Origin of the sequence: Microbacterium oxydans (assembly GCF_900095745.1) — a bacterium.
Taxonomy (GTDB): domain Bacteria; phylum Actinomycetota; class Actinomycetes; order Actinomycetales; family Microbacteriaceae; genus Microbacterium; species Microbacterium oxydans_B.
Window position 1 is genome coordinate 171,159 of sequence record NZ_FMIR01000015.1, and the last position, 114,513, is coordinate 285,671.

Here is a 114,513-nt window from a genome sequence, read left to right on the forward strand (position 1 = left end):
AGCCCGGAGCGCGCGCGGTACATCTTCCGCGACGGCCGTGGTGAGAACGGCGAGCTCCCGCCCAACAACTGGGAGTCGGTGTTCGGCGGCGGCATGTGGCAGCGGGTGACCGAGGCCGACGGCACCCCCGGCCAGTGGTACCTGCACATCTTCGACGCCACGCAGCCCGACTTCGACTGGAACAACGAAGAGGTGCAGGAGGAGTTCCGCTCGATCCTGCGCTTCTGGCTCGACCGCGGCGTCGACGGCTTCCGGGTCGACGTGGCCCACGGCATGATCAAGACCGAGGGCCTCCCCGACTACACCCCGCCGACCGACGCCGACTCCATGGGCGGCGGAGAGTCGAACGTGCCGTACTGGGGCCAGGATGGCGTCCACGAGATCTACCGCGACTGGCACAAGGTGCTCGCCGAGTACGACGGCGACCGTGCGCTGTGCGGCGAGGCCTGGATGCCGACGCTCAAGCAGACCGCGCTCTGGGTGCGTCCGGACGAGATGCACCAGACCTTCAACTTCCCGTACCTGATGACGCCGTGGAACGCGAAGGAACTGGGCGACGTCATCCGCGAGTCGCTCGACGAGTTCGGCGGCGTCGGAGCGCCCAGCACCTGGGTGCTCTCGAACCATGACGTCGTGCGGCACGCCTCGCGCCTCGCGCTCACGGCCGACAACCCCCAGGGCGAGGGCATCGGACCGAACACTCCGAACAAGCCCGACACCGCGATCGGCCTGGCCCGCGCCCGCGCGGCGACCACCCTCATGCTCGCGCTCCCCGGCTCGGCCTACCTGTACCAGGGCGAAGAGCTCGGTCTGCCCGAAGCGATGGAGATCCCGGACGAGTTCCGTCAGGACCCGACCTGGTTCCGCACCGGGGGCAAGCGCTACGGGCGCGACGGATGCCGCGTGCCGCTGCCCTGGGAAGCGGAGGCTCCGGCCTTCGGCTTCAACGAGACCGGCCTGTCGTGGCTCCCGCAGCCGACCGAGTGGGCGACCTACGCCCGCGACGTGGAGGAGGTCGACCCCGGCTCGACGCTCGCCCTGTACAAGCGCCTGCTCGCGGCTCGTCGTGAGCACGGCTTCGGTGCCGGTTCGCTGGTCTGGGAGGATGCCGGCGCTGACGCGGTGGCCTTCCGTCGCGGCGACGTGCACGTGGTCGCGAACCTCGGCACCGAGCCGATCGAGCTGCCGGCCGACGCGAGCGTGATGCTGAAGAGCCAGCCGTTCGAAGGCTCGTCGATCCCGGTCGACACCGCCGTCTGGTACACCACGGTCTGACCGGTCGAACCCCCGTTCCGGTCGCGGATCCTGTTGCTCGCGCACTTCGGGCCACAGGAACCGCGACCGGAACGACTTCTCAGAGGAACACATGGCCAGCATCGATGAGGTCGCCCGGCTCGCCGGGGTCTCCACCGCGACCGTCTCGCGCGCGCTCAGCGGCCGCGGCCACGTGTCCGAATCCGCCAGGGAGCGGGTGCAAGCCGCGGCGCAGTCGCTCGGCTACGTCGTCTCGTCACGTGCGTCGAGCCTGGCGTCCGGGCGCACCCGCAACGTCGGGGTCGTGGTGCCGTTCCTCGACCGATGGTTCTTCAGCACCGTGCTGTCGGGCGTCTCGGCCGCGCTGATGCGCGCCGGCTACGACATCACGCTCTACAACATCACCGCCGACAAGGACGTACGTCGGCACGTGTTCGACACGTTCCTGCGGCGGCAGCGTGTGGATGCCGTCATCGCCGTGGCGATCGAACTCGACGCCGACGAGACGCAGCACCTGCTCGATCTCGGCCTGCCGGTCATCGCGATCGGCGGCCCGAACCCGAAGCTCGACACCCTCACGGTCGACGACGTGGCGGTCGCCCAGCTCGCCACCGAGCATCTGATCAGCCTCGGTCACACCGACATCGCGCACATCGGGGCGAACCCCGAGTTCGACATCGACTTCCACATCCCCACCAACCGCCGCCTCGGGTTCGAGAAGGCCCTGGCGAAGGCCGGGATCCCGCTGAACCACGCCTTCCTCGAGCCGGCGGACTTCACGGTCGAGGGCGGCTACCGCGCGGCGAAGCAGCTGCTCGGACGCCCGGGCCCCCGACCGACCGCGGTGTTCGCGGCATCCGACGAGATGGCGATCGGGGCACTGCTGGCGGCCCGCGACCTGGGTTTCAGCGTGCCGGACGACCTCTCGATCGTCGGCATCGACGGGCACGAGCTCGGCGAGTTCTTCCGCCTGACCACCGTCGACCAGTTCCCGCTCGGACAGGGCGAGCGCGCCGCGGATGCCGTGCTGGCGAAGCTCACCACGCCCGACGAGGTGCACATCCCGTCGGCACTGCCGTACGAGCTGAACGTGCGCGGGACCACCGCCCGGCTGATCTAGGTCGACCCGTGGGGCCGACCCGGCCCTTTGCGTGCGACCCGGCCCCTTGCGGACGTCCGCAGGGGGCCGGGTCGTACGTATGAGGCCGGGTCGACCTCGGGAATCAGCCCGCGACGATGAGGCCCTGGGTCGCGGTGCGCGCGGCCTCGAAGCGGCGCTGCACGTCGGGCCAGTTCACGAGGTTCCAGAACGCCTTGACGTAGTCGGCACGCACGTTGAGGTAGTCGAGGTAGTAGGCGTGCTCCCAGACGTCGAGCTGCAGCAGCGGGATGACGCCGAGGGGCGCGTTGCCCTGCTGGTCGAACAGCTGGAAGATCACGGGGCGGGCGCCCACGCTGTCCCAGGCCAGCACAGCCCAGCCCGACCCCTGCACACCCAGCGCCGTCGCGGTGAAGTGCGCGCGGAAGGCGTCGATCGAGCCGAACGCGTCGACGAGCGCGGCCTCGAGCTCGCCCTCCGGAGCGCCGCCGCCCTCGGGCGAGAGGTTCTGCCAGAACACCGAGTGGTTGATGTGGCCGCCGAGGTTGAACGCGAGGTCCTTCTCGAGCTTGTTGACGTTCGCGAGGTCACCGGCGCTGCGGGCCGTCGCGAGCTGCTCGAGTGCCGTGTTCGCACCGGTCACGTAGGCCTGGTGGTGCTTGGAGTGGTGCAGCTCCATGATCTTGCCGGAGATGTGCGGCTCGAGTGCCGAGTAGTCGTAGGGCAGCTCGGGGAGTGTGTAGAGAGTGGACATGGCGTCTTCCTTTCGATGATGTTCAGTGGTGGGTGTCGTGTGGGAGGGCGTGGAAGCGGCGGTCGAGGTACACGAGCGGGCGTCCTTGCGGCCCCGCCACAACTTCGAGGACCTCGGCGATCACGACCGTCGACGAGCCGACGGCCACGGTCTGCAGGGTGCGGCAGCGCAGGGCGGCCCGCGCCGAGGCGAGGTGCGGCTCCCCCGTCTCCAGCGCCGACCACCCCTGCTCGGGCGTGAAGCGCTCGGAGCCGCTGACCGCGAAGCTCTGTGCGAGGGCGGAGTGCTCGTCGTCGATGAGGTGGACGACGAAGGTGTCGGCACCGAGGATCGCGCCCGCAGAGCCGGTCGCACGAGTGACCGAGAACACGATCGCGGCGGGGTCGACCGCCACGGAGGCGACACTCGACGCCGTGAGCCCGACGGGGCCCTCCGGAGTGGATGCCGTGATGATCGCCACACCGGCGGGGTGCGTGCGGAACGCGGCCTTGAGCCCTTCGCCGACCGGGGTGGGTACGGGTATCGCGGTCATCGGACGGCCTCCGTCATCTGCGTCAGTTTCGCGTGCGCGAGCATCTCCGCGCGATCGACGAGCTTCGTCCGCTCTCGTCCGCGCTCCGCACCGGCACCGCGTTCGGCCGCATCGATGCGCAGCCAGCCGTCGAGATCGACGGCGTGGTCGACGTGGGTGAGCGGGTCCTCCCCCGGCGCGATCGGCTCCGCGTCCGCGAGGTCGTCGACGAGGTGACGCACGGTTTGCGCGGCATCCGACTTGGTCGAGCCGATCAGTCCGACCGGCCCGCGCTTGATCCAGCCGGTCGCGTACAGCCGCGGGATCGGCGCGCCCGCCGCATCCACGACGCGTCCCTCGGCGTGCGGAACGACTCCGAGATCGGCGTCGAACGGCATCCCGGGAACGGGTGTCGAACGATAGCCCACGGCCCGGTACACGGCTCCGACGTCGTAGCGCAGCAGCTCGCCGGTGCCGACCATCCGGCCCAGCTCGTCGGATGCCGTGCGCTCCATCTCGATGCCGGTCACGCGATCCGTGCCCAGGAGGCGCACGGGACGCTGGCGCAGGTGCAGGTGGATGCGGCGTGAAGCCGTGCGGCTCGCGGGGTCGAGCGCAGCCCACTCGGTCATGGTGCGCACGATGATGCGGCGCTGGGAGAACTGCGCGACCATCCGCTCGGCGTGCTCGTCCAGGGCGAGCTCATCCGGGTCGACGATCACGTCGACGTCGTCCTGCTCGGCCAGCTCGCGCAGCTCCATCGCCGAGAAGCGTACGTCGGCGGGACCGCGCCGGGCGAACAGGTGCACGTCGCGCAGCGGGCTGGCGGCAAGCTGGTCGAGCACGGCATCCGGGGTATCGGTGTGGGTCAGCGCCGAGGCGTGCTTCGCGAGGATGCGCGTCACGTCGAGGGCGACGTTGCCCGCCCCGAGCACCGCGACCGACTCCGCCTCGAGCGGCCAGGTGCGCGGCGCATCGGGATGCCCGTCGTACCAGAACACGAAATCGGCCGCGCCGAAGGATCCGGGCAGGTCGATGCCGGGGATGTCGAGGTGCACATCGAGGTCGGCGCCCGTCGCCACGATGACGCCGTCGTAGGCTGCGCGGAGGTCTTCGATCGCGACGTCGACGCCGATCTCGACGTTGCACAGCAGCCGGATGCGCGGGTTCACGAGCACGTCGTGCAGGGCATCGGTGATCTTGCGGATGCGCGGGTGATCCGGGGCGACACCGTAACGGACCAGGCCGTAGGGCGCCGGAAGCTTCTCGAACAGGTCGATCGACGCGGTCGGGGCGAGTCCGAGGAGGATGTCGGCGGCGTAGATGCCGGCCGGCCCTGCTCCGACGATGGCGATGCGCGGTTCGGCGATGGTCATGCGTGTTCCCCCTGTGGTGCGAGCGCGGCGATGATCGGGTGGTCGAAGGCGAGCATCCCCGTCTTGGCGGCGCCTCCGGGCGAGCCGATCTCGTCGAAGAACTCGACGTTCGCCTTGTAGTAGTCCTGCCACTCGTCGGGCAGGTCGTCTTCGTAGTAGATGGCCTCGACCGGACACACCGGCTCGCAGGCGCCGCAATCCACGCACTCGTCGGGGTGGATGTACAACGACCGTTCACCCTCGTAGATGCAGTCGACGGGACACTCGTCGATGCAGGCCTTATCCTTCACATCGACGCACGGCAGAGCGATCACATAGGTCATCGCGGGGTCTTCGTTCGGGTCACGCTGTCCTCGTTCGGGTAGATCGGCCCATTGCGGGGCCACAGGACAACCGTAAAACCTCAAGTACACTTGAGGTCAAATCGAGGAAGAGGTCTCCGGATGAGCCCGCACGCACCCGACGAGCCGCTGACGATCGGCGAGATGACCCGACGCACCGGCGTCGCCGCCTCTGCCCTGCACTTCTACGAGACCCTCGGCCTCATCGCCTCGACCCGCACGCCCGGCAATCAGCGCCGCTACGCCCGGCACATGCTGCGGCGGGTCTCGCTCATCACGGTCGCCAAGCGCCTCGGCATCCCGCTGTCCGACGTGCAGTCCGCGTTCGCCGACGTGCCGCTGACCGAGACCCCGAGCCACGCCGACTGGCAACGCGCCTCGCGACGCTGGAAGCGCGAACTCGAGAAGCGCCGCGAGGGCATCGAGCGCCTCGAACGCGAACTCACCGGATGCATCGGCTGCGGCTGCCTGTCGATGAAGGCGTGCGGACTACTCAACCCCGACGACGCCCTCGCGACGCAGGGCGTCGGTCCGCAGCGGCTGCAGGATTGAGGAGCAGGCTTCGTAGATCGACGGAGCACTACGCCTGTGAAAGACGTAGAATGGTCGCAGCCCGCCCCCGCTGGGGGTAGGGAAGTAGAAGCCGGGACCCCCGCCCCTCTGGACGGGACCCGGCTTTCGCGCGTCTAGAGCTCGATCCGTTCGATGGTGGTCGATGGACTCACGGCATCGAACCAGTCACTCCGGCCACCGGACATCTTCTCCCCCAGTGCACCGAGAACCTGATCGGCAATCCAGACCATCGGCTCTTCGCTGGGCTGCGCATGATCGATCCGAAGCCCCTCAGGGAGAGCCCGCTTGCCGCGCAACGCGTCGACGGTTCGGAGATCTCTTTGCATCAGCTGGAGCGGACGCGCTTCGAGCGTGAGTAGTTGCACGCCCTGCCCGTCGAGCTGCCATGCGAGCCTCTCAAGACATAGCGCGCGAGCGCGTTCTTGCCGACGAGAATCAACCGGCGCCGCTATGACGACGACGTGGTACGCGTCGAAATCCGCGATAGTCGCGATGGATGCGTCCCTGGCGCGCCTGTCCTGGTTTCGCCAATGGAGTTTCGGTCCACGTCGAGGAAGACGCTGTAGTCGGGCACGCATGTCTTCACAGCGTGAGGCATCTGCGACCGCAGCGCCGAGAAGGTAGGAAGGACGCTCCACACCCGCCGTCCGGTAAGACTCGTCTCCCCACGCCTGCAGCACGAGCGAGTTCATCGTCCAAGGTTAGGTGTCGATGTCGCGCGCTCGGCCTGCATACCGGAACGCGGGTGCACCTTCGGGGCAACCCCGGAAGACGAATGCGGCCGGGTCAGCGCACCTCGAAGTCGGCGGAGAGGAGCACGTCGTCGCGCGAGCTCGGGCCGACCAGCAGCTCGAACGCGCCGGCCTCGACGATGCGGTTGCCCGCGGCATCCACGATCGTGCAGTCGGCCACGGGCAACTCGACGCGCACGCGGGCGGACTCCCCTGGCGCGATGTCGACCTGACGGAAGGTCTTGAGCTCCTTGTCGGTCCAGCTGACACTCGTGACGGAGTCGCGCACGTAGACCTGCACCGTCTCGCGCACCGGCCGCGTGCCGGTGTTCGCCACCGTGACATGCCCGACGATGGTGTCGGACTCCCCCAGTGCCGCCTCCTCCAGCTCCAGGTCGGAGTACTCCACCGTCGTGTACGACAGGCCCTCGCCGAACGCCCAGGCGGGCGACTGCGTGAGGTCGGCGTAGCGGTCGCCGTGCTGTCCGCGGATCTGGTTGTAGTACGTCGGCTGCTGGCCGACGTGGCGGGCGAACGAGATCGGCAGCCGGCCCGACGGCTCGACGGCCCCCGAGATGATCTCGGCGAGCGCACGCCCACCCTGCATGCCCGGGTTCGCGGCCCAGATCACCGCTGCGGCCTGCGCGGCGGAGGCCGGGAGCACGAGCGGCTTGGAGGCCAGCAGCACCACGACGACGGGCTTCCCGGTCGCGATGAGCGCGTCGATCAGCGCGTTCTGTCCGCCGATCAGTTCGAGCGTCGCGGTCGAGCGTCCTTCGCCGACCAGTTCGATCCGGTCACCCACCACGGCGACCACGACGTCGGAGTCGGATGCCGCAGCCACGGCTTCCGCGATCAGCGCGGCATCCGGCTCGCAGGCCTTCACCACCGGGGGCCGCGGCTGGTGGTCGGGGAAGAACGGCCCCTTGGGGTCTTCCTCGAGCGTGAGGATGTCGGCACCGCGGGCGTGGGTGACGCTCCACCCGTCGATCGCCTGCAGCCCGTCGAGCACGGTCGTGATCATCTCGCGCGGCTGTCCGTCGAGCCACCCGGCCTGACCCGAGCCGCCGGCCCAGTCGCCGAGCTGCGTCTGCGCGTCGTCGGCGAGCGGGCCGGTGACCGCGATCTTCAGCGGCGCGGCGGCGTCGAGCGGCAGCACCCCGTCGTTTTCCAGCAGCACGATCGAGCGGCGGGCCGTCTCGAGGTTCAGCTCGGCGTGCGCGACACTGCCGACCACGGCATCCAGCTCGTCGCCCGGCAACCGCGGGTTCTCGAAGAGTCCGAGCTCGAACTTGAGCGTGAGGATGCGGGCGGCTGCGGCGTCGAAGGCGTCCTCGGCGAGCATTCCGCGGGCCACGGCATCCAGCGCCCCCTCGTAGAAGGCGGGAGTGGTCATGATCATGTCGTTGCCGGCCCGCACCGCCGCAGCGGCCGCGTGCGTGATGTCGGGCTGGATCCGCTGCTCCCACACCATGCGTCCGACGTTGTCCCAGTCGGTGATGAGCGTGCCGGTGTACCCCCACTCGCCGCGCAGCACGTCGCTGAGCAGCCAGTCGTTGGTCGTGATCGGCACGCCGTCGGTGGTCTGGTAACCGAGCATGAACGTGCGGCATCCCTCGCGGGCGACGCGCTCGAACGGCGGCAGGAACCAGGAGCGCAGCTTGCGCCGCGAGATGTCGGCCTCGCTCGCATCGCGCCCGCCCTGGGTCTCGGAGTACCCGGCGAAGTGCTTGGCGGTCGCGAGGATCGCGGTGGGGTCGTCGAGGCCGTCGCCCTGGTAACCGCGCACCATCGCTGATGCCAGCTCGCCGATCAGGAACGGGTCTTCCCCGAAGGTCTCGCTGATGCGACCCCAGCGCAGGTCGCGGGCGATGCACAGCACGGGCGAGAACGTCCAGTGGATGCCGGTGATCGCCACCTCCTCCGCCGTCGCGCGGGCCACCCGCTCGAGCAGGTCGGCGTCCCACGACGCGGCCATGCCCAGCTGGGTCGGGTAGATCGTGGCCCCCGGCCAGAACGAGTGCCCGTGGATGCAGTCCTCCGCCACGAGCAGCGGGATGCGGAGCCGGGTCTGCGCCGTCAGCTCGTTGGCCTGCAGGATGCGTTCGGGAGAGGTGTGCAGGATCGAGCCGGCGTGCCGCCGGGCGATGTGGTCGTCGAGGTCGTCGCGCGCGTCGAGCTGCAGCATCTGCCCGACCTTCTCCTCCAGCGTCATCCGGCTGAGGAGGTCGGCCACGCGCTCGGGGATCGAGAAGGCGGGGTCCTGGTAGGGAAGAACGGTGGTCAGGGTCTGAGAGGTCATCACTTCGTGTTCTGGGTCGAGGTCTTCGAGGAGTCGGAGGTGTCGGGCGAGGCCGCCGACGTTACGGGATCGGGGCTCTTCTGCGGCAGGGGCACGCTGCGGACGGCCGTGACGGCGTCGTTCACGTTCAGCCCCTTCTTCTTCATCGCCCTGGCCCGCTCTCCGGCGGAGCGCAGGCGCGGGTTGACGTACTCGTCGATGCCGAAGTTGATCAGCGAGAGGGCGACGCCGATGATCGCGATGCACAGCCCGGCGGGCACGTACCACCACCACAGCCGCGGGAACGCGCCGTTCTGCTGCGCCCAGAACAGGATGGTGCCCCAGTTGAGGTTGCTCACCGGGATCACGCCGATGAAGGCCAGCGTGGTGAGGCCGAGGATGGCCGCGGTCACGGTGCCGACGAAGCTCGAGGCGATGAGCGCCATGAGGTTCGGCAGCATCTCGACCGTGATGATGCGGCGCAGCGGCTCTCCGTTGGCCCGGGCAGCTTGGATGAAGTCGCGGTTGCGCAGCGACATCGTCTGGGCGCGCAGCACACGCGCACCCCACGCCCACCCGGTGAGCCCGAGCACCGCGGCGATCACGATCAGCGGTGGGTTCTCGAACTGCGACGCGATGATGATGATCAGCGGGATGCCGGGGATCACCAGGAACACGTTGGTCAGCGCCGAGAGCGACTCGCTCTTCCAGCCGCGCACGTAGCCGGCGATCACACCGATCGTGATGGCGATGATCGTGGCGATGAAGGCGGCGAGGAAGCCGACGACGATCACGCCGCGGGTGCCGTAGATGATCTGGCTCAGCACGTCCTCCCCCATGTGCGTCGTGCCCAGCCAGTGCTCCCAGGAGGGCGGCTGGCGGAGCGCCGTGCGGTCCTTCTGGGTGGGCCCGTAGGGGGCGATCCACGGGGCGAGGATCGCGACGAGCACGAACACCCCGAGGATGATGAGCCCGGCGATCGACTTGGGGTTGCGGAACATCGCGAACGCCTGGGCGAGCTGGGACCAGAACGTCTTGCGCGGAGGCACATCGCTCGGCGGGGTGCGCAGAGTGGCGGTCTCGGGCATGCCGGAGACGACGGCCGATCCGTCGGGCGCGGTGCTCGCTGCGGTGGTGGGAACGGTCATGTCAGGACTCCATCTGGCGCGTGCGCGGGTCGAGGTAGGCGTAGACGACATCCGCGAGGATGTTGGCCACGAGCACCGACAGCGTGATCACGAGGAACACGCCCTGCATGAGGGCGAAGTCCTTGGCGTTGGTCGCGTCGAGCAGGAGCTTGCCGACACCCGGGTAGCTGAAGACCATCTCCATCACGATCGTGCCGCCGACGATGAAGCCGATCGACAGCGCGAAGCTCTGGATCTGCGGCAGCACCGCGTTGCGGGCGGCATAGCCCCAGAGCACCCGCTTGTTGGGCATGCCCTTCGCCTGCGCGACGGTGATGTAGTCGTCGTCGAGCACGGTCAGCATCATGTTGCGCATGCCGAGCACCCAGCCACCGAGCGAGGCGACCACGATGGTCAGCGCCGGCAGGGTGCCGTGCATGATCACCTGGCCGATGAAGTCGAAGCTCCACTCCGGCGATTGCCCCTTGTCGTAGGCGTGCGAGGAGGGGAACCACTTCAGGGTCGACGAGAAGATCGCGATCGCGATGAGTCCGAGCCAGAAGTACGGGATCGTGTTGAAGAAGGTCGTCACGGGGATGATCGCGTCGAGCCTGCTGCCGCGCTTCCACCCGACGATCGCGCCGGCGACCGTGCCGATCGTGAACGAGATGATCGTGGCGATGCCGACCAGACCGAGCGTCCACGGCAGGGCGGCGGCGAGCACCTCGGCCACCGGGCGCAGACCGTGCAGGGTCGAGATGCCGAGGTCGCCGCGCAGCAGCATCCCCCAGTACTCGATGTACTGCTGCCAGATCGACTTGTCGGTGTCGATGCCGAGCAGGATGCGCAGGGCATCGGCGGCCTCGGGGCTCACGTTGCGGTTGCGCGCGAGGTAGGAGCTGACCGCGTCGCCCTTCATGAGCCGAGGCAGGAAGAAGTTGATCGTGATGGCCGCCCACAGCGTGAACAGGTAGAAGCCCGCTCGTCCGGCGAAGAAGCGCCACGGGACCTTCCGGCTTCCGCGCTCGGCCGTGGTCGCGGTGGTGCCGACCTCGAGGGCGTCGCGCGCGACGAGGTCGTTGTCGTCGAGCTGGGGGAACGCGGTGCTCACAGTGCGCCTCCGGTCGATGCTGCCTGTGCGAAGAACTTGTCCGGGTCGGGGGAAGCGGATCGTAGCTCGCGCGTGTACGGGTCCTGCGGGTTGAGGATCACGTCGTCGGCGGCGCCGTACTCCACGACACGTCCCTGGTTGAGCACCATGATCTCGTCGCTGAAGTGGCGGGCGGTCGCCAGGTCGTGGGTGATGTAGAGCACGCCGAGCCCCTCCTCCCGCTGCAGGTCGGCGAGCAGGTTCAGCACACCGAGGCGGATGGAGACGTCGAGCATCGAGACGGGCTCGTCGGCGACCAGGAGCGACGGGCGCGAGGCCAGGGCGCGGGCGATCGCCACGCGCTGCCGCTGCCCGCCGGAGAGCTCGTGCGGGCGACGGTCGATCACGGCATCCGCATCCAGCCGCACACGGTCGAGGAGTCGGCGCACCTCGTTCTCGGTCTCCTTCTTCGGCACCACGTCGTCGAGCCGGATCGGGCGCTCCAGGTGGTACCGGATCGAGTGGTACGGGTTGAGCGAGGCGAACGGGTCCTGGAACACCATGCGCAGTTGCTGCCGGTACTTCCGCAGCCCCTTGCCGCGACGGGGGATCGGCGTGCCGTCGAGTAGAACCTCGCCGCTGGTCGGGGTCTCGAGCTGGGTGAGGATCTTCGCGATCGTGGACTTGCCGCTGCCGGACTGGCCGACCAGGCCGATCGTCTGGCCCGAGGTGAGGGTGAAGCTCACGTCATCGAGCGCCTTGATCTGGCCGGCGCCGCGGACGTTGTACGCCTTCGTGACGTTCCGGAATTCGAGGGTGGTCATCGCACCAGCACCCCTCTCTCCCCGGTCAACCGGGGGAACGACGACAGCAGCGTCTTCGTGTATTCGTGCTCGGGTTGCGTCCAGATGCGCTCGGCCGTGGCGAGCTCGATGATCTCGCCCTCGCGCATGATCGCGATCCGGTCGCTGATCTCCAGGAGGAGCGGGAGGTCGTGGGTGATGAAGATCACCGAGAAGCCGAACTCGTGCCGCAGCTGCGAGATCTGCTTCAGGATCTCCCGCTGCACCAGCACGTCGAGCGCGGTGGTCGGCTCGTCCATGACCATGAGCTGGGGCCGCAGCGCGAGGGCCATCGCGATCATCACGCGCTGACGCATGCCGCCGGACAGCTCGTGCGGGAAGGAGCGGATGCGCTGGCGTCCGACCTTCACGATCTCGAGCAGCTCCTCGGCCTCGGCCCGCCGTTGCTTGCGGTTCATGTCGGGGCGATGGATCTCGTACACGTCCTCCAGCTGCGAGCCGATCGTCGCGACCGGGTTCAGGGCGTTCATCGCCCCCTGGAACACCATCGACACCTTGTCCCAGCGGAACCGCTGCATGGCATCCACGTCGAGCGCATTGATGTCGATGTCGACACCGGTCGCATCGTGGAAGGTGACGCTGCCGCTCGTGATGACGGCCGGGGCACGCAGCAGTCGCTGCACCCCGTAGGCGAGCGTGGTCTTGCCGCATCCGCTCTCGCCGGCGAGTCCGAGGATCTCGCCGCGCTGCAGTTCGAGGGTGACGTTCTTCACCGCCTCGACGGGCGGATCGACGTCGTACACGACCGAGAAGTCGCGCACGCTGAGCAGGGGGTCTGGCATGGGGATGTCCTTCGTCGACCTGATCGGGGAGCCCGCGCCGTCGCGGGCTCCCCGGCAGGATGGTGCTTACTCGGCGGGCTTGAGCTTCGTGAGGATCTGCACGATGTTCTGCTGCGTCGGGTCGGCAGAGGCGTAGGGGTCCTCCTCCGACGGCCAGCCCACGTAGTTGCGGGTGTTGAACTCGCCCAGGAGCGGGTGCGCGCCCAGCGGGATGGCCGGCACCTGCTCGGAGAAGATCGTCTGCAGCGTGTCGAGTGCCGCGGTGCGCTCCTCATCCGACGAGGCGTTCGCGTAGGAGTTCAGCGCCGCTGTGGCCTCGGGGTCGTCGAAGCGACCGAAGTTGAAGCCGGCCTTGCCGTCCGAGATCCAGCGCGGGTCCATGGTCGAGGTGTAGAGGCCGTAGGCCGTGCCGCTGTCCTCGAGCCAGTGGATGATCGCCGAGAAGGTGCCGTTGTCGCGCGGGTCCGCCCATCCGCCCCAGTCCGGCATGTCGATCTTGACCTCGGCGCCGATGGCATCGGTCACGTCTTCGGCGATGAGCTCCTGCGCGGTGTTCCAGTCGCTCCACCCCGAGGGGACCGAGAGCGTGAACGAGACGGGCGCACCGTCGGGGTCGATCAGCGCGTCGTCCTTCCAGGTGTAGCCGGCGGTCTCGAGCAGGTCGCGGGCCTTCTCGGCATCGACCGAGTAGTCCACCTCCTTGAATTCGGGCTGGATCTCGTCTTCGAGGATCGACGACAGTCCGGTCACCGACCAGACGGCCTCGCTGGCACCCTCGCGGGCGATGTCGACGTAGGCGTCGCGGTCGATCACCCAGGCGAGCGCCTGACGGAAGGCCGGGTCGTCGAACGGCTTCTGCTGCAGGTTCATGAACAGCGTCGCCGAGCCGGTGGTGGGAGCTGCCCAGAACTTGTTGTGCTCGGGGTCGACCGACAGGAACTGCTCCTCGATCTGCGGGATGAACGCCTGCGCCCAGTCGGCGTCGCCGTTGGCGAGAGCGGTGGTCAGCGCGGTGTTGTCGCCGTACGAGACGTAGTGCAGCTGGGGCACCGAGAGGTCGCCGCCCCAGTAGTCGTCGCGGGCGTCGAGGGTGACCGACTCGGTCGACCAGTTCGACAGCACGTAGGGACCGGTGCCGACCAGGTCGTCGCCCTTGACGGGGTTCGTGGCCGGGTCGTCGAGGTTCTCCCAGATGTGCTTCGGGACGATCGGCACGTGCAGGGCGCGGGCCTGGTTGACGTACTTCGACGCGGCGAAGGTCAGCACGACGTTGTCACCCTCGACGACGGCGCTGTCGAGCTGGAGGCCGGCCGTGTCCAGGGCGGGCGTGGAGGCGAGCTCGTACGAGTAGACGATGTCGTCGGCGGTGAACGGTTCGCCGTCGCTCCAGGTGACATCCTTGCGCGGCACGACCGTGAGGACGGTGTAGTCGTCGTTCCACTCGATGCTCTCGGCGAGCCAGGGGGTGACTCCGCGGTCACCGGTCTGGTTCACGAGGGCGAGGGTCTCGAAGATCACCTTGCCGTAGCCGTACTTCGAGGCGGACGAGTCGCCCACGAACGGGTTGTTGGATTCGGTGGTGATCGCGCCGTCGGGCTTCGCGATCGTGAGGGCGGCGCCGCCGGCAGCACTGCCGGAGTCGTCGTTCCCTCCGGCGGAGCATCCGGCGAGGGCCGAGATTCCGAGGGCGGTGATCGCGGTCGCCGCGATCAGAGACTTTCTGAGCTTCATTGCTTCTCCTTGGGCACGGTCGTTGTGCTGTGTCACCGGTGGATGGGGGTCCGCCGGCCGTCGTGATTTGCTTACTGGCGAGAAAGTAAGCTTCCGTGAGGTTACCGAGGAGTAAGTTAGTTCGCAAGCACGGCTTGCGAGAGAGAGGAGGCCGCGGTGGCAGACAGCGACCAGACCATCCGCGTGCGCCCGGCGACCCTCGCGAAACGCGAGCAGATCCTCAAGGCAGCGGTCGAGATTTTCGGCAACAAGGGCTCGACCAACGGCACCCTCGCCGATGTCGCCGATCAGGTCGGGATCACCCATGCCGGGGTGCTCCATCACTTCGGGTCGAAGCAGAAGCTGCTGCTCGAGGTGCTCTCGTACCGCGATCAGACAGACGTCGCCGAACTCGCCGAGAAGCACATCCCCGGCGGCCCCGAGCTCTTCCTGCACCTGGTGCGCACGGCCTACGCCAACGAGCGGCGCCCCGGCATCGTGCAGGCCTACACCGTGCTCTCGTCGGAATCCGTGACCGACGACCACCCCGGCCGCGAGTACTTCGAGGATCGGTACACGACCCTCCGGCGCGAGGTCACCGCCGCCTTCCACGAGCTGTGCGCCCAGGAGGGCGTGCGCGATCCCGACACGATCGCCGACGCGGCGGCCGCGATCCTCGCCGTGATGGACGGGCTGCAGCTGCAGTGGCTCCTGCACCCCGGAACCGTCGAGCTGGGCGGGGCGAGCGAGTTCGCGATCCGGGCGATCGTGAACGCGGTGCTGCATCCGGGGCCGGAGCTGTCGACCTACAGCCACCCCTGATCCGACCGGGCGTCACCGCTAGGCTCGGGCCATGACGATCGACCTCGAAGCGCTGTACATCGACCTGCATCAGCATCCGGAGCTCTCGTTCCAGGAGACGCGCACCGCCGGCATCGCCGCCCAGCATCTGCGCGATCTCGGTCTCGAGGTCGAAGAAGGCGTGGGCGTCACCGGCGTCATCGGCGTGCTGCGCAACGGCGACGGGCCGGTCGTGTGGGCGCGCGCCGACATGGATGCACTGCCGGTCGAGGAGCAGACCGGGCTCGCGTACGCCAGCACCGCGCACGGCGTCGACCCTGCGGGCACGACCGTCCCCGTCATGCACGCCTGTGGCCACGACATGCATGTGACGGCGATGATCGGCGCCGTCGAGAAGCTCGTCGCCGAACGCGACCAGTGGTCGGGCACTCTCGTCGTGGTGATCCAGCCCGCCGAGGAGTACGGCGCAGGCGCGCGGGCGATGCTCGACGCCGGCATCCTCGACCGCTACCCGAAGCCCGACATCGTGCTCGGACAGCACGTCACCCCGCTGCCCGCCGGCATCATCGGCGTGCGCAGCGGCACCCAGATGGCGGCATCCGACGGTCTGACCGTGACGCTGCACGGGCGCGGCGGTCACGGTTCCCGCCCGCACGCCACGATCGACCCGGTGGTCATGGCCGCGGCGACCGTGATGCGCCTGCAGACCATCACATCGCGCGAGATCGACCCGCAGGGCGTGGCCGTCGTGACGGTCGGCTCGATCCACGCCGGGCTCAAGAACAACATCATCCCCGCCGAGGCGAAGCTCGAACTCAGCCTGCGCTACCCGAACGAAGAGGCGCGCGAGAAGGTGCTCGCGAGCGTCGAGCGCATCGTGCGCGCCGAAGCCGCGGCGTCCGGCGCCGAGCGGGAGCCCGAGATCCGCACCGACCACACCCTTCCCGCCACGATCAACGACGAGGATGCCACGGCGCGGGTGACCGCAGCACTGCAGCGTACCCTCGGCGAAGCATCCGTCATCGACCCCGGCATGTTCACCGGCAGCGAGGACGTCTCGTGGTTCGCGCGGGATGCCGGAGCGCCGCTGGTGTTCTGGTTCTGGGGCGGCATCGACCCGGTCCGTTTCGCCGAGGCGAGCGCGGCCGGGCGCCTCGAGAAGGACATCCCGACCAACCACTCCCCGTTCTTCGCCCCCGAGATCCACCCGACGATCGAAGTCGGCGTCACGGCACTGTCGGCCGCGGCGCGGGAGTTCCTCGGCTGAACCCGCGGGCTCGGCTCGGCTGACGGGGTCGCGCTCCCGTCGGAGAAACGCGCTCCCGTCGCACTTTCGGGCGGGAAATGGCCGACGGAAGTGCGGATCTCCGCGGCCGGCGGGGCGCGAGAGAGCGCGTGTCCCCCGAATGGCCGATAGCGCCGCGCATCGGATGTCCGCCATGATGACGGGATGGTTCCTCGGAAGGGCTCTGCCTCGAGGTCGGAGTGGACTTTCCTGGAGGTACCTCGTGCTCATGCCGTACGCCATCGGTGACGGGCCCTGTCGTTGACCGCGCCGAATCAACCCACGGACGATCTCTCCGACTTCGCGGATTTGATGACCCGCGAGCAGGAGTTCGCTTCCCCTCGTGATCTCGATCCGGAGGCCCACAGGCGACGCAGACGCCGGGGGCTTCTCATCACCGCGATCTGTCTCGGCCTGCTGCTGGCTGCGACCGGAGGGTACATCGCGTGGGCTCTCACCGCGCCGGTGAAACCGCCGGCCGTGACGACGCAGATACCCCCGGTGCCGGTCGGCGGTGCCGCGTCCATCGCGGCGGTTCCCGCGGGGGCTTCGGCGATCAGCATCTCCGGCGCGGACGAATACCTGGGTGAGGGGGCGAGCGGAATCTGGTCGTCGAGCGGAACCGGCGAAGCTCTCCCCATCGCGAGCATCACCAAGCTCATCACCGCGCTGGTCATCCTCGACGCCGTCCCGCTCGCCTCCGCTGACGACCCCGGGCCCACCATCACTTTCAGCGAGTCCGACAACGACCTCTACGACCGGTACTACGTGCTGGGCGCCACCATCGCCCCCATGCCCACGGGCACCTCGATGTCGCTGCACGATGCCCTGGCCGCCATGCTGATCCCCTCGGCGAGCAACTACGCCGAAGCGCTCTCCTCCCGGATCTTCGGATCGCAGAACGCGTTCCTCGGCGCGACGCGCGACTGGCTCTCCGCCCACGGCTTGACGGGCACCACGATCACCGAGCCCACCGGCATCAGCCCGCGCAATACGAGCACGACTGCCGACCTCCTGACCATCGGGAAGCTGGCCTCGGCGAATCCGACGATCGCTCAGATCGTCGCGACCCCGTCGATCTCCCTCCCCGGCGCCGGCCAGCTGTACAACACCAACGGCCTGCTCGGAACGAGCGGGATCACGGGGATGAAGACGGGCACCCTGGGCCACGGCACGTACAGCCTGCTGTACAACGCGACTCTCGTCGTGGGTGCCGACGAACCACTCGCGGTGACAGGCGTCATCCTCGGAGGACCGACGCGCGAGTCCGTGAACGGCAGCGTGCTCGCCACCCTGGACAGCGTCCGTACCGGCTTCCACGAGGTGCCCGTCGCGACATCCGGACAGGAGGTCGGCACGATCACGACACCCTGGGGCTCCACCGCCCAGCTGGTCATCGGCGAGGACGCAGCGGTCTTCACCTGGTCGGACACTCCGATCGTCGCGACGATGGACATCGAGACCCCGCCGACCTCCCGCGACGGCTCGGTCGTGGGGAGCGTCACCTGGACGGCCGGCCCGCACACCGTCACTGCCCCGGTCGAGATCAAGGGGAACGTCGACCCGCCGTCCGAGTGGTGGCGGCTCACCCACCCGTCAGAGCTCGGCTGAGCGACCGCAGACCGAGGGCTGAGGCGGCCCGCTCGCGCGAGCGTGAATCGCACTTCCGTCGGTGAATCGCGCTCCAGCCGGACGTACTGCCACGAAACGTGCGCGGGAAGTGCGGTTGGCCGCGGCGGGCGAGAGCAGAGACGACGGGGGCGGGCGCCGCGGGGCTAGACCCCGACGACCCGCGGATCAGCCGGGGCGGGCGGTGTCGCGCGCGGCGCAGGGGGCGGCGGCGGGGCGAGCTGACGCTGGGGCACGCCGTGGGCCTCACGATGCAGGCGCTCCATGCGACTGTCGAGCTCGGAGGCGGCATCCGCGGCATCCGACAGGCTGTCGACGAGGTGCGAGGGCACCTGGTTCGAGAACTTGTAATAGATCTTGTGCTCGAGGCTGGCCCAGAAGTCCATCGCGATCGTGCGGAACTGCACCTCGACCGGCACCGCCAGCGCGCCGGTCGACAGGAACACGGGCACCTCGATGATCGCGTGCAGGCTCTTGTAGCCGTTGTCCTTCGGGTGCGCGATGTAGTCCTTGACAGTGCGCACCGTGACATCGTCCTGCGCGGTGAGCAGGTCGAACAGCCGATACACGTCGGCGACGAAACTGCAGGTCACGCGCACGCCGGCGATGTCGGTGATCTCGGCGCGGATGCGGTCGAAGTCGGGCTCGTCGATGCCCTTGCGGGCGAGCTTCTCGACGATGCTGTCCGGCGACTTCAGACGGCTCTTCACGTGCTCGATCGGGTTGTACGCGTGATCGTGCGTGAACTCGTCACGGAGGATCGAGATCTTGGTCTCGACCTCGCGCATCCCGAACTCGTACTCGCGCAGGAACCGCTGCAGCTCGTCACGCAGCTCGCGGGCCTGGTTGATCGTGTCCTCGGTGACGTGAACGGTCGACATGGCATCGACGTTACGCGTTCGTGATCGGAAGCCGCTGTGGATACCCGATGTCCTCACGACTCACATGCGGCGGACTCCGGGGAGCGGGGAGGCGACGTCCGTCCGCGCATCGACCAGCTGTTGCCCGGAGAGGACGCCGGGCAGGCCACGCCCGGAGCGGGTCGTGAACAGCAGGACGACCGCGACGAGGAACAGCACGGCCGACGCGAACCCGAAGATCCCCCCGGGCAGCTGAAGAGCGCTGATCCCTCCGAGACCGCCCGCCCAGCGCAGGAGGCGCGCGACCGGTGCGGGCAGCCGGGACCCCGTGTACCGGAGCTGCACGGCGACGTCACCGATCGAACGCCCGCCGATCAGGATCAGCACCAGGAACAATGCGGACGGGACGATCGTGGCCGCCGCGGAAGAGAGAGTGCCGTCGAGCACCGCGGCCCGATCCTTCACGACGAACTCCAGCCACACCTGCACGGTCACGCCGGCGCCCACGCTCAGGAATCCGTAGGCGAGGACGTCGCACAGCATCGCGAGGGCGCGGCGACCGCGGGTGACCGGACGGGGAAGGTCGGCGTCGGGGCGCGCCTCCGCGCCGCGCAGCGACCGCGGGACGACGAGAGCGAGGGTGCAGCCGACGACAGCACCGAGGGTGTTCGTCATCAGATCACCCACGTCGAAGAAGCGATACGCGCAGGGGTAGACACCCCACACCCCGGTCAGCTGCGTCGTCTCGATCAACAGCGACAGTCCGAATCCGGCGGCGAGCGCCACCAGGATGCCGCGACCGGCGAGGACCCGCACGAAGAAGCCGAGCGGGAGGAACAGCAGCACGTTGAACACCAGCTGCAGCAGGGCCGGCTGCCGCAGCGGGTTGCCCGGCGCCGCGAACGCCTTCTGCACGTCGCGCACGACCGACATCGGATCGGTGATCGCCCCGACGCAGCGGATCGTATCCGGGTCGGGCAGGGGAAGCAGGGTGTACGTCCAGATCGCCCAGAAGTAGATCAGGGCCGACAGCCAGAGCAGCGTGCGCCCGAGGCCGAGCCGCCCGCGCCGCCGGTAGCTGATCGCCACGAACGGCACGAACAGGAGGATGCCGAAAGCCACTCCGATCGCGATGGCGATGAACCCGAGCAGCACCTGATCTTCCACAGCGTGCCAGTGTAGCCGCGGCCGTAAGGATTCCGTGAGGGACCCGCATCCGACCGTAGGGATTCCGTGAGGATCGCGTGAGGATGCCGTCAGCAGGCGTAGTGTCGCCGGACGTGTCCAACGAAAACAGGGAGAGCGCGGACGCGCCCCCGCGCGCGAAGCGCATCATCATCGGGGAACCGCTGACGAGCCAGCAGGTCGACGACCAGCTGCTCCCCAAGCGCATGGCACTGCCGATCTTCGCGTCGGACGCGCTGAGCTCCGTGGCCTACGCGCCGCAGGAACTCGTGATGATCCTGCTGATCGGCGGGCTCACCTTCCTCTCCTTCACGCCGCTCGTCGCGATCTCGGTCGTGGTGCTGCTCATCGTGGTCGTGCTCAGCTACCGGCAGCTCATCAAGGCCTACCCCTCGGGCGGCGGCGACTACGAGGTCGCGTCGAAGAACCTGGGCGAGATCCCCGGTGTGATCGTCGCCGCGGCGCTCCTGGTCGACTACGTGCTGACCGTGGCCGTGTCGGTCGCATCCGGCGTCGACAACATCATCTCGGCGGTGCCCGGCCTCGACCCGTTCCGCGTGGAACTCGCGGTCGGCTTCGTGATCCTCATCATCGTCGTGAACCTGCGCGGGGTTCGCGAGGCGTCTCTCGTCTTCGCGATCCCGACGTACGTCTTCATCGCGTCGGTCGGCATCATGATCGTGACCGGCCTGATCCGCACGTTCCTGGGCGATGCTCCCGTGGCCTCGAGTGCGGACTTCTCCGTGCAGGCCGAGAGTCTCAGCCAGGCCGCGGTGATCCTGCTGATCCTGCGCGCGTTCTCGAGCGGATGCTCCGCCCTCACCGGCGTCGAGGCCGTGTCGAACGGTGTGCCCGCCTTCCGGGCCCCGAAGGTGCGCAACGCGCAGTCGACCCTCGTGCTGATGGGGTCGATCGCCGCCTGTCTGTTCGCCGGACTCACCGCTCTCGCCCTCATCACCGGCGTGCACTACGCCGAGAACCCGTGCGACCTGATCGGGTTCGACTGCACGAACCCGCAGCCGAGCCTGATGGCGCAGATCGCCTCGGCGACGTTCGGCGGCGGCAGCATCGCCTTCTTCATCGTGCAGGCCGCGACCGCGTGCGTGCTGCTGCTCGCCGCGAACACCGCCTTCAACGGATTCCCGCTGCTGGGCGCCGTGCTCGCTCGCGACGGCTACGCCCCGAAGTCGCTCAACACCCGCGGCGACCGCCTCGTGTTCTCGAACGGCATGATCCTGCTGGGCATCGCGGCGATCGCCGTGCTCGTCGTGTTCCAGGCGAAGCTGACCACCCTGATCCAGCTGTACATCATCGGCGTTTTCGTGTCGTTCTCCCTCGGGCAGATCGGCATGGTCCGGCACTGGCGGCGCGTGCTGCGCGGGCCCATCGAAAGCAAGGCAGGATCCGGTATCGACGGAGCATCGGCATCCGACCGCCGCTCGGCGAAGATCGGGCTCATCATCAACTCCGCCGGTGCGGTGATGACCGTGCTCGTGCTCCTCATCGTGACGATCACCAAGTTCACGCACGGCGCCTACCTGGTGTTCTTCGCGATCCCGATCCTCGCGTTCCTCATGCTGGGCGTGAAGAGGTACTACCGCGACGTCGAACACGAGATCGCGATCGACGACACCACCAAGTTCGGCGCGACCGGCGACCTCGCCATCGTGCTCGTCAACCGACTGCAGAAGCCCGTCGTGAAGGCCATCGACTATGCGATCGCGGCCAAGCACGGCAAGACCCTCGCGGTGCACGTGGCCGTGGCCTCCGACGACGCCGCCACGCTGCAGCAGGAGTGGGCCGACCACCTCGTGCCCATCCCGCTCGTGATCGTCGAGTCGCCGTACCGCTCGTTCGCGCAGCCGGTCACCCAGTTCATCAAGCAGTACCGCGAGAAGCACGGCTCCTCCGTCGTGACGGTATACCTGCCGCAGTACATCGTGGGGCACTGGTGGGAGTCGTTCCTGCACAACCGTCGCGCCCGCCGGCTCGCGAACCAGCTGATGCTCGTCCACGGGGTGTCGATCACCCTCGTGCCCTGGCTGCTCGACTCGTCGGAGCTCATCTACGGCCGCCGCTCCCGTCCGCTGCCGGGTCAGCAACGCGCCGGGCGGCCCGTGGTCGTGAACGGCCGCCGCGCGCACCGGCCCGGGGGTCCGCCGCAGGAGTAGACGCCGCGGCTCTCGTCACACTCCGGCGAGCACCGAACCGAGGATGCCGGCGGCCTCGGCGAAGCGCGTGGGGTCGGCATTCGCGTAGTTGAGCCGCGCGTACGAGCCGGAGGGCTCGGCGGGGAACCACTCGGACCCGGGGGCGATGATCACACCGCGCACCTCGCAGTCGCGGACGACCTGTGCGACATCCGTCCCCTCGGGGAGCCGCACCCACAGGTTCAGGCCGCCTGCCGGGATGCCCTCGACCTGCGCCGACGGGGCGTGCTCGGCCAGGCTCGAGACCAGCAGGTCGCGGCGCGCGCGCAGGTGCTCGCGGAACCCGCGCAGGTGCGTGCGCCAGGCGGGCTGCGTGACCACGTCGAGCGCGGCGGCCTGCAGCAGCCCGCTCACGTACATGGACTCCGCCGCACGGTCGGCCAGGATCCGCTCTCGCGCAGGCCCCCGGGCGATCACGGCCGCGACGCGCAGCGCGGGCGAGGCGCTCTTGGTGAGGGAGCGCAGGTACACGACATGGCCGTCGTCGTCGGATGCGGCGATCGGTCGCGGCTCGGCATCGATCCCCAGGTCGTGCGCCCAGTCATCCTCGATCAGGAAAGCCCCGTGCTGGCGCACGGTCTCGAGCACGCCCTCCCCCGTCGCGGTCGACCACTGCGCGCCGGTCGGGTTGGCGAACGTCGGCTGCGCGTAGAACGCTCGGGCTCCCGTCTGCGCGAACGCCCGCTCCACGTCATCCGGATCGGGACCCTGGGGCCCGGAGGGGATCGGCACCAGCACGACACCCGCCTGCGCGGCGGCGAGCAGCGCACCCCAGTAGGTGGGTGACTCGACGAGCAGCGGCTGTCCTGGGCCTACGACCGCACGGAAGATCGAGCTCAGCCCGCTCTGGCTGCCCGAGATGATGAGGGCATCCCGCGCCGATGCGGGTGTGATGCCGGCGGGTGCGGTAGCGGCGAGCTCTCCCGCGAACCAGGCCTGCAGCTCCGGCAGCCCCGCGGCGGGCGAGCGGGTCAGTGCTTCGTCGGTGCGCGCAGCGCGCACGAGCGCCTGCCGCACCAGCCGCGCCGGCAGCAGTTCGACCGCGGGGTAGCCGGAGTGGAGCCCGATCGCCTCCGGGGAGACCGTGCGCTGCGTGGACGACAGGCCCACGAGTCCCGAGGGCGCCGTGCCGAGCGCTGCGGTCTGCCAGCCGTAGTCCGCCGAGCGGGCGGCGCGGATCGCGCGGACGAAGGTGCCGGCGCCCGGACGCGACTCCACCAGCCCGAGCCGGACGAGCTGCTGCATCGCCTTCTGCACCGTGACCGGGCTCGCCCCGTATTCCGCCATGAGCGCCCGGTTCGACGGCACGCGCGCCCCCGGAGATGCCGAGGCGACCCATGCGCGGACACCGGCGACGATCCGGTCACTGCTATCCTGACTCATGACAGTAGAGAGTAGCGTTATCGCTCCGCGATCGACAGTGCTATCGACGCGCGCCGGCCTCTGGTGGGGGCTACTCGGCGTCACCGCCTTCTCGTTCACCCTCCCGTTCACACGGATCGCCGTCGACGGCCTCTCCCCGCTGTTCATCGGCGCAGGGCGCGCGGTCGTCGCCGCCCTCCTCGCCGGAATCGCCCTGGCCGCGACACGGCAGCGCATCCCCACACGAGTGCAGTGGTGGCGACTGGCCATCGTCGCCGGCGGAGTCGTGGCCGGATTCCCGCTGCTCACCTCGTTCGCGATGACCACGACCCCCGCCAGTCACGGCGCCGTCGTGATCGGCCTGCTGCCCGCCGCGACCGCCGTCGCCGTGGTGGTCCGCACCGGCGAGCGCCCGAACCGCTCCTTCTGGATCTTCGCGATCGTCGGCGCGGTCGCCGCCGTCGTGTTCGCCGCCCTGCAGAACGGCGGACTCGGCTCCCTCACCACTGCCGACCTGCTGCTGTTCGGAGCCGTGCTGGCCGCAGCGATCGGCTATGCGGAGGGCGGTCTGCTCGCCCGCGAGCTCGGCTCCTGGCAGACGGTGTCGTGGGCGCTGATCGCCGCCGCCCCACTCATGGGCGTCCTGACCATGGTGTCGGCGATCCAGCAGCCACCCGCGGCGAGCCCCGTGCAGTGGCTCGCCTTCGCCTACCTCGCCGCGGTAAGCATGTTCCTCGGATTCTTCGCCTGGTACCGCGGACTCGCGATCGGACCGATGGCGCAGGTGAGCCAGATCCAGCTCGTCCAGCCCGTGATGAGCATCGCGTGGGCCGCCCTCCTGCTGCACGAGCCGATCGGCTGGGCCACCGCCGTCGGAGGTCTCGCGGTCATCGCCTGCGCCGCGCTCGCGGTGCGCACCCGCCTGAAAGTCCACCCCCGAACCGAACGGCCGCCCCGAGAAGAGGAATCCTGATGCGCCACACACCCCGCTACCTGATGACCGACCCCGACGAGGTCAAGCGCCTCATCCGCGGCAACCCGTGGGCGACGTTCGTCTCCCCGACGAGCACCGGACTCGTCGCCTCGCACTACCCCACGCTGCTCATCGAGGATGAAGAGGGCATCGTGATCGCCAGCCATTTCGGACGGCCCGACGATGAGCTCCACGAACTCGGTCGGCACGAGGTTCTCGTGATCATCCAGGGGCCGCACGACTACGTCTCACCGAGCCTGTATGCGCCGGGCGACCGGGTCCCCACGTGGAACCACGTGACCGCGCACCTCTACGGCACCCCCGAGATCCTCAGCGAGGAGGAGAACTACGCCATGCTCACGCAGTTGACCGACCACTTCGAGAACGGGCAGGACCACGGTCGGCATCTGTCGGAGGACGAGCCGGGCACCCGTCGAGCGGCGAAGGGAACCGTCGGCCTGCGGATGCGCGTAGCCCGCTTTGACGCGCGCGCCAAGCTCAGCCAGAACAAGCCGCCCGAGGTGCGCGACAACATCACGGCGCGGTTCGCCGAGACGAACAGCGCACTCGCGTCGGAGATGCGGCGAGTCAGCGGGGAGCGACCGTGATCGGTCTCTAGATGCAGGCCCAGCAGTACACGCGGTGGCCGGATGCGGCGGCGCGACGCGCGAGAGCGGCGAGGTCGCGCGCGAACGCGGCCAACTGCGCCGGATCTGCACCCTCGAGCTCCTCGGTCTGCGACCACGGCTCGGCTACCTCGGCCAGGCGCGCGTCGTCGGCTGCGGCGAGCGCCGATGCCAGAGCATCCGTCACCGTGATGACGATCCGGTCGTAGTCTTCGCTCATCGCGAGGTTGTGGCCGGCGCGGGGGTCTTCGGTCACGTCGTCGTACGGGGTGCCCATGAGCAGCGCCTCGAGCGTGCCGAGCTGCACGACGGGATCGATACCGCCGAGCGTGCCGGCGTCGAAACCGGAGTCCGTCGCGGTCGGCCCGCCCTCCACGTCGAGGACCTTCACGGCCTCTTCGTCGGATGCGGCGGAGAAGTAGTCGTAGATCACACTCATGCTCGACATCCTGCCAGGCCGCGCCGACCTCGAGCTGCCGTGACACTAGTCACCCCAGGTCGTGACGGGGCGACACTTCCGCGGAGTCCGGCGGTCGGATGGACTGAGTACAGACGCGGAACCCGATCCGCCGATCGAGAAAGAGCCTCATGCGCAAGCCCTGGAAAGTCGTCCTCACCACCCTCGGAGTCATCGTGGCCGTACCCGTGCTCGCCATCGCCTCCACAGCGATCGGCAACGTGATCGCGACGCAGGTCGAGACAACCGCATTCACGCCGTACGGAGAGTCCGTGACGGTCGACGGCAAGTCCATGAACGTCGTCGTGGCCGGGGAGGGTGACGAGACCATCGTGCTGCTGCCCGGACTCGGCACGGCCGCGCCCGCGCTCGACTTCGAACCGCTGATCGCCGAGCTGCAGGACGACTACCGGGTGGTCGCGGTGGAGCCCTTCGGCACCGGGCTCAGCGACCAGACCGATGTCCCACGCACCGGCGAGAACATCGCCCGCGAGGTGCACGAGGCGCTGCAGGAGCTGGGCATCGACCGGTATGCGCTGATGGGGCACTCGATCTCCGGTATCTACGCCCTCCCCTACACCGCCGCCTACGCCGACGAGGTCACGGCGTTCATCGGCATCGACAGCAGCGTGCCCGACCAGCCGGGGTGGGACGATCCGATCCCCACGTCGACCATCGCCACGCTCTCCGGGCTCGGAGTCACGCGGGTGCTGAGCGCGATCGCTCCCGATCCTTACGAGGGCCTGCCGTACGACGACGAGACGAAGGACCGGATGCGGGTGCTCAGCGCGCGGAACGCGGCCGCGCCGACATTGCTCGACGAGATGGATCGTGCCTCCTCGAACTTCGCCGCAGTGAGCGGCACGACCTTCCCCAGCGACCTTCCCGTGCTGCTGTTCATCGTGGACGAGGATGCCGAGGTCTCCGGCTGGCGGGAACTGCACGAGGCGCAGGCCGCGAGTGTCGACCGTGGCGAGGTCGTCGGGATCGACGGCGGCCACTACCTCCACCACACGCAGTCGCCCGAGCTGGCGGCACAGACCCGCGTGTTCCTGGATTCGCTCGCGACCGACTGACCGACGGGCACCCGCTCTCCCGGTCGCGTGCCTAGCCCGAGACGAGCCACAGCACGAGCACGGCGGCGAGCACCGTCGGCACCGCGGCCACCACTCCCCACAGCAGGAAGCGGCTCCATCGGATCGTCACCCCCAGCGCGACGATCCGGTTGTGCCAGAGCAGGGTCGCGAGCGAGGCCCACGGAGTGATGAGCGGGCCGATGTTCACGCCGATCAGCAGCGCCATCAGCGCGACGGGGTCACCGGCCGCGGGTTCGAGCACGAGATATGCCGGGAGGTTGTTGATCGCGTTGGCGCTCACGGCCCCGAGCGCGGCCAGTCGGAACAGGTCACCGGGAGCGTCGCCGGTCGCCGTCGGCGAGGTGAGGAAGTCGAAGAGCCCCTGCGCGTGCGCAGACTCGACCAGCACGAACAGCGACGCCGCGAGAGCGAGCGCCTGCCACGGGACGAGCGAGAGGCGCAGCGCCCGCCGTCGCCGCACCGCGAACAGGCCGATCAGCGCGAGGGCAGCGGCCGTGGCCGGGATCCAGACATCGTGGGTGAGAGCGAGCAACGGCATCAGGACGAGAAGGACGCCGGTGGCGCTCCAGAACAGAGCCGGATCGGCGGGACGCCGTGGCACCGGCGTCTCATACGCGCCGAAGACCGTGCGCCGATGCATGACGGTGAGGATCGCGACGGGCACGAGGATGCCGACGAGCGTGGGCGCCCAGCTCAGCGCGAAGAACGCCCCCGGCCCGTCGCCGATGGCCGGGGCGGCGAGCAGATTGGTGAGGTTCGAGACCGGGAGCGCGAGCGATGCCGTGTTCGCGAGCCACACGGTCGCCAGCGCGAACGGAAGGGGTGAGACGCCGATGCTCTGCGCCAGGACGACCACCACCGGAGTGACGATCACGGCGGTCGTGTCGAGCGACAGGAACACCGTGCTCACCACGGCGAGCGCCACGACCAGCGCCCACAGCGCGAGCACCCGTCCTCGACCCCAGCGGGCGAGACGCTGCGAGACTACGTCGAACACGGCCGCGTCACGGGCGAGCTCGGCGACGATCGTGATCGCGACGACGAAACCCAGAACGGGGGCGGTCCGCGCGCCGAGCGCCCCGGCATCGGAGCGCGGCAGGAACCCGGTGAGCACGCAGGCGAGGGCGACCACGACGAGTGCGCCGACGACCCACGTCCCGGCCCCGATCCGCAGCTTCCTGATCCCCACCTCGTGAGCATAGGGCCGAACCGTGAGCAACCCGTATGCATCCTCGGCGGGGGTGTAGGGGAACCGTGAGGATCGACGGATCCGCCCGCGCACGGGAGTTGTATCGGATCCGTGCTCGACATCATCTACATCGCGCTGACTCTCGCGCTGTTCGCCCTCGTCTCCCTGGTCGCCAAGGCGGTGGACCGCGCATGATCGTCTTCGAGATCATCGCGGCCGTCGTCGCCGTCGCGGCCGTCGTCTACCTCGTCGTCGCGCTCGTCGCCCCGGAGCGATTCTGATGGGTGCGGCGATCTGGTTCGGCATCCTGCAGCTCACGGCCGTCGTAGTCGTGCTCGTGCTGCTCTACCGCCCGCTCGGTGACTACATCGCCCGGGTGTATACCTCGGCGAAGGACCTGCGCGTCGAGCGCGGCGTCTACCGGCTGATCGGCGTCGACTCGTCCTCCGAGCAGACCTGGCGCGCCTACGCCCGCAGCGTGCTCGCGTTCTCGGTCGTCGGGCTGCTGCTCGTCTACGGGCTGCAGCGGCTGCAGGCGTTCCTGCCGCAGTCTCTGGGGCTGCCCGCCGTGCCCGAAGGACTCGCATTCAACACCGCGGCATCCTTCGTCGCGAACACCAACTGGCAGTCGTACTCGCCCGAGCAGACCATGGGCTACACCGTGCAGCTCGCCGGCCTCACGGTGCAGAACTTCGTCTCGGCGGCGGTCGGACTCGCCATCGCGATCGCGCTGATCCGCGGCCTCGCGCGCCGGGGCTCGGCGACCATCGGCAACTTCTGGGTCGACCTGATCCGCGGTCTCGGCCGCATCCTCCTCCCGATCGCCCTGATCGGTGCGGTGGCCCTCCTCGCGGGCGGCGTGATCCAGAACTTCGCGGGCTTCACCGACATCACCACCGTGTCGGGCGGCACCCAGACCATCCCGGGCGGACCGGTCGCCTCGCAGGAGGCGATCAAGCTCCTCGGCACCAACGGCGGCGGCTTCTTCAACGCCAACTCCGCGCATCCGTTCGAGAACCCGACCGGGTTCACGAACCTGCTGGAGGTGCTGCTGATCCTCGTCATCCCGTTCTCCCTCCCCCGCACGTTCGGGCGCATGGTGGGCGACCACCGACAGGGCTACGCGATCGCCGCGGTCATGGGCACGATCTTCCTGATCTCGACGTTCGCACTCTCGGCGCTCGAACTGGCCGGCCGCGGCAGCGCACCCGAGCTCGCCGGAGCGGCGATGGAGGGCAAGGAGGTGCGCTTCGGCATCCTCGGCTCCACGCTGTTCGGCAGCGCAAGCACGCTCACCTCGACCGGTGCGGTCAACTCGATGCACGACTCGTACACGGCACTCGGCGGCATGATGCCGATGCTGAACATGATGCTCGGCGAGGTCGCCCCCGGCGGCGTCGGCTCGGGCCTCTACGGCATGCTCGTGCTCGCGATCATCGCCGTGTTCGTCGGCGGACTGCTCGTCGGACGCACCCCCGAGTACCTCGGCAAGCGCATCGGTCCGCGGGAGATCAAGCTCGCGAGCCTCTACATCCTCGTCGTCCCGGCACTGGTCCTCGGCGGTACGGCCCTGAGCTTCGCGATCCCCGGCATCCGGGAAGACGTGGAGGCCACCAGCATCCTGAACCCGGGCGTGCACGGCATGAGCGAAGTGCTCTACGCGTTCACCTCGGCCGCGAACAACAACGGCTCGGCCTTCGCCGGACTCACCGCGAACACCCCGTGGTTCAACACCGCTCTCGGCGTCGCGATGCTGCTCGGACGCTTCCTCCCCATCGTGCTCGTGTTGGCTCTCGCCGGATCGTTCGCGGCGCAGGAGCGGGTGCCCGCCACCTCGGGCACGCTGCCCACCCACCGGCCGCAGTTCGTCGGCCTCCTCCTCACCGTGACGGTCGTCGTGACCGCCCTCACCTACTTCCCCGTGCTCGCACTGGGACCCCTCGCCGAAGGACTCGTCTGACCATGACCCTCATCACCACGCCTTCTGAATCCCCGTCCGAACAGCAGGATGCTGCGGCATCCGCCCCCGCGCAGCCGACGCGCTCCTTCGGCTGGTCGCAGCTCGTCGCGGCCCTGCCCGGCGCCCTGCGCAAGCTGAACCCCGCAGCCCTCGTCCGCAACCCCGTGATGCTGCTGGTCTGGGTCGGTGCCGCGTTCGCGACCGTGCTGGCGATCGCCGAGCCCTTCCTCGGCGGCCCGGCCGACTCGGGTGGCACCCCTGTCCCCGCGCCGTTCACCTGGGGCATCGCGGTGTGGCTCTGGCTGACGGTGCTTTTCGCGAACGTCGCCGAGTCCGTCGCCGAAGGCCGCGGCAAGGCGCAGGCCGCGAGCCTGCGCAAGACCCGCACCAGCACGATGGCCCGCCGAGTGGTCGGCTACGACGCGGCTTCGGATGCTGCCGCCGAGCGCGCCGATACCCTCGAGGTCTCGTCCGCCGAGCTGCAGCGCGACGATGTCGTGATCGTGGCAGCCGGCGAGCTGATCCCCGGTGACGGCGACATCATCGCGGGCATCGCGACCGTCGACGAGTCGGCCATCACGGGCGAGAGCGCCCCGGTGATCCGCGAGTCGGGCGGCGACCGCAGCGCCGTTACCGGCGGCACGCGCGTGCTGTCCGACCGGATCGTGGTGCGCATCACCTCGAAGCCGGGTGAGACGTTCGTCGACCGGATGATCGCCCTCGTCGAAGGTGCCAGCCGCCAGCGCACCCCGAACGAGATCGCGCTGAACATCCTGCTCGCCAGCCTGTCGATCATCTTCGTGGTCGTGGTGCTCGCCCTGAACCCGATCGCCTCGTACGCCGCATCACCCGTCAGCATCCCGGTGCTCATCGCCCTGCTCGTCTGCCTGATCCCGACCACCATCGGCGCACTGCTCTCCGCCATCGGCATCGCCGGGATGGACCGACTCGTGCAGCGCAACGTGCTGGCCATGTCGGGGCGCGCTGTCGAGGCCGCGGGCGACGTCACCACGCTGCTGCTCGACAAGACCGGCACCATCACCTACGGCAACCGCCGTGCGCACGAGGTCCTGCCCCTCCCGGGCATCGATGCGGACGAGCTGCTGCGGGTCGCGGCACTGTCGTCGCTCGCAGACCCCACCCCGGAGGGCGCCTCGATCGTCGAGCTCGCCGCCGCCCGCGGCATCCGCGTCACCGCTCCGGAGGATGCCGTGGTCGTGCCGTTCACCGCGCAGACCCGTATGTCGGGACTCGACCTCGCCGACGGCACGCAGATCCGCAAGGGCGCAGGTTCCGCGGTGCGCGCCTGGCTCCGGCTCGACGCCGAGGATGCGGAGCTCACCACCCGCACCGACACCGTCGCCGAAAGCGGCGGCACCCCGCTCGTCGTGGCGGTGACGACCCCCGGCGCGGAAGGCCGCGTCCTCGGCGTCGTGCACCTCAAGGACATCGTCAAGGACGGTCTGCGCGAGCGGTTCGACGAGCTGCGCAGCATGGGCATCCGCACGGTGATGATCACGGGCGACAACCCGCTGACCGCGAAGGCGATCGCTGCGGAGGCCGGGGTCGACGACTTCCTCGCCGAGGCGACGCCCGAGGACAAGCTGGCCCTCATCCGCCGCGAGCAGGAGGGCGGGCGCCTGGTCGCGATGACCGGCGACGGCACGAACGACGCTCCTGCCCTGGCGCAGGCCGACGTCGGCGTCGCCATGAACACCGGCACCTCGGCCGCGAAGGAGGCCGGCAACATGGTCGACCTCGACTCCGACCCGACCAAGCTGATCGACATCGTGCGCATCGGCAAGCAGCTGCTCATCACCCGGGGCGCTCTCACCACGTTCTCGCTCGCGAACGACGTGGCGAAGTACTTCGCGATCATCCCGGCGATGTTCATGGGGGTGTTCCCCGGACTCGCGGCGCTCAACGTCATGCAGCTACACTCGCCGGCGTCCGCCGTGACCAGCGCGATCATCTTCAACGCGATCGTGATCGTGTTCCTCATCCCGCTCGCCCTGCGCGGCGTGAAGTACCGCCCGGCGAGCGCCTCGCAGATCCTGCAGCGCAACCTGCTCATCTACGGACTCGGCGGTGTGATCGCCCCGTTCATCGGCATCAAGCTCATCGACCTCGTCGTCAGCCTCATCCCGGGCTTCTGACCCGGCTCGGAAAAGGAACCCAGACATGTCCTCCACTCGCACCGCCGCCCGCACCACCGGGGTCGCCATCCGCGCGATGCTCGTCCTCACCCTCGTGCTCGGCGTCGGCTACACGCTCCTGGTCACGGGCATCGGGCAGCTCGCCCTCCCCTGGCAGGCGAACGGCTCACCCCTCCCCGACGACAGAGGCAGCTCACTGATCGGCCAGCCGTTCACGGATGCCGACGGCGAGGCCCTGCCGGAGTACTTCCAGTCCCGCCCCTCCGCGGCCGGCGACGGCTACGACGGGGCAGGGTCCAGCGGCAGCAACCTCGGCCCGGAGAACCCCGACCTGGTCGCGTCCATCGCCGACCGCCAGGCCGCGATCGCGGAGCGCGAGGGTGTGAAGGCATCCGAGGTGCCGGCCGACGCGGTCACGGCTTCCGGATCGGGCCTCGACCCCCACATCAGCGTCGCCTACGCCCTGCTGCAGGTGCCGCGCGTGGCCGAGGCGCGCGGGCTCCCGGAACAGCAGGTGCAGGACCTCGTGGAGTCTAGGATTCAAGGGCGGGATCTGGGATTCCTCGGCGAAGAGCGCATCAATGTCGCCGAGCTCAACCTCGCGCTGGACGGCCAGGAGGGCGAATGAGCGCAGATCGGACGCATCGCCCGACGTCGGAGCAGTCGCGTCGTGGACGCCTCCGTGTGCTGCTGGGTGCCGCTCCCGGCGTGGGCAAGACGTTCGAGATGCTCGCCGAGGGGCGGCGCCTGCGCGAAGAGGGACACGACGTCGTCATCGCGATCGTCGAGACCCATGAGCGCGCGGCCACCCTCGCGCAGACGGTCGGACTGCCGGAGGTGCCCCGCCGCGTCGACGACCATCGCGGCGTCGCCCTGACCGAACTCGATCTCGACGCCGTGCTCGCCCGGGCTCCCGAGATCGCCCTGGTCGACGAGCTCGCACACACGAACACCCCCGGCTCGCGGCATCCGAAGCGCTGGCAAGACGTGGACGACCTGCTGGCCGCCGGCATCGACGTCGTCACCACCGTCAACGTGCAGCACATCGAGTCGCTCAACGCCGTGGTCGAGAAGATCACCGGCATCGCACAGCAGGAGACGATCCCGGATGCCGTGGTGCGGGCGGCGGACGAGATCGAGGTCGTCGACCTGGCGCCCCAGTCGCTGCGGGATCGGCTCTCCGCGGGGCTGGTGTACCCGGCCGAACGGATCGATGCCGCCCTGTCGAACTACTTCCGCCTCGGCAACCTCACCGCACTGCGCGAGCTCGCCCTGCTCTGGCTCGCCGACGAGGTCGACAGCGCCCTGCGCACCTACCGCGCCGAGCAGGGGATCGAAGGGAATTGGCAGGCCAGGGAACGCGTCGTCGTCGCCCTCACCGGCGGACCGGAAGGCGAGACGCTGCTGCGTCGCGGTGCACGGATCGCCGCCCGCTCGGCCGGAGGAGAGCTGCTGGCCGTGCACATCTCGGCCCAGGACGGACTGCGCAACGAGACCCCGGGCGCCCTCGCCGCGCAGCGCACCCTCGTGGAATCCCTTGGCGGCAGCTACCACCAGGTGGTCGGCGACGACATCCCGGCCACCCTGGTCGAGTTCGCACAGGGAGTGGACGCCACGCAGCTCGTCATCGGCGTCAGCCGTCGCAGTCGACTCGCGGCCGCGCTCACCGGTCCCGGCATCGGCTCGGAGGTGATCCGCCGCTCGGGCGACATCGACGTGCACATCGTCACCCACGCCGCCGCGGGCGGACGCCTCGCCCTGCCACGGATGACCGGCGGGGCACTCGGCTGGCGGCGGCAGCTGCTGGGCTTCGCGGTCGCCCTCGTGTTCGGACCGCTGCTGTCGTGGGGGATGTTCACCTTCCGCAGCCCCGAGTCGATCACGGCCGAGGTGCTCGCGTACCAGCTGCTCGTGGTCGTGGTCGCCCTCATCGGCGGCATCCGTCCTGCCGTGTTCGCCGCGGTGCTGTCCGGCGTCACACTGGACTTCCTCTTCGTCGCGCCGCTGTTCACCATCACGATCGCGCATCCGCTGCACGTGCTCGCCCTCGCCCTGTACGTGCTCATCGCGATCCTGGTGAGCATCATCGTCGACCAGGCGGCCCGACGCGCCCGCACCGCGCAGCGCGCCACCGCCGAAGCCGAGCTGCTCGCCGCTGTCGCCGGCAATGTGCTGCGGGGCGACAACGCGGTGCTGGCCCTCGCCAGCCGCACCCGGGAGGCGTTCGGGCTCAGCGGCGTGCGTGTGCTCTCCCCCGACGGCGACGTGCTCGCGAGCGACGGGGAGCCGGTCGCCGACGGACGCGCCACGAACATCCCGGTCGGCTCACGCCCCGGCGGCGGCCCGCGCGCGGTGCTCGAACTGAACGGCGAACCGCTGGCCGGGCCCGAGCGTCGGCTGCTCGACGCGATCGTCGCACAGCTGTCGGCCGCGCTCGAGCACACCGACCTGCGAGCGACCGCGAGCGAGGCCGAGGCCCTGGCCGAGACCGACCAGGTGCGCAGCGCGCTCCTGTCGGCCGTGAGCCACGATCTGCGGCGCCCGCTGGCCTCGGCCGTCGCGGCGATCGGCGGGCTCCGCGGTGCGCACGAGCTCTCGGCATCCGACCGCGCGGAGCTGCTCGCCACCGCCGACGAGAGCCTCGCCACGTTGTCGACCCTGGTCACCGACCTGCTCGACGTCAGCCGCGTGCAGGCCGGGGTGCTCGCCGTCTCCGCCTCGCGGATGGATGCCGCCGGCACGGTGCTCGCCGCCATCGACGAGCTCGGACTGGGCCCGGCCGACGTCGAGCTCGCCCTCGACCCCGAGCTGCCGCCGGTGTTCGCCGACCCGGTGCTGCTGCAACGGGTGCTGGTGAACGTGCTCGCCAACGCGCACCGCCACGCGCCCGAGGGCAGCCGCGTGATCGTCTCGACCAGCACCCTCGGCGATCGCGCCGAGATCAGGGTGATCGACCGCGGCGACGGCGTCTCGCCCGAGCGGCGGGACCGCATCTTCCAGCCGTTCCAGCGCTTCGGCGACACCGACAACACCACGGGCCTCGGGCTCGGGCTCGCCCTGTCGCGCGGGTTCGCCGAGGGCATGGGCGGTACCCTGACACCCGAGGACACCCCCGGCGGGGGCCTCACCATGGTCATCTCCCTGCCGCTCGGCGCAGGGCATCACGACACGGAGGAGACGGAGTGAAGCTCCTCATCGCCGACGACGACCCGCAGATGGTGCGGGCGCTGCGGATCACTCTCGCCGCCCACGGATATGAGGTCGTCGTGGCGGCCGACGGTGCCGCCGCGGTCGCCGCCGCCGCGCAGACGCACCCCGACCTCATCATGCTCGACCTGGGCATGCCCCGGCTCGACGGCATCGAGGTCATCCAGGCGCTGCGCGGATGGACGAACGTGCCGATCATCGTGGTCTCCGGCCGCACCGGTTCTGCCGACAAGGTCGAGGCGCTGGATGCCGGCGCCGACGACTTCGTGACGAAGCCCTTCCAGATCGACGAACTGCTCGCCCGGCTGCGGGCGCTCTCCCGCCGGTCGATGCCGGCGAACGGGGAGTCGACGGTGGTGTTCGGCGACGTCGTGGTCGACCTCGCGACGAAGACGGTCACCCGCGCCGGCACCCGCGTGCACCTGACGCCGACCGAGTGGCGGATGCTCGAGCACCTGTCGCGGCATCCGGGAGCCCTGGTCACCCGGCAGGATCTGCTGAAGGAGATTTGGGGCAGCGAGCAGGTCTCCGACTCGGGCTACCTGCGGCTGTACATGTCGCAGCTGCGCAAGAAGCTCGAGCAGGAGCCGGCCGCGCCGGTGCACCTGCTCACCGAGGCGGGGATGGGCTACCGGCTCGTGCTCTGAGCGGCGCGTGCACGGCGACGCAGCACCGCCGCGACCCCGACGACGACGAGCAGCACGGCCACGATGATCGCGGTGATCGCCGTCGGGGTGCTCTCGGGCTCCCCGGTGAGGCGCCCGACCGCGAGCCAGGCCAGACCCCAGGCCGTCGCGAGGGCGGGGGCGATGCGACCTGTCGCCCACGCGGCAGCGGCACCGATCACCAGGACGACGACCAGCACGGCGATCGCCCAGGCATCCGCCGCCTGCGCCCAGCTCTCGGGCGCGATCTGGGTCAGCCAGGCCGCCGTGTTCGCGACCGTCGCGATCGTCACCCAGCCGAAGTGCAGACCGTTCGCCCCGTCGGTGAGGATGCGGTCGGCGAGGTTGCGTGCCGGGAAGCGCCCCAGCACCACGATCACCCGGGCGAGCACGGCCAGCAGCAGCGCGATCACCACGACCGTGAGCCAGAGCGTCAGAAAGCGCGCGGTGACCAGCCACAGCCCGTTCAGCACCATCGACGCAGCGATCCATCCGCCCACGGCCTGCTGGCGAGCATCCTGCCGCTGTGCGGGAAGCGCCTGCCACACCGTGTACGCGATGAGCCCGATGTAGATCAGGGACCAGATCGAGAAGGCGGGGCCGGCGGGCGCGAGGTATGACCCCTGCGCCGAGAGCGCGCCGTCCTGCAGGTCGTCGACGGATGCTCCGCCGAAGGCTCCTGCGCCCACGGCGGCCGCGATCAGCATGAACGATGCCGCCGCGATGATCAGGCTCTGCCGGCCGATGCCCTTCGTTCGTGAGTCCATGGTCGCGACCATACGGCGTGAGACGGCCGGTGCGCATCGGGGTTGACACCCGCCGAGGTTTTCGCTAACCAGGTTAGGAAAAACCTCAGGCCCGGGTGAAGGCCGCGTCGATCAGGACCTCGGCCGCACCGCGCGCCTGCACGGCCACGGAGGGGTCTTTCGAGATCGCCGCCGTACTCTGTGCCCCCTCGGCGAGGATCGACAGCTGTGCGGCGAGTGCCGCGGGTGCACCGGTGTCGGCGACCAGGCCCGCCATGTACTCCTGGAACGACGCCTTGTGCGTGCGCACGATCTCGGCGACCTCGGGGTTCGTCCCGCCGAGCTCGCCGAACGCGTTGATGAACGCGCAGCCGCGGAAGTCGTCGGCGCAGAACCAGTTCTCGAGGTACCCGTAGACCGCGAGGAGGCGGGCGCGCGGGTCGTCGCCGGCATCCGTCACCGCCGTCGACAGTCCGGACTCCCACTGGGCGTGCCTGCGGGCGAGGACGGCGGTGACGATGTCGGTCTTCGCGGGAAAGAGGGAGTAGAGGCGGCGCAGCGACACGCCGGCCGCCGACCGCAGCTCGTCCATGCCCACCGCCGCGAACCCCTTGCGGTAGTAGAGCTCCTCGGCAGCGGCGAGGATGCGTTCGCTGGCGTCGTCTTCGGTCATACCCAGAAGTTTACTTGACATGAGAACGAACGTTCTCTAGATTGTTCATATCGAGCGAGAACGGTCGTTCTCACCGCAACCGAAAGGACCAGGATCATGGGTTACATCACCGTCGGAAACGAGAACAGCACCCCGATCGAGCTCTACTACGAAGACCAGGGTTCCGGTCAGCCCGTCGTCCTGATCCACGGCTACCCGCTCGACGGCCACAGCTGGGAGCGTCAGACCCGCGAGCTCCTCGCCCAGGGCTACCGCGTCATCACCTACGACCGCCGCGGCTTCGGCGGATCTTCCAAGGTCAACGACGGCTACGACTACGACACGTTCGCCGCCGACCTGAACACCGTGCTCGAGACCCTCGACCTGCGCGACGTCGTGCTCGTCGGCTTCTCGATGGGCACCGGAGAGCTCGCCCGCTACGTGGCGAAGTACGGCCACGACCGCGTCGCGAAGCTCGCCTTCCTCGCCTCGCTCGAGCCCTTCCTGGTGCAGCGCGACGACAACCCCGAGGGCGTGCCGCAGGAGGTCTTCGACGGCATCGAGGCTGCCGCCAAGGGCGACCGCTTCGCCTGGTTCACCGACTTCTACAAGAACTTCTACAACCTCGACGAGAACCTCGGCTCGCGCATCAGCGAAGAGGCCGTGACCGGCAGTTGGAACGTCGCGATCGGCAGCGCACCCGTCGCCGCCTACGCGGTCGTCTCGTCCTGGATCGAGGACTTCCGTGGCGACGTCGAGGCTGTCCGTGCCGCGGCCAAGCCCACCCTGATCCTGCACGGCACGAAGGACAACATCCTCCCGATCGACGCGACCGCGCGCCGCTTCCACCAGGCGGTGCCGGATGCCGACTACGTCGAGGTCGAGGGCGCCCCGCACGGCCTGCTCTGGACCCACGCCGACGAGGTCAACGCCGCGCTGAAGGACTTCCTCGCGAAGTAACCCCGTTCGATTCGCGCAAATGGTCCCATTTCTCCTGGAGATGGGACCATTTGCGCGATTCGAGGCTGGAAGCGACTCGACGGCGGAAGCGACACGGCTACGCGTCGCGCGAGCGCCAGAGCAGCCAGACGAAGTACGGGGCTCCGATCAGCGCGACCACGAGTCCGGCGGGCAGCTGGGCGGGGGCGATGACCGTACGCCCGATGGTGTCCGCGACTCCGACGAGCAGACCGCCCAGCAGCACCGCGACCGGGATCACCCTGGCGTGCCTGGCACCGACGAGTGCGCGCGCCGCATGCGGGGCGACGAGCCCGACGAAGCCGATCACACCGATCGCCGTCACGCTGAGGGCCGCGAGCACCGCCGCCACGACCAGCAGCGTCAGCCGCACGGGCTCGAGGCGGATGCCGACGAGCCGCGGGGTGTCCTCGTCGAGCGACAGCACGTCGAGCTCACGACGGCTCATCACCACGAACGGCAGCGCGATGGCCAACACGATCGCCAGCGGCAGCACCTGCTCCCACACCCGGCCGTACGTGGTGCCCGACAGCCAGGTGTAGATCTTCGGGGTGTCCCAGGGGTTCGACCTCAGCAGGAAGAAGGTCGTGAGCGACACGGTGAAGTACGAGACGCCGATGCCGATCAACAGGAACCTGTCGGCGTTCAAGCCGCCGCGCCACGACAGCAGGTACACGAGGGCGAAGGCCAACAGCGCACCGGCGATGGCACCCGCGATCATGCCCGCGGTGGAGGAGACGGCACTCGTGATCACGAGCACCGCGCCGAGGCCGCCGCCGCCCGTGACGCCGAGGATGCTCGGGTCGGCGAGCGGGTTCCGGCTCACCCCCTGAATGATGGCGCCGGACAGCGCGAGCGCCCCACCGGCGACGACCGCGGCCACGATGCGCGGCGCCCGCTCGTCCAGCGCGAAGGCGATCGCGGGCGGAGCCTCACCCTGCAGCCACAGCGCGATGTCGCCGGTGAGCAGCCAGGTGTGCCCGGCGAGCAGGCCGAGGACCAGTACCCCGATCACCCCCAGCACGACGATCGCCATGGTGATGCGGAAGCGGAGTCGGCTGCGCACGCCGAACCGCACCCGCGGAGGCTCTCGCGTCGGCCCGGCATCGCGCAGGCGCCGCGCCATGAGCACGAGCACGATCGCTCCGAGGAGCGTGGTCGCGACACCGGTCGGGATGAGGATCGCCGCCTCGGCCCCGATGATCGCCCGCAGCAGAGCATCCGAGAGGATCACGACGATCGCGCCGAGAAGACCTGCCGCCGGGATCAGGAGCAGGTGGCGGTTCAGACTCGGCACCACCCGCGTCAGCAGGCGGGCGAGCACAGGCGCGCACAGCCCGACGAAGCCCATCGGCCCCGCGAGCGTCACCGACACCGCGGTGAGCGTGACGGCGAGCAGGATGCCGATGGCCCGCGTCGAGCGGATCGGCACACCCAGGGAGGATGCCGTGTCGTCGCCGAGCGCCAGGATGTCGAACCGCCGCGCGAGCAGCAGGGCCGCCGCCGTCACCACGACCACGACCGGTGCCGCCTGCAGGAACGCGGTCAGCCCCAGCTGCGACAGACTGCCGCTTCCCCACGCCAACAGACCCTTGGTCTCCTCGTCGAAGAGGATGAGCAGGGTCGAGGTGCCGGCCTGGAACGCGAGGGCCAGCGCCGTGCCCGCGAGGATCAGCCGCGTGGTCGACGACCCCGCGCCACCGGCGAGGCCGAGCACGATCCCCGCGGCGATGAGGCCGCCGGCGAACGCGACAGCCCCCGAGGCCCACACCGGCACCGCGATGCCGAACGCCGCGAGGGCCGTGACTGCGAGGTAGGCTCCCGCGGTCACGCCCAGCGTGTCCGGCGAGGCCAGAGCGTTGCGGGCGAGCGACTGGAGGAGGATGCCGGCCACGCCGAGCGCCACCCCCACGGCGATGCCCGCGGCGAGGCGTGGAACCCTAGACCCCCACAGCACCTCGGTATCGGCGAACACGGCGCCGCTCGTGCCCTGGGTGAGATGCCAGCAGGCGACGGCGACGAGCACGACCGCGAGGGCGACGAGCACGCCGATGCCCGTCAGCAGGGCGCCCGGCCTGCGCCCCTCCGCCCCGTCGGGCGCGACGCCGGGAGCCGGGCGCGCCGGCTCCGTCGTGGCCGCCGCGTCGTCGAGGCGAAGGGCATCCGTCACTTCGAGAGCACCTCGACGTAGCCGTCGATGATCTGCTGGGTGGAGCGCGGTCCGCCGAACGTCCAGATCCCGGCGGGGAACGCGGTGAGGCGGTCATCGGCCACGGCGGGCAGCGAGGTCCAGGCCGGGTTGTCCTGCAGGGCGTCGATGAAGCTCTCCGACTCGGGGTCTTCGGTGCCGGTGTAGAACAGGCTGGCGTCGCCGACCGTGGTCATGCCCTCGACGTCGGTCTGGCCGAGGCCGTAGGTGGGGTCGACCTCGCCGGTCCAGGCGTTCTCGAGACCGAGCTTCTCGCCGATCTCACCGACCAGCGAGCCCTGACCGAACGGGCGCAGCGCGACGTTGCCGCCGTCGACCCAGCCGTCGAAGAACACGAACTCCTTCGTGGGCAGGTCGAGATCCGCGAGTTCGGCCGATGCCGAGTCGAGGTGCGCCTGGAACTCGTCGGCGACGACCTCGGCGCGCTCCTCGCGGCCGGTCACCTGGGCGATGAGATCGAGCGTGCCGAGCATCTTCGCGATGGGGTCGGCGGCATCCGCACCGATGGTCGCGAGCACGGGCACGTCGTAGGCCTCGAGCTGGGAGACGATGGGGTCGTCCGCGGCGCTGACCTCGACGATCACGAGGTCGGGCTCGGTGCCGAACAGCGTCTCGAGGTTCGGCTCCTGGCGGGTGCCGACATCGGTCACACCCTCCGGGAGCTCTTCCGCGGTGACCCACGTGCTGTAGCCCTCGGCGTCGGCGACCGCGACCGGGGTGACGCACAGCGACAGCGCATCCTCGATCTGCTGCCACTCCAGCACCGCGATCCGCTCGGCGGGCTTGTCGAGTTCGACCGTGCGGCCGAGGTCATCCGTGACGGAGACGGCGCCCGTCGAGGTCGCGGTGGTGTCGTCGCCGCAGCCCGCGCTCGTCGAGGCCGAGGCATCGGAGTCGGAGGCGGCGGGGGCCTGAGTGGTGCCGCAGCCGGCGAGGGCCATCACGAGCGCGCCGCCGAGGGCGATCAGGGCGAGGGGCTTCTTCTTCATTCGGTTCTTCCTCCGGGAGGGGTGAGGGGGTTCAGGATGCTGCGCGGGCGCGGTGCCGGCCGTGGTGACGACCGCGCGGGAGCACGCGCACGAGGCCGGTCTCCTCGTCGATCTCGGTGTCGATCCGCAGGCCGTACACGTGCGAGAGGTTCTCGCCCGTGAGCACCTCGGCGGGGGTGCCCGCCGCGTGCACTCGACCGGCGTGCAGCAGCACCACGTCGTCGGCGACGGATGCCGCGTGGTCGAGGTCGTGCAGCACGACGCCGAGGGCGGTGCCGTGGTCGTCGGCGAGCTCGCGCACCAGGTCGAGCGTCTCCACCTGGTAGCGCAGGTCGAGGTGGTTGGTCGGCTCGTCGAGGAGCAGCACGCCCGTCTCCTGCGCCAGCGCGGTCGCCAGCCACACGCGCTGCAGTTCGCCGCCCGAGAGCTGGTCGACGGGGCGGGCGGCCATGGCGCGGAGTCCGGTCAGTTCGAGCGCCCGCGCGACGGCGGCGCGGTCGGCGTCACTGACGCCAGAGAAACGGCCCCGGTGCGGATGGCGGCCGTACGCCACGACGTCGGAGACCTCGATCCCGGACGGATGCGGCCGCGACTGCGAGAGCATCGCGACGGCCTTGGCGAACTCCTTCGCCGAGAGGGCGGCCGCGTCACGCGTCTCGTCGCCGCCGATGCGGACCCTCCCCGCCTCGATGCGGTGCAGGCGGGCGAGGGCGCGCAGGACGGTCGACTTGCCGCTGCCGTTCGGTCCGATGAGGGCGGTGACCCGTCCGGGCGCGAGGCGCAGCGAGACGTCGTGCACCACCCGGGCTCGGCCGTATCCGAGCACGAGGGATTCGCCCTGCAGGGCGTGGGGCGCTGTCGTCGTCATGTCAGCCCCGCATCGCGACGCCGCGGCGCCAGTAGCCCATGAACGCGACCTGCCCGCGGTCGACGCCGAGGTCCTTGACGAGGTGGCGGCGCAGGGTAGTGACCACGCCGCTCTCCCCCGCGATCCAGAAGTAGCGCTCGGCCGGAGCATCCGCCCGGTCGATCTCTTCCCCGAGGCCGGAGTAGTCCGGCGTCTCCCAGAGCAGATCTTCGCCGTCGATGTCCTTCACCCGGATCTCCTCGGCGGCGTCGGCGTCTCCGAGGTAGCCGAGCACCGCGGGGATCAAGCGCAGACCGTGCGGGTCACCCGCGTCGCGCGGCAGCCAGTGCACCTCGACACCGGCCGGCACGTCGATGCGCAGGATGTCGGCGGGCGACGGCACCTCGATGAAGGCCACTCCGCGCAGGTCGCGGGGCGCGTCCTCCAGGATGCGGGCGATGGCGGGAGCCGCCGTCTCGTCGCCGGCGAGCACGACCGATGCCGCGGTGCCCGGCGCGAACTCGGCGCCGCCGTGGGCCTCCACGTCCACGCCCCGCCGCGGTCCGACCAGGTAGAGCTCCTGCCCGACCGCGGCCTGACTCGCCCAGAGCGACGCGGGTCCGGTGAGCCCCGGCTCGAGGTGAAGCACGAAGTCGACGTCCACCTCGGTGCCGGTCTCGGGATCGACCCGCAGCTCGCGCACGGAGTAGGTGCGCATGGAGCCGCGCTCCTCCTCCGGCACCGCGAGGAACGACTGCCACCAGTTGTCCGAGGCTCGATCGAGTTCGGGGAGGATGCCGGATGCCGGCGGGAAGACCAGCTTGATGCGGCTGTCGAACACCTCGCCGGGCGTGCCGAACTCGAACAGGTCGTCGCCACCGAATGTCACGCGCACGAACGAGGGCGAGACGCGGACGACGGCGCGCACCTCGGCGCGGGTGAGGATGTAGGTCGGACGCTCGGTGGTGGTCGTCTCAGCGGACATGATGCCTCCCGATGGGTGTGACCATCGGCTTGCCGGAGACCGGGTCGATGGTGATCTGATTGGCGAGGCCGAAGACCTCTTCGACGAGCTGTGCGGTGACGATGTCCTGCGGGGCGCCCGTCGCGTGCACCCGGCCGTCCTTCATCGCGACCAGCTCGTCGGCGTAGCGGGCCGCGAGGTTGAGGTCGTGCAGCACCATGACGATGGTGGTGCCGCGCGAGACGCTCAGGTCGGTAAGCAGGTCGAGGACCTCGACCTGGTGCGCGACGTCGAGGAAGGTCGTCGGCTCGTCGAGCAGCAGGATGTCGGTCTCCTGCGCGAGGGCCATCGCGATCCAGACGCGCTGCCGCTGTCCGCCGGAGAGCTCGTCGACGCTGCGGTCGGCGAGGTCGGTGATGCCGGTCGCGTCGAGGGCGTCGGCCACCACCTCGTAGTCGTGAGTGCTCCACCGCGCGAGCATCTTCTGGTGCGGGTGCCGTCCCCGCCCGACCAGGTCGGCCACCGCGATGCCCTCCGGTGCCACGGGCGATTGCGGCAGCAGGCCGAGGATGCGGGCGACCTCCTTGGTGGGCCGGGCGTGCACGGACTTTCCGTCGAGCACGATCTGGCCCTCGGTCGGCGACAGCAGGCGGGCGAGCGAGCGCAGCAGCGTCGACTTGCCGCATCCGTTGGCCCCGACGATGGTCGTGATGCGCCCGGGCGCGATCTGCAGGTCGAGGCCGTCGACGACGGTGCGGTCGCCGTAGGCCAGACTCACGCCTTCGGCGGACAGGCTGTGCGAGACGGTCATAGCGAACCCCCGGAGCGGTTGGTGCGGATGAGGAGGTAGATCAGGTACGGAGCGCCGACCACGCCGGTGACGACGCCGACCGGATAGCGGGTGCCGAAGGCGAACTGGCCGATGAGGTCACCGCCGAGCACGAGCACGGCCCCGACGAACGCCGACGGCAGGAGCAGGTTGGCACCCGGCCCCGTGATGCGGGCGGCGATGGGTCCGGCCATGAACGCGACGAACGCGATAGGACCGGTGGCCGCCGTCGCGAAGGCGAGCAGCGCGACCGCTCCGAGGATGAGCAGCAGGCGCGTGGCGTTGACCCGGATCCCGAGGCCGGCCGCCGAGTCGTCCCCGAGCTGGAGGGCGCCGAGCGCGCGGCCCTGCGACAGCATCAGCGGCACGATCACGGCCGCGGCGATCGCCATCGGCAGCACCCGCTCCCACGACGCGTTGTTGAGGCTTCCGGTCAGCCACTGCATCGCGGTCTGGATGTCCCAGTTCGCGGCGCGCGACAGCATGTACGAGATGACGCTCTGCAGCATCGCGGCGACGCCGATGCCGATCAGGATCAGGCGGGTGCCGGCGAAGCCGCCCTTGATCGAGAGCAGGTAGATCGCGAAGGCGGTGACGACGGCACCGCCGAGGGCGAGCAGCGACACCACCGGCCCGTTCACCGACAGCACGACGATTCCGAAGACCGCGGCCGCCCCGGCGCCGTTCGAGATGCCGATGATGTCGGGAGAGGCGAGCGGGTTGCGCAGCATCGTCTGGAAGCAGACGCCCGCCATGCCGAAGCCGATCCCGGTGAGGACGGCCAGGATCGCCCGGGGCAGCCGCAGATCGCCGACGGTGAAAGACGCTCCGGGCACGGTCTCGCCCAGGATCACGCGGATGACCTCGTCGAGCGGGTAGAACGTGTTGCCCACCATGAGGGCGACCGTGAACAGCACGAGCAGCAGGATGCCGAGCACGATCGTCGCGATCGCGTGGCGGCGGTGGCGCGCGCGACGTCCCGCGACGATGCGTGCGATCCGCGCGGATGCCGGCTCGTCGGCGCGGTCGAGGGTGTGCTCGGTGTGCTCGGTCGTGCTCACAGCTCACGCACCTTCTGCCGACGGACGATCCAGATGAAGAACGGGGCGCCGATGATGGCGGTGATGATGCCGACCTGGATCTCCTCCGACGAGGGCGAGATCACGCGGCCGATGATGTCACTCGCGGTCAGCAGCGCGGCACCGGCGATGGCCGAGAACGGCAGCAGCCAGCGGTGATCGGTGCCCACCAGCATCCGGCACATGTGCGGGACGATGAGGCCGACGAAGCCGATGGGCCCGGCGATGGCCGTCGCGGCTCCCGCGAGGATCACCGCGCCGAGCGCCGAGATCATGCGCGTGCGGAACACGTGCTCACCGAGGCCCTTGGCCATGTCGTCGCCCAGGGCGAGCGAGTTCATGCCGCGCGCACTGAGGAAGCAGATCAGGGCTCCGACCGCGAGCACCGGCGCGGTGAGCGCGATGCGGGGCCACTCCGCACCGCCGACGCCGCCGATCTGCCAGGACTGGAACGTCTGCAGCAGGTCGACGCGGGGCAGCATCACCGCACTGATCAGCGAGGCGAAGGCCGCCGAGGTCGCCGCCCCCGCGAGGGCGAGCTTGAGCGGCGTCGCGCCCCCGCGCCCGAGGGAGCCGACCGTGTAGACGAAGACGGCGGCGATCCCGGCCCCCGCGATCGCGAACCCCATCTGCCCGTAGGGGTTGCTGAGCCCGAAGAAGGCGATGCCGCAGACGACCGCGAGCGAGGCGCCGTTCGAGACGCCCAGGATGCCGGGATCGGCGATGGGGTTGCGGGTCACGGCCTGCATCGTGGCACCGGAGAGGGCGAGCGCGGCGCCGACGAGGAGGGCGAGGACCGTGCGCGGGATGCGCTTGACGATCGCGGCCTGGGAGATCGTGTCGGTGTGGCCGCCGAGGGCCGCGACGATGTCGTCGAACGAGACCGCGCGCACACCGAACGAGATCGACAGGATGCTGAGGATGACCAGGACCACGAGCCCCACGAGCAGCCAGAGGGTGCGCACCAGCACCGGGCGCCGCAGGTCTGCGGCTCCCGGTGCGGGGGCGATGACGGTTGCTGAGGTCACTGGGGATTCACTCCGCTGATGCGGATCGAACGGCTACTTCGACAGCGGCGCAGCCAGGAGTGCGAGGTAGTCGCTGAGGCCCCACGGGATGGACAGCGGCGACGGGTTCGCGGACGCGGCGACCGGCGTCGCGTTGGGGAGGATGGCGATGCGGCCCTCGGCGATGGCCGGGATCTTCGACAGCAGCGGGTCGGCCTGGAGCTGAGCGATGAGCGCGTCGTCGCCGTAGGTGACGAACACGTCCACGTCGGCGAACTTCGCGACCTCCTCCGCGCTGACCGTCAGGTCGAACTTCTCGGTGTCTGCGGTGTCTTCCACGATCGACGGGAACGGCAGACCGAGGTTGTCGTGCAGGTAACCGGGGCGCGTATCGATCGCCGTGTAGTAGCCGATCTGGCTCAGGTCGGCCGGGTCGAGGTACGCGAACAGGACCTTCTTGTCCTTGAGTTCGCTGTTCGCCTCGAGCGCGGCCTCGGCGTCGGCGTGCAGCTCGTCGATCAGTGCGTCGCCCTCATCCTCGAGGCCGAGTGCCTTCGAGTTCATCTCGATCATGTCGTCGACCGAGGTGCCCCACTTGACCTCCGGGAACGCGACGACCGGGGCGATCTTGGAGAGGGTGTCGTACTCCTCCTGGGAGAGACCGGAGTAGGCAGCCAGGATCACGTCGGGCTCGGTGTCGGCCACGGCCTCGTAGTCGATGCCGTCGGTCTCGTCGAACAGGACCGGCGTCTCGGCGCCCAGCTCGTCGAGCTTCTCCTCGACCCAGGGCAGCACGCCGTTGCCGTCGTCGTCGCCCCAGGAGGCCTTGCTCATGCCGACCGGGACGATGCCGAGCGCCAGCGGCACCTCGTGGTTTGCCCAGGCGACCGTCGCGATGCGCTCGGGCTTCTCGGTGATGGTGGTCTCGCCGTAGGCGTGCTCCACCGTGACGGGGAAGGCATCTGCCGAGGCCGGGTTGCCACCGGCGGTGCCGGTCGATTCCGGCGCGGAGGAGGCGCAGGCGGACAGGCCGACCGCGAGTGCAGCGGCCGCGCCGATGGCGAGGATTCGAGAGGTGCGCACAGGCGTTCCCTTCGGGGTTCGGGGTGAGGGGGCGGCGCGAGAGGTGCGCCCAGCCTTTGGTAAGCCTGGCCTAATCTAACACGGAGGTTAGGGCGACCTCACTTCGAGTCCCGGTACCCCGCGCAGCTGCGGGCACAGAAAAAGCCGGCCGGATCCGTGAGGATCCGGCCGGCTTCAGGAAGTCAGCGCGCGCTCAGAGAGCGCGGATGTTCGCCGCCTGCATGCCCTTGGGGCCACGCTCAGCGTCGAATTCGACCTTCTGGTTCTCGCGGAGCTCCTTGAAACCGGAGCCGGCGATAGCCGAGTAGTGGGCGAAAAGGTCGTCCGAGCCGTCATCGGGAGCGATGAAGCCGAAGCCCTTTTCCGCGTTGAACCATTTCACAGTGCCAGTGGCCATGTGTTTCTACTTTCTGTTGACTTAGCCGTTTACACGGCCTACGCCGAATCGGAACATCCGAGACGCGCGCACAGTCACGCTACCACGGCAGGCTGACCAGAAGCACTGTGCGACGGATTCTTCTGCAGAAGAGCCGCCTCGGTGCGTGTGCTGACCCCGAGTTTCCGCAGTACGGCGGACACATGGACGCTCACGGTCTTGACGCTGATGAACAGCCGCTCGCCGATCTGGCGGTTGCTCAGCCCCTCGGCGATGAGCTCGAGCACCTGCTTCTCCCGCGCTGTCAGCGGGTCGGCGTCGGCGGAAGGCTCCGCGACGAGGCGGAGCCCGAGCCCCGCGTCGGTCGCGAAACGGGCGACGGCGGCCTGCAGCTGCGCATGCCCCAGGGCCTCGGCGATCTCGGCCGCCTCGGCCAGCACGGTCGACGCACCCGCACGGTCGCCGTCGTGCACCCGCATCCGCGCCTGCTCGAGCCGGAGCACGACGCGGAAGGTGACCGGAACATCGTCGCCGTCGGCACACAGCAGCGCCGCATCGAGCGAGTCGGGCTGAGGGTCGAGCAGGGCCACGAGGATCGTCGACCAGGCGTCGTCTTGCAGCTGTGCGGGCTGCGCGAGCCAGGCGGTGCGGATCACCTCGGCCGCATCGGCGACCTCGGACCCCTCTGCCCGCAGCTCGGCGAGGAGTGCCCCGCCCTGCAGCATCAGTCGCCGCTGGTGCAGCAGTGCCGGCCGTTCATCGCGGAGCATCTCGAGGATCGTGTCGAGCGCGCCGCGGAGGTCGCCCGCACTCTCGGCCACCGCGACCGTCATCATCACCCGGTCGTACCAGATCTGCCGCTCCGAGATGCCGGTCTCCTCGAACGCCGGCAGCCACCTCTGCAGCATCTCCGCCGCCTCGGATGACCGGCCGCGCCAGGCCAGCACCCGCACATGGGTCATGCTCATGTACATGCGGAACACCCGCAGAGTGCCCTGCACGAAGTCGCGTGACAGCATCTCTTCGACCCGGTCGATCTCGCCCAGTTCGAGCAGCGGCACGACCATGTTCTGCGCCATGATCGACCCCGACGTGCGCTCGACGCGGAGCTCGCGCGCCCGGCGCAGCCCCTCTTCGGCGACCTCGACGGCCTCACGGTAGCGGCCGAGCAGCGTGAGCAGATCGGAGTAGTTGACGCGGTAGCGCATCTCGGCGTTGGAGCCTGTCGCGAGTTCCCGCGCACGTTCGTATTCGCGCACGCCCGCCTCGACCTCGCCGAGGTGCGCGAGAGAGCCGCCGCGGACGTTCGCGGCGATCGACAGCTGATCCGTGGACTGCGCCCCTGCGGCCCCGCGCTCGGCCTCATCCGCGAGGCGGATCGCCTCTTCACGGTCGCCCGCGATCATGCGGCGACTCGCGAGTTGATTGAGCAGCTCGGCGCGGAAGACCTCGTCGTCGACGTGCTCTTCGGCGATGGCCAGGGCCTGCTGCAGCAGCGGGATCGCGCCGAGACGCCCGAGGTTGACCAGGTACAGCGCCTTGTTGCGCAGAAGTCGCGCGTGCAGACGCGGATCGACCGTTTCGGGGTCGACCTCGGCGAGCGCGAGGTTCGCGACGGCGAGCGCCCGCTCACCGTCGCCCGCGTTGCGGAGGATCGACCCCAGCACGAGAAGCAGATCGAGGCGTTCGACGCCCGCCGCAGCAGCCGCATCGGGGACCAGTGGCCACAGCTCCAACGCAAGCTCGCCGAAGCGGGCGGCGGTCGCGAACGCGTACTGCGACTTCGCATGGCGCATCGCATCGGCGGCGGCGACGAGCGCCTTGCGGTCGTCTTGCGCCAGCTGCCAGTGGTACGCCAGCGCGGCAGCGTCGCCGGTGTCGCTGCCCGCACCCTGGGCCTCGAGCGACTCGGCATAGGCGCGATGCAGCCGGGCGCGCTCACCCGGGAGCAGATCGTCGTGCACAGCCTCACGAAGGAGGGCATGCCGGAACCGGTAGTCGTCGTCGACCACGACCAGGATGCCGCTGCGCGTCGCCTCGCGGATCGCCTCGTCGAGCTGCTGCTCCGGGACATCGACGAGACGGGTGATCAGCGGATGCGACAACGGGCGCTCGGCACCGGATGCGACCTTGACGACATGCTGCGCAGCGTCGCCGAGCCGATCGAATCGGGCCAGCAACAGGTCGCGGAGGCCATCCGGCAGTGGGCCGTTCGAGCATCCCGCGATCTCTTCGACGAAGAACGGCACGCCCTCCGCTCGCTCCTGCATGCGGTCGAAGGCGGCTTCGGAGAGCGGACTGCCGGTGATCTGCTCGGCCAGTTCCCGCACCGCGGCTTCGTCGAGCCGGGCGAGCGTGAGGCGCTCGAGCAGACGCGCGCGCGTGGCCTCGCCGATGAAGCGACTCACGGCATCCCCGCGCCGCACGTCATCGCTCCGGCAGGTGAGGAGCAGCAGAATGCGCCCGCGGTCGAGCGCGCGCAGGAGAAAAGAGAGGATGGCGAGCGTCGAATCATCGGCCCAGTGCAGGTCCTCCACCACGAGAACCTGCGGGGCCCGTTCGGCGGCCGCCTCGATGAGCGAGGCGATGGCGTCGCGGAGGCGCTCGGGGCTGGTGCGCTCGCGATCGGTCGGAGCGTCGACGAGCTCGGGCAGCAGCATCCCCAGCGCCTCGGCGCCCACGCCGACCGACTCACGCACCCGTTCGATGCCCATGCGCGTGACGATCGAGCGGAGGATGCCGGTGAGCGGGCCATAGGGAGTGCGGGAGGCCCCGAGGTCGAGGCACCAGCCCACATGGACGTCGGCGGTGTGCTCGATCTCGGTGGTGAACTCGCGCAGCAGCCGGGACTTGCCTATCCCCGCCTCGCCTTCGACGAGCAGCGCCGCCGGAACGCCCTCGCGCACACCCTCGAACAGCCGGCGCACCTCGGAGAGCTCGGCCGCACGGCCGACCATCGCGGCGCTCGGTGCGGAGGAAGGCATGGATTCATCGTCCCACCCTCCACCGACACCGGGGGCGCGTTCCGCGACGACGATGCTCACCGTGCGGGTGCCGCCGTCGGCTCGCATCCGGAGCTCGCCCGCTCCGAGGCCGCGTGCCCCACGCCGGGACGCGCGTTCGTGGCGCTGCGGCCCGCGTCGCGTGCACCCACAGTGCTGGCCGTCGATCCACGGAAAATGCGCGTCAGCGTCCGACGCACCGCCCCCGGGGAACGGGGCACGATCTGGTCGGCGTGCTCGATGAGCATGCGCCGCCGCGCGGCTGCGCGTTCCATCTCCTCCTGCTGGTAACCGGTGTACTGCTCGGTGAAAAACGTGTGCTCGAACATGGGATCTCCTCGGCGGTGTGCGGTATCCCTACACTCCGCTCTGAGGTGCCCGGCCGACATCGGACGGATTCCCTATCTTTCTGCCGCCGATGACTAGGGATGCCGCGGTCTAGGGATCGCGATGCCTAGGCCTGCGGAGACTCGGCGCGCAGCGGCGACCGACGGGCCGAGGGGCGGGACTGCGCCGGCACGAGGATCGCCAGCACCCGCACGAGCGTCGCCATCCACAGCAGTCCGAGCCCGACGACGACGGCTTCGACGGCAGTGGCCGAGTACAGGCCGAACGGGACCCACAGCACGACGGCCACCACGATGAGCAGGGCGACGCCGATCGACGTGATCAGCAGCGCACGGGGAGGAGCGGGGACGGCGGTCACGGTCGCGGCCGCAGATCCGAGGAACAGGATGAGCGTCGCGAACGCGGCGATGTCGTGCGGGAGGGGCACACGGTGCAGGGGCAGCAGACCGACGGCCGCGAGCGCGACACCGGTCGCCGCCCACAGCGCGACCACCACGGCGATGCGCCGCAGAGCGGAGTCGCCGAGCATCCGGTGCAGGTCGCGGCCGATGTACGAGCCGACGGCCGCGATCAGGAGGCCCGCGACGACGAGCGTGCCGTTGAAGGCCCAGCCCGACCCGAGCTGCGAGAAGTTCTGCTCCCACCAGCGGGGGTCGGCCGAGGTGACCATGGCGAAGAGCGTGCCGATCACGAGGAATCCGAACAGGAGCGCGGAAAGGTCGGCGGTGCGCAGACCGATGCCGGCGCCGAACGCGAAGCGACCACCGACGGCCGAGGCGACACCCGCGAGCAGGCCGCCGCCGACCGCCGCGAGCTGCAGACCCTGGAGGCCGACCGCGAGGATCTCGGTCGCGAGCAGGACCCCCATCAGCGTGACCGCTCCGAAAGCGACGGTGAGCGCGACGGTCGAGAGGTCGGAGACCACGGCCTGCCAGCGCGGCATCGGCCCGGTCTCCGCGCGACGGTGCATCAGCGTGCTCACGAGGAACGCGGCTGCGGCGACGATCCCGGCGATCGCCGCCACCGGCAGCGCCACCGACCCGGGACCGGTGAGCGGGCGCGCATCCCCGCCCAGGAGAAGGATGCCCGCGACGGCACCGACGACGAAGCAGACCGCGGTCGCCCAGACGGCCCTCGTCTCGCCGCGCAGCTTCTCGTCCCGCTCCATGAGCCCATGCAAGCACTCCCCTCGGACGCGCGGAAGATCCCGCGCACCCGGCCTCGCGACTCGAGCCCTGGCCGCCCCGTCAGGCGTGCTGCAGAGCCTTGGGGGTGAAGTAGGTGACCTCTCCGGTCTCGTCCTCGATGCCGAAGATGAACTGCCCGGAGGGCGTCGCGCAGATATCGATGACCCTTCCCCGCGAACGCGGAGTGATGACTTCGTCACCCGGCTTGAATGTGGTCTTCGTCATGGCGCGATCGTACAACGATGACGCAGCAAGGCCCGGATGCAGGAGCTGCATCCGGGCCTCGCCACCTGGGGCTCGAACTCAGGCGTCGACGTCGCCGCGCCAGGATCCGGTCTCGACGCCGCGACCCTCGATGAACTCCTTGAAGTTCTGCAGGTCCTTCTTGACGGCGTGACCGCCCGCGCCGACGAGGGAGCCGAGCTTCTCGAGCAACCCCTCCGGCGCCCAGTCCAGCTGCACGGTCACACGGGTCGACGTGTCGTCGAGTTTGTGGAACGTCACCACACCGGCGTGCTCGGTCTCGCCGCCGGTGCTGTTCCACGCGACGCGCTCATCCGGGTGCTGCTCGGTGATCTCGGCGTCGAACTCGCGGGTCGCGCCGCCGACCTGGACCTTCCAATGCGTGTGGGTGTCGTCGATCTGAGTGATCGACTCGACCTCGTCGAGGAACTTCGGGAAGCTCTCGAACTGCGTCCACTGGTTGTACGCCGTGCGCACGGGGACGTCGACGTCGATGGTCTCGATGATCTGCACCATGTGATGCTCCTCACTTCTCGTCGTTCGTGTCGTCCTATTCAGCCCGCTGCGACGAGGATCGGCGACGGGGTTGACAGCCGCGTCGTCGGACGACGATCATCCGCGGCACCACGGGACTACCGTTGAGGACATGCGCATCCCCGCCGCGATCCGCGCCTCCCAGCGCTCTCCGCTGCTGCAGGTCGTGAAGTCGGCCGCAGCGACGATCGCCGCGTGGCTCATCGCGGGATGGGTGTTCCCCGCGCAGCTCCCGGTGTTCGCCGCGATCGCCGCGCTCCTGGTCGTGCAGCCCAGCGTGAACCAGTCGCTGTCGAAGGCGCTCGAGCGCAGCATCGGGGTGATCGCCGGCGTCGTGATCGCCGTCGCGCTCGGCCTGCTGCTGGGGTCGCCCAGCTGGATCGTGCTGCTCGCCATCGTCGTCGCGATGCTGGTCGCGTGGATCTTCCGGGCCTCCCCCGGCACCGGCAACCAGGTCGCGATCTCGGCGATGCTCGTGCTGGCGCTCGGATCGTCGAGCCCGGAGTACGCGTTCGCGCGCATCGTGGAGACCCTGATCGGGGTGGTGATCGGCATCGTCGTGAACGCGCTGATCGTGCCTCCGGTGCTGGTCGCCCCCGCACGGCGCGACGTCGGACTGCTCGGGCGGGAGCTCGCCGCCAGCCTCGATCGCCTGGCCGTCGCGCTGCCGCAGCCGCAGACGGCCGCACAGCTGCAGGAGCTGATGCTGGAGGTGCGACTGCTGCGTCCGATGAAGGACGCCGCCGACGCCTCCATCGCCGCGGGCGAGGAGTCGCTCACCCTGAACCCGCGGCGCTCGACCCATCGCAGCGAGCTGAAGGAGATGCGGGAGCTGCTCGAGCGTCTGTCGCCGATCGTGACCCAGACGATCGGCATGACCCGCGCGTACTTCGACCACTACGACGACACGATCGGTGAAGAGCCCGCCGTCACCGCGATCGCCGAACAGCTGCGGCGAGCCGGGCACGATGTGCGCCTGGCCGTGCAGATCGCCGAGGCGTCGCCCGAGCCCGACACGATGACCAGCGCGATCCCCGCGCTCACCGCGCCACTCGTGATCCGGCCGCCGTCGTCGCAGCACTGGATCCTGATCGGCTCGCTCATGGAAGACCTGCGCCGCATCCGAGGCGAACTGCTCGACGAGGACTGACCGTAGCGCGACGCGCCTACGCTGGTGGCATGTCCGACATGACCGTCGCGGAGGCGCTCGGCGAGCTCGCCGCACTCGAAGATCCGAAGATGCGCGCCGCCAACGAGAAACGCGGCGACGACCACGGCATCAACCTCAGCCGGATGCGCGCGCTCGCGAAGCGGATCAAGACCGACCAGCCGCTCGCGCAGGAGCTGTGGGCGACCGGCGAGACCCCGGCGCGACTGCTGGCCCTTCTCATCTGCCGCCCCCGTGACTTCACCGCCGACGAGCTCGACGCCATGCTGCGAGAGACCCGCCCGCCGAAGGTCAACGACTGGTTCGTCAACTACGTCGCCAAGAAGACCCCGCTCGCGGAAGAGCTGCGGCTGCGCTGGTTCGACGACGCCGACCCCACTGTGGCCGCGGCCGCCTGGTCACTCACGACCGTGCGGGTGATGAAAGACTCGGACGGCCTGGACCTGCCGCATCTGCTCGACCTGATCGAGCGCGATCTGAAGGATGCTCCGAAGCGTCTGCAGTGGGCGATGAACGAGACCCTCGCCAACATCGGCATCTACCACCCGGCGTACCGCGCGAGGGCGCTGGAGATCGGCGAGCGCCTGCAGGTCCTGGCCGACTACCCCACCGCCCCCGGCTGCACCTCGCCGTTCGCCCCGCTGTGGATCGGCGAGCTCGTGCGGCGCCTCGAAGGCTGAGCTGGTTCAGGGCTGCTGCGTGCTGCCACCCACCTGGCGCGAAGGAGATCTCACGCTCTGAAGGAGAGCATCCGGCATCCACTCCTTCATTGCGCGAGATCTCCTTCGGTGTGGGCGGGTGCGGCATCCGCCTCGGTGACCGGCAGGCGTGTCCCGCCACGATTCCGCATTTGAGCCAGTAACGTTATACACTTTATGAGTCGCGGGGGCTCTGGGGTGATCGCATGGGGCGGTCTCTGCCGCGCGCGACACGACCTGGGGAGCATCATGACCACGCAAGACGACCTGAACACACTCATCGCCGACATCGCGCACGACATCAACGGCTTCATCGGCGCATCGGTCGTCGATCTGGAGTCCGGGATGCCGCTCGCCTCGAGCTCGGTCCGACCGGACTTCGACCTCGACGTGGCCAGCGCCTACAACAGCGAGATCGTCAAGAACAAGATGCGCACGATCGAGGCGCTCGGTCTCGACGCGACCTTCGAAGACATGCTGCTCACGCTCGACACGCAGCTCCACCTGCTCAAGATGATCACCCCCGAGATGTTCATCTATCTCGCTGCCGACCGCCAGGCGACCAACCTCGCGCTTCTCCGCTCTGCCGTCAACCGCCACGTGGCGGCCCTGAACGCTTGACCAGGGAGGCCGTGCGCAGCGACGGCCTCGAGGAGATCTCGTGGGTGCGCTCCGCGTCGGTGGAGACACCGATGCGGCGCGCGCGCTGGCGGCACGTGAATCTGCCGAACCGTTACCGGCTCATCTTCGCCGGGCCGGTCGGGGCAGGGAAGACGACCGCCGTCCGGGCACTGAGCGACATCCCGCCGGTCGACACCGACGTTCCGATCTCGGCCGGATCCGCGGAGTACGGCGACGGCGAGAAGACCACCACCACGGTGGGCCTCGACTACGGCGCGTGGAAACCCACGCCCGAGATCGCCGTCACGCTCATCGGGGTTCCGGGGCAAGACCGCTTCGCGCCCGCCCGACGCCGATCCTCGACGGCAGACACGCGCATCCTGCTCTGGCTGCGTGCCGACCGGCCACACCTCGCCGCCGACGCCGCCGCCTGGATACCGCGGTTCGCGGGTGACAGCCATCGAATGGTCATCGCGGTGAGCCATTGCGCAGAAGACGCGCTGGGCACGGTGCGCCAGGAGCTCGCCGAGGTCCTGGCGCGATACGGGATCCCCACGAACCGCGTTCATGCCGCCGACGCCCGCGATCGCGACAGCGTGATGCGAGTCGCCTGCGTGGCCCTTGACCTTCCGGAAGAAGAGTCGTGAACACACACAACCGAACAGACCACCCCCCACTCGCGAACGACGCCGCACACCGGGACGACGCGACCTATGCGGGCGACCCCGTGCTCATGCATCCCGAGATCGCGGCCCACTGGGCGCTCTGGTCGAACGTCGTCAGCCAGGCCGCGCTCACCCGACTACGTCATCTGCAAGAGCGTTTCCCCGAGCTGACGACGGCTGTCCTCTCGACCGCCGACGGCCTGCACATCGCCTCCGTCGGCACCCCGGACGAGACGGGAGAGCGGCTGGCGGCGATCAACGGTTCGCTGTTCGGCGTCGCCAGGGCCGAGGCCGAGATCATCTCCGGCGGGGCGGAACCGAGCCTGTCGGCCGTCGTGTCGGTGTCGATCGGGCAGAGCCAACTCTCGCTGCTCAGCTTCGTGCTCGCGCCGTACGGCCAGCTGCTCCTGTCGGTGTCGGCGGCCGGCGTCCAGGTGGGCACCGTCATCGTGCAGGCACGCTCGGCAGCGTACGAACTCATCACCGCCCTGGGGCTCGCCGGAACCCCCGGCTGAGGCATGGGGTCGCTGGCTACGCTGGGGCCATGAGCACGCACATCGCCGCAGAGCCCGGCCAGATCGCCCCCGTCGTCCTGTTCCCCGGCGACCCGCTGCGAGCGAAGTGGATCGCCGAGACATTCCTCGACGACGCGCAGCTGTACACCGAGACGCGGGGCATGCTGGGCTTCACCGGCACGTGGGAGGGGCACCGCATCTCGGTGCAGGGTTCCGGCATGGGCCAGCCGTCGATGGCGATCTACGCGAACGAGCTGTTCGACTCCTACGACGTGCAGACGATCGTGCGGGTCGGATCGTGCGGGGCGTTGACCGAACGCGTCAAGGTGCGCGACATCATCATCGCCAACGGCGCATCCACGGATTCCGGCATCAACCGCGTGCGCTTCCACGGACTCGACTACGCGCCGGTCGCGGATTTCGGGCTCCTGCGCGCGGCGGTGGAGGCGAGCGAGGCGGAAGACCTCGAGTCGACCGTGCATGTCGGGCAGCTGTTCTCGAGCGACCAGTTCTACAGCACCCGCCCCGAGCTCACGGAGCCGTTCGTGCAGCACGGCATCCTGGGCGTCGAGATGGAGGCGGCCGGGCTCTACACCCTCGCGGCGTACTACGGTCGGCGCGCGCTCGCCATCTGCACGGTCAGCGACCACATCGTCACGGGCGAGGAGACCACGGCGCAGGAGCGCGAGCAGACCTTCGGCGACATGATCCGCATCGCCCTGCGCGCCGCCACCTCGGCCTAGGCCGGTCGGACCTGTCCTCGCGGATGGGATGATCGAGAGACCATGACTTCCCCACCGCGGCTCGATCCCGCCCTCGTTCCGGACGCCGCGGACCCGGATACCGTCTACCTCGCCTTCGTCGAGTGGGCGGAGTCGACCGGCATCAGCCTCTATCCCGCGCAGGATGAAGCAGTCATCGAGATCGTCTCCGGCAACAACCTGATCCTCTCCACCCCCACCGGCACCGGCAAGTCGCTGGTCGCGATCGGCGCACACTTCGCCGCCCTCGTCGCGGGACGCCGCAGTTATTACACAGCACCCATCAAAGCCCTGGTGAGCGAGAAGTTCTTCGCACTGGTCGACGTGTTCGGCGCCGAGAACGTCGGCATGGTCACGGGTGACTCCGCGGTCAACGCCGACGCCCCGATCATCTGCTGCACGGCCGAGATCCTCGCCAACCTCTCGTTGCGCCAGGGTACGGATGCCGACGTCGGGCAGGTCGTGATGGACGAGTTCCACTTCTACGCCGACCCCGACCGCGGCTGGGCGTGGCAGGTGCCGCTGCTCGAGCTGCCGCAGGCGCAGTTCATCCTGATGTCGGCGACCCTCGGCGACGTCACCGAGCTCGCCGCCGACCTCACCCGGCGCACCGGTCGCGAGACGGCGACCGTGACCGGGGTCGAGCGCCCTGTCCCGCTGCACTTCTTCTACGAGACGACCCCGATCCACGAGACGATCGACGACCTGCTGAACACCGGGCAGGCACCGATCTACGTCGTGCACTTCTCGCAGGCCGCAGCGATGGAGCGGGCGCAGGCGCTGTCGAGCACGAAGGTCGCCACCCGCGAGCAGCGGGATGCGATCGCGGCGCTGATCGCCGAGTTCCGCTTCACCACCGCATTCGGCAAAACGCTCTCCCGCTTCCTGCGTGCCGGCATCGGCGTGCACCACGCCGGCATGCTGCCCAAGTACCGGCGCCTGGTCGAGCAGCTCGCGCAACGCGGATTGCTGCGCGTGATCTGCGGCACCGACACCCTCGGCGTCGGCATCAACGTGCCGATCCGCACCGTGCTGCTCACCGCACTCACGAAGTTCGACGGCACCCGGATGCGGCAGCTGAACGCCCGCGAGTTCCATCAGATCGCCGGGCGGGCGGGTCGAGCGGGGTACGACACCGCCGGAACGGTCGTCGCCCAGGCTCCGGAGCACGAGAGCGAGAACGTCGCTGCCGTGAAGAAGGCGGGTGATGACCCGAAGAAGAAGCGCAAGATCGTGCGCAAGAAGGCGCCCGATGGCTTCGTCTCGTGGGGCGAGCCGTCGTTCCGCAAGCTCATCGACGCGGTACCCGAGACCTTGACCTCGCACATGCAGATCACGAGCGCCATGATGCTCAACGTGATCGCCCGCGGCGGCGACGTCTTCGCCAATATGCGCTCCCTGGTATACGACAACCACGAGCCGCGGAGACGGCAGCGCGAGCTCGCGCTTCGAGCCATCGGCATCTACCGCACCCTCCGCGAATCCGGCATCGTCGAGAAGACTCCGGAGGGAGACATCCGCCTCACGGTCGACCTGCAGCCGAACTTCGCACTCAACCAGCCACTGTCGCCCTTCGCCCTCGCCGCGTTCGAGCTGCTCGACCCGGACCCGGCCGCGGGAACGGGCACCCGCTCCTACGCCCTCGACATGATCTCGATCGTCGAGGCCACGCTCGACGACCCGCGCCCCGTGCTCAGCCAGCAGCAGTTCCTGGCCCGCGGTGAGGCGGTCGCGGCGATGAAGTCGGAGGGCATCGAGTACGACGAGCGGATGGAGCTGCTCGAGCAGATCACGCACCCGAAGCCGCTCGACGAGCTGCTGACCGCGGCCTTCGAGACCTTCAGTGCCGCCCAGCCCTGGATCCGCGACTTCGAGCTGCACCCCAAGTCGGTCGTGCGCGACATGTACGAGCGGGCCATGTCGTTCGGGGAATATGTCGCGTACTACAAGATCGCGCGCTCGGAGGGCGTGGTGCTGCGCTACCTCTCCGACGCCTACCGCGCCGCTTCGCAGACCATCCCCGAGGAGCTGAAGGACGAGGATCTGCGCGACCTCATCGAGTGGCTCGGCGAGCTCGTGCGCCAGGTCGACTCCAGCCTGCTCGACGAGTGGGAAGAGCTGATCGCCGGTGTCGACAATGGCCGCTTCGATCCGCACGCCCCCGACGAGCCGATCGTGCCGCCCGCGCCGAAGCGCCTCACGAGCAACATCCGCGCGTTCCGCATCCTGGTGCGAAACGAACTGTTCCGTCGGGTGCAGCTCGCGGCACGAGAAGACGTGAACGCCCTGGCCGAGCTCGACCCCGGCTTCGGCGCCATTGCCTGGTCCGACGCCCTCGACGGGTACTACGGCGACCACGACGAGATCCTCACCGGCGGGGATGCGCGCAGCTCGAAGCTGCTGATCCTCACCGAGGGCGCCGCCACCTGGACCGCACGGCAGATCTTCGACGACCCTGCCGGCGATCACGACTGGGGCATCACCGCGACGATCGACCTGGCCGCATCCGACGAAGCCGGTCAGGCCGTCGTCACCGTGACCGGCGTGGACCGGCTGTAGCGCCCGCGGCCCGCGAACGCCTCGGGCGGAGATCTCCCTCACGGGCGGATGCTTCGCGCGAGAATCACCGCCCCACGCGGAGTTCTCCGCCCGAGGTGTTGCCCCTCAGCGCATTGCCCGCATCAGGCCTGCATCACCGCGAGCACGTTGCCGGCCGGGTCGCGGAACCACGCGATGTCCGGCCCCTGTCCGTTGCCGCGGACGATGCCGCGCGCATCGGAGGGGAACTCCTCGTCGCTGTAGATCTTGGTCTGCACGCCCCGCGCGATGAGCTCGTCCACCGCGGCGTCGACATCCGCCACCGGGAAGTTCAGGATCGTGAAGCTCGCCGGCGTGTGATTCGGCTTCGAGTACACGAGGATCGACCCGCCGCTGGGCAGCCGCAGGTCGAGGAACCCCATCGCGTTGACCTCGACGTCGAGGCCGAGGGCCGTGCCGTAGAACTCTTTCGCCGCGTCGATGTCGTCGACGCTGAAACCGCTGAATGCGTTGTCCGCTGTGAAGGCCGCCATGACTCCATGGTCCGCCGTCGCCCCGCGGTTGTCGAGGGGTTCATCGACGGATGCGGACCATGAGCCGGTCGGTCACCCGCAGCGGATCGAACAGCGCCGCGAGACCCCAGCGCACGAGCAGCGCGTGCACGGCCAGACAGATCGCGACCACCACCGCCGTCAGCAGGAGAGGGCCGACGGCCTCGAGCACCGGTGTCGTCCGCCACCCGGCAGCATGCAGCCCCGCGTCGATCAGTGCCAGCGGCATCATGTGCAGCACGTAGATCGGCAGGGTCCGTCGGCCGATCCACCGCAGCGGTCGCGCGACAACCTCGACGTGCCGGTCGAGGAGCACGCTGAGCGAAACCCCGAATGCCACCGCGACCAGGCAGAGCAGCGGCCATGTACCGGGAACGAGCCGGATGCCGAGCACCGAGACGACGGCGAGTGCCCCCGCGTACCCGGCGGCGAGCGCGACCGCGACGCCCACGCCACTCAGCCTCGCGAAGTGCTCGACGATCGCCCGCAGCCGCAGCCCGACGAGGAAGAAGAACAGGTTCTGCACCAGCTGCCACAGGTTGCCGAGATCAGGAAGGAGACCCGCCCCGGCGACCGCGGCGATCACGAATGCCACCGACAGCACGGCGACGGTCGGGAGCCCGCGCGTCAGCCGCCCGACCGTGAGATACACGGCGAGCGCGAGCAGGTACCAGAGGTTCGTCGGACTGATGGTGAGCTGCGCGAGCAGCTCCCACCCGCTGGTCGCCCGGGCCGTGTCGAACTCCGGCGTGAGCGCGAGCACGACGGTCTGGATGAGCACCCACACGAGGTAGAGCAGCGCGAGACGCCCGGCCCGACGCCGCCAGGAGCCACCGCTCGCGGCGAACACCGCCCGCGCCGCGAACATCCCGGAGACCAGGAAGAACAGCGGGATGCGCAGCGGCAGCAGCTGCGCGTTGAGCATCACCCAGGCATCCGTCACCGGCCCCGCGCCCGGGATACCGACCGCGACCTTCGTGACCACGTGCCAGAGCACGACGAGCAGGATGCAGATGCCTTTCGCGACATCCGGCCATCCGACCCGTGGCGCCGGCGCGGTCACGAGGCCGCGCGCACGAGTCGCGAGACCAGGTCGACGTAGGTCACGCCCGCCGCGGCGAACATCCGCGGCACCTGCGAGGCGGCGGTGAGCCCCGGCATCGTGTTGACCTCGTTCAGCACCGGCCCCCGCTCGGTGAGGAAGAAGTCCATGCGCGCGACGCCATCGCACCCGAGCGCATCGAACACGGCGATCGCCGCCCGCTTGAGAGCGGCCGCCTCGGCAGCATCGAGCTGCGCCGGCACCGTGAACCGCGCACTGCCGTCGTACTTGGTGGCCGTGTCGAACAGCCCGGTCGCGTGGATCTCCAGCGGCGGCGCCGCCCACCGGATGCCGCCCTTCTCGCGCAGCACCGCCACGTCGATCTCACGCCCCCGCACGACCTCCTCGACGAGGATGCGCCGATCGAAGCCCGCCGCCTCCTCGAGCGCCGCGAGCAGCTGCCCCTCTTCCGTGACGAGGCCCACTCCATGGCTCGAGCCCGCCGACACCGGTTTGACCACGACCTCCCCCTCGAATTCCACGTCGCCGATGTCGTCGGCGGCGACCAGACGGCCGCGGGCGGTGCCGAGACCCACGGCATCCGCCACGAGCTTGGTCGTCCACTTGTCCATGCCGATGGCCCCCGCCCGCAGCCCCGACCCCACGACGCGCACTCCGGCGAGCGCGCACAGCGCCGCGAGCGCTCCGTCTTCCCCCAACGCACCGTGCACGGCGGGGAACACCACGTCGGTGCGGGTGAGCAGCGGCAGCGCGAGCGCGAGCGACTCGGCCGGCGATCCCCCGTTCGGGCGCCCCTCGACGCGCCAGATCCCGTCGCGGTCGATCGTCACGCACGTGACGTCGTGATCGCCCATCCGCAGCGCCGCGGCCACCGCCGCTGCGGATGCCAGGGAGACCTCGTGCTCGGGATTCTGCCCTCCGCCGATGACCAGCACCTTCGTCGTCATGCCACGCTCCTCTGCACGCGTGCGCCGAGGCCGGTCACGATGGTGTGCGGGATGCTGCCCGCCCACCGCGCCCACTCCTGCACCGACGGCACGGCCCCGCCCTCCGGCCCGAACACGGTCGCGACAGCGCCCCGAGGGAAGAGCGCCGGTCCCGTGTCGACCACGATCTGGTCCATCGAGACCCTCCCCACGATCGGATGCCGCGTCCCGGCGATCTCCACCCCGGCGCCAGATGCCAGCTCGCGCGGAATGCCGTCGGCGTACCCGACCCCGACCACGCTCAGGTGCGTCTCCCGGTCGGTGGTGTGCGCACCGCCGTAGCCGACCGCGGTCCCCGCCGGCACGAGTGCGCTGTGCACCACGGGCGCGGTCCAGCGTGACGCCCCGGCGAGGACGGTGGTCTCGGAGGGGTCGATCCCGACCAGCCCCGCGCCGACCCGCACCAGGTCGAAGTGCGTCGCCGGGTCGGTCAGCGCACCGGAGGTCGCGGCGAGATGCACGAGCACCGGGCCGAAACCCGCGCGCAGCACGGTGTCCCTCCCCTGCCGCAGACGCAGTACCGCCGCCGCGTTCGCTGCGGGATCGGCCTCGTCCGCCCGCGGCAGATGCCCCATGACCCCGACGACCTCTACCCGCCCCCGCCCCGTGCGCGCCAACCGCAGCAGCTCCGCCCACTCTTCCAGCGGCGCACCGCCACGAGCCATGCCGGTGTCGAGCTGCAGGTGCACGCGCACCGGATCCGCGGCATCCGCGATCAGCTGCCGCAGCTCTTCGACCGAACCGACCGCGATGTCGACGCGGTGCTCGGCTGCGGCGGCAGCGTCGACGCCGGAGGGGTTCAACCAGGAGAGGATCGGCACCGTGAGCCCGGCCTCGCGGAGCGCGACGGCTTCGGCGACATCCGTGACCCCCAGCCAGTCGGCGCCGGCATCGACCGCGGCCCGCGCGACGGTGACGGCACCGTGCCCGTAGCCGTCGGCCTTGACCACGGCCATGATGCGGGCGGTCGTCGCGGCCCGCACCCGCCGCAGGTTCTCGGCGACGGCATCCGGAATCGTCTGCAGGGTGGGTGCGTGCAGGCGCGAGAGCGTCACGCGCTCGGGGGTGAGAAGAGTGGTCATCGCTGCATCCTCGGGTCGGCGGTCGGGTCGGCGAGCATCTCGGGACAGCCGTCGTCGGCGGCATCCGGACGCAGTTCGTAGTGCCAGGTCTCGTTGGCGTAGATCTGGCAGAGCCCGTAGCGCCACCCCCGCTGGACGAGCCAGTCGAGCGCGGGCAGCGGGCCGAGGTCGACGGCATCACCCGTCACATGCTCCGAGGTCTCGGGCGTGGCCACCCAGCGCCGCGCCTCGGCCTCCGAGCCGTACTGCACGATCGCGTCCTGCAGCATCCGCTCCTGCAGTGCCGGCGTGCGCCATCCGCTGTTCACCCGGAACGTGATGCCATCGCCCTCGGCATCCGCTGCCGCACGCTGCAGCGCCGCGAGCAGGGCAGGATCGAGGTTGCCGACCGCCACCCGGTCGACGTCGAACACGGTGGGCTGGTCACCGTCGCGGATCACGCCGTCGGCCTCGCTCGGGGCGATGACCGAGCCCGTGCCGACGCCGCCCTCGGCGGGCCGATCGGTGGGAACGGGGAGGGTGCCGGGACGTGCGGCGTCGGCGAAAGCCACGGACAGCGACTGCTGCACCGCGAACGCGACGACCACGGCGAGAGCGAGGGCGACAGCGACGACGGCGAACCGACGGCGGCGCGCTCTCGGGGAGCGGGAGGTGGTGCGGGTGTTCATGCTTCCAGTGAAGAAGCACGCCGGTTGCGAGGGCGTATGCGCTTTTCCATATGCTCCCGATATGCCGCACTGCGTAGGATCTCAGCCATGCGTGTGCTGATCGTCGAGGACGAGCCCTACCTCGCCGAGGCGGTCCGTGATGGGCTGCGCCTGGAGGCGATCGCGGCCGACATCGCCGGCGACGGCGACACCGCGCTCGAGCTGCTGAGCATCAACTCCTACGACATCGCCGTGCTCGACCGCGACGTGCCCGGCCCGTCGGGCGACGACATCGCCCGGTGGATCGTGGCCTCCGGCAGCGGCATCCCGATCCTGATGCTCACCGCCGCCGACCGGCTCGACGACAAGGCGAGCGGCTTCGAGATCGGCGCCGACGACTACCTCACCAAGCCGTTCGAGCTGCGGGAACTGGTGCTGCGCCTGCGCGCCCTCGACCGCCGCCGTCAGCGCAGCCGCCCGCCGGTGCTCGAGGTCGCCGGGCTGCGGCTGGACCCGTTCCGCCGCGAGGTGTACCGCGACGACCGCTACGTCGCGCTCACCCGCAAGCAGTTCGCCGTGCTGGAGGTGCTGGTCGACGCGGAGGGCGGGGTGGTCAGCGCCGAAGAGCTGCTGGAGCGGGCCTGGGACGAGAACGCCGACCCGTTCACGAATGCCGTGCGCATCACGGTGTCGTCGCTGCGCAAGCGCCTGGGCGAGCCATGGCTGATCCTCACGGTGCCGGGAGTCGGGTACCGGATCGGGACGGATACCGATGCCTAGGCGCCGCGGGATGAGCGCCCGCCTCAAACTCACGCTGAGCTACGCGGTGATCGTGGTGGTGTCGGGAGGTCTGCTCCTCGCCGCGGTCGGGCTGTTCCTGCTGCGCTACGTGCCGGACACCGTCGACTTCTTCCCCAACCGCGGCGACCTCAGTCGGGCGTTCGTGCCGGTGGCCTCGATGGTCATGCTGGTGCTGCTCGCGTTCGGTCTCGGCGCCGGGTGGCTGCTGGCCGGACGGATGCTCGCGCCGCTCGACCGCATCGGCGACGCCGCCCGGCTCGCCGCGCAGGGGTCGCTGTCGCACCGTGTGGCGCTCGCCGGCCCCCGTGACGAGTTCCGCGATCTGGCCGATGTCTTCGACTCGATGCTCGAGCAGCTCGAGGCGCACGTCGCCGAGCAGCAGCGGTTCGCCGCGAACGCCTCACACGAGCTGCGCACCCCGCTCGCGATCTCGCAGACCCTGCTCGAGGTCGCCGAGGCCGACCCCGACCGCGATGTCGACGCCCTGATCGCGCGACTGCGTGAGGTGAACACCCGGGCGATCGAGCTCACCGAGGCCCTGTTGCTCCTGAGCCGCGCCGACCGCAGGACGTTCCCGCGCGAGATCGTCGACCTCTCCCTGCTCGCCGAGGGGGCGGTGGAGGCGCTGCTGCCGCTCGCCGACCGTCGCGGTGTGACCGTCGAAGTGGGCGGTGCGCCCGCGTCGGTGCTCGGTTCGTCAGCGCTGCTGCCGCAGCTGGTCACCAACCTCGTGCTGAATGCGATCGTGCACAATCTGTCGTCCGGAGGGGCCGTGGCCGTGCGCACGCACTCGACGCCGCAGGCGGTCGCGCTGGTGGTCGAGAACACCGGCGAGGTGCTGCCGGCGCATCTGGTGGCGACCCTTGTCGAGCCGTTTCAGCGGGGCGCCGAGCGCACCCGCGACGACGACCATGCCGGTGCGGGACTCGGCCTCGCGATCGTCGACCGCATCACCCAGGCGCACGGCGGCACCCTGGTGCTCACCCCGCGCGCGGACGGCGGTCTGATCGTGACGGTGTGGCTGCCGCATCCGTACCCGGCGGCCGCGCCCGCCTGACGCCCCATCCCTACCGGGAGGGTCGAACCACCCCTTTCGGATCGAACCGGCCCCCTACGTGCGCACGTAGGGGGCCGGTTCGATCACAAGGGGGCGGCTCGGCTCCGGAACCTCAGGCCACGCGGGGGTCGCGCGTCGCGGCGAGCTCGCGGCCGAAGGTGCGGGCGTCGGCCTCGGCGTTCTCCTTGAGCTCGCGCGCCGTGTCGGTGAACGCGTCGAGCGCCGGGTTCACGCCGACGAGGGTGAACGGACGCTGCACGACGCGCAGGTCGAGGCCCCAGACGTCTTCGAGCACGCGGCGCAGCCAGCCGGTCGAGTGGTCCCAGCCCTCCTTGGGCGAGCCCTCTGCGTAGTTGCCGCCGAGCACGGTGACGAGCGTCGCGGGCTTGCCGTTCAGCGCGGTGCCCGTCGGGTCGATGCGCGGGTCGGTGTAGGCCAGGTCGAACCAGGTCTTGAAGTGCTGCGAGACGCCGTAGTTGTACAGCGGCACGGCGAACAGCAGGGCGTCGGCACCGATCAGCTCGTCGGCGAACGAGGTCGCGAGCGCACGGGCATCGTTCTGCGCGGAGGTGCGCTGGGCCTCGTCGACGAAGCCGCCGGTGACGGCATCCGCCCAGGCGGTCGCGGGCACCGGGTCGCTCGCCAGGTCACGGCGGGTGACGGTCGAGTCGGGGTGGGACGCGGTCCACTCGGCCTCGACGAGGTCGGCGAGCGCGCGGCTGGCGGACGACGCGGGAAGGATGCTGGCATCCAGGCGGAACAGGGACATGGGCCTACCTCTCGTTTTCGTAGTCGCTAGGTTTTTATTAGCGACACTGGTTAACGTAGCACGGGTAGGATGGGCGCATGGCCGAGGTCGAAGAAGAACGTCAGGTGTGCGACGCCGCCGTCACACTGGCCTTCAGCGTGCTCGGCAAACGGTGGAACGGCATGATCGTGTCCTCGCTCGGAGGCGGCCCTTCGACCTTCGTCGCGCTGCGGCGCGCGGTCGCCGGCATCAGCGACACCGTGCTCTCCGACCGCCTGGCAGAGCTCTCCGATGCCGGTCTCGTCGCGCGCACGGTCGATGCCGGCCCGCCGATCACCGTGTCATACGCACTCACCTCCAGCGGCGAGGGGCTGCTGCCCATCCTCGATCAGCTCGGCCGCTGGGCATCCGCCAACCTCGCCGAGCGCGCGCACTGACGCGGACGTCGCCGCTCAGCGGATCTGCTGCGCCACTCGCAGGACGATCTCGCGGGCCATCGTCCGATGATCGTCGCTGACACTTGGCACGCGCAGCAGCACCTGGATTCGCGAGACCACGGTGGCCAACTCCGCCTTCTGCAGCACTCGCTGAGGCGGCAGTGCCAACAGCGCTCCCGCCTGCATGCAGAGCAGGCGGACCGCGAGGTTCGGATCGACGCGCTCCCACTCCGGCACCTGGGTCTTCACGGTCCCGAAGGAGCTCAGCGCCCCGTCGGCGTCACCCAGCTGCAGTTGGGCCTGCATCATCCGCGCGACATCGAAACCGACTTCACGATGCGCTTCGCCGTGCACCGCTCGATCGATCCGCGCCGACTCACGGTACGAATCCAGCGCACCACTGGCGTCGCCGGAGAGCAGCATGACATCGCCGAGCGCATAGAGCATGCTGGCGTGGTCGTCGCTGTCGGGCGCCGCCCGCCGCTGCAGATCGATCGCCTCACTCAAGGTGCGGCGGGCCTGCGTGAGCAGCCCGGCATCCGGCGGCTGCGCATCCTGCGCGCGCAGGGTGAGCAGCCGACCGAGATGCAGAAGGGGAAGCGCAGTGTGGCTGTGCGACTCGTGGTCCTCCCGGTAGATCCCGATCGATTCCTCCAGGGCCGTCGAGGCCTGCTCCAGCTGGCCGGTGGCGATCAGCGCCATGCCCAGATCGTTGAGGTCTCGTGCCACATGCAGGCTGCGCTCGCCTCCGACTCCCCGATCCAGCTTCACGGCACGTTGCGCGTATTCCACTGCCTCCCGGGGATGACCGGCCTCGATGCTGCTGCGCGACGCCATCGTCAGGAAGTTGCCACGCAGCTCCTCATCCGCCCGCTCGGCGAGCTCCAGATACCCTGCCACGCGCTCCGCGGCCGGCACATCCGTGAGGAAGAACTGATCATGGAGTGACTGCACGCCTACATCGTCCGGCATCAAGCGCAGCGTCTCCGCGATGCTGCGCCGCGCAGCTGCCGGATCCCCCAGCGCCTCCTCCGCCCAGGCGATGGTCACATGCGCGGCTGCCCGCAGGTCGTCCGGTGCCGCCGCATCGGCCACCACCCGCTCCGCCGCCTGCTTCGCCTGACCGGATTCCCCCGCCAACAGGTGCACGCGGGCCTCGGATTGCAGGATGACCACCTGCGCGTCGGGACTCTCGTGCACGAAGGGAACCGCACGCGCCGCCTGTATCTGCCGGTAGGCGCCGCTGACCGAGCCCTGCTCCGCCAGCCGCTCCGCGAGCAGGATCCGGGCGACGACGCGTGACGCCCTCTGCGTTTCCAGCAAGGGGTCCACGGCATCGATCACCGCTGCCAGGCCCGGGAGCAGACGACGCCCGGGCACATCGATGAGACGCAGCACCGCTTCGATGAGCAGGACGGCGGATCCCGCGCGCAACGGCTGCTCCGCGAGGTCGAGAACGACGGATGCAGTGAGGGCATGGCTCTGGACGAGTGCCCCGCGGATACTCACGACGCCGATGCCGATCAGCTCGCGGAACGCCTCGTCGATGCGGAGCTGCGCGTCTGTCTCTTCCGCGAAGGCCGTCTCGAACAGGCGCCGGGGTACGCCGCTGCCTCCGCTGACGGCCACCGCGACGAGCAGTTGCCACGCGAGTCCTCCGCGAGCGTCGTCGCGCACGGCGGCCAGGACGCCGACGAATCCGGCGGACTCCGGACGTCCGGCGAGGACGCGACTGGGGCTCGAGCGCATCAGGGCGACCAGGGATGCGACCGAGGTGCCGGTCTCTGCCACATATCCGCACGCCGTGGACACGATCAGGGGATTGCCCGCGCAGGCGCCGAGCACCTCGTCGACCTCGCCTTCCGAGACGTCGTCCGGAAGGCGGCGACGAGCGATTCCACGCAGGGTGGCGTCGTTCGCGCCATCGACCTGCACGACGGCATGCTTCGGGAAGGATGCGGCCGAGCGCGTCGTCACCAGAACCGTTCCGCTCTCGTGTTCGGCGGGAAGCAGCTCGCGGACGGTGTCGAACCCCGGAGCATCGTCCACGACGACGAGCCACCCGTCGCGACGGGCGAGGAGAGACCGGACCTGCGCCGGCAGGTCGCCCATTGGCTGCTCGCCGAACTCCTGCAGCAGCGACTCGCAGGCATCCAGAAGCAGCTGCGGCGTCTTGGCCGACACCCACCACACGAGTTCGAGGTCTTCGTGCGCACTCCACGAACGTGCCGTCATCTCCGCGAGGACGCTCTTGCCGGCTCCCTGCCCGCCCGCGATGACGGCGAGGCGATGCGCCGAGAGGGTCTCCTCCACGACATCCTGCTCGGGGCGCGCCACGGGCTGCTCGCTCAGGGGCAGGGTCGCGATGTTGGAGACGGCGCCCGAGGGGCTACGGGCGAACGTCGATGCGTTCTCCTCTCGCGCACCAGAGACCGTGTCGGCCGGCGCCGACCGAGCGAGCAGGAGCGGCAGGGCGAGCGCGCTGTCCGGCTGCCGTGCGGCTCTGTCGATCTCCTGCGCGAGCAGTCGGGCGGTCTCCTGCGCGAGTCGCGGGATGTCGACGGTCCGTTCGTCGATCACGTCGAGCGCGGGAAGCTCCTGACGGAATGTCAGAGACCAGCGATCGACACGGTCGGGCGCCGCCAACTGCGGGTCGTGCTGCGCGAGCAGCCGGTACGCCTGCTTCGGCCTCAGCGCGTCGGCGAGCATCGACGCGGTCACGCCTCTGTCGTCGCGGTCCTGCTCGACGAAGGCCTGCCTCAGTGCCCGCGCGAAGCACGCGTGGAACTCGCGCTCCAGGGCGCCCCGACGCACCAGGGGCGCCGCGGCGCCGGCGATGCCCGCGACATTGGCAGCACCCGAGATCAGATCCACCCGTCGATGCTATCGACTGCGGGGGTTCACCAGGGGCTGGGCTCGTAGTCCTTCAGGAACACCCCGTGCACGTCTTCGCCGGCCTCGCCACGCACGATCGGGTCGTACACGCGGGCGGCGCCGTCGACGAGGTCGAGCGGAGCATGGAAACCCTCTTCGGCCAGACGCACCTTCGTGTAGTGCGGGCGCTCGTCGGTGATCCATCCGGTGTCGACCGCGGTCATGAGGATGCCGTCCTTCTCGAGCATCTCGCCGGCGCTGGTGCGGGTGAGCATGTTGAGCGCGGCCTTGGCCATGTTCGTGTGCGGGTGCCCCGGGCCCTTGTACCGGCGGGAGAACTGCCCCTCCATGGCCGACACGTTCACCACGTACTTGCGGTGCGAATCGGATGCCGCCATCGACGCGCGCAGCCGGCTGATCAGCAGGAACGGCGCGGTCGTGTTGGCGAGCTGCACCTCGAGCATCTCGAGCGGGTCGACCTGGTCGATCGACTGCACCCAGCTGTTGGTGCGGTTCACATCCGGCACGAGACCACCCGCGTCGATCGCGGTGCCGTCGGCGTGCTTCTCGAGCGACGACGAGCCGGGCGCCATCGCGAGCCGGGCGAGGTCTTCTGCCGTGAGCGCCTGTCCGCCCTGCTCGGCGACCGTGCCGCCGAGGGCGGCGACCGAGAGCAGCGGATGCGCGTCGACCGATGCCTGCAGCGCCTGCGGGTGCGGATCGGCAGTGTGCCCGAAGGTCTCCATCTCGGGGAGCGGTCCGTCGGGAAGTGGCTGCAGTTCGGCATCCGCCAGCAGCGAGTACGAACCGGGCGAGCGGCGCACGGTCTGCGCGGCGTTGTTGATGAGGATGTCGAGCGGGCCCTGAGCCGCGACCGAGTCGGCGAGGCCGATCACCTGGGCGGGGTCGCGCAGGTCGATGCCGACGACGCGCAGGCGGTGCAGCCAGTCCCCCGAGTCGGGAAGGGCCGAGAAGCGACGCACGGCGTCGCGCGGGAACCGGGTCGTGATGGTCGTGTGCGCACCGTCGCGGAGCAGCCGCAGCGCGATGTGCATGCCGATCTTGGCGCGGCCACCCGTGAGCAGGGCGCGCTTGCCCGTGAGGTCGGTGCGGGCGTTGCGCTTGCCGTGGCTGAAGCGGGCGCAGTCCGGGCAGAGCTGGTGGTAGAACGCGTCGACCTGCGTGTACGGCTGCTTGCAGATGTAGCAGTTGCGGGGCTTGAGCAGCTCGCCCGCGATGGGCGCGTCCTGCACGCTGGTGGCGAGGTCGTTGCCGCGGGTCTCGTCGTCGATGCGGTCGGGCGCCCCGGTGGCGGTGCGGGCGACGACGGCCTTGTCGGCCTCGGCGATCGCGTCGCGGATCTCCTTGCGGCGCACGCGCTTGACCGCCTTGAACATCGCCGCGGTCGCGTGGCGCACGGCGACGAAGTCCGGGTGCTCGTTGTCGATCTGGTGCAGCTCGGCCAGTACGCGAAGGGTCGTGGCGAGATCGTCGGGGTCGACGCCCGGTCCGAGGTCGGGTGCAGCGTCGGAGGGGGCGTCGGTCATTGTGCTGATTTTACGCGAGTGTCCTGGGCATCCGCCCCGCCGACATCCGCCCGCCCCCGTTGTCGAGTGCACGGCTTGTCGCCGAGTGCACGGGCTGTCGACGCGGGCAAGTCGTGCACTCGGCAAGAACCCGTGCACTCGGCGGGATGCGACGCGCACGGAGACGCGACGCGACATGATGCGGCGACGCGTGCGGCGCGTCAGACGAGGGCGCGCTGGCGGCGGAGCGCGGTCAGCACGGCACCGTTCGCCCCGGCCCACTCGCCGAGCGTGGCCGGCACGATGGGCGGAACCCGATGGAACGAGGCCCGTTCGCCGACATAGCGTGCCGCGAGCGTCACGAGCTGATGCGGCGCCTGAGCGAGCCCGCCGCCGATCACGATGCAACCGGGATCGACGAGGGCACACAGGGTGAGGATCGCCTCCGCGAGCGCCGACGACGCCCGCTCCACGATCGCGGTGGCCACCGCATCCCCCTCGCTGCTCGCCGCCAGCAGCCCTTCCGGACCGCCTGCACCGCCGACCGCGGCCCACGCCCGCCGCAGGGCGGGTGCGCCGATGATGGTCTCCAGGCATCCGCGGCGTCCGCACGAGCAGATGCTGCCGTCGGGCTCGATCGTGATGTGTCCGAGTTCGCCGGCCGAGCCGTGCGCCCCGGGGACGACCTGTCCGTGCGCCACGTGTGCGCCCGCGATCCCGGTGCCCAGCGCGAGCACGAAGACGTCGTCGACACCGGCGCCCGCGCCCCACGAGGCCTCGGCGACCGCGGCGGCGTGACCGTCGTTGATGACGTCGACCGGGATGCCGAGTTCGGCGCTGAGCTGCGCGCCGAGCGGGCGGCCGTCGAGCGCCGGGATGTTGGTCGAGCGCACGACCACGCCCGCCGCCTCGTCGACGAGTCCGGGGATCGACAGCACCACGCGTTCGAGCTCGGCATCACCGCGGAGCGATGCGGCGATGGCGGCGAGCCCGTCGACAGGTGAATCCTTGGGCGTCGCGTGGCGGCCGCGCGCGAGGGGCGTGGGCGGCGCATCCAGCGAGATGCGCGCCGGCGCGAGCAGGTGCTTGACGCTCGATCCGCCGACGTCGAGCCCGAGCACGACAGGGCCCGCGCCGTGCACAAGGGTCGATCGGGTCGGCTCTCCCCCGGTCACGGGGCCATCACCCGGGCGGCCGCACGGGCCTCCCGCCGCAGCGCCTGCTTGTCGGGATCGGGAACCGGCACCGAGGCCAGCAGCCGTCGGCTGTACGGATGCTGCGGCGCCAGGAGCACGTCGTCGGCGGAGCCCGTCTCGACGATCTCGCCCTTGAGCATCACGGCCACCCGGTCGGAGATCTCGTGCACCACGGCGAGGTCGTGGCTGATGAAGAGGCACGCGAAGTGCATCTTCTCCTGCAGGGTGCGCAGCACCTCGAGCACCGCGGCCTGCACCGAGACGTCGAGGGCCGAGGTGGGCTCGTCGGCGATGATCAGTTCCGGCTCCAGGGCGATGGCGCGCGCGAGACCGATGCGCTGACGCTGCCCTCCGGAGAGCTCGTGCGGGTAGCGCGAGGCGTAGTTCGTGGGCAGCTCGACGGCGTCGAGAAGCTCGGCCACGCGGGTGCGACGCGTGTTCGCCGAGGTCGGGAAGCGCCGCCGCTGCACGAGCAGGGGCTCAGCGATGGCCTCGCCGACGGTCATACGCGGGTCCAGGCTGGAACCCGGGTCCTGGAAGATCGCGCCGACGCGACCGCGCAGCGCGCGCTCCCGACGCCCGGAGACACCGCCGCGTCCGACCTTCTCGCCGAACAGGGTGATGCCGCCGCTCGACAGGGGCAGGAGCCCCAGTGCCGCGCGTCCGAGGGTCGACTTGCCCGATCCGGATTCGCCGACCAGGCCGAGGATCTCGCCCGGAGCGATGCGCAGGCTCACGCCGTCGAGCGCGAGGAACGGTCGTCCGCCGCGTCGGTAGGTGACGCTCGCGGCATCCAGCTCGAGCACCGCGGCGGGGACCTCGGTCTCGGGCTCCCGTTCGATCACGCTCGCGAGGTCGGGCAGCGAGGGCACGGCGCTGAGCAGCTTCTTCGTGTAGTCCTCGCGCGGCGCGGTGAGCACCGTGCGGGTGTCGCCCACCTCGACCATGGTGCCGCGGAACATCACCGCGACCCGGTCGGCGATGTCGGCGACGACGCCCATGTTGTGCGTGACGAGCAGGAACGCGGTCCCCGACTCGGCCGCGAGACCGCGGATCAGGTCGAGGATCTCGGCCTGCACGGTCACGTCGAGTGCGGTCGTCGGCTCGTCGGCGATGATCAGCTGCGGCTCGCAGGCGAGGGCGATCGCGATGACCACGCGCTGGCGCTGCCCACCGGACAGCTCGTGCGGGTAGCTCTTCGCCCGACGGGCGGGCTCGGGGATGCCCACGCGCCGGAGCATCTCGACCGCACGCTCCCAGGCCTCCGCCTTGGAGATGGTGCGGTGGTTGAGGATCGCCTCGGTGATCTGGTCGCCGATCCGCATGCTCGGGTTGAGCGCGGTCATCGGCTCCTGGAACACCATCGAGATCTCGGCGCCGCGCACGGCGTTCATCTCGGCTTCCGCGAGCGGCAGGAGCTCGCGCCCGGCGAGCCGGATCGAACCGGTGACCGTGGCCGAGCGCGGCAGCAGCTTCAGGATGGCCATGGCGGTGACGGACTTGCCCGAACCGGACTCGCCGACCAGCGCCAGCACCTCGCCGGGTCGGACCTCGAGGTCGATGCCCTTCACGGCCTCGACCGATCCGTCTTCCGTGCGGAACGTGACCGTGAGGTCGGAGATCTCCAGCAGTGCGTCGCTCATGCGGCACGCCCCTTCACGTCGAAGAAGTCGCGCAGGCCGTCGCCGATGCTGTTGAAGGCGCAGACGGTCAGCACGATGCAGAATCCGGCGGGGAAGATCAGCCACCAGGCGCCCGCGTACGTGTAGGTGATGCCGCTGGTGAGCATGGCGCCCCAGTCGGTCGCCGGCTTCTGCAGCCCCATTCCGAGGAACGAGATGTAGGCGACGAGGAGGATGGCGTCGGCGACCTGGAAGGTGGCGTTCACGACGATCGTGCCGACGGTGTTCGGGACGATGTGCTTGAGCACGGCGCGGGAGTGCGTACCGCCCATCGCCCGCAGGGCCAGCACGTACTCGCGCGACTTCAGCGAGATCGATTCAGCGCGCACGAGACGAGCCGGGACGAGCCAGGACACCAGGCCGATGACGCAGATCATCAGCGGCACGCTCGGGCGCAGGATCGCCGAGAGGATCAGCAGCAGGAAGGTCGCGGGGATCGCGATGCCGGCGTCGACGACGCGCATCATCACGGTGTCGACGGCACCGCCGACGTAGCCGGCGATCGCGCCCCAGAGGGTGCCGATGACGGTGGCGAGGATGCCGGCGGCGAGGCCGATCAGGATCGAGATCTGACCGCCCATCATGAGCCGACCGAGCACGTCGTAGCCGACGTCGTCGGTGCCGAGCGGATGGCCAGGGCTGCCCGGCGGCAGCATGGTGCTGCGCAGGTCGGTGTGGATCTGGTCCGTCGGGTGGATCAGCGGACCCAGGAAGCAGAAGAGCAGGAACAGCACGATGGTCACGATGCCGAAGACGGCGAGCTTGTTCTGCAGGAAGCGGCGCGTGCCCCGCTGACGCGGGGTCAGCGTGCGCATCACGATGGTCGTGGTGCTCACGAGAGCTCCTCTCGGGTGCGCGGATCGAGCAGCGCCTGGATGATGTCGGCGAGGAGCGATCCGATGACCGTCGCGAGCGCGATCACCAGGATGCAGCCGATCAGCACGGGGTAGTCGGAGGTCTGCGCCGAGGTCCAGAACAGCAGGCCCATGCCGGGGTAGTTGAAGAGCGACTCGACGACGATCATGCCGCCGAACATGACCGGCAGGTAGTAGCCGAGCATGGCGATCACGGGGGTCAGGGAGTTGCGCACCACGTGGCGGGTGATCACCACGGGCACCGAGGTGCCCTTCGCCCTGGCGGTGCGGACGTAGTCCTCGGAGAGGTTGTCGATCGTGGCCGAGCGCATGTACCGCGAGAACGTCGCGATGATGCCGAGCGCCGCGGTGAGCACCGGCAGCACGAGGCCGGCCGGGTTGGCCAGCACGTCGCCGACGGTCTCGCCCTGCGGCGCCTGGGCGGGTACGAGCCGCAGCCACTGGGCGAACACGATCACGAGGATCAGGCCGAGGAAGAACGACGGCGTCGAGTAGACGATGAAGTTCCAGGTGGTCAGCGCGTAGTCCCAGGCCTTGCCGCGGCGCACGGCCTGGAAGATGCCCATCGGGATCGCGATGATCAGTGCGAAGAGCATCGAGATGAGGGCCAGGATCAGCGTCTTCGGAAGACGCTGGCCGATGGCATCCGCCACCGGTCGGTTCAGTTTGAACGAGTCGCCCAGGTCTCCCTGCACCAGCTGCAGCAGGAAGTTGAAGTACTGCTGCCACAGGGGCAGATCGAAGCCGTTCTCCTTGTTGAAGGCGTCGATCTGCTCCTGCGATGCCTGCATGCCGAGGATGCCGGCGGCCGGCCCCTGCGGCATCGCGAGGTGGAGCAGCGCGAACACGATCAGCGTCACGATGAGGATGACGATCCCGCCCTGGCCGACCCGTCGCAACAGGTACCACCAGAACCGCGGGCCGCCGGCCCTCTCCTTCTTCTGCTGCGCGTTCTGCGCTGCTTCCACCACGCTCATGTCACCTGCTCGTTACTTGGTCCAGGACCAACGCTGGGGAAGGAACGACGCACCCGGGTCCTGGTGGGCGATGTCGAGTCCGTCACGGACGACGGAGACCTGGTACACCGGGTTCGGCATCCACATGACCGGGAGGTCGGTGGCGAGGTACTCGGAGTACTTCTTCGCGATCTCGGGATCGGTCGAGAAGGCCATCGCCTGGACGAGCTCCTCGGCCTCGGGGTTGTCGTACTGTCCGGCGTTCCACTTGGTGTCCTTCGCGAAGACGCGCTCACCGGTGGCGTACGGCGGGAAGTACCAGCTGCCCGCAGTACCGAAGAAGACGAGCTCCCACGTGCACGCGCTGCCGGTCTTGCACTCCTGCGCCTGCGTGAGGACGGTGTCGAGCGGCTTGGAGTCGATCGTCATCTTGACGCCGATCTTGCCGAGCGACGACTGGATCTCCGCCATCATGTTGTCGGTCTCCTGCGAGCCGTTCTGCGTGGTGACGACGATCTCCGCCTTGTCACCCGCGGCGATTCCCTCGCCGCACTGACCCTCGGCCGCGCCGGCTTCGGCGCACTCGAGCGTGCCGTCGGATCCCTTGACCCAGCCGTTGTCGGTGAACAGCTTCTCGGCCTTCTTCAGGTCGAACGGGTACGGGTTGTCCTTCTGCACGTCGGACAGTCCGCTGGAGTCCGCGGTCTGCGGGATGGGACCGTAGTCGGGAGTCGCGGCACCGTGCCAGACGACCTCGGAGATGGTCTCCTGGTCGATGGCGTGCTGCAGTGCCTGACGCACGTAGAGCTGCTTGTAGAAGGAGCCCTTCTCGGGGTTGGCGAAGTTGTACGGCATGTACGTGATCGACCAGCCGGCCCACGGCTCGATGCTGTAGCCGAGGTCGGTGAACTGCTTCTCGTTTGTGAGCTGCGAGCTCGTGACGTAGCCGTAGTCGACATCACCGGAGCGCACGACGTTCATCTCGGCGTCGGCCGACGTGAACGGCAGGAACTCGACGTTGTCGATGCTCGGCTTGTCCTCGCCGGTGTACTCCTTGTTGGCGGTGAGTTCCACCAGACCCGAGTCCGACCAGCTCTTGACCGTGTACGGGCCGGCGACGGTCTTCCACAGGTCGTTGGTCGCGTAGGTCTTCATGTCCTCGGCCTCGGAGAAGAGGTAGTCGAGAACCGCGGTCGCACCGGCCTGGTCGCGGTCGTGGTCGCCGATCTCGCCGTCAGCGCTGGTCTTGTCCCAGACGTGCTGCGGCATCGGGTAGATGAGGCTGAGCTGGTTGCCGAGGAGGAACTCCTCGTTGTAGACCTTGTCCATCGTCAGCGAGAACGTCTTGTCGTCGATGGTGGTGAACTCGGTGATGTTGTCGGGCATCAGGCCGGCGGAGTAGCCGCCGGTCTTCTCGCCGTTGAAGCGCACCAGGTTGTACCAGAACTCCACGTCGCGCGAGGTGACGGGCTCGCCGTCCGACCAGTCGAGGTCGTTCAGCGTGATCGTGATGGTCTTGCGGTCCTCGGAGAACTCGTAGGACTTGGCGGCGGAGGCCAGCTCGTCCCAGCCCATCTCGCCGTCGACGCCGTTGTACTCGAACAGGCGCGGCCACATCGTCGCCTTGATGGCGCTGTTGTGGGTGGCCATCTTGTCGGGCGACGAGATCGGCAGGATCCAGTTGGGTCCGGTGCCGACCTGCAGGGCGAAGCTGACGGTGTCCTTCTCGCCCGAGCCGGTGTCGCCCGAGGCGCCACCCTGACAGGCGGTGAGGGCGAGCGTCGCGACGGCGAGCGCACCCAGGGGGGCGAGCAGCCGGCGGCGCAGCGACTGAGATCGCATGTAAACCTCCTTGTTCAACGCCTCGCAACCAAGGCGTTCGTCCGATTTATGACGTACTTTGAATCATGCCCGAACTAAGTCCGGGGCAGAAGTCGGTCTTGTTACGTTTAAGTAACTAACTTTCTTCGATTGCGGCGAAAAGCTGCGGAAGCGCGTCAGCCGACCATCTCGGCCGCGAGATCCGGAGCCTCATCGAACGCGTCGAACGGATGCATCGGACGCTGGATGCGGTGGTGACCGAGCCGCTCGAGGTCCTGATCCACCCCGCCAGGGGTGAGGGCGAGCGTCCAGCCGCGCATGATCGCGTACAGCTCGGGCTCGAGGTAGCCGATCTTGGTGACGACGATCTGCGCCGCGACCGGGTCGAGTCCGATCGAGGTGAAGTCGGAGACATCGTGGTACGCCTTGCGGAACTCCGTGACGATCACGTGCAGGCCACCGACGCGGATGACCGCGATGCCGCCCGCGTCCACATCGCCCTCGTGCAGGCTGTGCAGCACGCCCTCGACGAGGACCGGCCCGTTCGGGCCGCTGTCGACGCGCGCGCCGACCTCGACCGACACCCGCTCACCCACGGCGTGACCGCGGAGGACGTCGAGCGCCCCCTTGTCGAACACCGAGGCGCACAGCGTGACCGGGGCGTCGTCGGAGGTGAGCTCGGGCTTCTGCAGCAGCTGCGCGAGGGTCCAGGTGACGTCCCCCGTGCCACCGGCGCCGGGGTTGTCGCCCGAGTCGCTGATGAAGTACGGGGTGTCGGTGGCGGCGAGGCCGGCCGCGACACCCTCGTCGAGGGTTCCGGGAGGGCCCACGAACTCGAAGTCGTCGCGCACATCCCAGAACGCGCGACCGAGCTCTTCCGCGGCGAGAGCGGTCGCCGCGTCGTCGGTGCCGGTCACGACCACGGTCGCGTGGCAGCGGGGCTCGTCGGCCCAGGCATAGCCGATCCAGATCGCGGCGTCGGTGATGCCGGGGCGCGCCTCGATCTCGGGGATGCGGGCGTACAGGCTCTTCGCCGGCTCCACGCGGGTGCTGGTCTTCTCACCGGGGAGCAGGATGGGCACGCGCACCCAGGCGCGGCGCGGGGTGACACCGCTCTCGAGCGCCTCGACGAGGTTGCGGATCGCGCGGTCGCGCGTCTCCCACGTGTCCTCGTGCGGGGCGAGGCGGTAGCAGGTGATGATGTCGACGTTCTCGATCAGGGTGCGCGAGACGTTGCCGTGCAGGTCCATCGATGCCGACACCACGACGTCGGCGCCGATCACCTCGCGGATGGCGGTGATCAGGTCGCCCTCGGCGTCGTCCATGCCCTCGACGCTCATCGCCCCGTGGATGTCGAAGAAGAGGCCGTCGAGCTTCTCGCCGTCGGCCACGAGCGCCCGCAGCCCGTCGCAGATGCGCGTCTTGATGCTGTCGTAGACCTCGCGCAGCACGGCACCGCCGGGGATCGATCGGGCGTAGTAGACCGGCAGCCACTCGGCGCGGCCGCGCATGTCGCCGTCGCGCAGGGAGTCGTAGCGGGTGATGAGCTCTTCGCCCTCCACGCGCAGGAAGTCGCGTTCGCCGGCGCGGTGCGGCGAGAAGGTGCTGGACTCGATGGCCATGCCGGCGATGGCGATGCGCGGGAGCGGGGACGTCTCGGTCATACTCCGAGTCTAGATCGGACCTCGAACCAAAACTTGCATCTTGTTCCGCATGGTCCCGAACTTGAGCCGATAATCGAACCTACTGCGCGGCGGTCGTGCGAAGTTCCTCGTCGATCCTGGCCGGGTCGAGCATCCGCTCCAGCAGCTCCCAGGCCACACCGCGCGCACCGGCGAGCGCGCCGGCTCGGCTCACGCCGATCTCGAGAGCATCCGTCGACATGGGCAGGCAGAGCGTGAACAGGGCCTGTCGCACGCCCGCGACGAACGCATCGGCCGTGGCCAGTCGCCCGCCGAGCGCGAGCGCCTGCGGGTTGAAGAAGTTGATGATCGTGGCGAGCACCTCACCCGTGCGCGCGCCGGCCTCGCGCAGCGCGGAGGTGGCTTTGGGGTGGGCATCCTGCGCGAGTGCGAGCACGTCGTCGAGGGTCTCCACCGCGACACCTGATTCGCGCAGCGCATCCACGATCGCCGCACCGCTGGCGACCACGTCGAGGCAGCCGACCCGGCCGCACGAGCAGATGATGGGTGGGGCGTTGTGCAGGGCGACGTGGCTGATGTCGCCGGCGACCCCTCGGTACCCGCGGTAGACGGCCCCGTCGAGGATGATGCCGCAGCCGATGCCGCTGCCCGCCTTCACGAAGACCAGCTGCTCCTGCTCGCCGCCGCGCTCGATGAACTCACCGACGGCCATGGCGTTCGCGTCGTTGTCGATGAGGAACGGGAGCCCGGTGACCGAGCCGAGCACCTCACCCACGTCGACGCCGTTCCAGCCGGGCATGCGCATGGGCGCCAGCAGGCGCGAGGTGCGCGAATCCACCGGGCCGGGCAGGCTCATCGCGATACCCTCGACCGTGAGGCCGCCGTTGTCCTTCGCGAGTTTCTGCGCGCACTCCCACACCTGATTCACGACGCTCTCGACCCCGTCGAGGAGCGACACCTGCGCGACGGTCGAGGCGACGACCTCGGCACGACGGTCGAACAGCGCCACCGTGGCGTGCTTCTCGCCGAGCTCGACTCCGGCGACCACACTGCCGCCGGCCTTGACGGTCAGCACGCGGGGGCGACGGCCTCCGCGAGACTCGCCCTCGCCGTTCTCCTCGATGTAGCCGTGGGCGATCAGCTCTTCGACGCGGAGCGCGACGGTCGAGGGGGAGAGTCCGGTCAGGCGGGCGAGGTCGGCGCGGGACTGGGCCGCCCCGGTGCGCACCAGACGGAAGATCTCACCCTCGGAATGTACGGTCTGGGTAGCCGGCGCCACGGTGTCCTCGAATCATCTTGTTTCGGTAGTCAAACAAAGATAGCCCCAGGACTGGAGGAATGTCACCCCCTGCGCGTCATGCTTCGACTCCTGGTTCGCACCCCGCCCCCGCCGAGTGCACGGGATGCTGCCCAGCGCACGGAATCTTGACGCGAACGCGCCGTGCACTCGGCAGCACGCCGTGCACTCGACTCGGCGAAGGGCGGGGGCGGTGCGGACCCCCAGGGCGCAGACTGGACGCATGACCGATTCCGACCCGTACCTGCTCGGCCCCGGACTCCTTCCGACGCCGTTCACCGCCGCCGAGATCCGCGAGGCCACCGGATCGGGGAAGCTGATCCGACTGCTCCTGGAGGGGCCCGACGGCCCGATGGGCGAACACGTCAACCGCTTCCGCGACACCGATGACGAGGGCGCGACCCTCGACCGGTGGGCCGCCGCCGACCCGAAGGCCGTCGTCTCGAACCGCGTGACCTGGGCCGAGCTGCAGGGGCATGCCGCATTCGACGCAGGGACGACGAGCGTGTCGACCGTCGCGCTGTCGACACCCCTCGGGCAGCTCACCTGCCGCCGGTACGACACCGACGACGGCGTCTTCTGGTTCTCGATCGATCACCCCGGGATGCCCGTGCAGTACGAGTCCGACGGCATGCGCACGACGGTGCTAAGTATCGAGTCGGACTGAGCCCGGGGCGCACGCACGATTCGCCGAGGTGCGGACGAATCGCGGAGCTTCCCGTGGGGATTGTTCCGCTCATCGCCGGCACCTCGGCTAATCGTCACGCCGAACCGGCGCCGAGGTCAGTGCCCGGCGGCGCCGACCACCACGAACTCGTTCGGCACGACGTCGAGGGTCGCCTCGGCCGACACCTCGCCGGTGTGCAGGTCGACCGCGAGGATGCGGTCCTTCGACGGCTCGGTCACGTAGGCGATGTCGCCCACCACGTGCAGGCCCGGGTGCGGCTGCTGCCACTCGGTCGGGCTCTCCCACGGATCGATCACATCCCAGGTGTCGACGAGCTCACCTGACTCGTCGAGCAGCGACAGGCTGCCGTCGGCCCCGAGCACCACGACGTTGTCGTGTCCGTCGCGCCCGACTCCGCGCCAGGTGTACTCCACACCCTCCGGGAGGTCGACGATCGACATCGTCTGCGCCGCGGTGTCGATGCGCGCGAGCTGCGACAGCAGGTACCCCTCCTGGTCAGGGTCGGTCTTGTAGTCGCCGAACGCGATCGCGCTGGTCTCGCTCACGTACGCGTTGCCGGTGCGACCGAACTCGTCGGGGGCATCGATCTTGGTGAACGCGCCGCCGTCGAAGAGCAGCACGCCGTCTTCGCAGCCGAACATCACGACCTCGCCCTTGAGAGCACCCTCACCGTGCACGCTCGGGCACTGCTCGTTGCGGGTGAGCTCGGTGCCGTCGGCCGCGAGGTGACGGACTCCGCTGCGGGCATCGGCCGTGCCGATGGTCGAGAGGATGCTGCCGTCGGCGAGCTCGAGCGCCACACCGTGGTGGGCGGCCTCCGAGGTGATCGTGTCCACCTCGGGAAGGGTGCCGGTGCCGACGGCATCCGTGTCGAAGATCCGCACCTCGCCGGTGCCGTCGTCGAACAGGGCCGTGCGTCCGGCGTGCGGGACTGCGTGGCCCGCGGCTTCGGCGTCGAACACCTCGCCGGTGAACTCGACGGTGCCGGATGCCAGGCCGGAGTCGAGCACGTGGAACCCGTCTTCCGCGGTGACGAAGACGTGCCCGTCGTGGTCGCCGGCGCCGTTGACGCGCAGGAAGCCGCCGAGCTCGACCTGCCCGATGGTGTCGAGGGTCTCGCCGTCGAGCACGAGCACACCGCCGTCGTAGGTCACGGCGATGCGGGTGTCGCCTTCGTGGTGGTCTTCCGGTGCGGCGCCTGCGGTGTTCTCGGCGGCGGGCCCGGGGCTCGCACATCCGGCGAGCGCCACGGCGGCGATCACGCCGAGGGCGCCGATCGCGAGGCGGCTGCGGGGTCGGGACATGGATCGTCTCTCTTTCTTCTGGGTGGGTGCGCGGGATGCGCGGCGACGACCGGAGTCGTCGAGGGCTCAGCCGACCTGCTGCACGGACCAGGGGTCGAGGTCGGCGAAGGTTCGGGTGACCGTGCCGTCGCCGTGGTCGATCTCGTGCACGACACCAGTCGCCGGGTCGCTCACGTAGGCGTGCTGGGCATCGACGAGCAGCTGCACGCGGTCGCGCAGGGCGGGGTCGATGACGGAGGCCGCCAGCAGCGGTTCCGTGCGGGCCAACACAGTGCCGTCCGGGGCGAGCACGCGGACGCGTCCGTCGGCATCGATCGCGACCGTGCGACTGTCGTCGTCACCGAGGGCAGCAGCCTGCAACAGCGGCACGTCGGAGGGGAGCAGCATCCACTGCCGCTGCCGCACGTCGAGCAGCCAGGCACCCTGCTCGCCCGCGACTCCGGCGAGGTCGGGGCGGTCGGCGCGGCCGGAGAGACTGCCCGCCGGGAGGGCGTTCGCGGGGTACGGGATGGTCTCGCCGGCGACGGTGCCGCCGACCTCGCGGCTGAAGAGCACGGCCCCCTCGGCGCACGAGAAGACGGCGCCGACGCGGGTGAGGTCGACATCGCGGGGATCGGCGCACGCGACTGCTGCATCCGGGACGCGGTCGCCGGCCGGGTCGAGCAGCTCGATCGTCGCCCCCGCGGTCGGTACGAGCAGGTGTCCGGCGAGTGGGGCGACGGCGCCGGCGGCATCGACGGTCACACGCGGGGCGGCATCGAGCCCCTGGGCGAGAGCGTCGTGGGCGAGCAGGACCAGTTCCCCGCCCGCGAAGGCGACGGTCGCCCGCTGTTCACCGGCGACGACCGTGACGTCTCCGTCGTCCTCGAGGATTCCGAGCGTCTGCGGGGCACCCCGGAAGGAGTGCGTGTGATCGCCATGCGGCACGGTCCAGCGCGCGGAGTCGAACACCTCGACCGCGGTGCCGCCCTCCGTGTCGTGCGCGCGGTAGACGAGACGGCCGTCGCCGAAGAGACCGGTGATGCCGCTGCGGCCTGGCGCGAGTGTCGTGCGCTCTTCGGTGTCGAGGTCGAGAAGCGTGAGCTCGCCGCGCCGGTCGGCGATAACGAGGGCGCGGGCGGGAGAGGCGACCTCGGCCGCGCCACCCGCGTCGATGCCGTGCGCGTCGAGAGCGGATGCGTCGGGCGTGGGCGGGGCGGTCGGGGCACAGGCGGTGAACGCGAGCAACAGCGTGAGCGCGGCGGCGACGGATGCGGTTCGGCGGAGAGGAGGGTTCATGACGTTCTCACCCTATTGAGAACGATTCTCGTTATCAAGTCGGCGGGGCGTTGCAGCCTCGGCCTCCTCGCCCGAGGCGCACGGAATGGAGGAGAAAACACGGGACGAAGGAGCGGTGAGGCGGAAGCGTCCTTCGAAGCACGCGATCTCCTTCATTTCGCGTCATGCCCACGGACAGTCAGCCCGAACGTCAGCGCCCCGGCGTAGGGTCGCAGCATGAGCAGCACAGCATCCGGAGAAAGTCATGGAGTGGTCCCCTCCTATCTGCTCGCGCGCCTGGCCGAGTCGGGGCGTTTCCCCAAGGCCGCAGCCGCCGCGCGGCAGACGCTCACGTCGGGTCGCCCGCCCTTCCGCGCCCGCATCGACCTCTCGATCGACGAGAACGGCGACCTCGTCGCTCAGCTCTCGGATGCCCCGAACCGCACGATCAGCGACGCCGGCAACACGCAGCAGCTACCCGGAGCCGTGGTGCGCGGCGAAGACGATGCCCCGGTGGAAGACACCGCGGTCAACGAAGCGTTCGATGGGCTCGGCGCCACGTTCGAGATGCTGCTGGCCGCGTTCCAGCGCAACTCCCTCGACGACGCCGGCGCCCCGCTCGACGCAACCGTGCACTACGGCGTCGACTACGACAACGCGTTCTGGGACGGCGAGCGGATGGTGTTCGGCGACGGCGACGGCGAGGTGTTCCAGGGGTTCACCGGATCGCTCACCGTCATCGGCCACGAGCTCGCGCACGGCGTCGTGCAGCACACCGCGAACCTCGAATACCAGGGGCAGCCCGGGGCGCTGAACGAGTCCATCGCCGACGTGTTCGGCGCCCTGACCGAGCAGTACGCCCTCGGCCAGACCGCCGACCAGGCGACCTGGCTCATCGGTGCCGAGATCTTCACCGACGCCGTCGAGGGTGCGGCGCTGCGCTCGATGATCGCCCCCGGCACCGCCTACGACGACGACGAGCTCGGCAAAGACCCGCAGCCCGCCCACATGAGCGGCTTCGTGCGCACGACCGAGGACAACGGCGGGGTGCACATCAACTCCGGCATCCCCAACCGCGCCTTCGCCCTGTTCGCGACCGACCTCGGCGGCAACGCCTGGGAGCGGGCGGGCACGGTCTGGTACCGGGCTCTCACCGGGGGCTTGTCGAGCACGGCGACCTTCACGGAATTCGCCGACGCCACGGTCGCCGCCGCCACCGCGCTCGACGATGCCACGGCCGAAGCGGCTCGACGCGCCTGGAGTGCCGTGGGAGTCTATGAAGATGAGCGAGTCCCCTCCACCGACTGACACGCACGTCGTGATCGCGGTGGTGCGCACCGGCGGCATCGCGGGCATCCGTCGTCAGTGGCGGGTGGAAGCCGAGCCCGACGACGCCGGGGAGTGGATCGACCTCATCGACGGCTGCCCGTGGGACGAGGAGTTTGATGCCGGCACCGGCGCCGACCGGTACGTCTGGAGCATCCGAGCCCGCACACCCTCCGAACGGCGAGAGCGAGAACTCCCCGACTCCGCCCTCGACGGCCCCTGGCGCACGCTCGTCGAAGCGGTGCGCACGGCCGCCAGGCGCTGAACCCGCGAAACCGGGTCGGCACGACACGACACCACTCGACAGGAGAACCATGCTGACGGCGGAGGAAGCCGAAAGACTGCTCGGCGCGGCGCGTGAGGCCCACGCCCGTGGCGACCTGCTGCTGCACCTGCACGTCGAGGTCAGCCGCCTCACCGGAGTCCCGTCATCGTGGGGTTCCGCGGCGAACGAGTACCTGCAGAACGAGAGCGTCGGCTACTTCCTCGGCGAGGTGGAGCGGGTCGGCTGGCGACTCGAACACACGGGATACGCGTTCGTCGGGTCCGGGGCGACGACATCCGAACGTGTGCTGAGCACCGGGACCGGTGTCGTGAATCACGGCGGCGTCTCGGGGTACTTCACCTTCCGTCGCGCGTCATCCTGAGGCGAAGCCTCGATCCCGCCACTCCCGATCAATCCGGTGTGAATCCGACCCCGTCGCCGCCGGGCAGGTTCACAATGGAGACCATGGGACTGTTCCAGCAGAAGCCGGAAGAACAAGAGAACCAGTGGGTGCTGCCCTCTGAGCCGATCGAGCGCACGGAGGCGGATGTGCTCGACACGGCGCCCGTCGTCGATCCGCTGTCGATCGGCCTCGGCGCGGAGACCAGCGGTGACCTGAGCTCGGTCCTGTTCCCGGTCGCACCTCCCGCCCCCGAGGCCGAAGAGGACTGACCTGCACCACGTCGCAGTTTCGCCACCGCGACGCAGGGCAACCATCGATTCCCTGCGACCCGCGTGCGAATCGACGAAGGGCCGCGCGGCTACGGTTGAGGGATGACGATCACCGCCGCCGCAGACGGCTCCGCCCTAGGCAACCCCGGCCCCAACGGCTGGGCCTGGTACATCGACGACGCGAACTGGGCAGCCGGCGGTTCCCCGCACGGCACCAACAACCAGGGCGAGCTGCGCGCCGTGCTCGAACTGCTGCTCGCGACCGCCGGCACCGACGAGAAGCTGATGATCGAGTGCGACAGCCGCTACGTGATCGACTCCGTGACGAAGTGGATGCCGGGCTGGAAGCGCAAGGGCTGGCGCAAGTCCGACGGCGGGCCCGTGCTCAACCGCGACCTGCTCGAGGGCATCGACGAGGCGATCCGCGGCCGTGACGTCGAGTTCTCCTGGGTGAAGGGGCACGCCGGACACCCGCTCAACGAGGCGGCCGACGAACGCGCGAACGCCGCCGCCAAGGCCTACCAGGCGAAGCAGGAACCGCGACGAGGACCGGGCTTCACGATGGGAACGGATGCCGGGGCCGCCGTATCCGGATCCGCGTCCGTCGCTGCGTCCGCATCGTCGGCAGCGGCGACGCCGGCAGCGGCAGCATCCACCCCTTCTCCGGCCGCGGCAGCATCCACCCCTTCTCCGGCCGCGGCCGCCTCGGTCGCCGAGCCGCTCTGGGCCGAGGCATCCGATCTGCTCGACGGCCTGAACGCCCCCGACGACGACCCGATCGAGCTGCGGATCCCCCTTTCCTCCGACGAGCACGCCCGCCTGCGCGACCGCGCCGAGGCCCAGGGCGTCTCGCTCGAAGAAGCGCTCCGCCGCCTGATCTGAGCGTGGTGGCCGAGGCGTAAACTCGCCCCATGTCGACTCCTGCCCGCACTATCGGCCGCATCTTCCTCGGCGCCTCCCTCGTCTTCGCGGGCGTCTCGCACCTCACGGTGGCTCGTGAGGAGTTCCAGGCCCAGGTTCCGGAGTCGCTCCCGCTCGACCCTGATACGACCGTGCTCGCCTCTGGCGTGGCCGAGGTCGCGCTCGGCTCTGCCCTGTTGCTGGCACGACGCCGTCGGCGCTCGGTCGGCACGATCGCCGCGCTGTTCTTCGTCGCCGTGTTCCCCGGCAACGTGGCGCAGTGGATGCACCACCGTGACGGCTTCGGCCTCGACACGGACATGAAGCGTTTCGTCCGGCTGTTCTTCCAGCCAGTGCTCGTCGCGCTCGCGCTGTGGTCGACCCGCGAACCCCGACGCTGACTCGCCGACACAGGGTCACCAGCACGGATCCACAACTGACAGGACGGGCGTCCGCGCGACGGAACCTCGGAGGTCCGATCCGTAGACTCGGCGGATGAGGAAAAGGCGGGTGACGCAGCGGTGAAGGCGCGTACCGTCTTCGGCCTGCTCCGCCTCGGCGCTGCCGCCATCTGCCTCGTGGCGCTCATCCATCGACTGAGCTGGGGGCTCGCGTCGCACACGATCGCGAGCCAGAACTTCTTCGCCTACCTGACCAACCAGTCCAACATCGCGTTCGTCGTGCTGCTGACGATCGCGGGGGTGATCGCTCTGCGCACGGCGCGGGATCCGCGGTGGCTCACGGTGGCACTGGCACTCGTGCTGACCTGGACGATCACCGCGGGGCTGGTCTTCGCGATCCTCGTCTGGCAGGCCGGACTCCGCGGCATCCGCATCGATGTGCCGTGGTCGGATCAGGTGCTGCACTTCTGGCTGCCGGCGCTGACGGTGGCGGCGTGGGCCCTGGCGCCCGGCCACCGCTCGGTGCCGTGGCGGGTGGTCCCGGTGACGCTCGCCTACCCGGTGCTGTGGGGAATTGCGACGATGATCCGCGGGCCGATGATCGGCTGGTACCCCTATTACTTCCTCGACCCACGGCAGGTGAGCGGGCCGCTCGAGTTCCTCGCGTCGGCGGCGATCGCGCTCGGCAGCTTCGCCGTGGTCTCGACCGTGCTCGTGCTCATCAGCCGGATGCCGCTGCCGAGACGGCTGCGGACGGATGCGGACGACGACCCCGACGAACCGGACGGCTCGCCCGCCGTCGATGGCGAGCAGGTGCCGGAGGAAGCCGCGCGGGAGACGGCGACCGCGCGGAGCTAGACGCGTCGGACGGCGCGCCGACCGTGGAACCGGCGCCGACGACGACGGCGGTCAGATCCAGAGCGTGAGCGAGGCGAGGGCCGCTTCGAGTGCCGCCTTCTCGTCGAGCGCCGCGAAGTCCGCGGCAGCGGTTCCGCCGACGAGCCCCACGAGCACGTTCTCGCCGGTGGTCGGCTGCAGGTTGATCCAGGTCGGGATCCGCACATCGGCACCCACGGCGTGCCAGATCGACTCCTCGTTCTCCCAGAACGGCTCGTCCCACCGCAACCAGACGGTCTCGATCGCGCCCATGCCGAGGGCGGCGATAGCGCCGCGCTGCGAGAACGGGAGCGCCGGATCGAACTCGATGCTGCGCTTCTGGAGCACGCCCAGCGGCACTGTCACGACGACCCGGTCGAACGACAGGGCCTCACCGGTGCCGAGGCGCACGCTGACGCCGGAGTCGTCGTACGCGATGCGAGCGACCGGGGAGCTCAGTCCGACCTGCACACCGTCGAGCGCGTGCTCCACGAACGGAGTGAGATCGTCGCGGGCTGCCTTCGGCTCACCGGTCGGCAGCGGCGGGGCCAGCCAGCTGGAGAGCGCGTCGGCATCGGCTCCCGTGCGGGTGGCGAGGATCGCGAGCAGGGCGGCGGTCGCGGGGTCGGCGGGATCGACGCCCGCCGCGGTCAGTGCGTCGGCGACCGAGGAATCCTCGGGGGCCGCCTGCGCGGTCGTCATCGCCGCGGTGAACGGCTGCGGGTCGACCGGGTCGATGTCGGCGTCCGGTGTGCGCCAGAGTTCGCCGGTCAGCTCGTCGATGCCGACATCGCCGCTCGTCAACTGATCGAGGACCTCGGAATCGTCTTCGCCGAAGAGCCAGGCGCCGAGCTGCACCGGCACCGGCCACGAGTCGTCGACCTGCGAGTGGACGCGTCCGCCCACGCGGTCGCGCGCCTCGAACACGGTCACCTGCACGCCGCGTTCGGCGAGCAGTGCCGCAGCCGTGGCGCCCGCGAGGCCGGCGCCGACGACGGCGACCCGCTCGCCGGAGCTGCCCGGGATCATGAGTTCCTCCGCGGCGCGCGCACCGGAGGCGATGGCCCCGCGCACCGTGCCGGGAGCATCCTCATCGGTCGCCTCGCCCGCGAAGAACACGCGGTCATCGATGGGCAGACCCAGCGCGGTGCGGGTGCCGGCGACGACCCCGACGGGGGTGAAGCTGGCGGCGCCGAGGGCGAACGGGTCGGTGCTCCAGGTGCTGCGGACGCTGCCGGCCGGCGCGGGAACTCCGGGCGGAGGCTCGGGTTCGCGGGTGCGCGTGGGCGTCGGCGTGGGCGCGGGTTCGGGGGTGCAGGAGGCGAGAAGCACCGAAGCGACGCCGGCTCCGGCGCCGAGGAGCAGAGTGCGGCGCGTGATCCTCATCGTGTCGCCACTTTATCCCGAGCCGGGCGGTTCTCGATCCCGCCGAGCGGTCTGGACCCTCCGCCGATGCGACACAGAACGACGGCGCGGGTAACCCGGCGTAACCGCCGGTAACCCCTCGACTCCCCCGCCGACCGGTTCTCGCACCTCACATAGCGTTTCACCACCAAGACCCCCACACAGCAAGGAGAGGCCATGACGGCATCCCGAAATCGGTTGCTCGGAGCGATCGCGGCGACCGTGCTCACCATCACGCTCGCCGCCTGCTCGACGAGCACCGGTGGCTCCCCCGGCCCCACCAACAGTGACGAGCCCGAAGCGGGAGGAACACTCAAGGTCGCTCTCAACGCCTGGGCGCCGACCAACCTCGACCCCCACCAGCAGGGGAACTCGAATGACCCGCTCATCTTCCGTGCGATCTTCGACACTCTGTTCTGGCAGAAGGAGGACGGCACCTTCGAGGGCTTGCTGGCCGAGTCGTACGACCTCTCCGACGACGGCCGCGTGTACACGATCCACCTGCGACCCGACATCACGTTCCAGGACGACTCGCCGCTCACCGCCGAGGTCGTGCAGCAGAACATCGAGCACATCTTCGATCCTGCGACGGCGGCGCCGCTGCAGGCGTCGTACCTCGGGCCCTACGAGAGCTCGAAGGCCATCGACGACCTGACCCTGGAGATCACCCTCTCCGAGCCGTACTCCGCACTCATCAACGTGCTCTCGCAGGCGTACCTGAGCATCATCTCGGGGAAGCAACTCACCGAGGCGCCCGAGACGATCGTCGATCACCCGATCGGCACAGGACCGTTCGAGGTCGTCGACTGGCGGGCAGACGAGTCCCTCACTCTCGAGCGCAACGACGACTACGCCTGGGCGCCGGAGTCGGATGCCGGGAGGACGGGCGCCGCCTACCTCGACGGCATCGAGATCAGCTTCGTCGCCGAAGACAGCGTGCGCTACAACGGCCTGGTGGCCGGCGACTTCGATGTCATCGACTGGACTCCGCCGCAGAGCGTGGAATCGGTGCTGAGCAATGACAGCCTCGAGTTCACCAAGTTCGACCGTCCCGGCCACCCGTATTCGCTGTGGCTCAACGAGAACAATGCTCCTCTCGACGACCAGGCGGTGCGGCAGGCGATCTTCGCCGGTCTCGACCGCAAGGCGATCATCGACGCGGTCTCGTTCGGGCAGTGGACGGTGGCGGACGGCTTCCTCGTTCCTTCGACGCCGAACTACGCCGAGAACAGCACCGCCACGTTCACCTACGACGTCGATCAGGCCAACGAGATCCTCGACGACGCCGGCTGGTCCGAGGTCGACTCCGACGGATTCCGCACGAAGGACGGCGAGCGCCTGTCGCTCTACTTCCCCACGACGGGCGACGTGACGCAGGCCAATCAGATCCTCGAGATCGTCCAGGACCAGCTCAAGGACATCGGTGTCGAGGTGCAGATCGATCTGCTCTCGTCCGAAGATCAGCAGGCCCGCGTCGCCGCAGGCGAGCAGGACATCAGCGCCGGCATCTGGACCACGAACACCGCCGACGTGCTGTTCATCAAGTACAGCTCGACCGAGGTCACGACGCCTGAGCGCCGTGGGACCAACCAGACCAACACCGCCGATGCGGAACTCGATGAACTCGTCGCGGCGGCACGGGCATCGACCGACGCCGACGAGATCGCGGATCTGTACGCACAGGCACAGGAGCGCCTGACCGAGATCGTCCCCTCGATCCCGCTGTACTACCGCCCCTCGCTGGTCTCGTCGCAGGACAGCGTGCACGGTCTCGCATTCGACCGCGCCTACGGCAACCTCTGGTTCTACAACACCTGGAAGGAGGGCGCAGGTTCCTGACCGGAACCCGTCAGCTCCCCGCCGGGATGCTGCCACCGGATCACACGACGATCCTCCGGCAGCATCCCGTGCCCATCACTCCTGACTTTCCGCCGGCGACCATCCCCCGGAGCCCCATGACCTCGACACGAACCGCCCACCACGTGGCCGGGTATCTGCGCCATGCGGCGCTGCGTGCCCTCGCCGGCATCGGAGTGCTCTTCGGCGCCATCAGCCTCGCCTTCGTGGCCCTCTACGTGCTCCCTGGAGACCGGGTCTATGCCGTCGTCGGCGGCGCGGAGGTCAGCCTCACCGCCGATCAAGAAGCGGCGATCCGCGAGCAATACGGTTTCGATCAGCCGCTCTGGGTGCAGTACGGCACTTACCTCGGACGGCTTCTCACCGGAGACCTCGGCACCTCGTATCAGCGCGACCTTCCGGTCGTCGACATCATCGGGGAGCAGCTCGGCCCGACGCTGCAGCTCTCCGGAGCAGCAGCGGTCGTCACGATCGTCCTCACCGTCGCCGTCGCGCTGCTCACCGCGAAGCGTCCGATCCCGCACCGTGTCTCGTCTGTCGTCGAGATCTTCTTCCTGTCGGCACCGGGATTCTGGATCGGCATCGTGCTGCTGACGATCTTCTCCTACTCCCTGCACCTGCTGCCGTCCGTCGGCAGCGACGGCCCCGCGACCCTGGTGCTCCCGGCGCTGATGATCGGTCTGAGCACTGCTCCCGCTCTCATCCAGGTCTTCCGCGGGGCATTGGAGGACGCCCTCGACGAGCCGTTCATCATCACCGCGCGCACACGCGGAGTGAGCGAGGTGACCGTGCGGCTCCGTCACGCGCTGCGCCATGCGCTGATCCCCCTCAGCACGCTCTCCGGCTTCCTGATCGGGGGCCTGCTCGGGGGTGCGGTGATCGCGGAGACGCTCTTCAGCCGGCAGGGCATCGGCCGCGTCCTGGTGACGGCCGCGAACGCGAGCGATGTCCCGCTCGTTCTCGGACTCGTGCTCCTGGCCGCGACCGCCTACGTCGGCGTCAACTTCATCGTCGACCTGCTCTACCCGCTCATCGACCCGCGCATCCGAACGGAGGCACACGCATGAGCGTGACAGAACTCGCCCGACCCAGTCTCGTCCTCGAGCAGATGCCGACCACCCCCGTGGACGAGCACCGCCCCCGGCGGCGCGCCCTTCGCGGATACCCGGTCGGTTTCTGGATCTCCGTCGCCTTCTTCGCCGTCGTCGTGGTCGCGGCCATCGCACCCGCCGCCCTCGCCCCCTTCGATCCGCTGTCGACCGACACCTCGAACGTCCTCGCGCCGCCGAGCATCGCTCATCTGCTCGGTACCGACGAAGCCGGACGCGATGTGCTCAGCCGCATCATCTACGGCGCCCAGCCGGCGCTGTTCCTCGGCATCGGCGCGACGATCATCGCGCTGGGGATCGGAAGCCTGATCGGGCTCGCCGCCGGACTCGGCAATCGGTTCCTGGATGCTCTGCTGATGCGCGTGACCGATGTGTCGCTCGCGTTCCCCGAGCTGCTGCTCGCTCTGCTCATCATCTCGATCTTCGGCGGAGGGCTGCTCAACACTCTGCTCGCGATCGGCATCGCGGGAATCCCCAGCTACGCCCGACTCGTCCGCGGCCAGACCCTCGCCATCCGCAACGCGGGCTATGTCGAGGCTGCGCGGGGCATCGGTCTCAGCCCGACGCGGATCGCTCTGCACCATGTGCTGCCCAATGCGATCCGCCCGGTGCTCGTGCTCGCGACGATCGGCGTCGGCACGGCGACCCTCGCCGGAGCGGCGCTCACGTTCCTCGGTCTCGGCGTCGCACCCCCCACCCCGGAGTGGGGATCGATGCTGTCGATCTCACGCAACTTCCTCGAGCGAGCCTGGTGGTACGGCATCTTCCCCGGGCTGACGATCACCGCTCTGGTCGTCTCCACGACCACGATCGGCCGGACACTGCAGCGACGTCTGGAGGGAAAGCGATGAGCCGACCCCTTCTCGAAGTCGCCGGCCTGCGTATCGCGTTCGGGGGCCACGCGGATCGCCTCGACGTCGTCCACGGGATCTCGTTCTCGATCGACGCCGGCGAGACCCTCGCGATCGTCGGCGAATCCGGCTCCGGCAAGAGCGTCACGGCACGCACGCTCGTCGGGCTCACCGGCCCGGACAGCGGCGTGAGCGCGAGTACGCTGCGCTTCGGCGACCACGATCTCCGGACGGCCTCGAAGCGCACCTGGCGCGGCATCCGCGGAGGCGAGATCGGGTTCGTCCTCCAGGACGCGCTCGTCTCGCTGGACCCCCTCCGGACGATCGGCCGGGAGATCGAGGAGCCGCTGCGCGAGCACTTCGCATGGGACGCCTCGCGTCGGCGCGAGGAAGTGCACGCGCTGCTCCGAGACGTGGGAGTGCCCGAGCCGGAGCTGAGACGCCACCAGCGCCCCCACGAGCTCTCCGGCGGCCTGCGCCAGCGTGCCCTGATCGCCAGTGCCATCGCGGCACGGCCGCCGTTCCTCATCCTCGACGAAGCGACGACCGCGCTCGATGTGACCGTGCAGGCGCAGATCCTCCGCCTGCTCGAACAGTTCAAGGAACAGGGGCGCACGCTCCTGTTGATCACCCACGATCTCGCCGTCGTCTCGCAGATCGCCGACCGCGTGATCGTGATGAAGGACGGAAGGATCGTCGAGACCGGCACGACCGCCGACGTGTTCGCCGCAGCCGAACACCCCTACACCCGCCGGCTCATCGCCTCGATCCCCTCACACCGCCCACGGCGGGCCGCGACCGTCGTGGATCGTGCCGCACCCGAAACCGGGCCAGGCCCCTCGGCCTCCGTCGCCGTGGCGCAAGTGGACCACATCAGCCGCACGTTCCGCCTTCCGGGCGGATCCGAGCTGCGGGCGCTCGACGATGTCTCCTTCGCCCTGCACCCGGGTCGCACGCTGGGGCTTGTTGGAGAGTCCGGATCGGGCAAGACCACGGCGGGCCGCATCCTGCTGGGCCAGGAGAGAGCGGATACCGGAGAGGTCCGAGTCGTCGGCACCCGCTGGGCGGATGTCGAGCGACGCGAGCGATCCGCTCTCCGTCAGCGCATCCAGGCCGTGTATCAGGACCCGCTGAGCTCATTCGATCCCCGGCATTCGATCGATCGGATCCTGACCGAGGCGGTCGGGGTGCTCGGTCGCCACGATCGCACCGGCCGTCGGCTGCGCGTCCGTGAGCTTCTCGACCACGTCGAGCTGAGCGCGCAGCTGCTCGATCGGCGACCGCTGCAGCTGTCCGGTGGACAGCGCCAGCGCGTCGCGATCGCCCGCGCTCTCGCTCTGGAACCGACGATCATCGTCGGCGACGAGCCGGTGTCGGCTCTGGACGTGTCGATCCAGGCGCAGATCCTCGATCTCCTCGTCCGCATCCAGCAGGAGACGCAGGTCGCCCTCTTGCTGATCTCGCATGATCTCGGCGTCGTGAACGCGATCAGCGATGAAGTGCTCGTGTTGAAGAACGGCAAGGTCGTCGAGCACGACTCGGTGTCGAACGTCTTCGACCGCCCGCAGGCCGATTACACGAAAGAGCTCCTCGCGGCTATCCCGCGTATCCACGGCGCTCCCCCGCCCATCTCCCCCACGATTGGAAGCACCATATGACCGCCCCCACATCGACCGCACCGGTCAGCACCTACCAGCGCCTCGCCGAACGGTTCCGTCCGGTGTTCGCCGAGATCGCCTCCGGCGCGACGGACCGGGAGATCAACCGCACGCTCCCCTTCGAACAGATCCGGTTGCTGCGGGATGCCGGATTCGGGGCTGTCCGCGTGCCCGAGGAGTACGGCGGCGATGGGGCATCCGCGGTGGACCTCTTCCGTCTGCTCATCGAACTCGCCAGAGCCGACTCCAACGTCGCCCACATCTGGCGCGGACACTTCGCCTTCCTCGAGGTGCGACTCACGCATGAGGATCCGGAGTACCGCCGGCATTGGGGGGAGCAGGCCGTCGCCGGCGTGGTCGTCGGCAATGCACAGAGTGAGCCGGGCAGCGGGGCGCCGACCGAGAGCAACACCGTCATCACCGAGAAGGATGACGGCACCCTCGTGCTCAACGGTGAGAAGTACTACAGCACGGGCACGATCTTCTCGGACTGGGCGAACGTCACCGCGCGATACCAGGACCATCACGCCACCATCGCGGTTCCGCTGAATGCCCCCGGCGTCACGATCCACGACGACTGGGTCGGGTTCGGCCAGCGCCTGACCGGAACCGGGACGACCGCCTTCTCGGAGGTCGTGGTCGATTCCGCACACCTCACGGTGTACTCGCCCGGAGCGCGCGACCGGAGCTACATCTCCGGCTTCTACCAGCTCTTCCTTCTCGCCGTGGTGGCCGGCATCGGGCATGCGGCCGTCGACGATGCCGCGGACTACGTGCGCTCTCGCACGAGACCACTGCTCAGCGGGGCGGCGGCGCAGGACGACCCGTTGTCGCAGGCCGTACTCGGCAGAGCTGCGGGATCCGCCTTCGCGGCCGAGGCTGCCGTGCTGCACGCCGCGCAGCGGATCGACGATGCGTACCGCGCAGCGCTGGACGGCGTCTCGGAGAGGGAGCCCTTCGAGGCGGCCGACGTTGCCGCCTACTCGGCGCAGATCGCCGTGATCCCCCTGGTGCTGTCGGTGACCACGGATGTCTTCGACGTCGGCGGATCGTCATCCGTCGCGCAGAGCCGAGCGCTCGACAGGCACTGGCGCAACGCCCGGACGATCGGCGTGCACAACCCGATCGCCGCGCGACAGCGCGCGGTCGGGCACCGGGTGCTCTTCGATGCACTGCCCGATCCGTTCGCCGAGCGTGAGGTGCGGGAGAGCGGAACGGATGCCGTGCAGGATGCTGCGACCGATGATGCCGCGGACGGTGCCGCGGACGAAAGTGCGACCGTCTCGGAGAGCGAGGGCACCGCGTGAGCGAGCGTGATCGGCCTCTCGTCCTGAGCCTGTTCGAGATGGCATCTCCCGTGCACCTGTCGCACGGGCTGTGGACGCACCCGCTGGATCAGCGTCACCGCGTCGCCGACATCGGGTTCTGGCGAGAGCTCGGCTCCCTGCTCGAGTACGGAACGTTCGACGAGCTGTTCCTCGCCGATGTGCTCGGCGCGTACGACGTGTTCGACGACGGACTCGGCACCGCCGTGCGGGAAGGTTTCCAGATCCCGGCGCTCGATCCCCTCATCGTGCTGGGCGCGCTCGCGGACGCCACCGACCACCTCGGGCTGGTCGCGACGTTCTCGACGACCTACGAGCCTCCTTTCACGTTCGCGCGACGGCTCGCCACGCTCGATCACCTGTCGAATGGGCGCATCGGCTGGAACATCGTCACCTCGTACCTCACGAACGCGGCGAGGAACTTCGGTCTCGCAGATCAGATCGAGCACGACGCCCGGTATGAGATCGCCGACGAGTTCCTCGAAGTCGTGTATCGCCTGCTGCTGCAGTCGTGGGATGACGACGCGATCACCGCCGACCGCGACCGGCGCGTCTACGCCGAGCCGGACGCCGTGCGCTACATCGACCATGTCGGCTCTCGGTTCCGCGTGGCCGGCCCCAGCCTCACTGCACCCAGCTCCCAGCGCGTGCCCGTGCTCTTCCAGGCTGGCAGCTCGCTTCGGGGGCTCTCCTTCGCGGCGAAGCACGCGGAGGTCGTGTTCGTCGGTGGATCGACCCTCGACGACATCCGTGCGAACGTCGACGCGATCCGCGCGCAGGCGGCGGAGTTCGGCCGCGATCCCGACACGATCTCCTTCCTCGCGGGCGCGCACGTCGTCGTCGCGGAAACCGAGCAGGCTGCGCGCGAGAAGGCAGCGGACTACGCCCGATATCGCACACCCCGGGAGGCTCTCACGCAACCTGCCCGCACCCCCGACCTGAGTCGTTACGAGCCGACGGAGCTCGTCGAAGACATCATCCGACGCGAGGATCACGGGTACCGGCTGCTGATCCGGGAGTGGCGTCCGGGGCAGACGGTCGGCGAGCTCGTCGCGAAGGCGGCGAGCTCACGGAAGGGCATCGCAGGTGACTGGTCGATCGTCGGCGACCCGGTGCAGGTCGCCACCCGGCTCGAGCAGATCGCCGACTATGCCCACCTCGACGGTTTCAACCTGAGCCAGGATGTGAGCTTCGAGTCGGCGCGCGACTTCATCGAGCTCGCCGTGCCGGAGCTGCGGCGACGCGGCCTCGCCCGATCGAGCTATCGCGACGGGGAGACGCTGCGGGAGCGTCTGTCGCGCGACCGGTCCGGAGCCCGCCCGCACCCGACCCACCCCGCTTGGCAGGTGTCGTCACCCGTGCGGTGAGCAACTCAGGAAGGCTTTCCGTCGGAACTCGCAAACCGGCCGATCCCTGGGCGGACCGGCCGGTTTCCTGAGTTGTGAACGCGACGCCGCGGTCAGACGGCGAGCAGCTCCCGCTCCAGGCGAGCGAACGACGACTCCATGCCGTCGGCCATGCCGGTGGCGAGGATCATGTCGCGCGTCTCCTTGTCGGGGTACTCGATGAGCACCGTGACGAGGGTCGCGCCGTCCTCCTCGTACAGGTTCAGATCGTTGAGGGTCTCGGTCGGCATGCCCTGCATCCGCTCAGTGGTGACCGCGCGGCGCGGGGCGTCGATCAGGAGCGCCTCCCCCTCGAAGCCGAACGGCTCCCCCTCCGTGTCGCCCACCGGCGCCCAGGAGTTCCGATACGACTGGCCGACCTCGGTGGCGGCGACGCACTCCGTCATCTCCCAGCCGTCGGGGCCGAGCATCCACTTGCGGATGAGCTCGGGCTCGAAGTGCGCGCGCCAGACCAGCTCACGCGGCCCTTCGACCAGACGGGTGATGCGCACGTGGGTGTCGTCGAGCAGCTCCACCCGGGTGCCCTTGCCCTGCGCGTAGTCGCGGAGGTCCTGCAGCACGGCATCCAGCTGCGCCATCGCCATCTTGATGCCCTCGACCTGGCCCATCTCGACGACCTGCTCGAGTGCATCGACCGAGTCGAAGTGGCTGGTCGTGACCATGCGGGTGCCCTCGGCGGTGGGCTCGAACGAGAACGACATCCGCTGCGCGGGGAAGCCCTCGAGTGGCTTGCCGGACTCGTCCACGAAGGAGTCGATCACCTCGAAGCCGTTCGGCGCATCGATCGAGAGGAACTCCCACGATCCGGATGACTTCTCGCCACGGGGGCCGTTCATCGAGTAGACCGCGCGTCCGCCGACGGTGTGGTCCCAGGCGGTGAAGGTGGCCGGCCATCCGGGAGGACCCCAGAAGCGTTCGAGCTGGCGCGGATCGCTGTAGGCGCTCCAGACCCGCTCGATGGGGGCGGCGAAGTCGGCGACCACGGTCATCGTGAGGTTGTCGGCATCGGTGGTGACGTCGGTGACAGGCATTTCAGTCTCCTTGCTCGTTCTTCTTGGTGTCGCTGTTGTCGGATGCGCCGGACCGAGGCGTCTCGGCCAGCAGGTCGTCGAGCCGGGCGATGCGCGACCGCCACAGCTCTTCGTATCGGGCGAGGAGCGCCCTGGCGCGGGCGATCATCTCGGGGTTCGCGCGGACGAGCCGCTCGCGTCCCTCGGCGCGCTTGACGATGAGGTTCGCGGCCTCGAGCACGGCGACGTGCTTCTGCACCGCGGCGAACGACATCTCGTATTCGGAGGCGAGGGTCGAGACCGACTGCTCACGCTCGATCGTCCGGCGCAGGATGTCGCGCCGGGTCGACGTCGCCAGTGCGTGGAAGACACGGTCGACCTCCGCTTCGCTCAGTTCTCTTTGTGCAACCATTTGGTTGTACGTTATGCCTGAGCGGAGGGGATGTCAAGAGGTGATCGTGTCTGCGTATCGAGCGACGCCGACGGCCTTCCTGCGCATCGGGCAGAAGGGGACTCTGTCCAGAGGGGAGGAGTAACGGCGAGCGGGAGGACGAATCCTGCATCACGACATCGCCACCGGAACGCGTGATTCCGGTGGCGATGCGGCTGATACGACGCTGTCGATCAGTTGAGGACGAATGCGTATTCGACGGAGTTTCCCGCCAGATCGTATGCGACGAGGACGTTAGCACCTGCGACAGCGCCGAAGACGCCGGGGCGTAGCCCGTTGACGTCCGACCAGACGTCATCCGTGAGGTTCTTCACCTTCCCGTTGATCTCCACCTTGTCGATACGGCCGACATCGTGGAGCTTGAGGCTGAGTCGGTCATATCCATCCCCTGCAGAGACCGTCTCGCCAACGCCGGACTTCACCACCACGGTAGGTGCTGTGCGGTCCACCGTGAAGGCGAATGAGCCGGTCGCCGAGACGTTTCCCGCCAGGTCATGCGCGTTGTACCTCACTGTGTAAGCCCCGTCGTCCAGCTCCGGCGCCGCGGCATGGGTGGCACGCGACGCTCCGTCGAATGCCGTCTGAGTGCTGGTGACGAGCGACGCCCCGCGATAGATGTTGGCGACGACACGTCCGACGCCGAAATCATCTTCCGCTGTCACCTCGATTCTCAGATCGCGGAGGGGTCCGGCAGTCGTCGGATCGACGAGGGAGGCTGTCGGCTTCGTCTCGTCGCCTCTCTCGATGAGTGTGTTGCGCGCAGGATCGATATCGAACGCACTGATCTCCGCGCCACGGACAAGATTGTTCTCGATGATGTTGTCCACCGCGCGTGAGGGCAGCCCGGATTCTTGGTTGCCTGGCAGAGCGTGGCGATCGGATACCCCATACGGCATCCGACCCGAGTTCGAGACGATCGTGTTGTGGCGCACCACATTGCCCTGCGGCCGTGCGTCGTGGTCGAGGTTGGCGAAGAAGGAGAAGGCCCCCTCGAACATGATGCCGGTGCCTGTCGTGGCATCCGGACCCCAGAACTCCCGCCAAGCCTGCGCGCCGAAGCCGCCCCCGGAGTCGACGATGTGATTGCCTTCGACGACATTGCCTCGAGTCGAGGAGTGATCTGCTGCGGCCGTCGTGCCCGCCGTGATCCAGATGCCCGTCAGGCCTGTCGCTCGAACGGTGTTGAACCGGACGATATTGTCTCGGACATCGTTCACGAGCTTGATCCCGGGACCGTAGATGTCCACCACCGTGTTGTGCTCGATGATCGAGCGCTGCGTTCCCCGGTATCCCTGCTCGGTCCGTTGCGCGATGTCCGCGGCAGAACGATCGGGGACGTTCTTGCCTCCGCCGATGTCGATGCCTTGGCCGGCCAGCTCGACGTAATTGTTGCGCACGGTTCCGTCGATGCTGCTGATGACCGCCAGACCCGCACCTTGAAAGTTCGTATAGGGGTCATCATCGTCGAGGAAGCGCTTGGTCTCGATCACGGAGTTGTTCTCGATGACGTAGTCCTTGCAGTGCGCGAGCGTGAGCCCTGTCCCCTTCACCATCGTGATCACCCCGGCCGCGTCGGTCGTAGTGCGCTGATAGTCGCGGATTGTCACGTTGCGCACAACCACGTCATGGCACGGCGTGAGGTCGGAGGTGTCCTCGAAACGCCCGGCGATGAAGATGGCCGAGTTGAGTCCGCGGTGGTCGAGAATCGTGATCCCGTCGATCGTGATGTTGTCGGAACGGTAGATCTTGATCGCGGCGTCTTCGGTGAGGTGAGTCGGTTCGTCGCGCTGGAGCGTGAATCCGGTCAGCTGCACCTCCGAGAGGAAGTCGCCCTCGATGCGGTTGGTCCCGTTGAGGACGAGCGTGGAGTCGCCACCGCCGGTGATCCCTCCCCCGCCACGGAGGTCGAGGTTTCCTGTGACTCGGAAGGTGCCGGGCCCGAGATCGACGAGACCACCTGTGTCGAGGGCTGCCTGAAGTGCAGCCGTGTCGTCTGCGGCGCCGTCTCCGGCGGCACCGAAATCACGCGGATCCACGGTTGTCGGCGCGGCGAGCGAGGCGTACCGTCCGCTGACGGACGTCTCCGTTGTCCCCTCGGAAGCGGAGGCGCTGGGAGCCGCGGCGACGAGCCCGAGGGTTGTGACCGCCACGGCGATCACGGCGACGGGACCGCTGCTTCGGCGCCGATTCCTAACGCGCATCAGTACTCCCCGCATCCGGTCGCGTCGCACCACGGTGTGGTGTCGTCGCGGAAACTCGCCTTCAGCGCACCGACGATCACATTGTTCTTCACCGTGTTCCCGACGTTGTTGAGGTCTTCCCAGATGCCGTATTCCATCCGGTGAGGTGAGTAGGTGTCGATGATGACGTTGTGCTCCACGCGGGTGTTGGTCACGGGAGCCCACTCCGAGTGGTAGCCGTGCAGCGAGATGCCGGCGCGAGGGATCTCCGGGAACGGATGAGTCGTGCGATCCTGCGAGCCCGCGTTGACGACGGTGTTGAACGTCACGGAGTTGTTCTCGGTCGGTCCGTTGCCAGCGATCGATGATGCCCCGTTGAAGACGACGATTCCCGCGAGTTGAGCCCGCAAGACGTAGTTCCCGGTGATCTCGTTGTTTCGTGAGCCGTTTCCCATCTTCAGGCCCCACCCGGAGATGTCCGTGGCTCGATTGAATCGGATGGCGTTGTTCTCGGCGGCACCGAGATCGATGGCTTCGCCGACATTGCGGATGACGTTGTGTTCGACGATCACGTCGTCGCCGGTCAGGAAGATTCCGTCCGACTGCAGGCGCGGGCCACCATCGAGGTCCTCGATGCGGTTGTGGGCGACGAGGCCGTCGTCGGACATCCGGATGTAGATGGCATCGATGGAGATCGGGTCGCCGTCCGGAAGGATACCGGGATCGTCGGCGGAGTAGCCGTGCAGATGATTGTCGGTCACCGTGAAGTCGCGAGAGTTCAGGAGTTCGATTCCCGACCGAGCACTGATACCGGTGATCTCGACCCCGTCGATGCGCAGTCCGTCGACGTTCTCCAGACGGATGCCGTCGGCGATGGAGTTGTTGACGAAGTCCTTGTCGAGGACGAAGCCCTCGAGAGTGATGTCGGCATCCCCACCGGCCGGATCGGCATTGAGGATGGTGTCCACATCGGCAGTCTGGTGCAGGGTCGCAGCGCCTGAGAGACCGCTGCCTCCGGGGACACGCAGGGTGTCGCTGAGCAGATATCGCCCTGAGTCGAGCGCGACGACGCCGCATCTGGAGGACAGCGCGGCTTGGAGGGCGGCGGTGTCGTCGACGCCGTCGTCGGGCACGGCTCCCGATCCGGCTGCGTCGCAGGCTGTATCGGCGATCGCTGGGGCCGGTGCAAGAGTGACGAGTGTCAGCGCAAGCATGCCGGCGAGGGCGGCGGTGAGGGGCTTGCTTCGTGCGGAGTTCTTCTCTGAGCCGGTCATGTGCTCTCCTTCGAGCCATCGGACGATATCTGCCGCTGCGGCAACCGGGCCAACGATAGGACAGGTCCGACGATTCCGCAATCGTTAACGCAATCGTTACCTGTTTTGGTCGGCCCAGGTTATTTGGTCACCGGGACCGGCCCCTCGAGGCCGGTCCCGGTGCTGACTACTGATTGAAAGCGAAGTTCCGCGCCGGATCGATGCTGTCCCTGGCCAGGGACCACCCGGAGATGGAGTTGGAGATGATGTAGTTGTTGTACGCGTACTGTTGCCCCGTCTCGCTCTGCGTTCCCGCGTCCGTGATCCCGTACGGCATGTCGCCCGTGGTGCTCGTGATCGTGTTCCGTGTCACCGTGTTGTATCGGGGTCGCGGATCAGCATTGACGTAGGGGCCGTTCGGGTTCACGATTTCGAAGACGATGCCCGAACCGGCGGCATCCTGAAGCCACGCGGCCCCGCCGGGTCCCGTACCCGGGTCGGTGATCGTGTTGCCGCTGATGATGTTCTCCCGGGTGATCGAGAGGTCCTTCGCAGCACTGTTGCCGGCAGTGATCCACACGCCGGTAAGACCGGGGTTCTCGATCACGTTGTCCGTGATCGAATTCCCTGTGGCTCCATTGACGAGCTTGATCGCCGGTCCGTAGATGTCTTCGATCAGGTTGTCATGCACCGAGACGAAGGTCGACCCGCGGAACCCCTCCGTAGTGTCCTGATTCGTGTCATCCGTCGAGCGGTCGGGCACGTTGTAGCCGCCTCCAATATCGATGCCCTGCCCGGCATAGTTGACATGATTCTGAGACACAACCCCGTACTTCGAGCTCGCTACCGTGATGCCCGCGCCTTGGAAGTTCTGATAGCTGTCTGTCGGGCCGATGAACCGCTGGTTCTCGATGACCGTGTTGCCTGAGACATCGAACACCTTGCAATGCCCCAGCAGCACGCCAGTGCCCTTGATGCCCTGCCCCGAGCCCGCGCCAAGGCCTCCCGCTTCGATGCGTTGATAGTCCTGGATGTTGTTGTTGGTGATGCGGATATCGGAGCAGGTGTTGGCGTCAGAGGTGTCTTCCCAGCGACCGAGCACGGAGATCGTCGGAGACGTCGTCCTTGTGCCCGTGATGGTGAGCCCGTCGAACGTGACACCCGACGAACGCCAGAGTCGAATCAGGCTCTTGGTCGCCGTGTTCGCCCCGACTGATCGCTTGATCTTCATCGTGGTGAGCGAGACGTTGTCCGCTCCGTCACCGAAGAACTCGTAGTCGCCTTCGACGTCGATCACCGACGTGGCCCCGACGCCGCGAAGCCACGAACTCGTGGTCAGGGTCAGATTGCCGGTAACTCGGTAGGTGCCGGCGGGCACGTCAACCCGTTCCCCGGCGTCGAGTGCAGCCTGGATCTCCGCCGTGTCATCGGCTACGCCGTCGCCGACCGCGCCGAAATCCGACTTGAGGTCGAGGGTGACCGCCGCCGCAGGGGCAGCGGGTGCAAGCAAGGATCCGACGACGACGAGAGCGCCCACGGTAACTGCTCCCGCGACGGCTGTTCCGATGGACTTCCTTGTCCTTTGTATGACCACGAGGTGTTTCCTTCCATTTTCGATTGGCCGCATCGTTGCGGACGGGGTGTCGGGACCGACACGTCTATGTATCGATTGCAGGAACGACTGCGCGAGCGACCGCGCGGATCAGTTCCGGTTGAGGGTGGCCGAACGGAATCCGACCACCCTCAACCGGGCGCTCACGCTGTCATCGCGCGGGATTCAGTACTCTTCACAGGTCGAATCGGTGCACCACGGCGTCACATCGTCCCGGATCTGCTGTTTCGCTGCTCCGATGATGACGTTGTTCGAGATCGTGCTGTCGACGTTGTTCAGATCCTCCCAGATGCCGTACTCCATGCGGTGCGGCCGGTAGGTGTCGATGATCACGTTGTTCTTCACGACGCTGTTGGCTACCGGGGCCCATGCACTCAGGTATCCGTGCAGGGAGATGCCCGCTCGCGGAATGAAGGGGATGGCGTGAGTCGTCTTGTCTTGTGAACCCGTGTTGAGGATCGTGTTGAAGCTGACCTCGATGTTCTCCGTAGGGCCGTTGCCTGCGATCGTCGACGCGCCATTGAACACGACGATTCCGGCGAGCTGGGCACGCTCCACGTAGTTGCGGGTGATGACGCTGTTACTGGAGCCGTTGCCGATCTTCAATCCCCAGCCCGAGATGTCGGTCGCTCGGTTGTATCGGACGGTGACGTTGTCGGCAGCACCGACGTCGACGGCCTCGCCGACGTTCCTGATGACGTTGTACTCCACCACGACGTCGTCACCGGTGACGAAGATGCCATCGGATTGAAGACCGGGCCCGCCGACCATGTCCTCGATCCGGTTGTGCGACACGGTGCCACCACTCGACAGCCGCACGTATATGGAGTCGATCGAGATCGGGTCCCCGTCGGCGAGGGCGCCGGTCTGATCGGCGGAGTACCCGTGCAAGTGATTGCGAGTGATGGTGAAGTCGCTGGAGCGGAGCAGCTCGATGCCCGATCGGGCACTGATACCCGTGATCTCGAGACCCTTGACCGTCGCACCGTTCACGCGCTCGAGCCGGAGGCCGTCCGCCAGCGAGTTGTTGACGAAGTCCTTCGCGATCTTGAAGCCGTCAAGGGTGATGTCCGAGTCTCCGTTGACGGTGTCCGCATTGAGAATCGTCACGACATCCGCCGTCTGCCGAAGCGTGCCCGATCCCTTGATGCCCCCTCCGCTCGGCACGCGCAGCGTATCGCTCACGATGTAGGTCCCTTTGGGCAGCGACACCACGCCACATCCCGACGACAGAGACGCCTGAATCGCCGCAGTGTCGTCGATGCTGTCGTCGGCGATCGCCCCATGCGAGGTGACCGAGCACGAGGGACTCGCGTGAGCAGCGGGAACAGCCAACACCGACATTGCGAATGCGGCGATCACCGTCCGCCAGATGTGCTTCTGTGTGCGGGCGAACATCATTGTTGGCTCCTTCTCTCACCGGCTCGGCGCCGGCGATCTGTTGAGGACCGACATGCGCCGTCGATCCGGTCCGTCGCGGACCTACGAGAGGTCCCTGAGGCCTTCGACCGTGTGGCCGGAGATCGTGTTGTCGACATAGGTTGTGCCGACGGTGTACTCATCCACGAGGATCCCGAATTGCATCGTGTGGACGGTCTGGGTGTCCGTGATCTGGTTGTCAGTGATGATCGTGCCGGCAACGGGCGCCCAGAACGGTCGATCGCCGGTGACATAGACACCAGCGCGCGCGCTGCCGGGGAACGGGTGCCCCGCCGTCCCATCCGAACCGGTATCGGTGATCACGTTGCGGTCGACCGTGATGTTCTCGGTGGGGCCGTTACCCGCGACAGTCGAAGCGCCTCCGAAGACCACGACGCCGGACATCTGAGCGCGGGCCACCGTGTTGTACGCGAATGTGCTGTCGATCGAGCCGTTGCCGACCTTGAGGCCGAAAGCTTGAGCATCTTCGATGAGGTTGTAGTCGACGAGAACGTCCTCGGTGTTGCCGAGGTCGATCCCTTCACCGACGTTGCGGATCTCATTGTCGGTCACGTGAACACCTACGGCATTGGAGACGAAGATGCCGTCGGTCTGGAGCGATGGACCGGCATCCATGTCCTCGATCCGGTTCCCGGAGACCGTGCCGTTGTCGGAACTGCGGATGTAGATCGAGTCGATCGAGACGGGGTCGCCGTCGCCGAGCACTCCGGTCGCGGTGGCCGAGTAGTCGTGAAGATAGTTGTCGGAGACGGCGAACGTGTCGCACAGCAACAGCTCGATTCCCGATCTCGCACTGATCCCGATGATCTCCACTCCCGATACGACGATGTCTGTCGAGCGTTCGATCCGGATGCCGTCGGCGAGGGAGTTGTCGACGAAATTCTTGTCGATCACGAACCCGTCGAGGGTGATGTCACTGTTGCCGGCTGCAGTGTTGCTGTTGAGGATGGTCGTGACGTCTGCGGTCTGGTGCAGGACGCCGGGGCCGACGATGCCACCGCCCGAGGGAACCGTGAGCGTGGCAGAGATCAGGTACGCCCCGGCAGGAAGATCGACCGGACCACACCCGGCATCGAGCGCAGCCTGAATCTCGGTGGTGTCGTCGATGCCGTCACCGGCGACCGCTCCGAAATCGACCACGGAGCAGGCGAAGGCATGAGCGGGCTCCGGCGAGCCAATCGCACCGACGGACGCACTGAGCAGCAGCGCACCGGCGATCGACGAAACCGACAGGCGAATGGGATACATCATTGATCCTCACAGTCCTTCGTCTTTGAAGCACACGCGGCGAGCGAGCGCACAACAGGTCTACCAGAAATAGGATCGTTAACGCAAACGTTCCCGTCTGCGATGGGAAACCGGCTCATAACGGCGAGGGATGTGCGTCCGCCCAACGAGATCGCGGAGGGAGTCGATCGAACCCGATACGAGACCGACCGCGCGCGCTTGGACGAGGATGTTGCCCAGAGAGGTCGCCTCGACAGGGCCGGCGAAGACGGGAAGCCCCGCACGATCGGCAATCCGCTGGCAGAGGAGCTCATTGAGGGCTCCTCCCCCCACTATGTGGACTGTCCTCACGTCGACGCCGCCGACGCGACCGGCAGCGTGGGCAGCATCCGCGAACGCCTGTGCAAGCGACTCGATGATGCTGCGGACGTACTCGGCGCGAGTGCGAGGCGCAGGGACGCCATGCTCATCACACCAGGCGTCGATCCGCGCGGGCATGTCGCCAGGCGGAAGGAACCGCGCATCGTGGACATCGAAGACCGGAACATCGACGGTGACCTCGGCAGCCGCGCCCAACAGCGTCGAAAGATCGATCGAGCTCCCGACGCCGCCCCAGGTGCGGAGGGCTTCGGAAAGCAGCCAGAGTCCCATGATGTTGCGAAGGAACCGCACACGGCCGTCGACGCCGCCTTCGTTCGTGAAGCTCTCCGCCAGCGCCGCCAGCGTCAACACGGGACGCTCCAACTCGACTCCGACGAGACCCCACGTGCCGCAGGAGATGTAGGCGGCGGCTTCGGGCCGCATCGGGACCGCGAGCACCGCCGACGCCGTGTCGTGCGAACCGACCGCCGTCACGCTCACCCCGTCGGGGGCACCGAGCGACTGGGCCACCGTCGGCGACAACATACCCAGTCGCTCGCCGGGCGAGATCAGTGGCTGCATCAGCACACGCGGCAGTTCGAGCATCTCGAGCAGGCCCTCGTCCCAGGTGCGGCTGATCGCGTTCAGCAGACCAGACGTCGAGGCGATGGTCCGTTCGGAGCGTGCGACCCCCGTCAGCCAGAAGCCGACGATATCGGGGATGAACAGCAGCGCGTCCGCGAGCTCGAGAGATTCGTCGGCCTCTGCAGCCACCTGGTAGATCGTGTTGATCGGAAGCAGTTGTAGGCCGTTCCTCGCAAAGAGCTCCGACGGCGCCACCCGCTGATGCACACGCGCGACGCCACGCGCCGTGCGGTCGTCTCGGTAGTGGAACGGGGCGCCGATCAGGCGCGCCCGCGACGTACTCGCTCCGCGAAGAAGCCCGTAGTCGACACCCCAGGAGTCGACGCCGACGCTCCTGATGTCAGGCATCACCGCGAACGCCCTGCGCAGACCGTCGAGCGCCTCGCCGTACAGACCGGAGAGGTCCCAATGCAGCCCATCGGCCGCGCGTACGGGTCTGTTCGCGAACCGCGAGATCACTCTGGTCTCGAGCGTCGCCGGGCCGACCCGACCAACGATCACGCGGCCGCTGGTCGCGCCCAGATCGACGGCGACGACGTAGCCCCCTCTCATCCGCTCTGCTCCCAGGAGGCGCGGGGGCGCGCGACCGCGAGCGCTTCCCGCCGAAAGATCTCGTCAGGCCTTTCATCGATCCGAGCCACATCGGTCGGCTCGAGGAATCGTGGCCCGCCTGCGCTCAGCGCTCCCAGGACGACCGAGGCGCACTTGACCGCCATCTCAATGATCTGGACCACTTCATCTGCGGTTGCACCGAGAGCGAAGACGCCGTGGTTCTGCAGGTACATGATTCGGGGAGTGTCGCGACGAGCACTCAGCAGCCGTCGAACCGTGCGCGCGAGCTCGAGCCCGGGATCCACGTAGGGGACGAACATCGGCTCACTGCCGAGCACGACGATCTGATCGGGGAAAAGGCTGCCTCTGGCGAGCAGTCCGGCATCGCTCGAGCAGAGCAGAGCGAGGATCGCCGTGGGGTGGGCATGTCCGACGATCTCGATGCCCGCTCGATCCAGGCACACGGCGTGGAGCAAAGCCTCCACCGACGGCCTGCGACCGGCGGCCGCCTGCACACGATCGAAAAACCTCGCCACGTCGGCGTCACCAGCCCGCGGATCGTCGATCAGTCGGAGCAACTCCACGATCGATACGGCGACCATGTCGTCTGCGTCCGCCGTGCCCATCTGCACCCCGCTGGCCTTGACCCGCATGGTGACCGCATCGACGCGAGCGGACACATTCCCCTCGGCGAGTATGACCCACTCTCGCTGCGGTCCGGCGATGTTCCGTGCAAGCGCCGCGAGCGCTCGTGCGTCGGAATCTCGATCAGTCATCGACTCATCGCCCCTCGACGTCAGAATGCGAGCCCCCGCGGCTGCGCTCCGAGCCGCGGCACAGAGGCATCCGCCACCATGAAGCCGTTCGCTCGGTACGCGGCGTAGTCGAAAGCGTCGCACTCGTCATAGCCGAGCCGGTGATAGGTGTCGAACCCGTCCCACTCCTCGTAGCCGTCACCGAGTGAGCTCTCGAGAAACGCATCCGCCATCGCCATCGCCAACTCCGGACCCGTGAAGAAGGCACCCATCGCGAGCAGGTTGGCGTTGTTGGCTGTGGCCGCGCGTCGTGCCGACGCCACGCTCTCGCAGACGGCGGCATGCACGTGTGGACACTTGCTCGCGGCGATGTGAATCCCCATCCCGGAACCGCAGAACGCGAGAGCTTTCTCGAACTTCCTCTCGGCTATCTGCGAGCCGACGAGGAATCCCACTCGGTGATACATGGGCAGCTCGTCACGAACGGGGGTGAGGTCGGTCACCGCCCAGCCGCGTGATCGGAGATGGTCCGCCATGGCGTTCTTGAGGGCGAACCCGGCGAAGTCTGCGCCGAGCACCACCCGCTTGTCTTCGAGTGTTCTTGTCATCGTTGTTCCTCTCGTTCCCGAATCTGCTTGTGGGCTTTCACCGCAGCCGCGATCGCCAGGTACTGATCACGATTGATCGCCGCACCCGCCGCGACATCCATACCGACGAGGGCAGAGCCGTGAAGCGATCCCGCGTACATCCGCAGGTCGACGTCGACCTCGTCCAAAGCCATCCGCCGCGCAAGTTCCAGGGCCTCGTCGCGGAGCGCGTCGACCAGGTTGATCGTGATCAGGGTCGGCGGCAATCCGGCGAAAGCAGTCGCGCGTCCCGGAGCGGCATACGACGGCACAGGTCCCTCGTTGCGGGCGAGATAGTGGCGCCAGCTGACCGTCGCCTCCTCAATGGTCCACACCGGTCCGCCTGCGGATCGCTGCATGCTCGCGCTCTCGAGTCGATCGTCGACGACAGGGCAGTCGAGGATCAGGCCGGCCAGGACGTCATGGCCGTCGTCTCGCAATCGCAGCGCGACCCCGGCCGCGATCGCGCCGCCCGCACTCTGCCCGTGCAGAATGATCGGTGCGTCGGCCATCACTCCCAGTTCCTCCCGGTGTCCGGACGACCAGATCGTGGCAGCATGACAGTCGTCGTGCCCCGCCGGATACGGGTGCTCAGGGGCCAGACGGTAATCGACGGCGAGCACTGCGGCTCCGGTCTCACGTGCCGTCCTGGCGCACCAGGCGCGAGTGTGCGGATCGGTCGCCGACCCCAGCACGAAGCCGCCGCCATGGACGTGCACCAGGAGCGCATGCGCGCTTCCTTCGTCGTGACGGAAGAGCACGGCCGGCACTGCCCGCCCTGCGACCTCGAGGTCGATCGCCTGTTCGCTGATGCCCCCTTCCGTCGACGGACGAGAGCCGACCGCGATCTTCCCTTCGAAGGCCCTCACGCTGGGCATGTCTGTGAGGTCGAGCCGAGGGAAGTCCGCGTACAACGCTGCGAGTTCTGAATCAATACGTGCGGACATCGGGGCGCCCTTCTCCCAGCGATTCAAGGAACGCGCGGCGCACGAAGGGGCCGGCCGCGCGAAATGCCGGGTGCGCGATCTCATCGGCCAGATCGCGCACTGGCATGCTCGCGTAGGGCGAGAGCCTGCGGTACGCGTCGTCATCGTCGTCGGCAATCCCCAGACGCACCAGCAAATCGATCAGTCGGGTTCCCTGATCTTCGTCGGCCAACACGTCTTCGACGAGCCGGTCCGCCGACGCATCATCTCCTCTGCTCGATGCCTGCGGCGTGCCGGTCCTGAAGTGGTGACGTCCAGAGGGGAGCCGCCCCGGAACCCCGGGGATGTCGACCACGGCATCGACGCCCGGAGGAAGGATGATGTCGACCGTCACGCCGTCACTCCCGCGCGCCCACTCGACCGAGATCTCGCCATGCGGGCTCTCGTGCCGCACCGATGCGGAGGAGATCGAAGAGGTCAGGATCGGTGCGATTCGGGCGGTGCGATATCCCGGGGCTGCGGGGGCAAGCCCCCCGACTCGACGATGGATCCAGTCGGCGACGGAGCCCAGGGCGAAATGGTTGAACGACGTCATGAACGGATCGTTGACCACGCCGTCGTCGTCGAGGCTGTCCCACCTCTCCCAGACCGTCGTCGCACCGAGACGGACCTGCGCGAGCCACGACGGCATCCGATCCGTCAGCAACATCCGCATCGCGATATCGGAAGCCCCGATATCGTCGAGCGCGTCGAGCACCTGCGCAGTACCCAAGAAGCCTGTCGAGGCTCGGTAGCCGCGACCGCGCAGATGTGAGATGAGGCGTTCGGCCGCCCGCAGTCGCTGCTGCGGATCGAGAGCGGCTAGGCGGATCGCGAAAACGTATGCGCTGACAGAGTCGCCGAGAACGAGTCCGTCGTGGGTGACATAGCGTTTCGTGAATGCCGAGAGCAGCCGGCTGTGCTCATCACGGAGCGCGGGGACGTCATCGGGAGACGCGACGGATGCCAGCTCGGACAACGCCTCGACGGTGCGCGCGAGCGCTGCGGTCGCGACGAGGTCGACGGGGGTACTGCCCTGCGAAGGGTCCCCGGACGGTGCGCTGGGATCGAGCCAGTCTCCCCACTGGAAGCCGCCCTCCCAGATGCGGTCCTCGCCTGCCGCCTCCAGCGCCCGACGAACCCACCGGCGCGCGCTCTCCCACTGCTGCTCCACGAGCCGGGCATCGCCATAGGCGCGATAGGCGGCGAGCGGCACCATGACCGCAGCGTCGGAGAAGCCGGCACCGCGGGCGGCGCCGGGAGCGATCAGTTCGCCGATGACGTCCGGGATCACTGCGGGGACGCTCCCGTCCGGATGCTGCTCACAGCGGAGATCCGTCAGCCAGCTGTCGAGCATCGCAGCCATGTCGAAGAGGAAGCTGGCCGCGGGCGCGAACAGCTGCAGGTCGCCCGTCCACCCCAGGCGCTCGTCACGCTGCGGGCAGTCGATGGGCACATCGATGAGGTTGCTGCGAGCGCTGCGCACGATGTTGTCGTGGAGCCGGTTCACTCGCTCGTCACTGCACTGGAACCAACCGGTACGCTCCAGATCGGAACCGATGACCACGCCCACGATGTCGTGGATCGACTCGAGATCCGCGCCCCGGATCTCGGCGTAGCGGAAGCCGTGGAAGGTCAGCCTCGGCTCGAGAGTGCGGGCTTCGTCTGCGGCGAGGACGTAGGTGTCGAGAGCGCGGGCTGTGCGCAGCGTCTCGGTCGCGAGAGCACCATCGACGAGGATCTCGGCGTGGCGGATCTCGATCTTGCGGCTCGCCAGGCCGGCGACGCGCAACGACACCCATCCGGTGAAGTTCTGGCCGAAATCCACAAGTGTTGCACCGTCGCCCGTCTTGCGCACCTCGACCGGCGCCAGACGCGCCAGTTCTCTGATCGGAGCAGTGAAGGAAGGAAACAGAACGCGACGGATCTCCGGCCCGACTCTCACGGAAGCCGTCCGCGGCGGTCGGGGCCGGAGGTCGACCTCGACGCCGTCGTAGAGGTCGTCGGCGATCACATGACTCTCCCGAACGGCCCAATCAGGCCCGGTCGCGAATGTGTCCCGCGACCCATCGGGCCTCGTCACCTCCAGCTGAGCGATGAGACCGAGGGAGGCGCCATAGTACGCCCGGGCTCCGGACCATCCGAGTCTCCCGCGAAACCATCCGTTCCCGACCAGCACATCGATCGAGTTCATCTGACCGCTCCGAAGCAGGGTCGTCACGTCATACGTCAGGAAGCGCAGACGCGATCGGTACGCCGTCCAACCGGGCGAGAGAATCTCGTCGCCGACGCGATCGCCGTTGATCTCTGCTTCGAAGACACCGTGTGCCGTGATGTACAGACGGGCGGACTCGACGTCACCCGTCTCGAATGCCGTCGAGAAGACAGGGGCCGGCTCATCGAGACCCCCCACGCCGACGGGTTCGATGAGAACGGCATTCCAGTCATCCGCCTCCAACAAGGTGGTCTCGAACGAGACGGGGTCCGACCAGGGCCCCCAACCCCCGTCGGCCTCGGCCCGCACCCGCAGCATTCCGCGCGCGCGGGAGCCGAGCGGGGCGAACGGCCACTCGATCAGGGACGACCGAGCCCCCTCGATCGTTCGCACGTCGGGGCCGTGCCCGAGCTCCACTTCGACCTGCGAGCGCAGCGGCGTCGCCGATCCTTCCGCCCAGCGCCAGCTGAGTCGAGGAGTGGAGGTTC

At 69.0% G+C, this 114,513-nt stretch carries 103 protein-coding genes (2 of these 103 running past the window's edge); 41 read left to right on the forward strand and 62 right to left on the reverse strand.

Going from position 1 to position 114,513, the window contains the following annotated elements:
- Both BQ2383_RS08890 and BQ2383_RS08895 read left to right on the forward strand, forming a co-directional pair.
- Positions 1-1,275, forward strand: partial view of a glycoside hydrolase family 13 protein gene (locus BQ2383_RS08890; protein WP_091032679.1) — the 3' portion only. Its footprint begins 387 nt before the window's first position; 1,275 of the gene's 1,662 nt are visible here — the last part of the coding sequence; its start codon lies beyond the left edge, outside the window; its stop codon occupies positions 1,273-1,275.
- Positions 1,276-1,366: 91 nt separating this feature from the next.
- Positions 1,367-2,374, forward strand: a complete 1,008-nt coding sequence (locus BQ2383_RS08895) for a LacI family DNA-binding transcriptional regulator (RefSeq protein ID WP_091032683.1) — start codon at positions 1,367-1,369, stop codon at positions 2,372-2,374.
- Positions 2,375-2,477: 103 nt separating this feature from the next.
- Here the strand turns inward: BQ2383_RS08895 and BQ2383_RS08900 are convergent, their stop codons facing one another.
- Genes BQ2383_RS08900 through fdxA form a run of 4 tightly spaced genes read right to left on the reverse strand, consistent with a single transcriptional unit; the run spans position 2,478 to position 5,317 of the window.
- A complete protein-coding gene (locus BQ2383_RS08900; protein WP_091032686.1) occupies positions 2,478-3,107 on the reverse strand; it encodes a superoxide dismutase in 630 nt (209 codons plus the stop codon).
- Between the two features lie 22 nt (positions 3,108-3,129).
- On the reverse strand, positions 3,130-3,639 hold the full coding sequence (locus BQ2383_RS08905) for a flavin reductase family protein (protein ID WP_091032688.1): 510 nt from the start codon (positions 3,637-3,639) through the stop codon (positions 3,130-3,132).
- Positions 3,636-4,994 carry an FAD-dependent oxidoreductase gene (locus BQ2383_RS08910; protein WP_091032691.1) on the reverse strand — a complete coding sequence of 453 codons (1,359 nt, stop codon included), beginning with the start codon at positions 4,992-4,994 and terminating at the stop codon, positions 3,636-3,638. Before BQ2383_RS08910 ends, BQ2383_RS08905 begins: the two co-directional genes overlap by 4 nt.
- The gene (fdxA, locus tag BQ2383_RS08915; RefSeq protein ID WP_091032694.1) at positions 4,991-5,317 is read right to left on the reverse strand and encodes a ferredoxin; all 327 of its coding nucleotides are present in this window, start codon (positions 5,315-5,317) and stop codon (positions 4,991-4,993) included. Before fdxA ends, BQ2383_RS08910 begins: the two co-directional genes overlap by 4 nt.
- Positions 5,318-5,437: 120 nt before the next feature.
- On the opposite strand from fdxA, the gene soxR reads away from it, so the two are divergent.
- Positions 5,438-5,887 carry a redox-sensitive transcriptional activator SoxR gene (soxR, locus tag BQ2383_RS08920; RefSeq protein WP_091032696.1) on the forward strand — a complete coding sequence of 150 codons (450 nt, stop codon included), beginning with the start codon at positions 5,438-5,440 and terminating at the stop codon, positions 5,885-5,887.
- 134 nt (positions 5,888-6,021) lie between these two features.
- On the opposite strand, the gene BQ2383_RS19205 is transcribed toward soxR, so the two are convergent.
- The 7 genes from BQ2383_RS19205 to BQ2383_RS08955 all read right to left on the reverse strand — a co-directional run bounded on the left by BQ2383_RS19205 (position 6,022) and on the right by BQ2383_RS08955 (position 14,513).
- Entirely contained in the window at positions 6,022-6,600 is a 579-nt protein-coding gene (locus tag BQ2383_RS19205) for a hypothetical protein (RefSeq protein ID WP_140403324.1), read from the reverse strand.
- A 94-nt stretch (positions 6,601-6,694) separates the two neighbouring features.
- On the reverse strand, positions 6,695-8,941 hold the full coding sequence (locus tag BQ2383_RS08930) for a glycoside hydrolase family 3 N-terminal domain-containing protein (protein ID WP_091032701.1): 2,247 nt from the start codon (positions 8,939-8,941) through the stop codon (positions 6,695-6,697).
- Positions 8,941-10,068, reverse strand: a complete 1,128-nt coding sequence (locus BQ2383_RS08935; RefSeq protein ID WP_091032704.1) for an ABC transporter permease — start codon at positions 10,066-10,068, stop codon at positions 8,941-8,943. The genes BQ2383_RS08930 and BQ2383_RS08935 overlap by 1 nt, the downstream gene beginning before the upstream one ends.
- A 1-nt stretch (position 10,069) precedes the next feature.
- Positions 10,070-11,158 (reverse strand): ABC transporter permease, encoded by a 1,089-nt coding sequence (locus BQ2383_RS08940; RefSeq protein ID WP_091032707.1) that lies wholly within the window; start codon positions 11,156-11,158, stop codon positions 10,070-10,072.
- Positions 11,155-11,961, reverse strand: coding sequence for an ABC transporter ATP-binding protein (locus BQ2383_RS08945; protein WP_091032709.1), 807 nt, complete (start codon positions 11,959-11,961; stop codon positions 11,155-11,157). Before BQ2383_RS08945 ends, BQ2383_RS08940 begins: the two co-directional genes overlap by 4 nt.
- Complete coding sequence (locus BQ2383_RS08950; RefSeq protein ID WP_091032712.1) at positions 11,958-12,782, reverse strand: ABC transporter ATP-binding protein; 825 nt, start codon at positions 12,780-12,782, stop codon at positions 11,958-11,960. Before BQ2383_RS08950 ends, BQ2383_RS08945 begins: the two co-directional genes overlap by 4 nt.
- Before the next feature lie 66 nt (positions 12,783-12,848).
- Positions 12,849-14,513 carry an ABC transporter substrate-binding protein gene (locus tag BQ2383_RS08955; protein WP_091032714.1) on the reverse strand — a complete coding sequence of 555 codons (1,665 nt, stop codon included), beginning with the start codon at positions 14,511-14,513 and terminating at the stop codon, positions 12,849-12,851.
- 156 nt (positions 14,514-14,669) lie between these two features.
- Between BQ2383_RS08955 and BQ2383_RS08960 the strand changes: the two genes are divergently transcribed.
- From BQ2383_RS08960 to BQ2383_RS08970, 3 genes are all read left to right on the forward strand, one after another.
- Positions 14,670-15,314 (forward strand): TetR/AcrR family transcriptional regulator, encoded by a 645-nt coding sequence (locus BQ2383_RS08960; protein ID WP_091032717.1) that lies wholly within the window; start codon positions 14,670-14,672, stop codon positions 15,312-15,314.
- Between the two features lie 31 nt (positions 15,315-15,345).
- Positions 15,346-16,560, forward strand: a complete 1,215-nt coding sequence (locus tag BQ2383_RS08965) for an amidohydrolase (RefSeq protein WP_091032720.1) — start codon at positions 15,346-15,348, stop codon at positions 16,558-16,560.
- Between the two features lie 330 nt (positions 16,561-16,890).
- On the forward strand, positions 16,891-18,189 hold the full coding sequence (locus BQ2383_RS08970) for a D-alanyl-D-alanine carboxypeptidase family protein (protein ID WP_244175954.1): 1,299 nt from the start codon (positions 16,891-16,893) through the stop codon (positions 18,187-18,189).
- Between the two features lie 164 nt (positions 18,190-18,353).
- Here the strand turns inward: BQ2383_RS08970 and BQ2383_RS08975 are convergent, their stop codons facing one another.
- Positions 18,354-19,088: a GTP pyrophosphokinase gene (locus BQ2383_RS08975; protein WP_091032725.1), complete on the reverse strand. Its 735-nt coding sequence runs from the start codon at positions 19,086-19,088 to the stop codon at positions 18,354-18,356.
- A 60-nt stretch (positions 19,089-19,148) separates the two neighbouring features.
- Entirely contained in the window at positions 19,149-20,234 is a 1,086-nt protein-coding gene (locus BQ2383_RS08980) for a VanZ family protein (RefSeq protein WP_167381579.1), read from the reverse strand.
- 83 nt (positions 20,235-20,317) lie between these two features.
- On the opposite strand from BQ2383_RS08980, the gene BQ2383_RS08985 reads away from it, so the two are divergent.
- Positions 20,318-22,423 carry an APC family permease gene (locus BQ2383_RS08985; protein ID WP_244175955.1) on the forward strand — a complete coding sequence of 702 codons (2,106 nt, stop codon included), beginning with the start codon at positions 20,318-20,320 and terminating at the stop codon, positions 22,421-22,423.
- Between the two features lie 15 nt (positions 22,424-22,438).
- Here the strand turns inward: BQ2383_RS08985 and BQ2383_RS08990 are convergent, their stop codons facing one another.
- Positions 22,439-23,845, reverse strand: coding sequence for a PLP-dependent aminotransferase family protein (locus tag BQ2383_RS08990; protein ID WP_091032729.1), 1,407 nt, complete (start codon positions 23,843-23,845; stop codon positions 22,439-22,441).
- Here BQ2383_RS08990 and BQ2383_RS08995 point away from each other — a divergent pair.
- Positions 23,844-24,797 (forward strand): DMT family transporter, encoded by a 954-nt coding sequence (locus BQ2383_RS08995; protein WP_091032730.1) that lies wholly within the window; start codon positions 23,844-23,846, stop codon positions 24,795-24,797. The two genes, BQ2383_RS08990 and BQ2383_RS08995, sit on opposite strands and share 2 nt — an antisense overlap.
- Positions 24,797-25,405 (forward strand): FMN-binding negative transcriptional regulator, encoded by a 609-nt coding sequence (locus BQ2383_RS09000; RefSeq protein ID WP_091032732.1) that lies wholly within the window; start codon positions 24,797-24,799, stop codon positions 25,403-25,405. Before BQ2383_RS08995 ends, BQ2383_RS09000 begins: the two co-directional genes overlap by 1 nt.
- Before the next feature lie 7 nt (positions 25,406-25,412).
- On the opposite strand, the gene BQ2383_RS09005 is transcribed toward BQ2383_RS09000, so the two are convergent.
- On the reverse strand, positions 25,413-25,862 hold the full coding sequence (locus BQ2383_RS09005) for a hypothetical protein (protein WP_091032734.1): 450 nt from the start codon (positions 25,860-25,862) through the stop codon (positions 25,413-25,415).
- A gap of 149 nt (positions 25,863-26,011) precedes the next feature.
- On the opposite strand from BQ2383_RS09005, the gene BQ2383_RS09010 reads away from it, so the two are divergent.
- Complete coding sequence (locus BQ2383_RS09010) at positions 26,012-26,956, forward strand: alpha/beta fold hydrolase (protein WP_091032737.1); 945 nt, start codon at positions 26,012-26,014, stop codon at positions 26,954-26,956.
- Positions 26,957-26,987: 31 nt separating this feature from the next.
- Here the strand turns inward: BQ2383_RS09010 and BQ2383_RS09015 are convergent, their stop codons facing one another.
- Complete coding sequence (locus BQ2383_RS09015; protein WP_091033281.1) at positions 26,988-28,151, reverse strand: SLC13 family permease; 1,164 nt, start codon at positions 28,149-28,151, stop codon at positions 26,988-26,990.
- A 206-nt stretch (positions 28,152-28,357) separates the two neighbouring features.
- Here BQ2383_RS09015 and BQ2383_RS09020 point away from each other — a divergent pair, with 206 nt between their 5' ends.
- From BQ2383_RS09020 to BQ2383_RS09045, 6 genes are read left to right on the forward strand one after another with little or no spacing between them, the layout of a single operon-like run.
- A complete protein-coding gene (locus tag BQ2383_RS09020) occupies positions 28,358-28,447 on the forward strand; it encodes a potassium-transporting ATPase subunit F (RefSeq protein WP_091032739.1) in 90 nt (29 codons plus the stop codon).
- The gene (kdpA, locus tag BQ2383_RS09025) at positions 28,447-30,126 is read left to right on the forward strand and encodes a potassium-transporting ATPase subunit KdpA (protein ID WP_091032741.1); all 1,680 of its coding nucleotides are present in this window, start codon (positions 28,447-28,449) and stop codon (positions 30,124-30,126) included. The genes BQ2383_RS09020 and kdpA overlap by 1 nt, the downstream gene beginning before the upstream one ends.
- A 2-nt stretch (positions 30,127-30,128) precedes the next feature.
- Positions 30,129-32,282: a potassium-transporting ATPase subunit KdpB gene (kdpB, locus tag BQ2383_RS09030; protein ID WP_091032744.1), complete on the forward strand. Its 2,154-nt coding sequence runs from the start codon at positions 30,129-30,131 to the stop codon at positions 32,280-32,282.
- A gap of 25 nt (positions 32,283-32,307) precedes the next feature.
- The gene (gene kdpC, locus BQ2383_RS09035) at positions 32,308-32,910 is read left to right on the forward strand and encodes a potassium-transporting ATPase subunit KdpC (RefSeq protein ID WP_091032746.1); all 603 of its coding nucleotides are present in this window, start codon (positions 32,308-32,310) and stop codon (positions 32,908-32,910) included.
- Positions 32,907-35,468 carry an ATP-binding protein gene (locus BQ2383_RS09040; protein WP_091032750.1) on the forward strand — a complete coding sequence of 854 codons (2,562 nt, stop codon included), beginning with the start codon at positions 32,907-32,909 and terminating at the stop codon, positions 35,466-35,468. Before kdpC ends, BQ2383_RS09040 begins: the two co-directional genes overlap by 4 nt.
- Complete coding sequence (locus BQ2383_RS09045; RefSeq protein WP_091032752.1) at positions 35,465-36,136, forward strand: response regulator; 672 nt, start codon at positions 35,465-35,467, stop codon at positions 36,134-36,136. Before BQ2383_RS09040 ends, BQ2383_RS09045 begins: the two co-directional genes overlap by 4 nt.
- On the opposite strand, the gene BQ2383_RS09050 is transcribed toward BQ2383_RS09045, so the two are convergent.
- Positions 36,118-36,921 (reverse strand): tryptophan-rich sensory protein, encoded by an 804-nt coding sequence (locus BQ2383_RS09050; RefSeq protein WP_091033283.1) that lies wholly within the window; start codon positions 36,919-36,921, stop codon positions 36,118-36,120. The genes BQ2383_RS09045 and BQ2383_RS09050 overlap by 19 nt on opposite strands.
- A gap of 85 nt (positions 36,922-37,006) precedes the next feature.
- Positions 37,007-37,573: a TetR/AcrR family transcriptional regulator gene (locus BQ2383_RS09055; RefSeq protein ID WP_091032757.1), complete on the reverse strand. Its 567-nt coding sequence runs from the start codon at positions 37,571-37,573 to the stop codon at positions 37,007-37,009.
- Between the two features lie 96 nt (positions 37,574-37,669).
- On the opposite strand from BQ2383_RS09055, the gene BQ2383_RS09060 reads away from it, so the two are divergent.
- Entirely contained in the window at positions 37,670-38,512 is an 843-nt protein-coding gene (locus BQ2383_RS09060; RefSeq protein WP_091032760.1) for an alpha/beta fold hydrolase, read from the forward strand.
- Positions 38,513-38,609: 97 nt separating this feature from the next.
- On the opposite strand, the gene BQ2383_RS09065 is transcribed toward BQ2383_RS09060, so the two are convergent.
- The 14 genes from BQ2383_RS09065 to BQ2383_RS09125 all read right to left on the reverse strand — a co-directional run bounded on the left by BQ2383_RS09065 (position 38,610) and on the right by BQ2383_RS09125 (position 53,209).
- Complete coding sequence (locus BQ2383_RS09065) at positions 38,610-40,700, reverse strand: iron ABC transporter permease (RefSeq protein ID WP_091032762.1); 2,091 nt, start codon at positions 40,698-40,700, stop codon at positions 38,610-38,612.
- On the reverse strand, positions 40,697-41,728 hold the full coding sequence (locus BQ2383_RS09070; RefSeq protein ID WP_091032764.1) for an ABC transporter substrate-binding protein: 1,032 nt from the start codon (positions 41,726-41,728) through the stop codon (positions 40,697-40,699). The genes BQ2383_RS09065 and BQ2383_RS09070 overlap by 4 nt, the downstream gene beginning before the upstream one ends.
- Positions 41,729-41,759: 31 nt before the next feature.
- Positions 41,760-42,596 (reverse strand): ABC transporter ATP-binding protein, encoded by an 837-nt coding sequence (locus tag BQ2383_RS09075; RefSeq protein WP_091032767.1) that lies wholly within the window; start codon positions 42,594-42,596, stop codon positions 41,760-41,762.
- A gap of 1 nt (position 42,597) precedes the next feature.
- Entirely contained in the window at positions 42,598-43,560 is a 963-nt protein-coding gene (locus BQ2383_RS09080; protein WP_091032770.1) for a siderophore-interacting protein, read from the reverse strand.
- A complete protein-coding gene (locus tag BQ2383_RS09085; RefSeq protein WP_091032774.1) occupies positions 43,550-44,350 on the reverse strand; it encodes an ABC transporter ATP-binding protein in 801 nt (266 codons plus the stop codon). Before BQ2383_RS09085 ends, BQ2383_RS09080 begins: the two co-directional genes overlap by 11 nt.
- Positions 44,347-45,429, reverse strand: a complete 1,083-nt coding sequence (locus BQ2383_RS09090) for a FecCD family ABC transporter permease (protein ID WP_091032777.1) — start codon at positions 45,427-45,429, stop codon at positions 44,347-44,349. Before BQ2383_RS09090 ends, BQ2383_RS09085 begins: the two co-directional genes overlap by 4 nt.
- Positions 45,426-46,475, reverse strand: a complete 1,050-nt coding sequence (locus BQ2383_RS09095) for a FecCD family ABC transporter permease (RefSeq protein ID WP_091032779.1) — start codon at positions 46,473-46,475, stop codon at positions 45,426-45,428. Before BQ2383_RS09095 ends, BQ2383_RS09090 begins: the two co-directional genes overlap by 4 nt.
- Positions 46,476-46,508: 33 nt before the next feature.
- Positions 46,509-47,537 carry an iron-siderophore ABC transporter substrate-binding protein gene (locus BQ2383_RS09100; protein WP_091032782.1) on the reverse strand — a complete coding sequence of 343 codons (1,029 nt, stop codon included), beginning with the start codon at positions 47,535-47,537 and terminating at the stop codon, positions 46,509-46,511.
- A gap of 193 nt (positions 47,538-47,730) precedes the next feature.
- The gene (locus BQ2383_RS09105; RefSeq protein WP_017831237.1) at positions 47,731-47,934 is read right to left on the reverse strand and encodes a cold-shock protein; all 204 of its coding nucleotides are present in this window, start codon (positions 47,932-47,934) and stop codon (positions 47,731-47,733) included.
- Between the two features lie 74 nt (positions 47,935-48,008).
- On the reverse strand, positions 48,009-50,897 hold the full coding sequence (locus BQ2383_RS09110; protein ID WP_167381580.1) for a helix-turn-helix transcriptional regulator: 2,889 nt from the start codon (positions 50,895-50,897) through the stop codon (positions 48,009-48,011).
- Positions 50,898-50,953: 56 nt separating this feature from the next.
- The gene (locus BQ2383_RS09115; protein WP_091032787.1) at positions 50,954-51,244 is read right to left on the reverse strand and encodes a hypothetical protein; all 291 of its coding nucleotides are present in this window, start codon (positions 51,242-51,244) and stop codon (positions 50,954-50,956) included.
- A gap of 125 nt (positions 51,245-51,369) precedes the next feature.
- Positions 51,370-52,431: a DUF998 domain-containing protein gene (locus BQ2383_RS09120; RefSeq protein WP_140403325.1), complete on the reverse strand. Its 1,062-nt coding sequence runs from the start codon at positions 52,429-52,431 to the stop codon at positions 51,370-51,372.
- A 79-nt stretch (positions 52,432-52,510) separates the two neighbouring features.
- Entirely contained in the window at positions 52,511-52,675 is a 165-nt protein-coding gene (locus BQ2383_RS19350; protein ID WP_167381581.1) for a hypothetical protein, read from the reverse strand.
- 78 nt (positions 52,676-52,753) lie between these two features.
- A complete protein-coding gene (locus BQ2383_RS09125; RefSeq protein ID WP_091032789.1) occupies positions 52,754-53,209 on the reverse strand; it encodes an SRPBCC family protein in 456 nt (151 codons plus the stop codon).
- A 130-nt stretch (positions 53,210-53,339) separates the two neighbouring features.
- Between BQ2383_RS09125 and BQ2383_RS09130 the strand changes: the two genes are divergently transcribed.
- The 7 genes from BQ2383_RS09130 (at position 53,340) to BQ2383_RS09160 (ending at position 60,214) form a co-directional block, all read left to right on the forward strand.
- Positions 53,340-54,377, forward strand: a complete 1,038-nt coding sequence (locus BQ2383_RS09130) for an FUSC family protein (RefSeq protein ID WP_091032791.1) — start codon at positions 53,340-53,342, stop codon at positions 54,375-54,377.
- Between the two features lie 29 nt (positions 54,378-54,406).
- Complete coding sequence (locus BQ2383_RS09135; RefSeq protein WP_091032793.1) at positions 54,407-55,075, forward strand: DNA alkylation repair protein; 669 nt, start codon at positions 54,407-54,409, stop codon at positions 55,073-55,075.
- A gap of 267 nt (positions 55,076-55,342) precedes the next feature.
- Complete coding sequence (locus tag BQ2383_RS09140; RefSeq protein ID WP_091033288.1) at positions 55,343-55,714, forward strand: hypothetical protein; 372 nt, start codon at positions 55,343-55,345, stop codon at positions 55,712-55,714.
- Positions 55,711-56,361 (forward strand): GTP-binding protein, encoded by a 651-nt coding sequence (locus tag BQ2383_RS09145; protein ID WP_140403326.1) that lies wholly within the window; start codon positions 55,711-55,713, stop codon positions 56,359-56,361. The genes BQ2383_RS09140 and BQ2383_RS09145 overlap by 4 nt, the downstream gene beginning before the upstream one ends.
- Positions 56,358-56,894, forward strand: a complete 537-nt coding sequence (locus BQ2383_RS09150) for a roadblock/LC7 domain-containing protein (protein WP_091032798.1) — start codon at positions 56,358-56,360, stop codon at positions 56,892-56,894. The genes BQ2383_RS09145 and BQ2383_RS09150 overlap by 4 nt, the downstream gene beginning before the upstream one ends.
- 29 nt (positions 56,895-56,923) lie before the next feature.
- A complete protein-coding gene (gene deoD, locus BQ2383_RS09155; protein ID WP_091032800.1) occupies positions 56,924-57,637 on the forward strand; it encodes a purine-nucleoside phosphorylase in 714 nt (237 codons plus the stop codon).
- 42 nt (positions 57,638-57,679) lie between these two features.
- A complete protein-coding gene (locus BQ2383_RS09160) occupies positions 57,680-60,214 on the forward strand; it encodes a DEAD/DEAH box helicase (RefSeq protein WP_091032801.1) in 2,535 nt (844 codons plus the stop codon).
- A 122-nt stretch (positions 60,215-60,336) separates the two neighbouring features.
- Here BQ2383_RS09160 and BQ2383_RS09165 read toward each other — a convergent pair whose 3' ends face one another.
- Genes BQ2383_RS09165 through BQ2383_RS09185 form a run of 5 tightly spaced genes read right to left on the reverse strand, consistent with a single transcriptional unit; the run spans position 60,337 to position 64,543 of the window.
- The gene (locus BQ2383_RS09165; RefSeq protein WP_091032803.1) at positions 60,337-60,726 is read right to left on the reverse strand and encodes a VOC family protein; all 390 of its coding nucleotides are present in this window, start codon (positions 60,724-60,726) and stop codon (positions 60,337-60,339) included.
- A gap of 40 nt (positions 60,727-60,766) precedes the next feature.
- Positions 60,767-61,807, reverse strand: a complete 1,041-nt coding sequence (locus tag BQ2383_RS09170) for an acyltransferase family protein (protein ID WP_091032805.1) — start codon at positions 61,805-61,807, stop codon at positions 60,767-60,769.
- Complete coding sequence (locus tag BQ2383_RS09175) at positions 61,804-62,754, reverse strand: D-alanine--D-alanine ligase family protein (RefSeq protein ID WP_091032807.1); 951 nt, start codon at positions 62,752-62,754, stop codon at positions 61,804-61,806. The genes BQ2383_RS09170 and BQ2383_RS09175 overlap by 4 nt, the downstream gene beginning before the upstream one ends.
- Complete coding sequence (gene alr / locus BQ2383_RS09180) at positions 62,751-63,875, reverse strand: alanine racemase (RefSeq protein WP_091032809.1); 1,125 nt, start codon at positions 63,873-63,875, stop codon at positions 62,751-62,753. Before alr ends, BQ2383_RS09175 begins: the two co-directional genes overlap by 4 nt.
- The gene (locus BQ2383_RS09185) at positions 63,872-64,543 is read right to left on the reverse strand and encodes a M15 family metallopeptidase (protein WP_091032810.1); all 672 of its coding nucleotides are present in this window, start codon (positions 64,541-64,543) and stop codon (positions 63,872-63,874) included. Before BQ2383_RS09185 ends, alr begins: the two co-directional genes overlap by 4 nt.
- Positions 64,544-64,630: 87 nt before the next feature.
- On the opposite strand from BQ2383_RS09185, the gene BQ2383_RS09190 reads away from it, so the two are divergent.
- Both BQ2383_RS09190 and BQ2383_RS09195 read left to right on the forward strand, forming a co-directional pair.
- Entirely contained in the window at positions 64,631-65,302 is a 672-nt protein-coding gene (locus BQ2383_RS09190; RefSeq protein ID WP_091032811.1) for a response regulator transcription factor, read from the forward strand.
- 10 nt (positions 65,303-65,312) lie between these two features.
- Positions 65,313-66,380 carry a sensor histidine kinase gene (locus BQ2383_RS09195; RefSeq protein WP_091032812.1) on the forward strand — a complete coding sequence of 356 codons (1,068 nt, stop codon included), beginning with the start codon at positions 65,313-65,315 and terminating at the stop codon, positions 66,378-66,380.
- A gap of 112 nt (positions 66,381-66,492) precedes the next feature.
- Here the strand turns inward: BQ2383_RS09195 and BQ2383_RS09200 are convergent, their stop codons facing one another.
- Positions 66,493-67,149, reverse strand: coding sequence for an FMN-dependent NADH-azoreductase (locus BQ2383_RS09200; protein ID WP_029261404.1), 657 nt, complete (start codon positions 67,147-67,149; stop codon positions 66,493-66,495).
- A gap of 77 nt (positions 67,150-67,226) precedes the next feature.
- Here BQ2383_RS09200 and BQ2383_RS09205 point away from each other — a divergent pair, with 77 nt between their 5' ends.
- Positions 67,227-67,565 (forward strand): winged helix-turn-helix transcriptional regulator, encoded by a 339-nt coding sequence (locus BQ2383_RS09205; RefSeq protein ID WP_091032813.1) that lies wholly within the window; start codon positions 67,227-67,229, stop codon positions 67,563-67,565.
- Between the two features lie 15 nt (positions 67,566-67,580).
- Here BQ2383_RS09205 and BQ2383_RS09210 read toward each other — a convergent pair whose 3' ends face one another.
- The 9 genes from BQ2383_RS09210 to BQ2383_RS09250 form a co-directional block, all read right to left on the reverse strand.
- A complete protein-coding gene (locus BQ2383_RS09210; protein WP_091032815.1) occupies positions 67,581-70,439 on the reverse strand; it encodes a tetratricopeptide repeat protein in 2,859 nt (952 codons plus the stop codon).
- 26 nt (positions 70,440-70,465) lie between these two features.
- Positions 70,466-71,986, reverse strand: coding sequence for an SDR family NAD(P)-dependent oxidoreductase (locus tag BQ2383_RS09215; RefSeq protein WP_091032816.1), 1,521 nt, complete (start codon positions 71,984-71,986; stop codon positions 70,466-70,468).
- A 200-nt stretch (positions 71,987-72,186) separates the two neighbouring features.
- Entirely contained in the window at positions 72,187-73,140 is a 954-nt protein-coding gene (locus BQ2383_RS09220) for an ROK family protein (RefSeq protein ID WP_091032818.1), read from the reverse strand.
- Entirely contained in the window at positions 73,137-74,804 is a 1,668-nt protein-coding gene (locus tag BQ2383_RS09225; RefSeq protein WP_091032819.1) for an ABC transporter ATP-binding protein, read from the reverse strand. Before BQ2383_RS09225 ends, BQ2383_RS09220 begins: the two co-directional genes overlap by 4 nt.
- Complete coding sequence (locus tag BQ2383_RS09230; RefSeq protein ID WP_244175958.1) at positions 74,801-75,679, reverse strand: ABC transporter permease; 879 nt, start codon at positions 75,677-75,679, stop codon at positions 74,801-74,803. Before BQ2383_RS09230 ends, BQ2383_RS09225 begins: the two co-directional genes overlap by 4 nt.
- Complete coding sequence (locus BQ2383_RS09235; RefSeq protein WP_091032821.1) at positions 75,676-76,695, reverse strand: ABC transporter permease; 1,020 nt, start codon at positions 76,693-76,695, stop codon at positions 75,676-75,678. The genes BQ2383_RS09230 and BQ2383_RS09235 overlap by 4 nt, the downstream gene beginning before the upstream one ends.
- A 12-nt stretch (positions 76,696-76,707) precedes the next feature.
- Entirely contained in the window at positions 76,708-78,516 is a 1,809-nt protein-coding gene (locus BQ2383_RS09240; RefSeq protein ID WP_091032823.1) for a peptide ABC transporter substrate-binding protein, read from the reverse strand.
- 155 nt (positions 78,517-78,671) lie between these two features.
- Positions 78,672-80,159, reverse strand: a complete 1,488-nt coding sequence (locus BQ2383_RS09245; RefSeq protein ID WP_091032837.1) for a M81 family metallopeptidase — start codon at positions 80,157-80,159, stop codon at positions 78,672-78,674.
- A gap of 79 nt (positions 80,160-80,238) precedes the next feature.
- The gene (locus BQ2383_RS09250) at positions 80,239-81,417 is read right to left on the reverse strand and encodes an ROK family transcriptional regulator (protein ID WP_091032838.1); all 1,179 of its coding nucleotides are present in this window, start codon (positions 81,415-81,417) and stop codon (positions 80,239-80,241) included.
- A gap of 241 nt (positions 81,418-81,658) precedes the next feature.
- Here BQ2383_RS09250 and BQ2383_RS09255 point away from each other — a divergent pair, with 241 nt between their 5' ends.
- Positions 81,659-82,102 carry a hypothetical protein gene (locus BQ2383_RS09255; protein WP_091032841.1) on the forward strand — a complete coding sequence of 148 codons (444 nt, stop codon included), beginning with the start codon at positions 81,659-81,661 and terminating at the stop codon, positions 82,100-82,102.
- A 116-nt stretch (positions 82,103-82,218) separates the two neighbouring features.
- Here BQ2383_RS09255 and BQ2383_RS09260 read toward each other — a convergent pair whose 3' ends face one another.
- Positions 82,219-83,427, reverse strand: coding sequence for a hypothetical protein (locus BQ2383_RS09260; RefSeq protein ID WP_091032844.1), 1,209 nt, complete (start codon positions 83,425-83,427; stop codon positions 82,219-82,221).
- Positions 83,428-83,493: 66 nt separating this feature from the next.
- The gene (locus tag BQ2383_RS09265) at positions 83,494-84,705 is read right to left on the reverse strand and encodes a hypothetical protein (protein WP_091032847.1); all 1,212 of its coding nucleotides are present in this window, start codon (positions 84,703-84,705) and stop codon (positions 83,494-83,496) included.
- Positions 84,706-84,921: 216 nt separating this feature from the next.
- Here BQ2383_RS09265 and BQ2383_RS09270 point away from each other — a divergent pair, with 216 nt between their 5' ends.
- From BQ2383_RS09270 to BQ2383_RS09300, 7 genes are all read left to right on the forward strand, one after another.
- Positions 84,922-85,992 (forward strand): M4 family metallopeptidase, encoded by a 1,071-nt coding sequence (locus tag BQ2383_RS09270; RefSeq protein WP_091032849.1) that lies wholly within the window; start codon positions 84,922-84,924, stop codon positions 85,990-85,992.
- Positions 85,967-86,275: a protealysin inhibitor emfourin gene (locus BQ2383_RS09275; protein ID WP_091032852.1), complete on the forward strand. Its 309-nt coding sequence runs from the start codon at positions 85,967-85,969 to the stop codon at positions 86,273-86,275. The genes BQ2383_RS09270 and BQ2383_RS09275 overlap by 26 nt, the downstream gene beginning before the upstream one ends.
- 49 nt (positions 86,276-86,324) lie before the next feature.
- Positions 86,325-86,657, forward strand: coding sequence for a hypothetical protein (locus BQ2383_RS09280; protein ID WP_091032854.1), 333 nt, complete (start codon positions 86,325-86,327; stop codon positions 86,655-86,657).
- Between the two features lie 83 nt (positions 86,658-86,740).
- Positions 86,741-86,947 (forward strand): hypothetical protein, encoded by a 207-nt coding sequence (locus BQ2383_RS09285; protein WP_091032857.1) that lies wholly within the window; start codon positions 86,741-86,743, stop codon positions 86,945-86,947.
- Between the two features lie 102 nt (positions 86,948-87,049).
- The gene (locus tag BQ2383_RS09290; RefSeq protein WP_091032859.1) at positions 87,050-87,829 is read left to right on the forward strand and encodes a ribonuclease H family protein; all 780 of its coding nucleotides are present in this window, start codon (positions 87,050-87,052) and stop codon (positions 87,827-87,829) included.
- A gap of 29 nt (positions 87,830-87,858) precedes the next feature.
- Positions 87,859-88,248: a DoxX family protein gene (locus BQ2383_RS09295; protein WP_091032862.1), complete on the forward strand. Its 390-nt coding sequence runs from the start codon at positions 87,859-87,861 to the stop codon at positions 88,246-88,248.
- Between the two features lie 120 nt (positions 88,249-88,368).
- Positions 88,369-89,106 (forward strand): Pr6Pr family membrane protein, encoded by a 738-nt coding sequence (locus BQ2383_RS09300; RefSeq protein WP_244175959.1) that lies wholly within the window; start codon positions 88,369-88,371, stop codon positions 89,104-89,106.
- Positions 89,107-89,157: 51 nt separating this feature from the next.
- On the opposite strand, the gene BQ2383_RS09305 is transcribed toward BQ2383_RS09300, so the two are convergent.
- Positions 89,158-90,510 (reverse strand): flavin monoamine oxidase family protein, encoded by a 1,353-nt coding sequence (locus BQ2383_RS09305; protein WP_091032865.1) that lies wholly within the window; start codon positions 90,508-90,510, stop codon positions 89,158-89,160.
- A gap of 195 nt (positions 90,511-90,705) precedes the next feature.
- On the opposite strand from BQ2383_RS09305, the gene BQ2383_RS09310 reads away from it, so the two are divergent.
- The 6 genes from BQ2383_RS09310 to BQ2383_RS09335 all read left to right on the forward strand — a co-directional run bounded on the left by BQ2383_RS09310 (position 90,706) and on the right by BQ2383_RS09335 (position 98,695).
- Positions 90,706-92,367, forward strand: coding sequence for an ABC transporter substrate-binding protein (locus BQ2383_RS09310; protein WP_091032868.1), 1,662 nt, complete (start codon positions 90,706-90,708; stop codon positions 92,365-92,367).
- A gap of 116 nt (positions 92,368-92,483) precedes the next feature.
- On the forward strand, positions 92,484-93,452 hold the full coding sequence (locus tag BQ2383_RS09315; protein ID WP_091032870.1) for an ABC transporter permease: 969 nt from the start codon (positions 92,484-92,486) through the stop codon (positions 93,450-93,452).
- Positions 93,449-94,345 carry an ABC transporter permease gene (locus BQ2383_RS09320; protein WP_091032873.1) on the forward strand — a complete coding sequence of 299 codons (897 nt, stop codon included), beginning with the start codon at positions 93,449-93,451 and terminating at the stop codon, positions 94,343-94,345. The genes BQ2383_RS09315 and BQ2383_RS09320 overlap by 4 nt, the downstream gene beginning before the upstream one ends.
- Positions 94,342-96,003 carry a dipeptide ABC transporter ATP-binding protein gene (locus BQ2383_RS09325; protein WP_091032875.1) on the forward strand — a complete coding sequence of 554 codons (1,662 nt, stop codon included), beginning with the start codon at positions 94,342-94,344 and terminating at the stop codon, positions 96,001-96,003. The genes BQ2383_RS09320 and BQ2383_RS09325 overlap by 4 nt, the downstream gene beginning before the upstream one ends.
- Positions 96,000-97,310 (forward strand): acyl-CoA dehydrogenase family protein, encoded by a 1,311-nt coding sequence (locus BQ2383_RS09330; RefSeq protein ID WP_091032878.1) that lies wholly within the window; start codon positions 96,000-96,002, stop codon positions 97,308-97,310. The genes BQ2383_RS09325 and BQ2383_RS09330 overlap by 4 nt, the downstream gene beginning before the upstream one ends.
- Positions 97,307-98,695: an NtaA/DmoA family FMN-dependent monooxygenase gene (locus BQ2383_RS09335; protein WP_244175961.1), complete on the forward strand. Its 1,389-nt coding sequence runs from the start codon at positions 97,307-97,309 to the stop codon at positions 98,693-98,695. The genes BQ2383_RS09330 and BQ2383_RS09335 overlap by 4 nt, the downstream gene beginning before the upstream one ends.
- Positions 98,696-98,787: 92 nt before the next feature.
- Here the strand turns inward: BQ2383_RS09335 and BQ2383_RS09340 are convergent, their stop codons facing one another.
- The 12 genes from BQ2383_RS09340 to BQ2383_RS09395 all read right to left on the reverse strand — a co-directional run.
- A complete protein-coding gene (locus tag BQ2383_RS09340) occupies positions 98,788-99,765 on the reverse strand; it encodes an SRPBCC family protein (RefSeq protein WP_091032881.1) in 978 nt (325 codons plus the stop codon).
- 1 nt (position 99,766) lies between these two features.
- Positions 99,767-100,156, reverse strand: a complete 390-nt coding sequence (locus BQ2383_RS09345) for an ArsR/SmtB family transcription factor (RefSeq protein WP_091032883.1) — start codon at positions 100,154-100,156, stop codon at positions 99,767-99,769.
- A gap of 212 nt (positions 100,157-100,368) precedes the next feature.
- The gene (locus BQ2383_RS19455) at positions 100,369-102,396 is read right to left on the reverse strand and encodes a right-handed parallel beta-helix repeat-containing protein (RefSeq protein WP_208617647.1); all 2,028 of its coding nucleotides are present in this window, start codon (positions 102,394-102,396) and stop codon (positions 100,369-100,371) included.
- The gene (locus BQ2383_RS09355) at positions 102,396-103,649 is read right to left on the reverse strand and encodes a right-handed parallel beta-helix repeat-containing protein (protein WP_091032889.1); all 1,254 of its coding nucleotides are present in this window, start codon (positions 103,647-103,649) and stop codon (positions 102,396-102,398) included. The genes BQ2383_RS19455 and BQ2383_RS09355 overlap by 1 nt, the downstream gene beginning before the upstream one ends.
- 166 nt (positions 103,650-103,815) lie before the next feature.
- The gene (locus BQ2383_RS09360) at positions 103,816-105,165 is read right to left on the reverse strand and encodes a right-handed parallel beta-helix repeat-containing protein (RefSeq protein WP_167381582.1); all 1,350 of its coding nucleotides are present in this window, start codon (positions 105,163-105,165) and stop codon (positions 103,816-103,818) included.
- A 240-nt stretch (positions 105,166-105,405) separates the two neighbouring features.
- Complete coding sequence (locus tag BQ2383_RS09365; protein WP_091032894.1) at positions 105,406-106,641, reverse strand: right-handed parallel beta-helix repeat-containing protein; 1,236 nt, start codon at positions 106,639-106,641, stop codon at positions 105,406-105,408.
- 81 nt (positions 106,642-106,722) lie between these two features.
- Positions 106,723-107,931 carry a right-handed parallel beta-helix repeat-containing protein gene (locus tag BQ2383_RS09370; RefSeq protein WP_091032897.1) on the reverse strand — a complete coding sequence of 403 codons (1,209 nt, stop codon included), beginning with the start codon at positions 107,929-107,931 and terminating at the stop codon, positions 106,723-106,725.
- A gap of 75 nt (positions 107,932-108,006) precedes the next feature.
- Positions 108,007-109,464, reverse strand: coding sequence for a rhamnulokinase (locus tag BQ2383_RS09375; RefSeq protein ID WP_091032900.1), 1,458 nt, complete (start codon positions 109,462-109,464; stop codon positions 108,007-108,009).
- Positions 109,461-110,240, reverse strand: coding sequence for a class II aldolase/adducin family protein (locus BQ2383_RS09380; protein ID WP_091032903.1), 780 nt, complete (start codon positions 110,238-110,240; stop codon positions 109,461-109,463). The genes BQ2383_RS09375 and BQ2383_RS09380 overlap by 4 nt, the downstream gene beginning before the upstream one ends.
- Before the next feature lie 20 nt (positions 110,241-110,260).
- Positions 110,261-110,827, reverse strand: a complete 567-nt coding sequence (locus BQ2383_RS09385; RefSeq protein ID WP_091032905.1) for an RpiB/LacA/LacB family sugar-phosphate isomerase — start codon at positions 110,825-110,827, stop codon at positions 110,261-110,263.
- Positions 110,824-111,792, reverse strand: a complete 969-nt coding sequence (locus BQ2383_RS09390) for an alpha/beta hydrolase (protein WP_167381583.1) — start codon at positions 111,790-111,792, stop codon at positions 110,824-110,826. Before BQ2383_RS09390 ends, BQ2383_RS09385 begins: the two co-directional genes overlap by 4 nt.
- Positions 111,776-114,513, reverse strand: partial view of an alpha-L-rhamnosidase gene (locus tag BQ2383_RS09395; protein WP_140403327.1) — the 3' portion only. Its footprint extends 58 nt past the window's final position; only the last 2,738 of its 2,796 coding nucleotides appear in the window; the start codon falls outside the window, past its right edge — the gene reads right to left on this strand; it ends in the stop codon at positions 111,776-111,778. Before BQ2383_RS09395 ends, BQ2383_RS09390 begins: the two co-directional genes overlap by 17 nt.

Excerpts from the sequence above, each read along its gene's own strand:
- BQ2383_RS08895 (WP_091032683.1), top strand. The coding sequence starts at position 1,367 with ATGGCCAGCATCGATGAGGTCGCCCGGCTCGCCGGGGTCTCCACCGCG.
- BQ2383_RS08900 (WP_091032686.1), bottom strand. The coding sequence starts at position 3,107 with ATGTCCACTCTCTACACACTCCCCGAGCTGCCCTACGACTACTCGGCA.
- BQ2383_RS08905 (WP_091032688.1), bottom strand. The coding sequence starts at position 3,639 with ATGACCGCGATACCCGTACCCACCCCGGTCGGCGAAGGGCTCAAGGCC.
- BQ2383_RS08910 (WP_091032691.1), bottom strand. The coding sequence starts at position 4,994 with ATGACCATCGCCGAACCGCGCATCGCCATCGTCGGAGCAGGGCCGGCC.
- fdxA (WP_091032694.1), bottom strand. The coding sequence starts at position 5,317 with ATGACCTATGTGATCGCTCTGCCGTGCGTCGATGTGAAGGATAAGGCC.
- soxR (WP_091032696.1), top strand. The coding sequence starts at position 5,438 with ATGAGCCCGCACGCACCCGACGAGCCGCTGACGATCGGCGAGATGACC.
- BQ2383_RS19205 (WP_140403324.1), bottom strand. The coding sequence starts at position 6,600 with ATGAACTCGCTCGTGCTGCAGGCGTGGGGAGACGAGTCTTACCGGACG.
- BQ2383_RS08930 (WP_091032701.1), bottom strand. The coding sequence starts at position 8,941 with ATGACCTCTCAGACCCTGACCACCGTTCTTCCCTACCAGGACCCCGCC.
- BQ2383_RS08935 (WP_091032704.1), bottom strand. The coding sequence starts at position 10,068 with ATGACCGTTCCCACCACCGCAGCGAGCACCGCGCCCGACGGATCGGCC.
- BQ2383_RS08945 (WP_091032709.1), bottom strand. The coding sequence starts at position 11,961 with ATGACCACCCTCGAATTCCGGAACGTCACGAAGGCGTACAACGTCCGC.
- BQ2383_RS08950 (WP_091032712.1), bottom strand. The coding sequence starts at position 12,782 with ATGCCAGACCCCCTGCTCAGCGTGCGCGACTTCTCGGTCGTGTACGAC.
- BQ2383_RS08955 (WP_091032714.1), bottom strand. The coding sequence starts at position 14,513 with ATGAAGCTCAGAAAGTCTCTGATCGCGGCGACCGCGATCACCGCCCTC.
- BQ2383_RS08965 (WP_091032720.1), top strand. The coding sequence starts at position 15,346 with ATGACGATCGACCTCGAAGCGCTGTACATCGACCTGCATCAGCATCCG.
- BQ2383_RS08970 (WP_244175954.1), top strand. The coding sequence starts at position 16,891 with ATGACCCGCGAGCAGGAGTTCGCTTCCCCTCGTGATCTCGATCCGGAG.
- BQ2383_RS08975 (WP_091032725.1), bottom strand. The coding sequence starts at position 19,088 with ATGTCGACCGTTCACGTCACCGAGGACACGATCAACCAGGCCCGCGAG.
- BQ2383_RS08985 (WP_244175955.1), top strand. The coding sequence starts at position 20,318 with ATGCCGTCAGCAGGCGTAGTGTCGCCGGACGTGTCCAACGAAAACAGG.
- BQ2383_RS08995 (WP_091032730.1), top strand. The coding sequence starts at position 23,844 with ATGACAGTAGAGAGTAGCGTTATCGCTCCGCGATCGACAGTGCTATCG.
- BQ2383_RS08990 (WP_091032729.1), bottom strand. The coding sequence starts at position 23,845 with ATGAGTCAGGATAGCAGTGACCGGATCGTCGCCGGTGTCCGCGCATGG.
- BQ2383_RS09000 (WP_091032732.1), top strand. The coding sequence starts at position 24,797 with ATGCGCCACACACCCCGCTACCTGATGACCGACCCCGACGAGGTCAAG.
- BQ2383_RS09005 (WP_091032734.1), bottom strand. The coding sequence starts at position 25,862 with ATGAGTGTGATCTACGACTACTTCTCCGCCGCATCCGACGAAGAGGCC.
- BQ2383_RS09010 (WP_091032737.1), top strand. The coding sequence starts at position 26,012 with ATGCGCAAGCCCTGGAAAGTCGTCCTCACCACCCTCGGAGTCATCGTG.
- BQ2383_RS09020 (WP_091032739.1), top strand. The coding sequence starts at position 28,358 with ATGATCGTCTTCGAGATCATCGCGGCCGTCGTCGCCGTCGCGGCCGTC.
- kdpA (WP_091032741.1), top strand. The coding sequence starts at position 28,447 with ATGGGTGCGGCGATCTGGTTCGGCATCCTGCAGCTCACGGCCGTCGTA.
- kdpB (WP_091032744.1), top strand. The coding sequence starts at position 30,129 with ATGACCCTCATCACCACGCCTTCTGAATCCCCGTCCGAACAGCAGGAT.
- kdpC (WP_091032746.1), top strand. The coding sequence starts at position 32,308 with ATGTCCTCCACTCGCACCGCCGCCCGCACCACCGGGGTCGCCATCCGC.
- BQ2383_RS09040 (WP_091032750.1), top strand. The coding sequence starts at position 32,907 with ATGAGCGCAGATCGGACGCATCGCCCGACGTCGGAGCAGTCGCGTCGT.
- BQ2383_RS09050 (WP_091033283.1), bottom strand. The coding sequence starts at position 36,921 with ATGGACTCACGAACGAAGGGCATCGGCCGGCAGAGCCTGATCATCGCG.
- BQ2383_RS09055 (WP_091032757.1), bottom strand. The coding sequence starts at position 37,573 with ATGACCGAAGACGACGCCAGCGAACGCATCCTCGCCGCTGCCGAGGAG.
- BQ2383_RS09060 (WP_091032760.1), top strand. The coding sequence starts at position 37,670 with ATGGGTTACATCACCGTCGGAAACGAGAACAGCACCCCGATCGAGCTC.
- BQ2383_RS09070 (WP_091032764.1), bottom strand. The coding sequence starts at position 41,728 with ATGAAGAAGAAGCCCCTCGCCCTGATCGCCCTCGGCGGCGCGCTCGTG.
- BQ2383_RS09075 (WP_091032767.1), bottom strand. The coding sequence starts at position 42,596 with ATGACGACGACAGCGCCCCACGCCCTGCAGGGCGAATCCCTCGTGCTC.
- BQ2383_RS09080 (WP_091032770.1), bottom strand. The coding sequence starts at position 43,560 with ATGTCCGCTGAGACGACCACCACCGAGCGTCCGACCTACATCCTCACC.
- BQ2383_RS09085 (WP_091032774.1), bottom strand. The coding sequence starts at position 44,350 with ATGACCGTCTCGCACAGCCTGTCCGCCGAAGGCGTGAGTCTGGCCTAC.
- BQ2383_RS09105 (WP_017831237.1), bottom strand. The coding sequence starts at position 47,934 with ATGGCCACTGGCACTGTGAAATGGTTCAACGCGGAAAAGGGCTTCGGC.
- BQ2383_RS09110 (WP_167381580.1), bottom strand. The coding sequence starts at position 50,897 with ATGCCTTCCTCCGCACCGAGCGCCGCGATGGTCGGCCGTGCGGCCGAG.
- BQ2383_RS09115 (WP_091032787.1), bottom strand. The coding sequence starts at position 51,244 with ATGTTCGAGCACACGTTTTTCACCGAGCAGTACACCGGTTACCAGCAG.
- BQ2383_RS09120 (WP_140403325.1), bottom strand. The coding sequence starts at position 52,431 with ATGGAGCGGGACGAGAAGCTGCGCGGCGAGACGAGGGCCGTCTGGGCG.
- BQ2383_RS19350 (WP_167381581.1), bottom strand. The coding sequence starts at position 52,675 with ATGACGAAGACCACATTCAAGCCGGGTGACGAAGTCATCACTCCGCGT.
- BQ2383_RS09125 (WP_091032789.1), bottom strand. The coding sequence starts at position 53,209 with ATGGTGCAGATCATCGAGACCATCGACGTCGACGTCCCCGTGCGCACG.
- BQ2383_RS09130 (WP_091032791.1), top strand. The coding sequence starts at position 53,340 with ATGCGCATCCCCGCCGCGATCCGCGCCTCCCAGCGCTCTCCGCTGCTG.
- BQ2383_RS09135 (WP_091032793.1), top strand. The coding sequence starts at position 54,407 with ATGTCCGACATGACCGTCGCGGAGGCGCTCGGCGAGCTCGCCGCACTC.
- BQ2383_RS09140 (WP_091033288.1), top strand. The coding sequence starts at position 55,343 with ATGACCACGCAAGACGACCTGAACACACTCATCGCCGACATCGCGCAC.
- deoD (WP_091032800.1), top strand. The coding sequence starts at position 56,924 with ATGAGCACGCACATCGCCGCAGAGCCCGGCCAGATCGCCCCCGTCGTC.
- BQ2383_RS09160 (WP_091032801.1), top strand. The coding sequence starts at position 57,680 with ATGACTTCCCCACCGCGGCTCGATCCCGCCCTCGTTCCGGACGCCGCG.
- BQ2383_RS09165 (WP_091032803.1), bottom strand. The coding sequence starts at position 60,726 with ATGGCGGCCTTCACAGCGGACAACGCATTCAGCGGTTTCAGCGTCGAC.
- BQ2383_RS09175 (WP_091032807.1), bottom strand. The coding sequence starts at position 62,754 with ATGACGACGAAGGTGCTGGTCATCGGCGGAGGGCAGAATCCCGAGCAC.
- alr (WP_091032809.1), bottom strand. The coding sequence starts at position 63,875 with ATGACCACTCTTCTCACCCCCGAGCGCGTGACGCTCTCGCGCCTGCAC.
- BQ2383_RS09185 (WP_091032810.1), bottom strand. The coding sequence starts at position 64,543 with ATGAACACCCGCACCACCTCCCGCTCCCCGAGAGCGCGCCGCCGTCGG.
- BQ2383_RS09190 (WP_091032811.1), top strand. The coding sequence starts at position 64,631 with ATGCGTGTGCTGATCGTCGAGGACGAGCCCTACCTCGCCGAGGCGGTC.
- BQ2383_RS09195 (WP_091032812.1), top strand. The coding sequence starts at position 65,313 with ATGAGCGCCCGCCTCAAACTCACGCTGAGCTACGCGGTGATCGTGGTG.
- BQ2383_RS09200 (WP_029261404.1), bottom strand. The coding sequence starts at position 67,149 with ATGTCCCTGTTCCGCCTGGATGCCAGCATCCTTCCCGCGTCGTCCGCC.
- BQ2383_RS09205 (WP_091032813.1), top strand. The coding sequence starts at position 67,227 with ATGGCCGAGGTCGAAGAAGAACGTCAGGTGTGCGACGCCGCCGTCACA.
- BQ2383_RS09215 (WP_091032816.1), bottom strand. The coding sequence starts at position 71,986 with ATGACCGACGCCCCCTCCGACGCTGCACCCGACCTCGGACCGGGCGTC.
- BQ2383_RS09225 (WP_091032819.1), bottom strand. The coding sequence starts at position 74,804 with ATGAGCGACGCACTGCTGGAGATCTCCGACCTCACGGTCACGTTCCGC.
- BQ2383_RS09235 (WP_091032821.1), bottom strand. The coding sequence starts at position 76,695 with ATGAGCGTGGTGGAAGCAGCGCAGAACGCGCAGCAGAAGAAGGAGAGG.
- BQ2383_RS09240 (WP_091032823.1), bottom strand. The coding sequence starts at position 78,516 with ATGCGATCTCAGTCGCTGCGCCGCCGGCTGCTCGCCCCCCTGGGTGCG.
- BQ2383_RS09245 (WP_091032837.1), bottom strand. The coding sequence starts at position 80,159 with ATGACCGAGACGTCCCCGCTCCCGCGCATCGCCATCGCCGGCATGGCC.
- BQ2383_RS09255 (WP_091032841.1), top strand. The coding sequence starts at position 81,659 with ATGACCGATTCCGACCCGTACCTGCTCGGCCCCGGACTCCTTCCGACG.
- BQ2383_RS09260 (WP_091032844.1), bottom strand. The coding sequence starts at position 83,427 with ATGTCCCGACCCCGCAGCCGCCTCGCGATCGGCGCCCTCGGCGTGATC.
- BQ2383_RS09265 (WP_091032847.1), bottom strand. The coding sequence starts at position 84,705 with ATGAACCCTCCTCTCCGCCGAACCGCATCCGTCGCCGCCGCGCTCACG.
- BQ2383_RS09270 (WP_091032849.1), top strand. The coding sequence starts at position 84,922 with ATGAGCAGCACAGCATCCGGAGAAAGTCATGGAGTGGTCCCCTCCTAT.
- BQ2383_RS09275 (WP_091032852.1), top strand. The coding sequence starts at position 85,967 with ATGAGCGAGTCCCCTCCACCGACTGACACGCACGTCGTGATCGCGGTG.
- BQ2383_RS09280 (WP_091032854.1), top strand. The coding sequence starts at position 86,325 with ATGCTGACGGCGGAGGAAGCCGAAAGACTGCTCGGCGCGGCGCGTGAG.
- BQ2383_RS09285 (WP_091032857.1), top strand. The coding sequence starts at position 86,741 with ATGGGACTGTTCCAGCAGAAGCCGGAAGAACAAGAGAACCAGTGGGTG.
- BQ2383_RS09290 (WP_091032859.1), top strand. The coding sequence starts at position 87,050 with ATGACGATCACCGCCGCCGCAGACGGCTCCGCCCTAGGCAACCCCGGC.
- BQ2383_RS09295 (WP_091032862.1), top strand. The coding sequence starts at position 87,859 with ATGTCGACTCCTGCCCGCACTATCGGCCGCATCTTCCTCGGCGCCTCC.
- BQ2383_RS09305 (WP_091032865.1), bottom strand. The coding sequence starts at position 90,510 with ATGAGGATCACGCGCCGCACTCTGCTCCTCGGCGCCGGAGCCGGCGTC.
- BQ2383_RS09310 (WP_091032868.1), top strand. The coding sequence starts at position 90,706 with ATGACGGCATCCCGAAATCGGTTGCTCGGAGCGATCGCGGCGACCGTG.
- BQ2383_RS09315 (WP_091032870.1), top strand. The coding sequence starts at position 92,484 with ATGACCTCGACACGAACCGCCCACCACGTGGCCGGGTATCTGCGCCAT.
- BQ2383_RS09320 (WP_091032873.1), top strand. The coding sequence starts at position 93,449 with ATGAGCGTGACAGAACTCGCCCGACCCAGTCTCGTCCTCGAGCAGATG.
- BQ2383_RS09325 (WP_091032875.1), top strand. The coding sequence starts at position 94,342 with ATGAGCCGACCCCTTCTCGAAGTCGCCGGCCTGCGTATCGCGTTCGGG.
- BQ2383_RS09330 (WP_091032878.1), top strand. The coding sequence starts at position 96,000 with ATGACCGCCCCCACATCGACCGCACCGGTCAGCACCTACCAGCGCCTC.
- BQ2383_RS09340 (WP_091032881.1), bottom strand. The coding sequence starts at position 99,765 with ATGCCTGTCACCGACGTCACCACCGATGCCGACAACCTCACGATGACC.
- BQ2383_RS09345 (WP_091032883.1), bottom strand. The coding sequence starts at position 100,156 with ATGGTTGCACAAAGAGAACTGAGCGAAGCGGAGGTCGACCGTGTCTTC.
- BQ2383_RS19455 (WP_208617647.1), bottom strand. The coding sequence starts at position 102,396 with ATGCGCGTTAGGAATCGGCGCCGAAGCAGCGGTCCCGTCGCCGTGATC.
- BQ2383_RS09355 (WP_091032889.1), bottom strand. The coding sequence starts at position 103,649 with ATGACCGGCTCAGAGAAGAACTCCGCACGAAGCAAGCCCCTCACCGCC.
- BQ2383_RS09365 (WP_091032894.1), bottom strand. The coding sequence starts at position 106,641 with ATGATGTTCGCCCGCACACAGAAGCACATCTGGCGGACGGTGATCGCC.
- BQ2383_RS09370 (WP_091032897.1), bottom strand. The coding sequence starts at position 107,931 with ATGATGTATCCCATTCGCCTGTCGGTTTCGTCGATCGCCGGTGCGCTG.
- BQ2383_RS09375 (WP_091032900.1), bottom strand. The coding sequence starts at position 109,464 with ATGAGAGGGGGCTACGTCGTCGCCGTCGATCTGGGCGCGACCAGCGGC.
- BQ2383_RS09380 (WP_091032903.1), bottom strand. The coding sequence starts at position 110,240 with ATGACTGATCGAGATTCCGACGCACGAGCGCTCGCGGCGCTTGCACGG.
- BQ2383_RS09385 (WP_091032905.1), bottom strand. The coding sequence starts at position 110,827 with ATGACAAGAACACTCGAAGACAAGCGGGTGGTGCTCGGCGCAGACTTC.
- BQ2383_RS09390 (WP_167381583.1), bottom strand. The coding sequence starts at position 111,792 with ATGTCCGCACGTATTGATTCAGAACTCGCAGCGTTGTACGCGGACTTC.